Origin of the sequence: Streptomyces sp. NPDC057963, from assembly GCF_042887155.1 — a bacterium.
Classification (GTDB): Bacteria; Actinomycetota; Actinomycetes; order Streptomycetales; family Streptomycetaceae; genus Streptomyces.
In genome coordinates, this window is sequence record NZ_JBHVPX010000024.1 from 1 (window position 1) to 85,182 (window position 85,182).

71 protein-coding genes, 8 pseudogenes and 1 riboswitch are annotated in these 85,182 nt (G+C 69.1%); of the genes and pseudogenes, 35 read left to right on the top strand and 44 right to left on the bottom strand.

Features of this window, described 5'->3' with window-relative positions; translation table 11 throughout:
• The 5 genes and pseudogenes from ACFVT1_RS34280 to ACFVT1_RS34300 form a co-directional block, all read left to right on the top strand.
• Positions 1–418, top strand: a 418-nt coding sequence (locus ACFVT1_RS34280; RefSeq protein ID WP_389802798.1) for an electron transfer flavoprotein subunit alpha/FixB family protein, incomplete at its 5' end; no start/stop codon positions are given.
• 234 nt (positions 419–652) lie between these two features.
• Positions 653–1,684 (top strand): ABC transporter substrate-binding protein, encoded by a 1,032-nt coding sequence (locus tag ACFVT1_RS34285; RefSeq protein ID WP_389802801.1) that lies wholly within the window; start codon positions 653–655, stop codon positions 1,682–1,684.
• 132 nt (positions 1,685–1,816) lie between these two features.
• Positions 1,817–2,806 carry a FecCD family ABC transporter permease gene (locus tag ACFVT1_RS34290; protein WP_389802978.1) on the top strand — a complete coding sequence of 330 codons (990 nt, stop codon included), beginning with the start codon at positions 1,817–1,819 and terminating at the stop codon, positions 2,804–2,806.
• Complete coding sequence (locus tag ACFVT1_RS34295) at positions 2,803–3,597, top strand: ABC transporter ATP-binding protein (protein ID WP_389802804.1); 795 nt, start codon at positions 2,803–2,805, stop codon at positions 3,595–3,597. Before ACFVT1_RS34290 ends, ACFVT1_RS34295 begins: the two co-directional genes overlap by 4 nt.
• A 42-nt stretch (positions 3,598–3,639) precedes the next feature.
• Positions 3,640–3,798, top strand: a pseudogene (locus ACFVT1_RS34300) (sigma factor-like helix-turn-helix DNA-binding protein); the annotation flags it as partial.
• 61 nt (positions 3,799–3,859) lie between these two features.
• On the opposite strand, the gene ACFVT1_RS34305 reads toward ACFVT1_RS34300, so the two are convergent.
• The gene (locus ACFVT1_RS34305) at positions 3,860–4,948 is read right to left on the bottom strand and encodes a HoxN/HupN/NixA family nickel/cobalt transporter (protein ID WP_389802807.1); all 1,089 of its coding nucleotides are present in this window, start codon (positions 4,946–4,948) and stop codon (positions 3,860–3,862) included.
• 27 nt (positions 4,949–4,975) lie between these two features.
• A riboswitch (cobalamin riboswitch) is annotated at positions 4,976–5,178 on the bottom strand.
• 327 nt (positions 5,179–5,505) lie between these two features.
• Here ACFVT1_RS34305 and ACFVT1_RS34310 point away from each other — a divergent pair.
• Positions 5,506–6,570 carry a biotin/lipoate A/B protein ligase family protein gene (locus ACFVT1_RS34310; RefSeq protein ID WP_389802980.1) on the top strand — a complete coding sequence of 355 codons (1,065 nt, stop codon included), beginning with the start codon at positions 5,506–5,508 and terminating at the stop codon, positions 6,568–6,570.
• A 295-nt stretch (positions 6,571–6,865) separates the two neighbouring features.
• Here the strand turns inward: ACFVT1_RS34310 and ACFVT1_RS34315 are convergent, their stop codons facing one another.
• Together ACFVT1_RS34315 and ACFVT1_RS34320 are read right to left on the bottom strand one after the other, a co-directional pair.
• Positions 6,866–9,439 carry a SpoIIE family protein phosphatase gene (locus tag ACFVT1_RS34315; protein ID WP_389802983.1) on the bottom strand — a complete coding sequence of 858 codons (2,574 nt, stop codon included), beginning with the start codon at positions 9,437–9,439 and terminating at the stop codon, positions 6,866–6,868.
• Between the two features lie 652 nt (positions 9,440–10,091).
• A complete protein-coding gene (locus tag ACFVT1_RS34320) occupies positions 10,092–11,543 on the bottom strand; it encodes an amidase (protein ID WP_389802810.1) in 1,452 nt (483 codons plus the stop codon).
• Positions 11,544–12,205: 662 nt separating this feature from the next.
• Between ACFVT1_RS34320 and ACFVT1_RS34325 the strand changes: the two genes are divergently transcribed.
• Positions 12,206–12,985: a hypothetical protein gene (locus tag ACFVT1_RS34325; protein ID WP_389802813.1), complete on the top strand. Its 780-nt coding sequence runs from the start codon at positions 12,206–12,208 to the stop codon at positions 12,983–12,985.
• Here the strand turns inward: ACFVT1_RS34325 and ACFVT1_RS34330 are convergent.
• The 5 genes and pseudogenes from ACFVT1_RS34330 to ACFVT1_RS34350 form a co-directional block, all read right to left on the bottom strand.
• On the bottom strand, positions 12,948–14,522 hold the full coding sequence (locus tag ACFVT1_RS34330) for an NCS1 family nucleobase:cation symporter-1 (RefSeq protein ID WP_389802816.1): 1,575 nt from the start codon (positions 14,520–14,522) through the stop codon (positions 12,948–12,950). The genes ACFVT1_RS34325 and ACFVT1_RS34330 overlap by 38 nt on opposite strands.
• Positions 14,523–14,682: 160 nt before the next feature.
• Positions 14,683–15,684 (bottom strand): TIGR03842 family LLM class F420-dependent oxidoreductase, encoded by a 1,002-nt coding sequence (locus tag ACFVT1_RS34335; RefSeq protein ID WP_389802819.1) that lies wholly within the window; start codon positions 15,682–15,684, stop codon positions 14,683–14,685.
• 11 nt (positions 15,685–15,695) lie between these two features.
• A pseudogene (locus tag ACFVT1_RS34340) lies at positions 15,696–15,893 on the bottom strand (dihydropyrimidinase); the annotation flags it as partial.
• A gap of 198 nt (positions 15,894–16,091) precedes the next feature.
• Positions 16,092–16,703 (bottom strand): annotated as a pseudogene (locus ACFVT1_RS34345) (transposase); the annotation flags it as partial.
• On the bottom strand, positions 16,667–17,026 hold the full coding sequence (locus ACFVT1_RS34350; protein ID WP_389802822.1) for a helix-turn-helix domain-containing protein: 360 nt from the start codon (positions 17,024–17,026) through the stop codon (positions 16,667–16,669). The pseudogene ACFVT1_RS34345 and the gene ACFVT1_RS34350, both read right to left, overlap by 37 nt.
• Positions 17,027–17,337: 311 nt before the next feature.
• On the opposite strand from ACFVT1_RS34350, the gene ACFVT1_RS34355 reads away from it, so the two are divergent.
• Complete coding sequence (locus ACFVT1_RS34355; RefSeq protein WP_389802825.1) at positions 17,338–18,027, top strand: methyltransferase; 690 nt, start codon at positions 17,338–17,340, stop codon at positions 18,025–18,027.
• 159 nt (positions 18,028–18,186) lie between these two features.
• Here ACFVT1_RS34355 and ACFVT1_RS34360 read toward each other — a convergent pair.
• The 4 genes and pseudogenes from ACFVT1_RS34360 to ACFVT1_RS34375 form a co-directional block, all read right to left on the bottom strand.
• A pseudogene (locus ACFVT1_RS34360) lies at positions 18,187–18,589 on the bottom strand (transposase); the annotation flags it as partial.
• Between the two features lie 244 nt (positions 18,590–18,833).
• Entirely contained in the window at positions 18,834–19,811 is a 978-nt protein-coding gene (gene sbnA, locus ACFVT1_RS34365) for a 2,3-diaminopropionate biosynthesis protein SbnA (RefSeq protein ID WP_389802828.1), read from the bottom strand.
• Positions 19,808–20,704, bottom strand: a complete 897-nt coding sequence (locus tag ACFVT1_RS34370) for a formyltransferase family protein (protein ID WP_389802831.1) — start codon at positions 20,702–20,704, stop codon at positions 19,808–19,810. Before ACFVT1_RS34370 ends, sbnA begins: the two co-directional genes overlap by 4 nt.
• 360 nt (positions 20,705–21,064) lie before the next feature.
• Positions 21,065–21,364 (bottom strand): SidA/IucD/PvdA family monooxygenase, encoded by a 300-nt coding sequence (locus ACFVT1_RS34375; protein WP_389802834.1) that lies wholly within the window; start codon positions 21,362–21,364, stop codon positions 21,065–21,067.
• 452 nt (positions 21,365–21,816) lie between these two features.
• Between ACFVT1_RS34375 and ACFVT1_RS34380 the strand changes: the two genes are divergently transcribed.
• Both ACFVT1_RS34380 and ACFVT1_RS34385 read left to right on the top strand, forming a co-directional pair.
• The gene (locus tag ACFVT1_RS34380) at positions 21,817–22,464 is read left to right on the top strand and encodes a 2OG-Fe(II) oxygenase (RefSeq protein ID WP_389802837.1); all 648 of its coding nucleotides are present in this window, start codon (positions 21,817–21,819) and stop codon (positions 22,462–22,464) included.
• 1,178 nt (positions 22,465–23,642) lie between these two features.
• The gene (locus ACFVT1_RS34385; RefSeq protein ID WP_389802839.1) at positions 23,643–25,001 is read left to right on the top strand and encodes a hypothetical protein; all 1,359 of its coding nucleotides are present in this window, start codon (positions 23,643–23,645) and stop codon (positions 24,999–25,001) included.
• Positions 25,002–25,042: 41 nt separating this feature from the next.
• On the opposite strand, the gene ACFVT1_RS34390 is transcribed toward ACFVT1_RS34385, so the two are convergent.
• Complete coding sequence (locus tag ACFVT1_RS34390) at positions 25,043–25,681, bottom strand: tyrosine-protein phosphatase (RefSeq protein WP_389802842.1); 639 nt, start codon at positions 25,679–25,681, stop codon at positions 25,043–25,045.
• Between the two features lie 57 nt (positions 25,682–25,738).
• On the opposite strand from ACFVT1_RS34390, the gene ACFVT1_RS34395 reads away from it, so the two are divergent.
• From ACFVT1_RS34395 to ACFVT1_RS34445, 11 genes are read left to right on the top strand one after another with little or no spacing between them, the layout of a single operon-like run.
• Positions 25,739–27,049 (top strand): B12-binding domain-containing radical SAM protein, encoded by a 1,311-nt coding sequence (locus tag ACFVT1_RS34395; protein ID WP_389802845.1) that lies wholly within the window; start codon positions 25,739–25,741, stop codon positions 27,047–27,049.
• Positions 27,046–28,215, top strand: a complete 1,170-nt coding sequence (locus tag ACFVT1_RS34400; RefSeq protein ID WP_389802848.1) for a pyridoxal phosphate-dependent aminotransferase — start codon at positions 27,046–27,048, stop codon at positions 28,213–28,215. The genes ACFVT1_RS34395 and ACFVT1_RS34400 overlap by 4 nt, the downstream gene beginning before the upstream one ends.
• The gene (locus ACFVT1_RS34405) at positions 28,199–28,810 is read left to right on the top strand and encodes a hypothetical protein (RefSeq protein ID WP_389802851.1); all 612 of its coding nucleotides are present in this window, start codon (positions 28,199–28,201) and stop codon (positions 28,808–28,810) included. The genes ACFVT1_RS34400 and ACFVT1_RS34405 overlap by 17 nt, the downstream gene beginning before the upstream one ends.
• Positions 28,804–29,469, top strand: coding sequence for a 2OG-Fe(II) oxygenase (locus ACFVT1_RS34410; RefSeq protein WP_389802853.1), 666 nt, complete (start codon positions 28,804–28,806; stop codon positions 29,467–29,469). Before ACFVT1_RS34405 ends, ACFVT1_RS34410 begins: the two co-directional genes overlap by 7 nt.
• On the top strand, positions 29,466–30,839 hold the full coding sequence (locus tag ACFVT1_RS34415) for a lysine 2,3-aminomutase (RefSeq protein ID WP_389802856.1): 1,374 nt from the start codon (positions 29,466–29,468) through the stop codon (positions 30,837–30,839). The genes ACFVT1_RS34410 and ACFVT1_RS34415 overlap by 4 nt, the downstream gene beginning before the upstream one ends.
• Positions 30,836–32,113 carry a pyridoxal phosphate-dependent aminotransferase gene (locus ACFVT1_RS34420; RefSeq protein WP_389802859.1) on the top strand — a complete coding sequence of 426 codons (1,278 nt, stop codon included), beginning with the start codon at positions 30,836–30,838 and terminating at the stop codon, positions 32,111–32,113. The genes ACFVT1_RS34415 and ACFVT1_RS34420 overlap by 4 nt, the downstream gene beginning before the upstream one ends.
• Positions 32,106–33,539 carry an ATP-grasp domain-containing protein gene (locus ACFVT1_RS34425; protein WP_389802863.1) on the top strand — a complete coding sequence of 478 codons (1,434 nt, stop codon included), beginning with the start codon at positions 32,106–32,108 and terminating at the stop codon, positions 33,537–33,539. Before ACFVT1_RS34420 ends, ACFVT1_RS34425 begins: the two co-directional genes overlap by 8 nt.
• Positions 33,536–34,753, top strand: a complete 1,218-nt coding sequence (locus ACFVT1_RS34430) for an acetyl-CoA carboxylase biotin carboxylase subunit family protein (protein WP_389802866.1) — start codon at positions 33,536–33,538, stop codon at positions 34,751–34,753. The genes ACFVT1_RS34425 and ACFVT1_RS34430 overlap by 4 nt, the downstream gene beginning before the upstream one ends.
• A 28-nt stretch (positions 34,754–34,781) precedes the next feature.
• Complete coding sequence (locus tag ACFVT1_RS34435; protein ID WP_389802869.1) at positions 34,782–35,594, top strand: 2OG-Fe(II) oxygenase; 813 nt, start codon at positions 34,782–34,784, stop codon at positions 35,592–35,594.
• A gap of 28 nt (positions 35,595–35,622) precedes the next feature.
• A complete protein-coding gene (locus ACFVT1_RS34440; protein ID WP_389802872.1) occupies positions 35,623–36,261 on the top strand; it encodes a GrpB family protein in 639 nt (212 codons plus the stop codon).
• On the top strand, positions 36,258–37,508 hold the full coding sequence (locus tag ACFVT1_RS34445) for an MFS transporter (protein ID WP_389802875.1): 1,251 nt from the start codon (positions 36,258–36,260) through the stop codon (positions 37,506–37,508). Before ACFVT1_RS34440 ends, ACFVT1_RS34445 begins: the two co-directional genes overlap by 4 nt.
• A gap of 40 nt (positions 37,509–37,548) precedes the next feature.
• On the opposite strand, the pseudogene ACFVT1_RS34450 reads toward ACFVT1_RS34445, so the two are convergent.
• The 3 genes and pseudogenes from ACFVT1_RS34450 to ACFVT1_RS34460 all read right to left on the bottom strand — a co-directional run.
• Positions 37,549–38,096: pseudogene (locus ACFVT1_RS34450) on the bottom strand (transposase family protein); the annotation flags it as partial.
• Between the two features lie 161 nt (positions 38,097–38,257).
• Entirely contained in the window at positions 38,258–39,649 is a 1,392-nt protein-coding gene (gene hydA, locus ACFVT1_RS34455; protein ID WP_389802877.1) for a dihydropyrimidinase, read from the bottom strand.
• A gap of 186 nt (positions 39,650–39,835) precedes the next feature.
• Positions 39,836–40,309 (bottom strand): annotated as a pseudogene (locus ACFVT1_RS34460) (amidohydrolase family protein); the annotation flags it as partial.
• A 338-nt stretch (positions 40,310–40,647) separates the two neighbouring features.
• On the opposite strand from ACFVT1_RS34460, the gene ACFVT1_RS34465 reads away from it, so the two are divergent.
• Complete coding sequence (locus tag ACFVT1_RS34465) at positions 40,648–42,534, top strand: alkaline phosphatase family protein (protein WP_389802880.1); 1,887 nt, start codon at positions 40,648–40,650, stop codon at positions 42,532–42,534.
• 59 nt (positions 42,535–42,593) lie between these two features.
• Here the strand turns inward: ACFVT1_RS34465 and ACFVT1_RS34470 are convergent, their stop codons facing one another.
• Positions 42,594–43,877 (bottom strand): aspartate aminotransferase family protein, encoded by a 1,284-nt coding sequence (locus tag ACFVT1_RS34470; RefSeq protein ID WP_389802882.1) that lies wholly within the window; start codon positions 43,875–43,877, stop codon positions 42,594–42,596.
• Positions 43,874–44,716 carry a nitrilase-related carbon-nitrogen hydrolase gene (locus ACFVT1_RS34475; RefSeq protein WP_362197193.1) on the bottom strand — a complete coding sequence of 281 codons (843 nt, stop codon included), beginning with the start codon at positions 44,714–44,716 and terminating at the stop codon, positions 43,874–43,876. Before ACFVT1_RS34475 ends, ACFVT1_RS34470 begins: the two co-directional genes overlap by 4 nt.
• A gap of 293 nt (positions 44,717–45,009) precedes the next feature.
• Between ACFVT1_RS34475 and ACFVT1_RS34480 the strand changes: the two genes are divergently transcribed.
• Positions 45,010–45,771: an SMI1/KNR4 family protein gene (locus ACFVT1_RS34480; protein ID WP_389802885.1), complete on the top strand. Its 762-nt coding sequence runs from the start codon at positions 45,010–45,012 to the stop codon at positions 45,769–45,771.
• Positions 45,772–45,949: 178 nt separating this feature from the next.
• Positions 45,950–47,218, top strand: coding sequence for an aminotransferase class I/II-fold pyridoxal phosphate-dependent enzyme (locus ACFVT1_RS34485; RefSeq protein ID WP_389802888.1), 1,269 nt, complete (start codon positions 45,950–45,952; stop codon positions 47,216–47,218).
• Positions 47,219–47,229: 11 nt separating this feature from the next.
• On the opposite strand, the gene ACFVT1_RS34490 is transcribed toward ACFVT1_RS34485, so the two are convergent.
• On the bottom strand, positions 47,230–47,361 hold the full coding sequence (locus ACFVT1_RS34490) for a hypothetical protein (protein WP_389802890.1): 132 nt from the start codon (positions 47,359–47,361) through the stop codon (positions 47,230–47,232).
• A 317-nt stretch (positions 47,362–47,678) separates the two neighbouring features.
• On the opposite strand from ACFVT1_RS34490, the gene ACFVT1_RS34495 reads away from it, so the two are divergent.
• Entirely contained in the window at positions 47,679–48,770 is a 1,092-nt protein-coding gene (locus tag ACFVT1_RS34495) for a Rieske 2Fe-2S domain-containing protein (RefSeq protein ID WP_389802893.1), read from the top strand.
• A gap of 571 nt (positions 48,771–49,341) precedes the next feature.
• Here the strand turns inward: ACFVT1_RS34495 and ACFVT1_RS34500 are convergent.
• Complete coding sequence (locus tag ACFVT1_RS34500; protein WP_389802896.1) at positions 49,342–49,611, bottom strand: helix-turn-helix domain-containing protein; 270 nt, start codon at positions 49,609–49,611, stop codon at positions 49,342–49,344.
• A 41-nt stretch (positions 49,612–49,652) separates the two neighbouring features.
• On the opposite strand from ACFVT1_RS34500, the gene map reads away from it, so the two are divergent.
• Positions 49,653–50,420 carry a type I methionyl aminopeptidase gene (gene map / locus ACFVT1_RS34505; RefSeq protein WP_389802898.1) on the top strand — a complete coding sequence of 256 codons (768 nt, stop codon included), beginning with the start codon at positions 49,653–49,655 and terminating at the stop codon, positions 50,418–50,420.
• 21 nt (positions 50,421–50,441) lie between these two features.
• Here map and ACFVT1_RS34510 read toward each other — a convergent pair whose 3' ends face one another.
• The 4 genes from ACFVT1_RS34510 to ACFVT1_RS34525 all read right to left on the bottom strand — a co-directional run bounded on the left by ACFVT1_RS34510 (position 50,442) and on the right by ACFVT1_RS34525 (position 54,866).
• Positions 50,442–51,200: a glycoside hydrolase family 75 protein gene (locus ACFVT1_RS34510; RefSeq protein ID WP_389802901.1), complete on the bottom strand. Its 759-nt coding sequence runs from the start codon at positions 51,198–51,200 to the stop codon at positions 50,442–50,444.
• 146 nt (positions 51,201–51,346) lie between these two features.
• Positions 51,347–53,155, bottom strand: a complete 1,809-nt coding sequence (ggt, locus tag ACFVT1_RS34515) for a gamma-glutamyltransferase (RefSeq protein WP_389802904.1) — start codon at positions 53,153–53,155, stop codon at positions 51,347–51,349.
• 433 nt (positions 53,156–53,588) lie between these two features.
• Positions 53,589–54,500 (bottom strand): LysR family transcriptional regulator, encoded by a 912-nt coding sequence (locus ACFVT1_RS34520; protein WP_389802907.1) that lies wholly within the window; start codon positions 54,498–54,500, stop codon positions 53,589–53,591.
• 63 nt (positions 54,501–54,563) lie between these two features.
• Entirely contained in the window at positions 54,564–54,866 is a 303-nt protein-coding gene (locus tag ACFVT1_RS34525; RefSeq protein ID WP_389802910.1) for a hypothetical protein, read from the bottom strand.
• Here ACFVT1_RS34525 and ACFVT1_RS34530 point away from each other — a divergent pair.
• From ACFVT1_RS34530 to ACFVT1_RS34545, 4 genes are all read left to right on the top strand, one after another.
• Positions 54,859–55,179, top strand: a complete 321-nt coding sequence (locus tag ACFVT1_RS34530; RefSeq protein ID WP_389802912.1) for a hypothetical protein — start codon at positions 54,859–54,861, stop codon at positions 55,177–55,179. The two genes, ACFVT1_RS34525 and ACFVT1_RS34530, sit on opposite strands and share 8 nt — an antisense overlap.
• A 47-nt stretch (positions 55,180–55,226) precedes the next feature.
• The gene (locus ACFVT1_RS34535; RefSeq protein WP_389802915.1) at positions 55,227–56,111 is read left to right on the top strand and encodes an aldo/keto reductase; all 885 of its coding nucleotides are present in this window, start codon (positions 55,227–55,229) and stop codon (positions 56,109–56,111) included.
• A gap of 363 nt (positions 56,112–56,474) precedes the next feature.
• Positions 56,475–58,340 carry a PQQ-binding-like beta-propeller repeat protein gene (locus ACFVT1_RS34540; RefSeq protein ID WP_389802918.1) on the top strand — a complete coding sequence of 622 codons (1,866 nt, stop codon included), beginning with the start codon at positions 56,475–56,477 and terminating at the stop codon, positions 58,338–58,340.
• A 4-nt stretch (positions 58,341–58,344) separates the two neighbouring features.
• Positions 58,345–58,488 carry a hypothetical protein gene (locus ACFVT1_RS34545; RefSeq protein ID WP_389802920.1) on the top strand — a complete coding sequence of 48 codons (144 nt, stop codon included), beginning with the start codon at positions 58,345–58,347 and terminating at the stop codon, positions 58,486–58,488.
• Positions 58,489–58,523: 35 nt separating this feature from the next.
• On the opposite strand, the gene ACFVT1_RS34550 is transcribed toward ACFVT1_RS34545, so the two are convergent.
• The 5 genes from ACFVT1_RS34550 to ACFVT1_RS34570 all read right to left on the bottom strand — a co-directional run bounded on the left by ACFVT1_RS34550 (position 58,524) and on the right by ACFVT1_RS34570 (position 64,061).
• A complete protein-coding gene (locus tag ACFVT1_RS34550; RefSeq protein WP_389802923.1) occupies positions 58,524–59,057 on the bottom strand; it encodes a hypothetical protein in 534 nt (177 codons plus the stop codon).
• Positions 59,054–60,490, bottom strand: a complete 1,437-nt coding sequence (locus ACFVT1_RS34555; protein WP_389802925.1) for an ATP-binding protein — start codon at positions 60,488–60,490, stop codon at positions 59,054–59,056. Before ACFVT1_RS34555 ends, ACFVT1_RS34550 begins: the two co-directional genes overlap by 4 nt.
• Positions 60,487–61,170, bottom strand: a complete 684-nt coding sequence (locus ACFVT1_RS34560) for a response regulator (RefSeq protein WP_389802928.1) — start codon at positions 61,168–61,170, stop codon at positions 60,487–60,489. Before ACFVT1_RS34560 ends, ACFVT1_RS34555 begins: the two co-directional genes overlap by 4 nt.
• Before the next feature lie 66 nt (positions 61,171–61,236).
• Positions 61,237–62,901: a murein biosynthesis integral membrane protein MurJ gene (murJ, locus tag ACFVT1_RS34565; RefSeq protein WP_389802930.1), complete on the bottom strand. Its 1,665-nt coding sequence runs from the start codon at positions 62,899–62,901 to the stop codon at positions 61,237–61,239.
• Entirely contained in the window at positions 62,898–64,061 is a 1,164-nt protein-coding gene (locus ACFVT1_RS34570; RefSeq protein WP_389802933.1) for a lipid II:glycine glycyltransferase FemX, read from the bottom strand. Before ACFVT1_RS34570 ends, murJ begins: the two co-directional genes overlap by 4 nt.
• A gap of 225 nt (positions 64,062–64,286) precedes the next feature.
• Between ACFVT1_RS34570 and ACFVT1_RS34575 the strand changes: the two genes are divergently transcribed.
• Positions 64,287–65,498 (top strand): Ig-like domain-containing protein, encoded by a 1,212-nt coding sequence (locus ACFVT1_RS34575; protein WP_389802936.1) that lies wholly within the window; start codon positions 64,287–64,289, stop codon positions 65,496–65,498.
• A 314-nt stretch (positions 65,499–65,812) separates the two neighbouring features.
• Here ACFVT1_RS34575 and ACFVT1_RS34580 read toward each other — a convergent pair whose 3' ends face one another.
• The 6 genes from ACFVT1_RS34580 to ACFVT1_RS34605 form a co-directional block, all read right to left on the bottom strand.
• Positions 65,813–67,393: a VCBS repeat-containing protein gene (locus tag ACFVT1_RS34580; RefSeq protein ID WP_389802939.1), complete on the bottom strand. Its 1,581-nt coding sequence runs from the start codon at positions 67,391–67,393 to the stop codon at positions 65,813–65,815.
• Between the two features lie 741 nt (positions 67,394–68,134).
• Positions 68,135–69,007: an amino acid ABC transporter permease gene (locus ACFVT1_RS34585; RefSeq protein ID WP_389802941.1), complete on the bottom strand. Its 873-nt coding sequence runs from the start codon at positions 69,005–69,007 to the stop codon at positions 68,135–68,137.
• Positions 69,004–69,648 carry an amino acid ABC transporter permease gene (locus ACFVT1_RS34590; protein ID WP_389802944.1) on the bottom strand — a complete coding sequence of 215 codons (645 nt, stop codon included), beginning with the start codon at positions 69,646–69,648 and terminating at the stop codon, positions 69,004–69,006. The genes ACFVT1_RS34585 and ACFVT1_RS34590 overlap by 4 nt, the downstream gene beginning before the upstream one ends.
• A gap of 17 nt (positions 69,649–69,665) precedes the next feature.
• The gene (locus ACFVT1_RS34595) at positions 69,666–70,577 is read right to left on the bottom strand and encodes a glutamate ABC transporter substrate-binding protein (protein WP_389802986.1); all 912 of its coding nucleotides are present in this window, start codon (positions 70,575–70,577) and stop codon (positions 69,666–69,668) included.
• Between the two features lie 14 nt (positions 70,578–70,591).
• Entirely contained in the window at positions 70,592–71,335 is a 744-nt protein-coding gene (locus ACFVT1_RS34600) for an amino acid ABC transporter ATP-binding protein (RefSeq protein ID WP_389802988.1), read from the bottom strand.
• Positions 71,336–71,458: 123 nt separating this feature from the next.
• The gene (locus tag ACFVT1_RS34605; protein ID WP_389802947.1) at positions 71,459–71,899 is read right to left on the bottom strand and encodes a DUF6278 family protein; all 441 of its coding nucleotides are present in this window, start codon (positions 71,897–71,899) and stop codon (positions 71,459–71,461) included.
• A 920-nt stretch (positions 71,900–72,819) separates the two neighbouring features.
• Here ACFVT1_RS34605 and ACFVT1_RS34610 point away from each other — a divergent pair.
• The gene (locus tag ACFVT1_RS34610) at positions 72,820–74,109 is read left to right on the top strand and encodes a Cmx/CmrA family chloramphenicol efflux MFS transporter (protein ID WP_389802950.1); all 1,290 of its coding nucleotides are present in this window, start codon (positions 72,820–72,822) and stop codon (positions 74,107–74,109) included.
• Between the two features lie 148 nt (positions 74,110–74,257).
• On the opposite strand, the gene ACFVT1_RS34615 is transcribed toward ACFVT1_RS34610, so the two are convergent.
• The 9 genes from ACFVT1_RS34615 to ACFVT1_RS34655 form a co-directional block, all read right to left on the bottom strand.
• A complete protein-coding gene (locus tag ACFVT1_RS34615; RefSeq protein WP_389802953.1) occupies positions 74,258–75,037 on the bottom strand; it encodes an exodeoxyribonuclease III in 780 nt (259 codons plus the stop codon).
• Between the two features lie 48 nt (positions 75,038–75,085).
• Complete coding sequence (locus ACFVT1_RS34620; protein ID WP_389802956.1) at positions 75,086–75,742, bottom strand: MBL fold metallo-hydrolase; 657 nt, start codon at positions 75,740–75,742, stop codon at positions 75,086–75,088.
• Positions 75,743–75,755: 13 nt separating this feature from the next.
• Positions 75,756–77,030 carry a 4-carboxymuconolactone decarboxylase gene (gene pcaC / locus ACFVT1_RS34625; RefSeq protein WP_389802958.1) on the bottom strand — a complete coding sequence of 425 codons (1,275 nt, stop codon included), beginning with the start codon at positions 77,028–77,030 and terminating at the stop codon, positions 75,756–75,758.
• A 263-nt stretch (positions 77,031–77,293) separates the two neighbouring features.
• Complete coding sequence (locus ACFVT1_RS34630; RefSeq protein ID WP_389802961.1) at positions 77,294–77,509, bottom strand: MbtH family protein; 216 nt, start codon at positions 77,507–77,509, stop codon at positions 77,294–77,296.
• Between the two features lie 471 nt (positions 77,510–77,980).
• Positions 77,981–78,829: an ABC transporter permease gene (locus ACFVT1_RS34635; RefSeq protein ID WP_389802964.1), complete on the bottom strand. Its 849-nt coding sequence runs from the start codon at positions 78,827–78,829 to the stop codon at positions 77,981–77,983.
• Positions 78,826–79,833: an ABC transporter ATP-binding protein gene (locus ACFVT1_RS34640; RefSeq protein WP_389802966.1), complete on the bottom strand. Its 1,008-nt coding sequence runs from the start codon at positions 79,831–79,833 to the stop codon at positions 78,826–78,828. Before ACFVT1_RS34640 ends, ACFVT1_RS34635 begins: the two co-directional genes overlap by 4 nt.
• A gap of 181 nt (positions 79,834–80,014) precedes the next feature.
• The gene (locus tag ACFVT1_RS34645; protein ID WP_389802969.1) at positions 80,015–80,872 is read right to left on the bottom strand and encodes a DUF4097 domain-containing protein; all 858 of its coding nucleotides are present in this window, start codon (positions 80,870–80,872) and stop codon (positions 80,015–80,017) included.
• A 44-nt stretch (positions 80,873–80,916) separates the two neighbouring features.
• Positions 80,917–81,420: a hypothetical protein gene (locus ACFVT1_RS34650; protein ID WP_389802970.1), complete on the bottom strand. Its 504-nt coding sequence runs from the start codon at positions 81,418–81,420 to the stop codon at positions 80,917–80,919.
• Positions 81,421–81,829: 409 nt separating this feature from the next.
• Positions 81,830–82,552, bottom strand: a complete 723-nt coding sequence (locus ACFVT1_RS34655) for an LmbU family transcriptional regulator (RefSeq protein ID WP_389802973.1) — start codon at positions 82,550–82,552, stop codon at positions 81,830–81,832.
• Positions 82,553–83,547: 995 nt separating this feature from the next.
• Between ACFVT1_RS34655 and ACFVT1_RS34660 the strand changes: the two are divergent.
• The 3 genes and pseudogenes from ACFVT1_RS34660 to ACFVT1_RS34670 all read left to right on the top strand — a co-directional run.
• Positions 83,548–83,967, top strand: a pseudogene (locus ACFVT1_RS34660) (transposase); the annotation flags it as partial.
• A 236-nt stretch (positions 83,968–84,203) separates the two neighbouring features.
• Positions 84,204–84,638, top strand: a pseudogene (locus ACFVT1_RS34665) (transposase); the annotation flags it as partial.
• A gap of 326 nt (positions 84,639–84,964) precedes the next feature.
• Positions 84,965–85,182 (top strand): transposase (locus ACFVT1_RS34670; RefSeq protein WP_389802975.1); only part of this gene is annotated, 218 nt, incomplete at its 3' end.

Genomic DNA, 85,182 nt, shown 5'->3' on the forward strand with positions numbered 1-85,182 from the left:
GGTGTTGTCGCGGACGCCGCGTGAGTCGACGGGGCGTCCGGAGCTGACGGAGGCGGCGATCGTGGTCTCCGGTGGCCGGGGGGTGAACGGTGCGGAGAACTTCGGGGTGATCGAGGCTCTCGCGGACTCCCTGGGCGCGGCGGTCGGTGCGTCGCGTGCGGCGGTGGACGCGGGCTGGTATCCGCACTCCAGCCAGGTCGGCCAGACCGGTAAGTCGGTCTCGCCGCAGCTGTACATCGCCTCCGGTATCTCGGGCGCGATCCAGCACCGGGCGGGCATGCAGACGTCCAAGACGATCGTCGCGATCAACAAGGACGCCGAGGCCCCGATCTTCGACCTCGTCGACTACGGCGTCGTCGGCGACCTCTTCCAGGTCGTGCCCCAGCTCACCGAAGAGATCACATCCCGCAAGGGCTGACCCGCCCCCTTCCGGCACAGCCCCGACGGTCCGGGGCCGTGTGGTGCGTACCCACCACACGGCCCCGGACCGTCCTGTCGATGCCGACGTCCGCGTGATCCGCGGTGCCCGGGAACTCCCGTCCCCTGCTCTGCGACTACCTCAGCGGAGTCGCGAACAGCGATTCGGTCCGCACAGGTCGTCGAGGGTGGGATTTCGTTGAGTGGTCGTCGGACAATTGGTGGTCTTCTCGCCGTGGGCCTGCTCGCCACCGCCTGCGGCGGAACCGGCTCGGAGGCGGGTTCCGGCAGCCGCCCGCCCGGCTCCGCAGCCGGTTTCCCCCTGACCGTCGAGGACTGCACGGGAACCAGGACCACCTTCGAATCGCCTCCGCGGAAGATCGTGACCAGCAACGCCTCCGGCTTGGAGATCCTGCTCCGACTCGGCGCGGCGGACCGGATCATCGGAACGGGATTCCCTCCGGCGAAGGGCGCGCTGCCGGACGGCCTGGCCGCGCGGGCCGCAAAGGTACCGGTGCTCGGCAGAACGGTGATCCCCAAGGAGAAACTGCTGGGTTCGGGTGCGGACGCCTATCTGGAGACGTTCGGCTCGATGGACGCCATGGGCGGCGACGGCCTGGGCCCCCGGCGCGAGGAGTACAGGGCGGCCGGCATCAAGGTGGTGCAACTGCGGTCGACCGCCTGTGCCGCACTGCGCAAGGGGCCGCGCAACGACCTCTCCGAAGTGACGGACGACATCCGGCGGCTCGGAGCGCTCATGGGCACTTCGGAGCGGGCCGGCGTACTCGTCGACGGTATGGAGGCCAGGATCTCCGCGATCCGGCAGGCCCTGGGTGATCTGCCCGAGTCGCAGCGGCCGACGTACTTCGTCTTCGACTTCGACGGCGGTACCGGGCAGCCGATCGCGGTGTGCGGGAAGCAGGTGGCCAATGCGGTGATCACGCTGGCCGGTGCGCGCAACGTCTTCGGTGACTGCGACAGGGACTACAAGCAGGTCGGCTGGGAGGACGTCGTCGAGAAGAACCCCGACTGGATCCAACTGGCCGTACGCAGCCGGGGCAGCGCCGCGTCCGACGCCGAGGCGTTCCGCGAGGCGGAGAGGTTCCTCACGTCGTTCCCGGCGACGCGAGGGCTCGCCGCGGTGAAGGAGGGCAGGTTCGTGCGTCTGCGCTCCGAGCCGGTCACCATCGCCGGCGTCGGCAACGCGGACGCGGTCGAGCAGATCGCTCGTACGGTCCATGCCGACCGGTTCGAGGGCGGCCGGTAGATGACGGTCGGACAGGCGAACGACGGAACGGGCGGGCGCCCCGGCCCCGCCGGGCACGGTGCGTGGGGCGCGAAGGAGCCCGGAGGGCGCGGGCGGCGGCCTCTTCCGGCCCCGTTGGTGGCCGCCGCGCTCATGGTGGCGCTGCTGCTGGGGCTCACGGCGGCGGTCTCCTGGGGTTCCTCGCATGTGGCGGTCTCCGAGGTGTGGTCGACGGTGGGGCGCCGGATGTCGGGACGGGCCGCACGGCCGGGCACCCAGGATCTGATCGTGTGGCAACTGCGGGTCCCCCGGGCCCTGCTCGCGGCGCTCGTGGGTGCCGGGCTCGGCGTGGTCGGCACCGCCGTACAGGCTCTGGTGCGCAATCCGCTCGCAGATCCCTATCTGCTCGGCATCTCCAACGGCGCCTCCCTCGGCGCCGTCGCGGCGATCGTTCTCGGCGCGGGCACCGGGGGCCTCATCGGGCTGGGCGTCTCCGGAGCGGCGTTCGCCGGTGCTCTGGTCTCGTTCGCTCTGGTCTGGACGATCGCCCGGCGCGGCGGCGGCTTCTCGCCCCTGCGCCTGGTGCTGGCGGGGGTGGCGATCGGACAGTTCCTGTCGGGGTTCACCAGCTTTCTGGTGCTGCAAGCCGGTGACGAGCAGCAGACCCGGGGAGTGCTGTTCTGGCTGATGGGCAGCCTCGGTGGGGCGCAGTGGCGCTCGCTCGCCGTACCCGCGGCGGTCGTTGTCCTGGGGCTTGCCGTGCTTCAAGGACGGGCCAGGGCGCTGAACGCCTTGCTGATGGGTGATGAGACGGCGGCCGCGCTCGGAGTGGACGTGGTGCGGTTGCGGCGCGAGATGTTCGTGGTCACCAGTGTGCTGACCGGTGTGCTCGTGTCCGTCTCCGGGGCCATCGGATTCGTCGGGCTGCTGGTGCCGCACCTGTGCCGTCTCGTGGTCGGCGGGGACCATCGCAGGCTGCTGCCCGTGTCCGCGCTGACCGGTGCGGTGCTCCTGGTCGTCGTGGACACCGTGTGCCGCACCGCGCTGCCGGACCAGGAGCTTCCCGTCGGTGTGGTCACGGCACTGCTGGGTGCCCCCGCGCTGCTGTTCCTGCTGAACCGACGTCTGGAGAGCAGCGGATGAGAATCGACGTGCACGACCTCCGCGTCGCCTACGACGGCCGTACGGTGGTCTCGGGGCTGGATCTGATCGCGTCCTCGGGCGAGATCACCGGGCTGGTCGGTCCCAACGGCAGTGGCAAGTCGACCGTGCTGCGTACCGTCTACCGGCATCTGCGCCCGGCCGCCGGCCGTGTGCTGCTCGACGGTACGGACATCGCGACCCTGCCGCCCGCCGAGGCGGCCCGGCACATCGCCGCGCTGCCGCAAGAGCGCGGCAGTGAATTCGAATTGACCGTGCGCGAGATCGTGGCGATGGGCCGCACCCCGTACAAGCGCGCCTTCGCCGGTGAGAACGGAGCGGACCGCGACATCGCCGAGCGGGCCCTGCAACAGGTCGGTCTGGCCGGACACGGGAGCCGCCGGTTCTCCGCGCTGTCGGGCGGGGAACGCCAACGCGCTTTGCTGGCCAGGGCTTTCGCACAGGACACGGACGTCCTGGTGCTGGACGAACCGACCAATCACCTCGATGTGCGCCACCAGGTGGAGCTGCTGTCGCTGCTGCGGGCCCAGGGGCGCACGACGCTGATCTCGTTGCACGACCTGAACGCGGCGGCTTCGGTGTGCGATCGCCTGCATGTGCTGCACGACGGCGCGGTGGTCGCGTCCGGCACCCCGTCGGAGGTCCTCACGCCCGCGCTGCTGGCGGAGGTGTTCGGCGTGCGGGCGGCGGTGGTCGAGCACCCGCTGACCGGTGATCCGCTGATCGCCTTCGATCACCGGTCGGCGGTCTCGGCGGCGCCCGCTCCCCGGTGAGGCGCACGGCGCGGTCCGCACGGCACACTCCCGCGACGTACCGGCTTCGAGGAAGGCGTGGCACTGACGGAGCTGCTGTTCTCGCTCGCACCCGAGCGCCGGGATGCCTTCGTCCTCACTCAGGTGCTCGGCCTGGAGTACGCGGAAGCGGCCTCGCTCTGCCGTTGTCCGGTGGGCACGGTCCGCTCCCGGGTGGCGCGCCCGGATCGCACCGGCGGAACTGCTCCTCGCCGCCGAGCACGGGTCCGACGGCGAAGCCGGCTCAGCCGCCGTCGCCGGCGCGGGCCGTCCAGCGTTCCTCGACCTTCGCGATCCTCCAGTACGCCAACGCCACCGCCCACACCAGCACGAAGAGTCCGACGATCAGGTAGCCGACGTTGCCCAGGTCGAGGCCGGAGATCCAGCTCGTGACCGAGTCCCGGAGATCGAGCTTGTCGTGCAACACGGTGACCAGCTCGATCGTGCCGATGAGGAAGGCGACCGCGATCGACAGGCCCGTGATGGCGAGGTTGTAGAAGACCTTGCGTACGGGGTTGGAGAAGGCCCACTGGTAGGCGAAGTTCATGAACGTCCCGTCGAGCGTGTCGAACAGGCTCATCCCGGCGGCGAACAGCAGCGGCAGGCACAGGACCGCGTACCAGGGCAGACCGGCTGCGGCGCCGCTGCCTGCCATGACCATCAGGGTGACCTCCGTGGCGGTGTCGAAGCCGAGACCGAAGAGGAAGCCGAGCGGATACATCTGGCCGGGCCGGGTGACGGACCGGGTGAACCGGCCGAGTATCCGGTTCATGAACCCGCGCGAGTCCAGGTGCTGCTCCAGCTCGGCCTCGTCGAAGCGGCCTGCGCGCATCGCCCTGAACACGCGCAGAATGCCGGCGAGCGCGACCAGGTTCAATGCGGCGATCAGGTAGAGGAAGGACCCGGAGACGGTCGTGCCGACCACACCCAGCACCTGGTGCGCGCCCGAATCCTCGTTGATCAGTACCCCCGCGAGGCGCGCTCCCCCGGCGACCAGTGCCGCCATGGCGATGACCACGCTGGAGTGTCCGAGGGCGAACCAGAAACCGACCGACACGGGCCGTTTGCCGTCGGCCATCAGTTTGCGGGTCGTGTTGTCGATGGCGGCGATGTGGTCGGCGTCGAAGGCGTGCCGCATGCCGAGCGTGTAGGCGGTGATGCCCAGCCCGATGCCGAACGCCTTGGAACCGACCTGGTAGTGCTCCGGCACGACCAGCAGGAACAGCACTCCGAACGCCACCACGTGCAGAGCCGCAATCACCGCCAGCAGCCCCGCGGTACGGATGGTGTCCTCGCGCCGCCATGTGAACACGGCGGAGTCGGGCAGGGTCATGCGGTCACGCTCCAGCACCTCGTGGATGACTTCGTGAGATGCCGTGGCCGGTCTCCTGGCTGACGGGTTCGCTCGCGCTCGTGCCCGCCCCTGCCTTCCCGGCCGCGCTCTGCGGCCAGTGGCGTCAGTGGGACGGATACTCCCCGATCACAGTGGCGAGGGCCGCTCCGGCCTGAGACTCCTGGAGTCTTTCACCGGTCTTCCCGAACACCACGGCGCGCCCACTCTAGGTTCCCGCGAACGGCGCCTACAAGTCCGGTGGCGTGCGCAGCGGTTCCCTCCGGGTCGTGACCGCGGCCTCCGGGGAGGAAACGGCCCGGGGAACGCCCCCACTCCCTCGGCGCGAAGGGCACGGAGGGCGCGGAGGGTCAAGTCCGATTCCCGGCATACCGGCATACCGGAGCTCGTGACGCAGGACCGCACCATGGCGCACGGCCCCGCCATGGCGCACGGCCCCAGTCGTGTCAGCGGATTAAATCGCATGCCAGGGGCGTTGTTCCTGTTCAGCGCCGATTCGTAGAAGAGTGGAAGAATCGGGCAGATCTGGAGGCATGGCTGTGCACGGTGAGTACAAGGTCCCGGGCGGGAAGCTCGTCGTCGTCGATCTGGACGTCGAGGGAGGGGCGTTGCGCAACGTACGGGTGGCCGGGGACTTCTTCCTGGAACCGGACGAGGCGATTCTCGCGATCGACGCGGCGCTGGAAGGCGCTCCGGCCCACACCGACACCGCCGGGCTCGCCGCCCGGATCGACGCGGCCCTTCCCCCCGCGACCGTGATGCTGGGCCTCAGCTCCGAGGGCGTCGCCGTCGCCGTACGCCGGGCCCTCGCGCAGGCCACCGAGTGGAGCGACTACGACTGGCAGCTCATCCACGAGGCGCCGCAGCCCCCCGCGCTCCACATGGCCCTCGACGAGGTCATCACCGCGGAGGTCGCCGCCGGCCGGCGCCCGCCGACACTCCGGGTCTGGGAATGGGACTCCCCCGCCGTCATCATCGGCAGCTTCCAGTCCCTGCGCAATGAGGTCGACCCCGTCGGTACGGAGCGCCACGGGGTCACCGTCGTCCGCCGCATCTCGGGAGGCGGAGCCATGTTCGCGGAGCCGAGCAGCACCATCACGTACTCCCTCGCCGTGCCCCAGTCCCTCGTCTCCGGCCTTTCCTTCGCCGACAGCTACGCCTACCTCGACGACTGGGTCCTCGAAGCCCTCGGCGACATGGGCATCAAGGCCTGGTACCAGCCGCTCAACGACATCGCGACCGAGATCGGGAAGATCGCCGGAGCCGCCCAGAAGCGCGTCGTGGGTCCCGACGGCGGGCCCGGTGCCGTGCTGCACCACGTGACGATGTCCTACGACATCGACGCCGACAAGATGCTAGACGTCCTGCGCATCGGCAAGGAGAAGATGTCCGACAAGGGCACCAAGAGCGCCAAGAAGCGTGTCGACCCGCTCCGCCGGCAGACGGGTCTGCCGCGCGCAACCGTCATCGACAACATGATCGACTCCTTCCGGAAGCGCCACGGCCTCACCCCCGGCCGGGTCACCCCTGAGGAGATGGCCCGGGCCGAGGAGCTCGTACGCACCAAATTCGGTACGGCCGAGTGGACGGCCCGAGTGCCGTAGCCCCTGGGGCCGCGGCGCGGACAACCGCTCCCGGGGCGGCGGCGCACGGCCGGCTGCTCCCGGGGCGGTGGGCCCGGGACGCCCGCCAAACCGCGGCCACCCGGCGTTCACGTCGTCCGGAGACGGTGCGCCGGATCGATCGGGCGCCGCGGGACGGAACGAAGAACGCATGAAACGCCTCGGCGGGCGCCCGGAAACCCCCGACGGCGCGGCACGCCCCGTCCGTGCCCCGTGTCCGTACCCCGCCCGCGCCCCGCCCGTGCCCCGCGATCCAGGCAACGGACGTACCGAGGCTTCAGGCCCCCGTCGCCGGGAGTTCCTGCTCGGTCCAGATGATCTTGCCTTCGGGTGTGTAGCGGGTACCCCAGCGGCGGGTGAGCTGGGCGACGAGGAAGAGACCGCGCCCGCCCTCGTCGGTCGTCCTGGCATGCCGCAGCCGGGGGGAGGTGCTGCTGCCGTCGGAGACCTCGCAGATCAGGACGGACTGGCGCAGCAGCCGCAGCCGAATCGGTCCGGTGGCGTAGCGCACCGCGTTGGTGACCAGTTCGCTGACGATCAGTTCGGTCGTCATCTCCAGCTCCTCCAGGCCCCAGGCCCTCAGCAGGCGCGCAGTGCGGGCCCGGACGCCGGCGACGGCGGCCGGGTCTGGGGGCACGTCCCAGGAGACGACGTGGTCGGCGCTCAGCTCGTGGGTGCGGGCGAGCAGCAGGGCGACGTCGTCGGGCTGCGGTACGGGGAGCAGCTGCTCGACGACCGTCGCACACAGTGCGTCGAGGGGGAGGCCGCGCTGGGACAGGGCGGCGCCGAGGCGGGACATGCCGAGATCGATGTCCCGGTCCCTGCCTTCGATGAGGCCGTTGGTGTAGAGGCCGATGAGACTGCCTTCCGGCAGCACGATCTCCGCGGTCTCGAAGGGCATACCGCCCAGGCCGAGCGGGGGGCCCGCGGGCAGTTCGGGGAAGCTGACGCACCCGTCCGGCGCGACGACGACGGGGGGCGGGTGGCCGGCGCGTGCCATCGTGCAGAGCTGGGTGACCGGGTCGTAGACCGCGTACAGACAGGTGGCGCCGAGGACGGTCGTACCGCTCTCCCCGCCGTCGGGTTCCTCGTCGCTCAGGCGGAGCACGAGATCGTCGAGGTGGGCCAGCAGTTCGTCGGGGGGAAGGTCCATGTCGGCGAGGGTGTGCACCGCGGTGCGGAGCCTGCCCATGCTCGCGGCGGCGCTGATGCCGTGGCCGACGACATCGCCGACGACCAGGGCGACCCGGGCGCCGGAGAGCGGGATCACATCGAACCAGTCGCCCCCGACACCGTCCTTGGCGTCCGCCGGGAGGTACGAGGAGGCCACGTCCAGGGCCATCCCGCCGGGCAGTGTGTGCGGGAGCAGGCTGCGCTGGAGGGTCAGCGCCGCCGCGTGCTCGCGGGTGTAGCGGCGGGCGTTGTCCACGCACACCGCCGCCCGCGCCACCATTTCGCGGGCCGGCAGCACGTCGTCGGGTTCGAAAGGGACCAGGTTCACCGTGCGCACGAAGGTGGTCAGGCCGAGCACCGTGTCCCGGGCCCGCATGGGTACGGCGATGAGGGAGTGGAGGCCGAAGTCGCGGATGGACGCCGCCCTGGCGGGCTGTTCGACCGCCCACAGCCGCCTGACGGACTCGAGGACCGGAATCAGAACGGGTTCGCCGTCCCTGAGGAACCGGACGCCGTGGGGCGGGGGTACGGAGTCCACCAGCTCCCCGACCCGGTAGACCGCCTCCGGGCAGCCCTCCCGCACCGAACTCATCCCCGCGCGGCGCAGCTTCGGCCGGCCCGACGTGCTGTCGGTACCGGGGCGGGCGGCTCCCGTACCCGAGGAGCCCGAGGCGGCGAAGCCCGGACCCGCAAGGGCGGAAGAGGGAAGGCCCGTGGCGGAAGGACCCGTGCCGAGAGGCCACGGGCCGGGCTCCTCCGGGCTGGCGACCGGCTCCAGCAGGTCGACGACGACGAAGTCGGCGAACCGCGGCACTGCGAAGTCGGCCAGCTCCTGAGCCGTGCGCATCACGTCCAGGGTGGAGCCGATGCTGGCCCCGGCGTCGTTGACCAGGGCCAGGCGCTGCTGGGCCTTCCACCGGTCGGTGACGTCCAGGACCATGTAGCAGATGCCGGTGACGGTGTCGCCGCCGTTGGTCAGCGGAAAGAACGAGGTGGAATAGGCGCGCTCACGGTGCGGATCGGCCCAGCTCCAGCCCCGGTACTCGTAGTCGATGACGGGGACGCCGGTGTCCAGCACTCCGCGCATCAGGGTCTCTATGGCGTCGGCCTGCAGTCCCGGGAGCACTTCGGTCATCCGGCGGCCCACACGCTGTTCCCGCGGGACGCCGCCGATCCGCTCCAGGGTGTCGTTCACCCAGACGTAGCGCAGCTGCGGGCTCATCACCGCCATACCGATCGGTGAGCTGGTCAGGAAGGCGTCGAGCACGGACTGCCCGACCTCCCACTCCGGCCTGCGTTCGCGCCCGGAGACCAGGAAGCACTCCCGGCCGTCCAGGTGGAACGCGGCCGAGACCCGCAGATCCACGGTGACCCGCTGCCCGTCGCGCCGCCGCACGTCGGCGGCGCCGCTCCAGCCCACGCCCGCGCGGCACCGCTCGGCGATCCCCGCCACCCGCAGCGGGTCCTCGGGCATGGCGAGAAGGAAGTCGGCAAGCCGCCCGACCACCTCCGAGGCGTGGTACCCGAGCAGATCCTGTGCGCTGTGCGTCCAGCCGATGACCGTTCCGGTCCCGGCGACCACCGCGGTCGCGTCGTTCGCCGTGTCGAAGGAGTGCTGATCCGTACGGGGCTGCGACGGTTCGGCTCCGGGCACCGGCTGCGGGCCTGCGGACGCCATACTGGTCACCACCCCTCCACTCCGTTCCGCTCCATGATCCCGCCTTCGGCGCTCCCGTGCGAATGTCGGCGACCGCGGATCGGACGGGCCGGGGCCGCCGCGGTGCGGTGTCGGGAGCGGGGGTCCCGGGGTGCGCCGAGGCCCGGCTCGTACGCGAAGACGACGAGCTGCGCCCGGTCGCCGGGCAGCCGGTTCGGTCAGGGCGCGGCTGACGCGGGTCCTCGCGGTGAACGGGCTGAACACCCTGTGCGCGGCGATCTCCTCGTCGGTGGGACCGCGGGCCGCCGGTGCGCCGGCGTCGCGTTCCCGGCGGGTGAGGTTCTCGGAACCGGGCGCGGTGGTCCGGTCGGGTGGTCCGGCGACGAATCCGCCGATCAGAGGGCGGTTGAGGGCGGGCGAGAGCAGTGCGTACGGAGCCGCCGCCGGCCGGGGCTCGGCTCGGAGGGTGCCGCCGAGCGCGGTGACGCGCTCGCGCATGCCGGTGGGGAAGAGGGCGTTCGCGGCGACGCCCCGGCGCGGTGTCCGCTGCGGGCGGCGTGCACGGCGGCCGGCGCGGGGAAGGCCGCCCGGCTTCCCGGGTGCGCGTCAACCGCGTATCCGGACGGTGTGGCTGACGCGGGCGGGGGTACGGGCGGTCAGCGCCCACCGTCCCTCAGGGGGCGGGTGCGGGGGGCCGGTGCTCGTACCAGCGGCGGTCGGCCTCCAGCTGGGCGGCGAGGGAGATCAGCCGTTCCTCACTGCGGGAGGGGCCGAGCAGCTGGGCGCCGACGGGCAGCCCGTCGGTGGTGAATCCGGCCGGTACGTTGATGCCGGGCCAGCCCAGTACGTTCCAGGGCCAGGCGTACGGGCACGCCTCGGCCATCGTCACATCGGTGCGCCAGGCGCTCAGCCCGTCGAACCTGCCGATCGGGGGCGGGGGCAGGGCCGTCGTCGGGGTGAGCAGTACGTCGTAGCCGGCGCCGTCCCGGGAGGTGTGGAAGAACGCGCCGATCCTGCGGTGCTGGCGCACCTCGCGCTCCCTGGCCGCGCGCACCACCCGGCCGCCGAGCCGGGTGCCGGTGCGCAGGGCGCTGCGAGTGCGCGGGTCGAGGAGGGCGGGATCGGGGTGGCGGGCGGCGAGTTCGGCGATCCCGGCGGTGGCGCGGGGGACGAAGCCGAGACCGATCAGCCCGTAGCGGGGTCTGGCCTCCTCGACGTCGTGGCCGAGGCGGGCGAGGGCCTCGGCCAGCGCGGTGACGGCCCGCCGCACGTCGGGGTGGGGGGCGGAGCCGGTGAGGGTGAGCGGGGGGCGCCAGGCGAGGGCGATGCGCAGTCTGCCGGGGTCGCGGCGGGCGGCTGCCGACGCCTCGACTGACGGCGGGCGGTGCGGGTCGTCGGGGTGGGGTCCGGCGACCGCGTCGAGCAGCAGGGCGGCGTCGGCGACGGTCCTGGCCAGCGGACCGTTGACGGTCAGGCCCTGGAAGGCGTCGCTCTGCGGGTGGACGGAGATCCGGCCGCGCTGCGGTTTGATGCCGACGAGATGGGTCCAGGCCGCGGGGATACGGACGGACCCGGCGCCGTCCGAACCGAGCGCGGCGGGTACGAGCCCGGCCGCGACGGCGGCCGCGGATCCGCCGGACGAGCCGCCGGGAGTGTGCCCGGTGTTCCACGGGTTGCGGGTGGCGCCGAAGGCGGGGCCCTCGGTGAACGGCCACTGGCCCAGCTCGCAGGAGTTGGTCTTCCCGACGATCACGGCCCCGGCGGCCCGCAGCCTGCGTACGGCCTCGCTGTCGGCGGTGGCGGCGGGCAGGTCGCCGTCGCAGCCGAAGTAGGTCGGCATCCCGAGGACGTCGGTGTCGTCCTTGACCGCGACCGGCACCCCGAGCAGGGGCAGCCGCTCCCCCGCGGCGAGCCTGCGGTCGGCCTCGGCGGCCTCGGCCAGCGCGGCCTCGGCGCGCAGGTGCCGGAAGGCGTTGAGGGTGCCCTGGCTCTCCTCGATCCGGATCAGGGCCGCGGAGACCAGCTCGGTCGAAGTGGTGCGGCCCTCGGCCAGCTCCCGTGCGCTGTCGGCCAGTCCGGCCGGGCCGGCCGGTTCGATGATTTCGACGGCTTCCGTTGAGGACATGGGCTGCCCGCCTTCCTCGCATCGGCAGGTGCGCGCGCCCGCACCTGTACGCCCGAACGAACTTACCGGAGGGTAACGAGTCGTGGGCGGTCCGCTCAACCGTTCGGAGGAGAGCGGCCGGAGGGTGTCGGTGCCCCGTCCCGGGTCCACCGGCGGAAGTGGAGGGCAAACGCACTGGTGGGGGCACGTGGAAACGGGGTTCGAGGAAGGTTTCGAGACGCATCCGACGGTGCCCCTCGTCCCTCCGCCCCGGTACGGGCACCGGGGCGGAGGGACGGGGTTCCCGGCAGGGCCGGAAGTGTGCGCCGGGAGCGCTGGGCGAACCGCAACGGCCCGGTTCGCGCCCCGACGGCGCCGGCTCCCCTACGGCTGGACGCCGATCTCGCCGATCCCGGTCCCGAGGCCGGCGCGGTGCGCGGTGGACCGGCCGGACTGCCCCGGGTCGAGGGTGACGTGCCCACCGTCCACGTCCGTCGGCGGCGAACCCGGTGCGTCGGCAACCGTCCCCGGCCGCCCATGGCACAGAACGCGGCAGGGCATCACCCTGTGTACGCGCGGCGGCGGTGGTCCGCCGTCGCGCGACCCGCCGCTGCCCGGCGTACGCTCGAAAAGATCGGATCGCACACCTGAACAGGCCCGACGGGCTCTTCGAGGGAGGCACCGTGACCGGTCGACTCATCGGCACACGCCAGGCCGCCTGGGCGGCGGTCGTCGTGCTGGGACTCACGAGCGGGGGCGTCGTCGGCACCGGTGCGGCGCGGGCGGACAACGGCATCGACCAGCTCTCCGCCCAGCAGATCGCCGACCGCTCACGGGACGCGCTCCTGAGCGCCCGTTCCCTGCGCCTCAGCGCGCACGGCGACCTCGGCAGGGGCGGCAATCCGTCGACGGCCCTGGATCTCACCCTGGACCGAGACGGCAACTGCACCGGTTCGGTGGACCTGGGCAGGAGCCAGGGGTCGGTCCGGATCGTGAAGCGCGGCAACGATGTCTGGGTCAAGCCGGACGCGGACTTCTGGAAGAGCCAGGTGCCGGACGGCGGCCCGGCCTTCGCCGCGATCCTCAACGGGCGTTACATGAAGGGCTCGGCCTCCGACCCGAGGCTGCGCGACGTGGTGAACGCATGCGATCTGGACACCTTCCGGAAGCTGGTCGGTGACCACGCGGACAACGACCGCGGAACGCTGAACAAGGGCCGGAAGACCACGCTCGACGGGGCTCCGGTGGTGCCGGTGACCCGGCTCAGGGACGGCAGGACGGTGACGACATACGTCGCGGCCTCGGGCAAGCCGTATCCGCTGAGGATCACGGTGCGGGGCGGCGGGGCGAACGCGGTCGCGGGCTTCTCGGCCTTCGACAGGCCGGTGCCCACGGCCACGCCGCCGCCGGATCAGACGTACGACATCAACGCGCTGCTGGCCCGTCAGTCCTCGCCGTTGTGACGGTGGCGCGGGAGCGCCGGCTGAGCACGGTGTACAGCACCAGCGACGAGGCCAGCCCGACGGCCCAGCCGTAGTCCGCGAGCGGCTTGAGGAACGGGATCAGGCCGTCGGCCGGGAACGGACCGGTGCCGGGGGCCGAGTGGGAGCCGCCGATCGCCAGGACGCCGCCGGCGGCGAACGCGACGACCGCCCGCCAGTTCCAGCCGTGCGCGTACCAGTAGCGGCCGCCGGGACGGTAGAGATCCGCCAGGTCGAGCACGGTGCGGCGGACGATCCAGTAGTCGGCGATCAGGATGCCCGCGACCGTACCGAGCAGTCCGCCGACCAGTCCGAGCCAGGTGAAGATGTACAGCTCGGGGGTCTCGGTGAGCTTCCACGGCATGATGAGAACGCCGACGACACCCGTGATCAGGGCGCCCGTACGGAAGTTGATGAGCTTGGGGGCGAGGTTCGCCAGGTCGTACGCGGGTGACACGACGTTCGCCGCGATGTTCACGGAGACCGTCGCGACCAGCACGGTCACCAGGGCGTACAGCAGCCCGAAGACGTTGTCGGTCCTGGCGACGAGCTGGACCGGGTCCCAGATCGCCTCCCCGTACACGGCCTGGGATCCCGAGGTGACCAGGACCGAGAGCATCGCGAAGAGCGTCATCGTGGTCGGCAGGCCGAACGACTGACCCCGGATCTGGGCGCGTTGGCCGGCCCCGAAGCGGGTGAAGTCGGGGATGTTCAGGGAGAGTGTGGCCCAGAAGGCGATCATGCCCATCAGGGAGGGGAAGAAGACCGGCCAGAACTCCTTGCCCCAGCCGAGCTTCGAGGGCTGGTCGAGCAGCGGGCCGAGGCCGCCCGCCTTGACGGCGACCCAGGCCAGCAGGACCACCGCGCCGACGATGACGAACGGCGCCGCCCAGTTCTCGAACCGGCGCAGGGCGTCCATCCCCCGGTGGATGATGGCGAGTTCGAGCGCCCAGAAGAGGATGAAGCAGAGCCACAGCGTCCACGGCTGCCCACCGATCTCGGACGCCTTCGCCCAGCCGCCGAAGATCTTCCCGAGCAGGGTGAAGACGCCGACGCCGCCGATCCAGGTCTGGATCCCGAACCAGGCACAGGCCACCGCGGCCCGGATCAGCGCGGGCAGGTTGGCGCCGCGCAGCCCGAAGGAGGCGCGGGCCAGAACGGGGAAGGGAATGCCGTATTTGGGTCCGGCGTGCCCGGTGAGCAGCATCGGGCCGAGCACGATCAGGTTGGCGAGCGCGATGGTGAGGACGGCCTGCTTCCAGTCCATGCCGAGGGCCACCAGACCGGAGGCGAGCAGCCAGGACGGGATGTTGTGGGCCATGCCGACCCAGAGAGCGGCGAAGTTGTACGTCGTCCAGCGGCGCCGTTCCAGCGGTACGGGCAGCAGGTCCTCGTTGACGAAGCGGTTGTCGGTGGGCACGGCGCCGGGGGCGAGTTCGACGCGGCCCGCCGGATCGGGTATTCGGTCCTGTGACGGGACGGAGGGAAGGGGCGGTGTCGAGGGGACGGTCGGTGTCAAGGCGGCTGGACCCTTCGCTCGGGAGCGGTGCCGTGCGGGACGGGGCAGGGCGCGGGGGGTTCGGACAACCGTGGGGCGGACCGACCGGGTGGCCGGCGGTCGAGTGGTCAGGGGGGCAGGGGCCAGGTGGTCGGGGGCCAGGTGGTCAGGGGCCAGGTGGTCAGGTGGTCAGGGCGGGGATGATCTGCGAACCGTAGGCGTCGATCGTCGCCTCGCGCGCGTCGTGCATGTTGTAGACGGCGAACTGGTCGACGCCCAGGTCGCGCAGGGTCCGGAGCTTCTCGATGTGTGCCTCGGCAGGTCCCAGCAGGCAGAACCGGTCGACGATGCCGTCCGGCACGAAGGCCGTGTCGGGGTTTCCGGCGCGGCCGTGGTGGCTGTAGTCGTAGCCGGACCGCCCGGCGATGTATGCGGTCAGGGCCTCGGGGACGAGTCCGGAGTGCTCGCCGTACCGGGAGACCAGGTCCGCCACGTGGTTGCCGACCATGCCGCCGAACCAGCGGCACTGCTCGCGGGCGTGGTCGAGGTCGTCGCTCACATACGCGGGGGCGGCGACGCAGATGGTCACGGAGTCCGGGTCGCGGCCCGCCTGCGCCGCCGCGTTCCGTACGGCCTTGACCATCCACTCGGTGAGGAACGGGTCGGCGAGCTGGAGGATGAAGCCGTCGGCCTTCTGTCCGGCGAGGGCGAGCGCCTTCGGGCCGTACGCACCCATCCAGACCGGCAGTCTGCCGTCCTTCACCCAGGGGATCCGGACCGGCTGCCCGTCGACGGTCGCCTCCCGCCCCTCGGCGAGGTCGCGGATGGCGTCGATGGCCTCACCGAGGCGGGCGAGGGTGTTGGGTCTGCGTCCGGCGACCCGCATCGCCGAGTCGCCGCGCCCGATACCGCAGACGGTGCGGTTGCCGAACATGTCGTTGAGGGTGGCGAAGGTGGAGGCGGTCACCTCCCAGGTGCGGGTGGACGGGTTGGTGACCATGGGGCCGACGACGAGGTCCTCGGTGTGTTCGAGGATCTGGCTGTAGATGACGAAAGGTTCCTGCCAGAGCACTGTCGAGTCGAAGGTCCAGCCGTAGCGGAAGCCGTTGCGTTCGGCGCGGCGCATCAGACCGACGACGGTCGAGGCGGGCGGGTCGGTCTGGAGGACGAGTCCGAAGTCCATGACGGGCGCTCCTAGTCCAGGTACTGGCAGGTGGCTCGCGGGGTGTACGTGCCGTGACCGGCCCAGGCGGTGAACTTCCGCCCGTCGATGACGACTTCACCGCGCGAGAGAACGGTTTCGACCCGGCCGGTGATCCGCTTTCCTTCGTAGGCCGAGTAGTCGACGTCCATGTGGTGGGTCTCGGCGGAAAGGGTCTGCTCGGCCGCCGGGGTAGGCCATGAACAGCTTGAAACGTGTTGTGGCGCGCCCTCCTGTGTAGTGGCGTCCACGTCTGCGGCACGACGTTCGGCAGGCGCGCTCAGGCGTGGGTCGAAGGTTCCGGTGATGGGGAGATCGGGCAGTCCGTACAGGGGTGGAACCGAAGTGCCGTCGTAGTCGCCCAGTGCGCATACCGCCCTCTCCCGAACACCGTTCTTCAGGCACTCAAGCGCACGCTGGTAGAGGCTCTGGGGGCGGCGCCCTTGAGTGACGTGCTCCGGCAGATCCTTCCACATGAGGCCGCACCGAACCTTGTACAACGCCGCCTCGAACGCGAGTCGTGGAGGGATGATTCTGGACTGCTTTTTGGGCCTTGGGAAGAGGTTCTCTGCAAGCGCCCACTGATCTTCGGTGGGCATTGGCGGCACCATGCGCTCCCGACTGGTAAACCGGGCTTCAATACCGCAGCCAGCACTGCGGAGCGCCCCGGACACCATGCTGGTCACGACTGCTTGGACGTCGAGGAGATCTAGGAGGTCACGTTGCTTCTCCACGGGCAGATTGTCCAGCTTCGGTCGAGCATGGAGCGCCAAACCGAGGATTTCCCTGGCCCGATCCTCATACCGCTGAGACCCCATCAGCCATTCCATAGTATCGCCACGCATCATCCGGAGCTGGTCTTCTTTGTCTTTAAGACCACCTTTCACCTCAGCGATTATTGCGTTAATTTCCTCGCTCTCGATTTCACCATCTCCGTCAACGACCCCAGCCGCCACTACCGCAATCAGTTTATTCTTGCAAATTTTTCGATTGCGCCCCATCTACTCATCGAGGACAGCCATTCGATCACGATACGATTGAGAGCGGTCAGGTATTTCACCGATCCATTCCTCAGCCAGGCGCTGAAGCCCATCTTGATCACACAGGGTGCCAGGGCAGCCTGCCGGACGGCGGCCTGCTCGGCCTCCGACAGGACCTGGTGCTCACCCACGCGACGGCCTCCCGGGCGAGGCAGCAGCGCGCCCCGGCCGGCCGGCCACTTCACCCACCAGTTGTCCACGGCCCTGGCCGACACCTTGAGCAGGGCGGCAACCTCTGCCCGATCCCGGCCCTCCATCAGCGCGGACACTGCCAGCAACCGCACGGCCTCCTGCGCAGCCGGCGACCAAGTCCGTGGATTCCCCACCAGATCACTCACAGACCGTCAAAGAGCCTGAACTCAAAGCGTTTCGGATCAAATTCATCACGGCGAGAGGCCCGCGCCCGCAGCGGTATTCCGGCGCAGGGTCCAGATCGGCCAACGTCTGCACGAGCCCGCTGTGCGCCCTCTCGGGATCATCAGGCGATGGGCGACGATCTCCAGCACCCGGGGGGGTACACCTACAGAATGACGGGGCCACGGGTTAACGTGAGGATCCCGTTGTTTCACGCATGGACGGAAGGGGATGCACCACCATGTCGGACCCCATCTCCACCGAAGCGATCACACGGAAAAATATACGCCGCCTTGCCATCGATCGGGAAAGCGTGTTTCCTCTCCTCGGAAAGGAGTGGTCAATCTTGCCGGACGTATACCCTTCGGGCTCCTTCTCATCCACTGAATTCTTCACTCGCCAAGACATCTACCCGCCGCCTGGCGGCACGTTCCTGGAAATCGGCTGCGGCACGGGCGTCACTGCTGTCACCGCGGCCATGTCGAGTTGCGACGCGGTGGTCGCGTCCGACATCAATCCGCAGGCGGTCCGCAACACTGCGATCAATACAGCCCGGCACGGTGTGGCCGACAAAGTGAGTGTGCGCCACGGAGACCTCTTCTGCGCCGTTGGAGCAAACGAGAGGTTCGACTGCATTTTCTGGAACTCCAACGGAATCGAGATGCCATCCGGCTATACGCACCGGTCCGAGTTCGAGAAGGCATTCTTCGACCCTGGGTACGAAAGCCACCGGCGATACGTAGAAGAGGGACCGAACCACCTGACACCCGGCGGGCGTCTGCTGATCGGATTCAGCGGACATGGAAACGTCAGCCTGCTCCGCAAATTCGCCGAACGGACCGGGCACACGTTCACCGAACGGGCCCGCTCGCAGTCCGCCACCCGAATCATCAAACACCCCCACCTACTCCTCGAACTGGTGCCGGCGTGATTTCGTTCCATCGCGCCTGGATGTCTTCGCGGCTCTGATCCGGAGGCACTCAACCCCTGCGGTCAGCCGGCGTTCGAGAGGGCGTGGAACCTGTCGCTCGCGTGGGTGATGATGCCGGTCCAGGGCCATCGGGCGGTGAAGCGGTGCCAGCGGCGGCGTCCGGCCCCGACGGGAACGCCAGGCGACGAAGAGATGGGTGCCGCCGTCGGAGTCGGTCCGGATCAGCGTCCGTCGGCCCCCGACGCAGGCATTTTGGCAGTTGAACCAGGGCGAGTCGGGCGTTTTCGATGTGCTCGGCGGCGGTGTTGGAGCCCGCGTTGCCGGGCCGCAGCACGGCGGCCACCGGTTCCCCGGACCCGGCCTGGCCGTGGTCGACGAACGCGACGAGCGGATGACGGCCGAAGGTCTTCTTCCAGGTCGCGGTGGCGTCCTGCTTCTCGGAGTGAGCGAGCACCAGCACGCCGTCGATGTCCACGATCACCTGACCGCCGGCGGCCGGACTGCTTGCACCGGCCAGCTCCCGGACCCGCTCGCGTACTTCGGAACGTGCGCCCCGGATCGCGGCATTTTAGACCGGCAAACCGCACGTACGCACCGAGACGGGCGGAGAGCACGATGATCCGGGAATCCAACTTCTCGGGAGAGCGCAGAAAGGGGCTGTCCGGATTGACGGTCTCACCAGCACTGTGGTGCAGGTACGTACTTGTTACGATGTCGAGTACATACCCTCTGTTGCTCTCCAGGATATCTTGTGCCGTTCCCCCGGTGATGATGTCGAAATTCTCCGGTGCCCGGCGCTTGTTCCCTCACTTCTGCGGGCCGTCGGAAATCTGCGGAATCAACAGTGTTTCCGGCCATCGCTCAGCCACCCATGTGTCGTTGTATATCGTTTCCAGATAACGGTCCCCGAGATCCGGGGAAATAGCCACAATGATGCTGCCGAGCGGGAGTTCCTCGGCCGCGCTCTGCACAGCGGCAAGTACTGTCCCGCTCGATCCGCCGAGAAGGACTCCGCGTTGAGCTGCGATCCTCCTACACATGGTGATGGTCTCGGATTCGGTCACATGGATGACTTTGTCGATCTTCTCCTCGTCGAGGATTTCCGGCCGTCTGCTGGTGCCGAGTCCCGGGATATGGCGCCGACTGGCGGGGCCGCCGAACGTCACCGAACCCACAGTATCGACCGCGACGATCCGGGTGGCCAGACTGTGCTCCCGGACAAAATCCGCGCAACCCATCAGCGTTCCGGTCGTCCCCGCGCCGATGAATATGCAGTCGACGTGGCCGAGTTCCCCGAATATGGATTGGGCTGTACGGTCCCGGTGGACCCGTGGGCCGGCTGCGCTGGCATACTGATTCGGCCAATACAGATCGGGCTCGCCCGCGAGGCGCCTGCGTATGTATTTGACGCGGGATTGGAGAAATCCGCCGTTGTCGTCCACTGTATCGATGACGACGATCTCGGCACCCAACGCTTCCATGGTCCGTACCGAATGGGCATTCGTGTTGGGATCAGTGACGCAGGTCAAGGGGTACCCCTTTGCGGCGCACACCACGGCCAGGGCCACGCCGAGGTTGCCAGACGTCGACTCGATCAGGCGGCCGGGCGGGAATCGCCCAGACGCCTCAGCTTCCGCTACCAGGGCGACAGCGGTCTTGAGCTTTACCGACCCTGCCGAGTTGAGGCCTTCAATCTTGAGGTACACGGAGCTTCCGGGAGCTAGCTCGTCGAACCGGAGGAAAAGATCGTCGGGCACGATTTCGTAGATTTCGTTGGCTATCACGATGATCCGATCGGATTCTTCATGAATCCGGACGGAGTCGATTTCTGTGCGGCAGCTCGCATGGCCGCGTATGCGGCTTCCGAGGCAGCCTGCCGTTCCGGCGTGAAGGCGCCGCGCTTGAATTCGGGGGCGCCGTGCGGAGATGGTGCCGGGACGACACCTGCGTATGTGGTGTCGCAGCCTTCCACCATGTCGTGCGTCACCGCCCTCAGGACGTCGAAGGCCAACATGAAGGAGTGACCCTTACAGCTCCAGATGGATTCGAAGGCGAACGGATCAGCGAACGTCATGGCTCGCACGACGGGTCCGGTATCGATTCCCGTGTCGACGAAATGGGCCGTCGCTCCCGCGGCGTCCCGGAACAACGTCGGGTCCCGCAGCAGCGCGGCCTGCTCTATCGCGAAGATCCCTCTGGCGTGGGGCAGCACAGCGGAATGGGCGTTGATGATGCGGGATCCCGTCATCTCGATCCACCACGGCGCCAGGATTCTGTCGAGGAACACGAAGAAGAACGGTCCATCGGGACCTGCGCACTGCGTGTCGAGCCATTTCCTGGCGGCCTCACTGTTGAGATTTCTGCCCAGGAAAACGGTCGCCGGATCCTGGGTCACAGTGTGCCTCGGAACTCCAAAGTCCCTGATCATGGTCCGTTCGGTCTCGCTCAGATCGGGATACAGCCGGTACAGATGGGCCCACGCGTCCTCGTCCAGAGACCGTTCACCCTGATACGTCCTGTGGAAGTTCTCTCGGGCCGTCCTGACGGCCTTCGGCAGCGGATCGTCCCGCAGGACAACCCCCTGGAAGCTCCCTTTCCTACCGAACTCGGCAAGCCAGTCGGTTACCAGATAGGTGGCGTGGAAGGTGTTCTCGGTGAGCAGGAAGTACGGAGACAAGGAACGGGACTTCCCTTCTATCCGCCGGCAGCAGGTCGGCCGGCTTCTCATTGATCGTCAGCCGTCATAGTTCGGAAGTAGCCCTTGCGCTCGCGGAGCCTCGGACGCTCCGTCGTCGACGTATGGGGAGGGAGGCAGCACCGGTCGCTCGATCTACCCCGCGGCCTCGCGGAAGATGTACGCCCCCTCTCCTCCAGGAACTCCAGATGACTGAGCCGCTGAATACCGATGCAGTCGTTCACATCCGTACCCACTGTCACTGCTCACGAGGGCGCACGCCCACCTGATCCAGTCAGAGATGCTGCTCAGCAGCGCACACACGCAGAGACGGCAACAGGTTCATGGGCTCGATCTCGCTCCTCAGATGAGGGGCTGGTACCAGCAGCGGTGACCACGTAGCAGGGGTGCCGGCCCGGCTGCACCGGACGCATCCACCACCGCATGCCCGAAATGCGCCATGCCACTGCGTTCTTCGGCCCCGCGGTGGACGTACGGCGCGAAGTCGCTGCGCAGTACGACGTGGACGGAGAGATTCAAGTAGGCCAGCAACTGGCCGTGCTCGTGTGGAGAGCCGATGAAGGCAAACCGGATCTGCGGGCCACGCAATGTGGCCAGATACTGCACCGAGTGGTTCTCGATGTCCGTACCGGGCATCTGCATGCCTGTTTGCCCCTCGACCTACGATCTTGCCCCCAGGAACAGGTAGCTGAGCAGGGGAGGCCTCTTCTTTGGCGGCGCAGCCGGAGAAAGACTCGCAGGGCCGAAACCCATGCCGATGACATCGTGCAGGACACCACTGCCGCTGACTGGAAACTGACTCATCGAATCCTTCCTAATAGGGCACAGACACAGGGCGGACTCCCCTTCATCCGGGTGACCGGGCAACGGAGAACAAAGCAACGAAGATCGGCTGCCTCAGGCCAAGTCCAGCCACTTTTCAAGCCACTAATAAGCGGATCAAAATGGATCTTGAGAAGCTCGCTCCACTGGCAGTCAAGGTACGCATGACCCATCGATTCGGCAATCCACACACGCACCGTTGACGTCGTTCCGTCACGCATGTAAGGGTGTTTGTGACCTTGGAGCGACTACCCCTGTAGGAGGACGTACGGATGCTCAATACCCAGGCGGAGTTCGAGCACATCGCTGATCCTTTCGCTATCCATCTCGCGCAGAATGCTCTCGCGGCGGAAAGCGTGAAGTCCCTCTACGAGAGCGCACCGCGGGACGGATACAAGCGGGTAGTGGTATCAGATCCGAACCATGACAAGCAGTACGCGATGAATCTCCTTTCGCTACAGAAGGGAGGAGACAAGATTTCGGCAGTTACCGACTCGCTTTCCCCGCAGTGGAAGCAATTGCTCCAGGAGTTGCGCGGGGACCAGTTCGTCGGTTGGCTCGAACGCGGGACGGGAATCAAGCTGCGGCACCTCGCGACCGAGATCGGGATCTACATTCACGATCCTGGTGACTTCATATCGGTCCACAAGGACAAGACCGACAAGGCGCTGACAGCCATCCTCTACCTCACGCCATACTGGCCCGAGGACGGAGGCGGCCAGTACGAGGTGCGAAATTCTCCGGACCCTGCGGACGAGCCCGCGCGTCGTATCTCGCCACGTGCCGGTCAATTTCTCGCCTTCCCGCCCAGCGAGAAGTCCTGGCACTCGGTTTCCGAGGTGACCGCCAGCGATGAGGTCAAACGCATCACCGTACAGCTCGAATTCTGGCTGGAGGGCGGCGGCAAGCGGTCCGATTGACACAGCCCCGGGCCACGGCCTGCCCGACGAGGAGCTCGCCCTGGCGAGCTCGGCGGCACTGCATCCCCGCCTGAGCAGACGAAATTCGGGGGTGCACGGCTGACCAGCTCCACCGGTCAGCAAGTCTGCCGGGGCATGCCACGGCTGCCCCCGGTTCATCGCCGCGCGCGCCGGTTCGCGCCCCATCGCAGATCCTGGACGAACGTATGGATGCCACCGTCGCCTGACACGTTCTGATTTTTCGGGCATCGTAAGAATCCGGCGTCCTGGCCATGAGAATGAGATTTGACTGGGGCTGCTTTCCATCTCTCGCCGCTGCCCTGGCTGTGTCGCTGATTCTCTCGTGACGCGTGGACCTTAGCCTTTCGCGGCCGTAAGGCTGTCCGTCGTGCGCGAACTGTGCGGACGCAAAATCTTGGTTCATTCAAATCTGGGTGACAGTCTCAAGACGAGCAGGTCCCGCTGTGCCGGAGCGGTGAGATTCCGCACCGCAGTTGGTCCTCGATTCAGCGGCTCTGACCGTGGGATCGGCATCTATTTACGCGGCGACGGTAAACGCGCCAAGGCTCCTGCCTCAGCCTGGCATTCAGAGATGGCTACTCAAGCAGGGTATCCAGCCTCTGCAAGCCGGCGCTCCGACGGGAGCAAATAGGAAGCGTGGCGCATCCTTTCGTCGACGCGCCTTTTCGAGTAGGCGCCTTCAGTCGGTAGATAATATCGGCGTGACTCGGGAGGGTGCTCGTGTCGAATCAACAGGCATCACCACGTGTAGGAGGTGAGGAATAGTCACAAATTCGCACCGAAGGATCTGGTGGCCCCGCAGAAGCATCAAGCGGTCATTCGGTGGAAGAAGTATCGGGAGAAGCCCCCGTGATCAACCCGAAGGGTACTATTGGGCGATCAGATGTCGCGTGCGTCTGCGGAGCTGACGACGTGGTCCCCCGGGACGACCCATACAGAATTGATTCCGCGCTGCCGGAGTACTTCCTTTTCGGCTGCCGTATAGGCAAGCTACACAGCACCACACGGAATTCAATGTGTGACGCCGCAGACCGGCGGTCCCGGCTCGACGGACACCCGGAATTCTTCTCGTAAGCCCCCCGGGTGCCGGCGTCGCGCTGAAGCGCTGCACGCCCCCACTGCGGCCAAGTACGGCCGCCCCACAGACGAGAGGCCTTATGAGTGTTCCCGCCGACTACCGGGCCGGGACGACAGCAGTCGTCGAAGGCGGCCACACGTTGCGAGGCCGTGTCACCGTACCGGGCAACAAACACAGCATGGTCCTCGGCTTCGCTGCGGGAGTGGCACTCGGCGCCGAGCTGACCCTGACCAACACTCCCTGGTTGTCCGAGCGCGACGTACTGACACACACCCTCAAGCTGCTCGGCGGACACGCCGAGTGCGAGAACGATACCGTCCGCATCAGGGGCGACATCACATCGTCGGACCTCCCCGCCGCGGCCACCGAGGTCATCCATGGCTCGGTCTACCTGCTGCCCGCGGTACTGGCCAACAGAGGCAGCGTCACATTCAGCGGATCCGGGGGCGACAGCCTTGGCTCCTTCGAATGGGGCTTCACCCGTCCGGTGAAGCACATGCTGGAAGTCTCCGAGGCCTTCGGCGCCCAGTGGGAGCGACGCGACGGACTCCTTCACGCCTGGACACCGAGACTGCGCCCCGCGACCGTGGACATCCTGCGCTGGTCGCAGGATCCGACGAGGCCGGCGGGTCCCTACGTCTCAGGAGCGACCAAGACCGCCCTGTTGATGGCGGCCGCTGCCCCCGGTTCGAGCCTCATCCTGCACCCCCACGAAAAGGAGGCATCACACGAACTGATCACCATGCTGCGGGCGCTCGGGATCCGTATCGACCAGCAGGACGGCGGCTGGGTGGTGCACGGCGGCACGGCACTGACTACCGCCACTCACCGGCTGCTGCCCGATCCGGTGGAGATGATGACCTGGCAGTCGTTCGCGGCGATGACCGGCTCCACGCTCACCATCGACTGCGGCGACCCGGCTCACGTCTTCACCTCCATCCATCGCGAGTTGAACTTCCTCAGCACCCTGGGGATAGAGCCCGTCTTCAACGAGGACACCGTCACCGTCGGTCCGGCAAAGCAGCGGTACGAGGGCACGGAACTGGTGGCCGAGTCGACGGGCATCTCGACAGACATCGCACCCCTGCTCGCCGTCATGTTGTTACAGGCCGACAGTCGGTCGGTGATGGAGGACCGGGTCTGGACGGGCCGTTACTCGTACGCCGACTCACTGCGCCTCATGGGCGCACGAATGGAAGTGATAGGACGTCAGCTCGTCATCGAACCCAGTGTGCTGCGCCCGGCGGATGTCGTGCTGCGCCCCACGGACACCCGCAGCACCGCCGTCTGTCTCGCGGCGGCGCTCGCGACCGAAGGCTCCAGCATGGTGGGCGGCCTCGACCACCTCATACGCGGGTACGAAGCTCTGCTGCCCCGACTGGCCGCCGTCGGAGCCCACATCGAACTCGTGCCGGACGACGCGATATGCATCGCGTGACCGGGACCGGTGGCACCGAGGGCCCTATCCCGGCCCGGGAGTCATACGAGCAGGCCCCGCCGAAGAGTCATCGTTTCAGTACCGGAGACCCCGTGCTTCCGCAGGTACGGCTCGACGCCGCCGTAACACTCGTCCACCATCGCCAACAGCGGCTCAAGGGCGGGAGTTCCCAGCCTCATACGGCGGATCAGCTCGGCCCCGTCGATGCCCCGCTGCCGCGCGTACGCGTCGATGGAAGGGGGGCAACCGCTCGCCTTCTCCAGTGCGGCAGTGTCGGCGGTGAGGATGTCGCGTACCGGCACGCCAAGGAGCTTCAGGAGCAGGGCGATCACCACCCCCGTCCGGTCCTTGCCCAGCGAGCAGCCCAAGACGACCCCCTGAGACAGTCGGTCCGCCGTGACTCCGACGACAGCGGCGATCTCCGTGCCGCAGCTCCGAGCCATGTCCTGGTACAGCGACACGTAGTCGTCGGACGTGGGACGGCCCCTCAGCCGTGCCGCGACGCCCGGCATGTCGACGGGCACATGAGCCAGTCGCCACCCGGCGCCCTCCGTCAACAGCTCCCGCTCGGGGCTGCTGCGCAGATCTACGTGCCAGCGCCCGGAGGTCATGGGGGCATCGGCGTCCGGGCAGCCTGCCAGCAGCGTCCAGCCCGTACGGAAGACCGTTCCTGGACGCAACCCACCCACCGCGTCGGCGACGTCGAAGACGTGGCCCTGTGAGATGAGGCATCCCTCATGAAGATCCTCGTGCTGTGGCCGCCCCAGGTGCCCAGCTACTTCAACGCCGGGCACCATCTGACCGTCTTCAACGTCGCCAGTCATCTACGTACCGCCTTCCCATCCGCGAGTGTCCGCGCCGTCGATGCGGCTGCCCTCAACGTCACCTGGAAAGCCCTCGGTGACTTGCTGATGGAGCAGCATGACGTCGTGGCTCTGGCCAACGACTTCGACTCCATCGACTCCCTGCACCGCACCGTGCGGTACACCAGGGAACTGGCGCCGAAGGCGAACATAGTCACTTTCGGGCGGCTGAGTTCGCAACTACCCGAGTTCTTCCAGCGGTTCGACCTCGACGCCGTCGTCGGGGCAGGCGATCCGGAGACGGGCGTCGAGGACTTCGTCCGGGCAGTGGCTGACGAGGCGCACGCCTCCACGTCCGTCTGGTCTCGCGTGGCGGGCCGATGGCGGGCCCCCGTCGCTCCCCCCCGGCTGCTCTCCGCCGACGAACTGCCGCTCCCCGACGTCACAGAGATCCCTTACGGGGCCTATGAGCAGATGTACGCCGACGACACAGCCCGCTTCTGCGGAATTCCCCAGCGGCGGGAGCTTGTCGTCCCCGTCGCACGCGGCTGCCCGGTCGGCTGCGACTTCTGCGACATCCCCGGCCGCGAGGGCAGGACCGAGCGGCGCCTGCCGATCGACCGACTCGTCGAATTCATTGAGAGTGCGACCCGGAAGCTCGACTTCGAATACGTGTCGATGTACGCCCCGACGTTCACCCTGCGCCGAGCGTGGTCCTTCGACTTCTGCGACGCGTATGAGAGGTCCGCGATCGGTCTCCCGTGGAAGTGCACTACGACCCTGCATCACCTCAGCGATGAGCTGGTGCGCAGGATGGGCGAGACGGGCTGCGTACGCATCAGCGTAGGTCTCGAAACACTGGAATCCTCAGGACATGCCGCCCTGCCCCGCGCCAAACACATCGAGCAGGAGCGCTTCCGGACCACGGCGGAGGCATGCGGGAAGGCCGGCATCGAGCTGAACTGTTTCGTCATTCTCGGCCTCCCCGGCACGTCCGCCGAAGGGGTGGAGAACACCATCAGGGCCGTGCGCGAGGTCAACGGGCGAGTCAGGCCCACGATCTACACAGACTTCGGGCGGATGAGTGCGGACATGGATGAGGCGTCGATCGCATCCTTCAACCGCCAACTCTTCCAGCCCGACCAGTGTCCACCGGACGCCGAGCACTACTACCGCGTCCTGTTCGACCCGCTCGCGCCGATCACCCCCGTCTCCGAGAAGATTCCCAGGAGGACGCCGGAATGACAGCCCCGCCCCCCACCGCCGGACTGTCCCGGAACCATGAGGGCCAAGCGCCGGACTGGATCGATGAGCTGTTCCTCGGCACCGCCACCGGCGTACGCGCGCAGTGGCGGCAGCGGGTCGGCGGCACCGTCAATCTCGCCAACAACGAGATGCGCCACCCCCGGGTCGAGGAGCTGATCGTCGAAGCGGTCCGCAAGCTGCGTTCCGCCCACTGGAACTCCTACCCCGACTACGCGTACGAACGGTCGAGGTTCGCCGAGATCACGGGCGTGCCCGCCGAACGGCTGCTGTTCACCGCGGGCTCCGACCAGACCTACCTGGCCGTGTTCCGTGCGCTCACCCGCCCCGGCACCCACCTGCTGACCCAGGTTCCCAACTACCAGCAGATCTTCCCGTACGCGGAACTGGCAGGGCTCACTGTACGAGGCGTCGATTACCGGCCGGGAGCCGGCTTCCCTCTCGACGCGATCCTCGACGCGGTCGCGCGTATGCCCCCCGGCAGCCTCGTGACCGTGTCGAACCCCAACGGTCCCACCGGCGCTTGGTGGTCGGCCGGCGAACTGACCATCCTCGTCGACGCGTGCGCCGAGCGGCGCTGCCTGCTCCTGATCGATGAGACATACGGCGCCTTCGCACCCGAGACCGTGCTGCGCCGGGCGGTGGATTGGCCCCATGTCCTGGTCGTGCAGTCCTTCAGCAAGGGCTACGGACTCGCCGGCGCGCGCCTGGCCGTATGCGTGTGCGGCAGCACCGAGGTTGCCGACCACATTCAGCGGTGGAACGTCTCCAACCCGGTCAGCGGCCCTTCTCTCCAAGTAGCGGCCGAACTCGCCCTCCGCCAGGAGGAGTTCCGCGCCATCCACGCCGAACTGGAGTCCTCCCGGAATCGGTTGCGCGAGGAGGTGCCCGGCCTCGTCGGAGGCTGGGCCGAGACATCGTGGGGGAACTTCGTGCCGGTGCGCTGCCCAGACCGGCGGAGCGCCGCCCGTACGGTCGAAGGACTGGCCAGGCGGGGATTCGCCATCCGCCACCTCGAACGGTTCGGACTGCCCCAGCACATCCGGATCTCCACCGCCGACTTGGCCACCACCGAGCGCCTGCTGAGGTCCTTGCAGGAGACGGTCCACGACGTGCGGGGGGGTACCGGGCGTGCTGACTCCTCGTGACACCGCCACCGGGCCGACGGCCCACAGTGTCCTGGCTGACGCCCGCCGCATCCTGGTCATCGGCTGTCCCGGCTCGGGCAAGACAACATTTGCCGCGTGTCTGTCCGCCGTCCTGACGCTTCCGGTCCACCATCTCGACGACCTCTACTTCAGCGTGGCCTGGCGCCCGCGCCCCACACCCGAATGGCACCGGACGGTGGACACCCTGTGCGCGGCCGCCGAATGGATCGTCGACGGCAATCACGCCGACACCCTGGGCAGAAGGCTGCCGCACGCCGATGCCGTCGTCGTCCTGAACAGAGCACCCATCCTGTGCCTGGCGTCCTACCTGCGGCGGCTGCTGAGATACGCCCTGACCCCGCCCGAGGCGCTGCCGCACTACATGCGCCGCGACGATGGGGGACGCGTCCTGGCCGACCGGCCACTGGCCTTCTCCCGCTTCATCCTCTCCTTCCGGCGCCGTTCCCTGCCCGGCATGGCAGCGGCTTTCAAGGCCCACCCGGACATCGCCGTCGTCGAGCTGCGCACCAGGGGCGACATGAAAATGCTCCTCGCCGAACTCGGCAACTCTCCGGGGAGGGACGCCACATGCTGAATCTTGCCGCATTCGAATCAGCCACGTTGCGCACGCTGCCCTACGTCTGGGGCGATGTCGGGCAAGTCTTCACCACCGAGGAGGCCGCACGCGAAGTGGCCGCGTCCTTCCCGATCGGACAGACCCGGAGGCGCGAGTCGAAGCCGGCGGCGGAGAAGGCATACCGCATGCTCTCCTGCCCGCTGGTCGAGGGCGGAGAGCGCTTGGACGCCGTACACCGACTGGACGCCCGGTGGCAGGATCTGGTCAGCGAGCTACTTTCTCCCTCCTTCACCGGAGCGTTGGCCACGGCTACCGAACTGCCTCTGACGGAGACCTCTCTGGAGGTCCGGGCCTCCGCCTACAGCACCGGCTGCTTCCTCGGCCCGCACACCGACCGGTCGGACAAGATGCTGTCCGTCATTCTCTACCTGGAACCGGACTGGTCGCCGGAAGACGGCGGAGAGCTGAGCATTCTGCGCTCGGACGACCCGCACGACGAGGCCGCCCGGATCGAGCCACACCTCGGCACTGCTGCCCTCCTTGTCCGTTCCGAAGGCTCCTGGCACCAAGTTCTCCCCGTGCGGTCCCCCCGGTCGGGCCTGCGCCGCAGCGTCCTCGTCCACTACTGGCGGTGGCCGCCCGCACGACCAGTCCAACAGCCCCTGGAGTCCATGTGAACCACACAGCGCCCACCGCCACTCGACCGGATGCCGACAGTGCACGACGATTCCAGGCCTACGGAACCCATCAGCTCGACCGGATCGCAAAGCGGTTCGGACTGACTGGGGACACGCTGGAAGCGGTACGTCTGGTTTCCCTGGTGCTGCCCTTCCGGGTCAACGAGTACGTCCTGCGCAACCTCATCGACTGGGACCATGTGCCGGACGACCCGGTGTTCCAACTGGTCTTCCCTCAACCGGGAATGCTCTCGGCGACCGACGAGGCCCGGCTCACCGAGGAGCGCCGGCGGGCCGACCGGCGGTCGCTGGCCACGCTGGTCGCTGACATCCGGGCCCGGCTCAATCCGCACCCCGGGCACCAAGCCGAGCTGAACGTGCCCCACGACAAGCGCGGCGCGCTGCCGGGGACCCAGCACAAGTACCGCGAAACCCTCCTGTACTTCCCTTCCAGCGGCCAGACCTGCCACGCGTATTGCACCTACTGCTTCCGCTGGGCGCAGTTCGTCGGTGAGGCGGACCTGCGCTTCGCCGCGTCCAGCCCGCACCGAGCCGTCAGCTATCTGCGGCAGCACCCCGAAGTGAGCGACGTCCTGGTGACAGGCGGCGATCCGATGGTGATGTCCACGAGCAGGCTGCGCGAGCATCTGGAGCCGCTGCTGGACGTGGCCGGGGTGCGCACCATCAGGATCGGGACCAAGTCGGTGGCGTACTGGCCGCACCGCTTCGTCACCGACGCGGACGCCGACGACACCTTGAGGCTGTTCGAGCAGGTGGTGCGCTCGGGTCGCACGCTCGCGATAATGGCCCACTTCAGTCACAGCTGCGAACTCGCCCCCGACGTCGCCAGGCGGGCGCTCGCACGGATCCGGGAGACCGGGGCCGTCGTCTACTGCCAGGCGCCGCTGATCGCCCACGTCAATGACGACGCCGGGGTGTGGGAACGGTTGTGGCGGACCGAGCTCGCGGCGGGCGCGGCTCCGTACTACATGTTCGTCGCGCGTGACACCGGACCGCGTGACTACTTCAAGGTGCCGCTGGGGCGCGCGGCGAGCATCTTCCGCGAGGCATACCGGAACCTGCCGGGGCTCGCCCGCACCGTCCGTGGGCCCGTCATGTCCACCACGGCGGGCAAGGTAATCGTCGACGGTGTCGAACAAGGCCCTGAAGGCCGTTTCTTTCAGCTCCGTTTCCTGCAGGCCCGCGATCCGGCCCTGGTGGGCAGGCCGTTCCGGGCTCACTACCGGGCGGACGCCGCCTGGCTGGACGAGCTGGAGCCGGCTCCCGGCACTCCGGCCGACCTCGCCGCTGCCGTCACCGACCCCGTGCCGCCAGGCTCGCACGTGCCGCCCGCCGGGGAGGAATCATGACGGATCGTCTTCAGGCTGCGCCGAATCTGGCGCTGAACGAAACCGTCGCCCGGCGTCGGTCCGCGGGCGAGCCCCTGATACATCTCGCCTTCGGTGAGGCGCAGTTACCCGTCCCGGCGGAGGTACTGGACTGGCTGACCATCGGTGCCCGCCGTACCGAGTACGGCCCCGTCGCCGGGGACGAGCGGGTTCGCTCCTCCCTCGCCCGCTATTTCGACCGGCGTCGGCTTCCCACCGGCCCCGAGCAGATCGTCGTCGCGCCGGGCAGCAAGCCGCTGCTCATGAGTCTCATGGCCGTTGTCGAAGGCGATGTGCTGCTGTCGAGCCCGTCCTGGGTCACATACGAACCTCAGGCCCGGTTGTTCGGACGGCGTGTCCACCGTGTACCGGTGCCAGAGGGATACGGTGGCGCCCCCGACCCCTCGGCCCTGCGCGAGAGTATCCGCACCGCCCGTACGGGCGGCTCCAACCCCCGGCTGCTCGTGCTCACCCTTCCCGACAACCCCACCGGCACCGTCCCGCCCCCCGAGGCGATCCGCCAGGTGTGCGCGGTGGCTGAGGAGGAGGACCTGCTGATCGTCTCGGACGAGATTTACCGCGACATCCTCCACGACCCCGGCCTTCCCTTCCTCAGCCCGGCAGAGGAGGCCCCGGACCGCACCGTCATCTGCACCGGACTGAGCAAGAGCCTGGGGCTCGGCGGCTGGCGGATCGGCGCCGCCCGCTTCCCCGTCGGCCGGCAGGGCGACCTCCTGCGTACCCGTACGGTCGCCGTGGCCAGTGAAGTCTGGTCCACACTGGCCGGCCCCATGCAGGAGGTGGCCACCCGCGCCTTCGACGAGCCCAAGGTGATCACCGAACACTTCCTGGCCGGGGCGCGGCTGCACGGCGCCGTCGCCCGTGCCGTGCACAGCCTGGTCACCACAGCGGGCGCGATCTGCCGGGCCCCTCAGGGCGGCTTCTACCTGTATCCGGACTTCGAACCCGTACGCGAGAGTTTGCGCGAGCACGGTGTGACGGACTCGGTGTCACTGCAGCGGCACCTGCTCGAAAACCTGGGCGTGGCCGTCCTCGGCGGTCATCACTTCGGCGACGACCCCGGCGCCCTCCGCTTCCGGATCGCCACCAGTCTGCTGTACGGAGACGACAGCGCACAGCGCGAGCGGGCGCTGGCCGCCGCAGAGCCGCAGTCCACACCGCACATTTCCCTGATGCTCGATCAACTGGCAGTGGCGTTCAACGCGTTGGCGGCCGGGAAAGGGACCCATGCCTGACCTCATCGACGACTACCGGATGCTGAGTGGGGCGGTCGACACACTGCGCCGGTACTGGAGCGGCAGACAGGTGATCCTGTTGGCCAACCAGTTCACTCACAGCACTCAACTGCTCATTGACGAGGTGTCCGCGTGTGGCGCCACCCTGGTCGGTGTCGTCACCCGACCGCGGCGGGCACCGGAGCGAGACGTGCCCACCTGGAGTTGCGCCGAGCGCGGCATCGACCTCTCTCCGCACGAGTTCGAACCCTTCCTGAGCAGCCCCACGGACTCGCTGAGGGAATGGTTGGACGACATCGACCCCACCCAGTCCTGCGTAGTCCTCGGCAGCATCTGGACCACCATGTCCCACCTCTGCGGCCGGCCCGTGCACGGATGGCGCAGGCCCGAGTGGGTCGCGTGGGAGGACAAAGTCCGTATCGAGCGGCTCTGGGCGGACCTCGGTATCCCCTCACCGCGCCATGTGGTGATGTCTGTGGACGATCCGGGGCTGCGCGAACAAGCGATGGCACTCGACGGCGGCCGAGGTGTGGTGATGGCCGTCGACTCCAGCCAGGGGGTCCCCGGCGGTGGCGGCAAGGGGCTCCGCTGGGTCCGAAGTCCCGCCGAATTCGACGCCGCGCTGAAATCGTTCACAGGCAGGACTCGGCAGGTGCGGATCGCCGAGTTCGTCGAGGGAGTGCCGTGCAGCACCCAGGCCCTCGCGCTCGACGCCGGCATTGCCGTGTTTGAGCCGGCCGAGGAGGCGATGCTCCGCGATCCGTGCTCCGGCGATTTCCGCTACTGCGGTACGTCCACCTGGTGGCGGGCTCCCGATGCGGCGAAGGACACCATCGAAACGTACGCGCGTGACGCGGGCCGCCGGCTGGATGAACTGACGGGCTACCGCGGGATTTTCACCGTCGACGGGCTACTCACCGACCAGGGGTTCCTCGCCACTGAGCTGAATCCGCGAGGCGCCGGCGGACTGGGATTTCGCCCTGGCTGGCCCGAGTTCCCCACCTACCTCTTCCACCGCGCCGTCCAGGAGAACGTGCTCGGGATCGTCGACCTCCCCCCCGAGTCGGTTCAGGCCGCGTTCCGCGACGTCATCGCCCGCCGTCCGTCCTTCTCGGGCACCATCCCCCTGGGCACCGGCCCGGTGGCGGCGGACGTGGTTCGGCCAGGGACGGGCACGCGTGCGTACACCACCACGCCGAGTGGCGCGACCGTCCGGTATCAGGTGGGCGCGCAGACCGTCCGCGTGGTCGACGTGGCGCCCGCATCCGCCGATGGCACTGTGGGGCCACTGATTGCGGAGTTCGTCGGCCACCTCGGCCATCCGGGTCTGGTCAGCTTCAGCGACGACTCGGTCCGCTCCACCCTCGCGTCCGTCGAAAGGGCCGCAGACGGGAAGCCCGCCGCCAGGACGCGAGGTGCGCGGTGACGTACCTGGTGATGAACCGACGGCCGATCATCGAGAGTCTCGCCAAGTGGTTCCCCCGGTCCAAGGACGACTTGGTGGTGGTCACCGACCGCCGCGCGCTGCGGGGCGTCGATACCGACCGGATGGCCAACTCCTTCCGGGCCCTTGAGGTGACCGACGACTACGGCGGAAAGGGGACGGAACGCCTGGTCGAATCGCTGTGCCAGGAACACCGCGTCGAGCGAATCCTCACCACCGCCGAGGTCGATCTGGTTCGCTCCGCGGAGCTGCGGGGACGTCTGGGCCTGCCCGGTCAGAACAGGGCCAGTGCCGTCGCGTACACCGACAAACACATCATGAAGACCGCGGCTGCCACGGCGGGACTTCCCACCGCCCCCATGCGTACGGTCCACGACGCCGCCGAACTGATCGCGTTCGCCGCCGCGTATGGACTGCCCGTAGTCCTGAAGGAACTCAACGGGGCCGCGGCCATCGGTATGTCGGTGCTCAAGAACGACACCGACCTCGCCAAGGCCGCCGGGCGGTGGGGGCAGGACCGCCCCGGAGGCGTCATGCTCGCCGAGTCGTGGGTCGACGGTGACGTCTACCACGTGAATGGCCTGGTGGCCGGGGGCTCCGTCCTCCAGAGCTGGCCATGCCGCTACCTGCACACGCAATGGAGCAGCTATCACTCAGCGGCACCCTGCATCAGCGGCATGCTGCACCCGGAGGAACCGCTGTTCGACCGCCTTCAAAACGCCACGGCCGCCGTGACGGCCGCACTGCCCACGGCATCAGAAGTCCTCCCGTTCCACGCCGAGTTCTTTCACAGCACCGACGACACGATCATCCTGTGCGAGATCGCCTGCCGAGCAGGCGGCGCGGGAATCATTGAGATGCACGAGCGCGCCTTCGGACTCAACCTCTACCACGCCGGTCTCAAGGGACAGGCGGACCGAGCCGACGACATCCGATGGACCAGCCTCAACACTCGCGGCGGGTACGGCTGGTTCCCACCCCAGGCGGGTGTACTGCGGCAGTTGCCGTCCCGCTGCCCGCTGCCCCGTGCGGTCGAGTACACCACCAGCGGTGAAGTGGGGCGCCGGTACCCCGGTCCACGCTCCGCCGTCGATGCCATCGCGCAACTCCACTTCGACATCGCCGAGGACGAGGACCTGATGTCCGTCCTGCGGGAGGTGGAGAACTGGTGGGCCGACGCCGTGCGTTGGAAATGACGTCACCGATGAACCGGAAGGACCTGCCATGACCTCTTCGACCCCAGCAACGTCGGCGACTGTCAGCGCCCGCATCAGTCCGGAACTGACCCCGGACAGCCTGCTCGATCTGTCGACGCGGAAGATCGCCGCGATCCATGTCGAGGACTTCTACCCCAAGGACATGGCCCGGCGGGTGGTCAAGAGCGCGATGACACATGAAGCGCTCGGTACCTACCGGAAAGAACTCGCCAGCAGCGTCGGCCGCATACACACACCGCACGTGGACACGGCGTGGGATCCCGAACTCACCGACGCCTACCACCGGCAGGCCGTGCACGCCGTCCACGACGTGCGCTCCATGTTCCACCCATATCTGTCGCCCATCGACCATCTCCGGCTGTTGCTCCAGGAATTCTGGCCCACAGGCGCCAACCTCCTGCGGCTGAACGGCCGCACCTGCTTTGTCGGCGCGCTGCGCGTCTTCACGCCGGGTGCGTCACAGCTTTTGCCGCACAATGACCGGCTGTACCAGGAGACGGACGCCCCGGAGGCACGGCGCCTGACCGAGCAGATAACCGCCAACGTATATCTCCAGGTACCGGAGACCGGCGGCGACCTTCACCTGTGGCTGCGGGAGCCGGACCAAGCAGAGACAGAACGCATACTGGCAGTGGAAGGGCTCGATCCAGGCACCATCGAACCACCCGCCCTCACGATCCATCCCCGCGCGGGTGATCTGATCATGTTCAGTTCCTCCATGCTGCACGCCGTCTCGCCCAGCCCGTTCGAGCCACGCGTCGGAATGGCGGCATTCATCGGCAGTAGAGGGGCCAACTACCCTCTAGTCTTTTGGAGTTGACGAGCGAACCGAGCAAGGATGCGATACCATGATGCCACAGGAACGTCAAGAGCAGGAGATCCCCCGCGTCTCGATGACTGACGAGGAGATCGAAGCGGCGAACCTGAAGACGCCTCCCCTGCTCAACAGCGACATCAAGCTGATGGAGTACACGCCGGAATGGGCCGCCGCGTTCGCGGAGGAAGCCCGCCGGATGAGCGACGAGCTGGGCGCGCTGCCACACCGGATCGAACACACCGGATCCACCTCGGTGCCCGGGTTGCCCGCCAAACCGGTCATCGACATCCTGCTGATCGTTCCCGACTCCGCCGACGAATCCGCCTACGTGCCCCGCCTGGCTCCCCTCGGCTACGCGCTCGCGGTCCGGGAGCCCGATTGGTATGAGCACCGCGTCCTGCGCAAGCCCGACCTCGCGCCCAGTGCCGAATCAGTCAATCTGCACGTGCTCTCCACCGGCTGCCCCGAGATTCGGCGCATGATCCTTTTCCGCGACTGGCTGCGCGCCCACACGAACGATCGCGACCTCTACGCCCGAACCAAAAGGGACCTCGCACAGCGGACATGGACGTACATGCAGCATTACGCCGACGCGAAGAGTGAAGTCATCGCGGACATCCTCGAACGTGCCATGAGAGCTGAACCTTCCAGCGCCCATGGCAGCTCGTGAAAGGTGATGTCAGCCTGCTGCGGGAGCGGAATTTCCTCCTGTTCTTCCTCGCCCGCACATCGTCCCTGACGGGCAACGTCATCGCACCGCTGGGCCTCGCCTTCGCCGTGCTGGCCTTGCCCGACGGCTCCCCGTCCCAACTCGGGCTACTGCTGGGGACCCGCACAGTCGCTCAGCTCGGTCTGATTCTGCTGGGCGGAGTCCTCGCGGACCGGTTCCCCCGCCACCGTCTGATCATCGCGGGGGAGACCGCCGCCGGATGCTCCCAAGCCCTCACCGCCACGCTGTTTCTGCACGGCAGCGTGCCGATGAACCTTCTGTTCGTCCTCGCCGCCGTCAACGGCGCGTCCTCCGCCGTCAGCCAACCAGCCGCCACCGCGCTCGTTCCCCAGCTCGTCGACGCCGAACGCATCCAGCCTGCGAATGCGTTGCTGCGCCTGGCGGCCAACTTCTCACGTATCGGCGGCGTGTTCGCCGGCGGACTACTCGTCGCGGCCGTTGCGCCAGGCTGGGCCTTGGCGGCCGACGCCGCCTCCTACTTCCTGTCCGCCGTGCTGCTGATGTTCAGCCGCCCTCGTACGGCATCGCGGGCACCGACCGCAACAGAGGCGCCGACCAGTCTCCTCAGGGAACTGCGCAGCGGCTGGACGGAGTTCACCTCCCTGCGCTGGATGTGGCCGGTCGTAAGCCAGTTCGCCATCGTCAACGCCGCCTTCGGAGGAGCCATCATGGTGTTGGGCCCGGCGGTGGCCGAGCAGGAGCTGGGCGGTGCGGTCGCCTGGTCGGTCGTTCTCGGCGCCCACTCGGCCGGTTTCGTCCTCGGCAGTCTGATCGCGATCCGCATCCGTCCCCGCTACCCCCTGCGTACGGGCGTTTTCGTCACCTTCGGCTTCTTCCCGGCCTACCTGTTCCTCGCCGCGGGCTCCCCAACCTGGCTCATCGCCACCAGCATGCTGGTGGCCGGCATCTGCATCGATGTGTTCGAGGTCCTGTGGAGAACCACGGTCCACACTCATGTTCCCGAGCAGGCCATGTCCCGGATCAGCTCATATGACTCGCTGGTTTCCTTTGTCTGCACGCCCCTGGGCCTCGCCGTGGCAGGCCCGGTGGCCGCTCACATCGGCATAGCCGAAGCACTCCTGCTCAGCGGTGTACTCGTTTTCCTGGCCAGCACCGTCCCCCTCCTCTTCTCGGCCGTCCGCAACCTCCCGGCTCGTTGCACTGTCCCGGAGCATGTACCCGGATAGGAGCTCGCAGAGGATCAATGTGCCGTCCTGGTCATTTGTCCCCGGCACCCTGATACGCCTTGTCGGCCCAGCACTGGAGGCCCGCCTCGGCGAGCGCGTCGACGATGCCGTGGGTGCGGGCGGCGGTCAGGTCGTGGGTGGAGCCGGGCAGCGCGGGCGAGGCCCACAGCAGCCGACCGAAGGGATCGGCGAGGACCTGGACGTTCATGCCGCGACGTTTGTGTTTGCCCGAGCAGTACGGAGTGTCGGCGGCGATCCGGTCGGTCGGCAGCAGGGTGCCGTCCAGGATCACGAACGCCTTGGTCCGCGCGATGTGCACCACCTCGACCGGGGTGGGCGCGAGGCCGGCCAACACCTCGACCGCCTCGCGTATGCAGCGGAATACGGTCGCGACGCCGATGCCGAACCCCGCGGCGAGCTGGGCGTACGTGTCACCGCATCGCAGATGGGCCAGGGCGAGGAGAGCCTGCGACCAGCGGTCGGACGCCGCCACCGGATCCCGATCTCCCCTCGCCGCACAGCGAGTCGTCCGGTCAGGCACCGCAGGGTCCGACTGGGCAGGTCGATCGACGACGAGTGGAGCAGCACGCGAAGCTCCTGGTGGCTATGGGCAATCTTGGTCGAGTAACCCGTCTACCAGGAGCTTCGTCGTTCCGCAGACCAGGGCTGAGGACGCCTATCAGCCCTGGATGACTCCCTGCCGAGGTGCCGCCCGGACGGGAGAACGAGGGATTTCGCCTCGAACCATCTCAGTTGGCGAACTGACAGATTCCTCGCGGCAGATATGCCCCGTGCCCCGCGTGGCCCAGATAGGTGCGCCGGTCGATCACCGGAACACCGCGTGACAGCACCGTCTCCACCCGCCCCGTCACCTGTTTGCCTTCGTAGGCCGAGTAGTCGACGTTCATGTGATGCGTCTCGGCGGACATGATCTGCTCAGCATGCGGGTCGTAGATGACGATATCGGCATCGGCCCCCGGAGCGATCGTGCCCTTCTTCGGATACAAGCCGAACATCCGGGCCGGCGCCGCGCAGGCGATCTCAATCCAACGACGGCGGCTGATATGCCCGTCCACCACGGCCTGATGCAGCAGTTCCATACGATTCTCTACACCCGGCATGCCATTCGGAATCTTCGAGAAGTCCCCACGGCCCATCTCCTTCTGTCCTTTGAAGCAGAACGGGCAATGGTCCGTGGAAACCACCTGCAGGTCATTCGTCCGCAGCCCACGCCACAGCGCCGCCTGATGCTCCTTCGGGCGCAGCGGGGTGGAACAGACATACTTCGCGCCTTCGAATTCAGGCTCTGCAAGGTTGTCGGTTGACAGGAAGAGGTACTGCGGGCAGGTCTCGCCGAAGACCGGAAGGCCCTCATCCCTGGCCCGTGCCAACTCGGCTACGGCCTCTTGCGCCGACACGTGCACCACGTAGAGAGGAGACCCCGCCACCTGGCTCAGCTTGATCACTCGATGCGTCGCCTCCGCCTCAAGGAGTGCCTTCCGGACTTCCCCGTGATAGCGCGGGTCCCTCTCACCACGTGCCAGCGCCTGCTCCACCAACACGTCGATGGCGAGACCATTCTCCGCGTGCGTCATCACCAGCCCTCCATTCGAGCCGGCGCGCTGCATGGCCCGGAGAATCTGACCGTCGTCGGAGAGAAAGACCCCCGGATACGCAGTGAAGAGTTTGAACGAAGTGACGCCGGCCGAGACGAGCCTGTCCATTTCCTTGAGCGAGGACTCGTTCACGTCGGACATGATCATGTGGAACGCGTAGTCGATCGCACACTTTCCATCCGCTTTCTCATGCCATGCATCGAGCCCTTCACCAAGCGATCCGCCCTTGGACTGGATGGCGAAATCGATGATGGTCGTCGTGCCACCCCAGGCCGCGGCCCGAGTTCCGGTCTCGAAGGTGTCGGAAGCGAACGTGCCACCGAAGGGCATCTCCATATGCGTATGGGCGTCGACACCGCCTGGAATCACGTACTTCCCCGCAGCATCGATGACGTGATCGGCCGTCCACTCATGGCTGTCATGGGTGGCCAGGGCCACGACGCGGCCACCGTCGACGAGCACGTCGACGTGCAACTCGTCGGAGGCCGTGATGACCAGGCCGCCGGTGATCAGAGTGCGTGCCATAGCTTCTGCTCCATTTATGTCGGATACGGGGTACTCACTCGTGAGCCGTTCTGTATGCCCGATGCGCCCGATGGGGTGCCGTCGGCGGGACCGACGAGGAAATTCCGCCCTACCGACCGGCCGAGATAGGCGTGTTCCTACAGGTCAGGCGCCTACTCGGGCCGAACATCCCTGGTCACGCCGGCCAAGGAAGCCTTTGACGGAGGTGACTCCCTCCGCCACCAGCAGATCCATCTCCTTGAGCGAGGACTCGTTCGCGTCGGAGAGGACCATGTGGAAGGCGTAGTCGATGGCGCGGTTGCCGTCGGCCTTGGCTTACCAGGCATCCAGCCCTTCGCGGACCGCGTGGCCCACGGACGGGATGGCGAAGTCGACGATCGTGGTGGTGCCGCCCCGGGCGGCCGCCCGGGTGCCGGTCTCGACGGTGTCGGCGGCGTAGGTGCCGCCCAACGGCATCTCCCTGTGCGTGTGCGCGTCGACACCGCCCGGGATGACGTATTCGCCGGTGGCGTCGATCCTCCGGTCGGCGCTCCAGCCCCCGGCCGTGTCGCTGTCAGGTGCTGCGAGGGCGGCGATGCGGCCGCCCTCGATGAGTACGTCGGCATGGATTTCGTCGGACGCGGTGATGACGAGGCCACCGTGGATGACAGTGCGGTTCATGTACCCCTCCTCACTGTGGCGGAATGGGTCTACGCACGTAGACAAGGTGCGTGGTGAAGAACGTAGAAGTGGGTTACCCACTGTGGCAATACCGCTGCGGCCAACCGCTGAAGACGTTTCCGTTTCCCCTGCCCGGCACTCCACCGGCCCACAGTCGCGGCGATGACCGTGACCACCACTGGATAACGGAATGATGACGGGTCTGGTCCAAATGTTGAGTACGGTTCATGCGCCCGTCCCGTACGTGGCGTGATCCGATCACCACCGACGGCGAGCCTCGGACACATCACCGGACGCCCCCGATGTCCGGTGCCCACCGACCGATCCCGGAGGATCACGTGTCCCTGTCGCGCTCCGCGCGTACGGTGCTGGCCGCCGCCACCGTCGCCGCCGTCGCCCTGCCGCTCGCCACCACGGCCGCCCACGCCCAGGGGTCCAAGGCGCCGGCCGCCACCCCGTACGCCGGTCTGCCGTCCGGCACCAAGCAGGCGAAGACCCTGGTCATCGGCGTGGACGGCGCCACCTTCGACGCCTTCTCGCGCGCCGACGTACCGAACCTCAAGCAGCTGATGGCCAAGGGCCTGACCGCCCGGAGCAACCTGTACGCCGACCCGATGGCCCCGACCGTCTCCGGCGCCGGATGGTCGTCCATCGCCACCGGCGTCTGGCCCGACAAGCACCAGGTGAAGGACAACAACTTCACGGCCCCGAACTACGGCCAGTACCCGGACTACGCGACCCGGCTGGAGACCGCCGACCCGGCCACATCCACCCTGGTCGTCGGCACCTGGAGCCCGATCCCCCAGATCGTCTTCGGCGCGAAGACCGATCTGCGGATCGCGGGCGGCAACGACGAGGGCACCACGGCCAAGGCCGCCGACTACCTCGCGCACGGCAACCCCGACTCCACCTTCGTCCACCTCGACGAGGTCGACGGCGCCGGCCACAGCAGCGGCTCCGCGAGCGACGCCTACCTCAAGGCCCTCAACACCGCCGACGGCCAGGTCGGCCGCCTGCTCGACGCGGTGACCTCACGGCCGGCGTACGCGACGGAGGACTGGCTCGTCGTCGTCACCGCCGACCACGGCCACACCCCCACCGGCGGCCACGGCGGCAACACCCCGCTGGAGCGCGGCACGTTCGTGATCGCCCAGGGCAAGGGCATCAAGCCCGGTTCGGTACGCCACGACGTCAAGATCACCGACATCGCGCCCACCGTCCTGCGCCACGAGGGCGTCGCCACCGACCCCGCCTGGAACCTCGACGGCACCTCGCTCGCCGAGCTGAAGCCGGACGCCTTCGACGCGCTGCGCCCCTCGCTGCGCACTCCGGTCGACGAGACCGAGCTCCCGGCCGACGCCAAGGGGTGGACGAACACCGCACCCGACGGCTGGTCCATCGACAACTCGAAGATGCCCGCAGGCGGGGTCACCGAGTGGCGCGGCTGGTCCTTCGCCACCGACGAGTTCTGGACCAACGCCGAGCGCGGCCAGGGCCGCGAGACGAACGTCCGCGCCCGCAATGTGTTCGCGGTCGCCGACTCCGACGAGTGGGACGACAAGGCGCACGACGCCGGACCGTTCGACTCCACCCTGGTCAGCCCCGCGTACAAGCTGAACGGTGCGGCGAAGGCGACCGTGTCGTACGCGACGAACTACCGGGTCGACGGTCCGCAGACCGGCGATGTCTACGTCGCGTACGACGGCGGCACCCCGCAGCTCGTCAAGTCCTACCGGGCCGACAGCAACACCGTCGAGCGTCTTGAGCTGTCCGTTCCGCAGGGTGCGCGGACGGCCCGGCTGAGCTTCCGCTACACCGGCACCAACAGCGCCTTCTGGACCGTCGACCAGGTCGCCTTCGGCCGGCCCAACCCGCCGTCGGAGCTCGCGGTCGCCTCACTGAAGGCCGACACCGCGCTCCTCGGCAGGCCCGGCTCCGAGTCGGCCTGGAAGGTCACCGCGACCGGTGCGGTGAGGACCGCGCAGGGCAAGCCGGTGAAGGGCGCCGAGGTCACGGCCGAGCTGACGGCCGGCGGCACGGTGCACAGGCTGACCGGCACCACGAAGAAGGACGGCTCGGTCCGCTTCAGGGCAACGGTGGGCCGGGGCGTCGCCGGGGCCACGCTGACCGTTACTGATGTGCGCTACAAGCACCTCGCGTACTACGGCGAGCTCGACCCGGTCCACTCGCTGGACCTCACCCGCCCCACCGGCCACCGGGGCTGACCGACCGGACGGGCCCCGCAGCCGCCTCGCGGCCGGGGCCCGTCCACCGCCCGGCGGGCTCAGCCCACCGACCGCAGGGCCTCGGCCATGATCTCCGCGCCCTCCTCCGCCTCCGGGATGGTCAGCGAGAGCGGCGGCGCGATCCGCAGCACGCTGGTGTGGTGGCCGCCGCCCTTTCCGATGAGCAGGCCGCCCTCCCGGGCCGCTTCGAGTACGGCCGCCGCCGCTTGCGGGTCCGCCTCGTCGGTGCCGGGCTTCACCAGCTCGATGCCGATCATCAGACCCCGCCCGCGCACCTCCCGTACGCACTCCGCAGCCGCGCCGACCGCACGCAGCCGCTCGATCAGCAGTCCGCCGACGCGCCGGGCGTTGCCCTGCAGATCGTGTTCGAGGAGGTACGAAAGGTTGGCGAGGCCGGCCGCCATGGTGACCGGGGAGCCGCCAAAGGTCGAAATGGAGTTGGCGTCCAGGCAGTTCATGACGTCGGCGCGGGCCACGACGCCGCCGATCGACATGCCGTTGCCGATGCCCTTGGCGAAGGTGAGGATGTCCGGCGGCCCGTTCTCGCCGTGTGCCTGCCAGCCCCAGAAGTGTTCGCCCGAGCGGCCCCAGCCGGTCTGCACCTCGTCGGAGATCCACAGGACGCCGTGACGGTCGAGGACCCGGCGGAAGGCCGCGTACAGACCGTCGGGCGGCGAGGTGAACCCGCCGACGCCCTGGATGGGTTCGGCGATCAGGGCGGCGGGTTCGCGGGTGTGGCCGAGCAGGTCCTCCAGGTCGGCGACGCAGGCCGCGATGAAGTCGGCGTCGCCGAGGTGTGCGTACGGCCCCCGGGTACGGACGCCGCCGTGCACGTACAGCGTCTGCAGGGGCGACAGGCTCGTGGGCGACCAGGCGCTGTTGCCGGTGATGGCGACCGCGGAGAAGGACCTGCCGTGGTAGCTGTTGCGCATCGCGAGGATCTGGTTCGACCTGCGGTACGCGGTGGCGAGCAGCAGCGCCGTGTCATTGGCCTCGGTACCGGAGGTGGTGAAGAAGACCCGGGCGTCCGGAATGCCGGAGAGCGTGGCGATGCGTTCGGCCAGCTCGACCATCGGCCGGTTGAGGTAGAGCGTGGAGGAGTGGATGATCCGCCCCGCCTGCTCGCTGACCGCCTTGGTCACCTCGGACAGGGCGTGGGCGGTCATGGTGGTCAGGATGCCGCCGAAGAAGTCGAGGTAGCGCCTGCCGTCGGAGTCCCAGACGTGGCGGCCCTCGCCGTGGGTGATCTCCAGCGGGTCCTTGTAGTAGAGCGCCAGCCAGTCGGGGCTGACGGCGAGATGGCGTCGGTGCAGGCTGCTCACGGCTCCACCAGTCCTTCGTATGCGTCGGGGCGGCGGTCCCGGTAGAACGCCCACTGCTGACGGACCTCTTCGATGAGGCCGAAGTCGAGGTCGCGGACGACGAGTTCCTCTTCCTTGTCACTGGCCACCTCGCCGACGAACTGGCCGCGCGGGTCGACGAAGTAGCTGGTTCCGTAGAAGTCGTTGTCGCCGTACTCCTCCTGGCCGACGCGGTTGATCGCGGCGACGAAGTACTCGTTGGCGACGGCGGACGCGGGCTGTTCCAGCTGCCAGAGATAACTGGACAGGCCGCGCGAGGTCGCCGACGGGTTGTACACCAACTGGGCTCCGTTGAGACCGAGTTGGCGCCATCCCTCGGGGAAGTGCCGGTCGTAGCAGATATAGACGCCGACCTTGCCGACGGCGGTGTCGAAGACCGGCCAGCCGACGTTTCCGGGCTTGAAGTAGTACTTCTCCCAGAATCCCTTGACCTGGGGGATGTGGTGCTTGCGGTACTTGCCGAGGTAGGAGCCGTCGGCGTCGATGACAGCGGCGGTGTTGTAGTAGAAGCCGGACTGCTCGATCTCGAAGACCGGCACGACGATCACCATGCCGGTCTCGCGGGCGAGTTCCTGCATCCGCCGGACGGTCGGCCCGTCCGGGACGGCCTCGGCCCAGCGGTAGTGCTCGGGTTCCTGCACCTGGCAGAAGTACGGGGCGTTGAACACCTCCTGGAAGCCGATGATCTTCGCGCCCCGGCGGGCGGCCTCGCGCGCGTGCTCCTCGTGCTTGGCGATCATGGATTCGGTGTCGCCGGTCCAGGTCGCCTGGACGAGTGCGGCGCGTACGACTTGGGACATGAGCTGCTCCTTCGACGCGGCGTCAGAGAGCCTCTACGCGTTTCTACGCCCGTAGACACGTGCGTAGAGGAGAACGTAAGCCCCGTCACACAGCGGGGCAAGACCATCGCCGTGAACCGGCGGAGTCGATCACGTTTCACACCCGTGCGGTCCACACGCTCGCGCCGCACCCCGGGGCGGGGCCCCTCCCGTGGCCGGCGGCGCCGCCCGGTCGTCGGCCGCGGTGCGGACGACCGGTGGGGACCGCGCCCCGGCCGGCAGCGCCCCGTGGCCGCCCTGGCACACTGTGCGCCGTGAAACCTGACATGACACAACTGCGAGACCTGGTGGCGGAATCACCGGAGTTGGGCCGCAGGCCGGCCGCGGCCGTGTCGGAGGCGATGATCCGTGAGGCCGAAGCGCGCGTGGGCCCGTTGCCGGTCTCGTACCGGTGGTGGCTGACCGAGTTCGGCCGCGGCCGGGCAGGGGGCGCGGACATCGCGACGGTCGCGCCCGCCGGGTTCGCCGACGACGCGGACGACGCCGTCACCGCCCGCTGGCGGCTGAGCGGTGACAGGCTGTGCTTCTGCGCCGCGCCCGACTGCGGTGACAGCTACTGCTTCGCCCTCGATCTGCGCGGAGAGGCCGGGGACGGGGAGTATCCGGTGGTGTGCCGGGACGGCCTGGACGGCCGCGAGTACCCGGTGGCGGAGTCCTTCGCCGGGTTCCTGGCCGTTCGTGCCGCGCGGGAGAACGGGCTCGGGGACGGCCCCAATCCCACGGTCGCCCGTCTGTGGCGGTCGACGCCGGGCGTGCTGCTCGACAACGGCATCCTGGTGTACGGCCCGCACTGCATCGCGGAACGCAACGAGACCTTCGAGGTGCCCCGGTACGCCCCCGAGTGGGTGCTGGTCGGGGACGACAGCGGTGGCAGCGGACTGTTCATGCGCCGCCACGGCCGCGACCGCACCCGTGTGTTCCGTCTCGATCTGGGCGCGATCGACGCGGACATCGAGGGGGAGGGCGAGCCGGTGACGGACGACCTGCTCGGCTGGCTGCGCGCGGGCGCGGCCTGACCGGCCCGCCGGGCCGCCGCCGTCCGCCCCCGGATCCGGGCGCACCGCTCCGGCAGTGGGCCGATCCGCTCTGCTCGCGGTCGCGTGCCGTCGGCTCCCGGGCCGGTGGCCCGCCGCGGCGGTTTGTATCCTCGGCTGGTGCCACCCCATTCACGCGGCACCTGCGAGAGGAACCACCATGACCACCGAGCTGAGCCCCGACACCTTGGCCGGGCGCCTTGAGCGGGCCCGTCAGGACTACCGGGACCTCGTGGGACTCGGGCTCTCGCTCGACCTCACCCGGGGCAAGCCGTCACCGGAGCAGCTCGACCTCTCCGAGGAAGTGCTGAGCCTGCCCGCCGGGCGCCACACCTCTGCCGACGGCACGGACATACGCAACTACGGCGGGCTGCAGGGGCTGCCGGAGCTCCGGGAGATCTTCGCCGAGGTGCTCCAGGTGCCGGTCGGGCAGCTGCTCGCGGGCGGGAACTCCAGCCTTGAACTGATGCACGACTGCCTGGTGCACGCCTTGCTGAGCGTGGTGCCGGGCGCCGCGTCGCGCTGGGTGGATCAGGAGCGGATCGCGTTCCTGTGTCCGGTACCCGGCTACGACCGGCACTTCGCGCTCTGCGAGCGGTTCGGGATCGACATGATCCCGGTGCCGATGACCGCCGAGGGCCCGGACATGGAGACCGTGGAACGGCTTGTCGCCGAGGACCCGGCGGTCAAGGGCATCTGGTGCGTGCCGAAGTACAGCAACCCGGACGGCGTCTGCTACAGCGACGCGACCGTGGCGCGGCTCGCCTCCATGAGCACCGCCGCACCCGACTTCCGGATCTTCTGGGACAACGCCTACGCCGCCCACCACCTCACCGACGAGCCCGTCGAGATCGCCGATCTGCTCGCCGCCTGCGCCGAGGCGGGGAACCCGGACCGGGTCTTCGTGTTCGGCTCCACCTCGAAGATCACCACGGCGGGCGCGGGCGTCGCCTTCTTCGGCTCGTCGCCCGCGAACGTGCAGTGGCTGCTCGGCAACAACGCCCAGCGCTCGATCGGCCCCGACAAGGTCAACCAGCTGCGGCACGCGCTGTTCCTGCGGGACGCCGACGGGGTGCGGGCCCACATGGAGCGCCAACGCGCCCTGCTGCGACCCAAGTTCGACACGGTGGCGAGGATCCTGGACGCCGAGCTCGGCGGGACCGGGCTGGCGGCCTGGACCTCCCCCGAGGGCGGCTACTTCGTGACCCTCGAAGTGCCGGACGGCTGCGCCGAGGAGGTCGTACGGTGTGCCGCCGGGGCGGGCATCGCACTGACCCCCGCCGGTGCCACCCACCCGTACGGCGACGACCCGCGCGACGCGGTCATCCGGATCGCGCCCAGCTACCCGTCCCTCGCGGAGCTGGAGCAGGCGATCGTGGGCCTCACCGTCTGTGTCCGTCTCGTGGGGTACGAGCAGCAGGCCCGGTAGGCGGCAGTCGTTCACATCGCAACCGGCGGACCGGTCGCCCGTGCCCCCGCGGCACCGGCGGCGGGCCCGCCGGTGCCGCGGTCACGGGCACCGGCACCGGCACCGGCACCGGCACGCACGACGGTGCGCTCGGTCCAGGTCATGCGGGCCCCTCGGTCGGCCGGCGCGCTCGGTGCGGACTCGGCGATCTCCGCGGTCGCGCCATCCACCGTACGGCCCCGACGGGCCGACGACGCCGCCGTCGGCCGCAGGGGCAGCGGGACCACGGCCGTTGTCCGGCAGGCGGCTCCGCTCCGCCGACGGCCGCGCACCGGCGGCCTCCGAACGCGGCACCGTCCGTCTTCGCACACGCCGTCAAGGTCCGTCTGGCTCCTTCCCGTTCGAGTGATGTGCCGAGTGCCGGGAGGATCTCGGAACGGTCTGGGCAGTCTCCAGGCGACCGATGCCGAGAGGGGATGCCGTGGGGCTGTCACGCGAGTACGAACGCGCCATCAGCGAGGGACCGACGCCTGCCGATGCCGCGGGGGCGCCGGCCCTGCCCTATCCGAGCGGCTGGTCCGCGCTGGCCTTCTCCGACGAGCTCCGGCCCGGGACCGTCCTCACCCGGCCTCTCGCGGGCCAGGACGTGGTGCTGTACCGGCTCGGTACGGGGGCGGTCCGCGCCGTCCGTCCGTACTGTCCGCACCTCGGCGCCCATCTCGGCCTGGCCAAGGTGGACGGAGACGATCTCGTATGCCCCTTCCACTTCTTCGCGTTCGGTCCCGACGGCACGTGCGTGCGGACGGGATACGACACCAAGCCGCCGAGGTCGCCGCTGACGCAGCTGCCGGTGCACGAGGTCAACGGTGCCGTCTTCGTCTGGCGGCACCACGACGGCCGGGCGCCGGACTGGTTCATTCCCGACTGGCACGAGATCGGTCACCGGCCCGCCCGTCACGCCGCCTGGGAGCTGGCCGGCAATGTCCAGGAGGTCATCGAGAACTCGGTGGACCTCGGGCACTTCGCGACCCTGCACGGCTGGGCCAGGGCCGAGATCGGCGGGCCCGTCGTCTACGACGACGCCGCCTTCCACGTGTCCATGCGGGCCCATGAGTCGGCACCGCTCCTGGGGAACTTCGTCGTCGAGGTGGAGGTGGACGGCTACGGTCTGGGCTGCCTGCACGCCGACGTGCACACGCCCCGGCTCGGCCTGCGGATGTGCACGATGGTGCTGCCGACGGCGATCGCCCCCAACCGGATGCAGTTCCGGCAGCGGAACCGCGTCGCGTTCACGGAACCGGCCCGGCTGCCGGCGCCGCTCGCGCGGATGGTGAGCCGGACCGCGGCCCGGGTGCTGGACCGCGCCATCTTCCGGTCGAGTTGTGAATTCACCGCCGCTGATTTTCCGATCTGGAATCACAAGCAGTACCAGCAGCCGCCCCGACTCGCGCCCGGCGACGGTCCGATCGGCCCGTTCCGGCACTGGGCCCGGCGGTTCTACCCGCCGCCCCGGCACGGGGACGACGCGCGGTTCGACCGGATCGGGCGAAGCGACGGTGTCGAAGTGCCGTGAGCGTTGCGGGCCGCCTTCGGACCACCGGCCCGAACCGGGCCTGCCCAAGCGTCAGCACCGCGACCTCGATGTGCGAGTCGCGGGTTTGGGTTGGTTCATTGTGCGTGTCTGATGCGCATCTCCCCGCGGATGGCTGCCCCGTCCGCGGGGTCGGATCCGGTCAGTGACTCGCGCGGAGCGGCCGGAGTGCGCCGCCCGGTGGCCCTCGGGGTCGCCGCGACACCGGAGACCGCACCGGGTGTACGGGTGATGGACGCACCGGACTCCCCGGAGCCGCACCGGGCCTTCTCACAGGGCCATGCGCCGAGTTCGACACACTCGCGACGGCGGGCGACGGGCCCGACCGGCCGATGGCGGTCCCGCCAATGGAGCTGGACGCGGCGGGGCCGCGCACCGGCATCTACCGGACCGCGCGGGGCGCCGTACTCGACGGCACCGGTCACATCTCGCACTCCGAGCCGGCGATCGCGCTGCCGGACGACATCGACGAGCCGCGCCACCGGCGGATCCAGTTGGCGGCCGCCGCCCGAGCGCGGGGCCGGACAGGCCGGCCCCGCGGAACCCCACGCCCCTACCCGGCCAGCGGCACCGCGTCCGGCTCCGGGGCGCAGCGGGTGAGTAGTTCATCCATCGAGAGTCCGAGCGCTCCGGCCAGCGCCGCCACGGTGAAGAAGGCGGGGGTCGGGGCGCGGCCCGTCTCGATCTTGCGCAGCGTCTCGGCGGAGATTCCGGCGCGCGCCGCGATGTCGACCATGCTGCGCCCGCCGCGCGCCTCGCGGAGCAGTGCTCCGAGGCGTTCGCCGCGGCGGCGTTCTTCCGGGGTCAGGGGCGTTCGTACCATGCCGTCATTCTAATACCGCTCCGACCGGTATAGTAATTGGCATGGTGCAGCTCAAGACAGACACATCCATCGAAGCGATGCGCGAGACCGGCCGGGTCGTGGCGCAGCTCCTGACGTCCGTACGGGAAGCGGCCGCGGTCGGCGTCTCGTTGCGCGAACTCGACGAGGTGGCCCGCGGCGTCCTGCGCGAGGCGGGCGCCGGGTCGCCGTTCCTGAACTACCGGCCGCATTTCGCCCCCACCCCGTTCCCCGCCGTGATCTGCGCGTCGGTCAACGACGCGATCGTGCACGGCATCCCGACCGATCAGCGACTGCGCGACGGCGATCTGGTGAGCATCGACGCGGGCGCGACGCTCGGCGGCTGGGCGGGCGATTCGGCGATCAGCTTCACCGTCGGGCGCGCACGGCCGGCGGACACCCGGCTGGTCGACACGGCGTTCGCGGCGCTGGAGGCGGGGATCGCGGCGGCGGTCGTCGGGAATCGGATCGGTGACATCGCGCATGCGATCGGCACGGTGTGCCGCCGGGCCGGTTACGGCATTCCGGAGGGGTTCGGCGGCCACGGGGTGGGCCGGTCGATGCACGAGGACCCGGCCGTCCCCAACGAGGGACGGCCGGGCCGCGGCATGCCGTTGCGGCACGGGATGGTGCTGGCGATCGAACCGATGCTGATCGGCAGCGGCTCGGACGCATTCCGTCCGGACCGGGACGGCTGGACGTTGCGCACGACCGACGGCAGCCGGGCGGCACACGCGGAGCACACGGTGGCGATCACCGACGACGGGCCGCGCATCCTGACCGCGTTGTGATCAGCCCCTGTTCACGCGCGCTCAGTTGTCCTGTATGAACTGCTTGGCAAGCGCTTCTCCGGCGGTGACGGCGGCGCTGTGGCTCTCGATCGGCGACGCCTTGGAGTTCTTGAACAGGATGTAGGTGACGCCGGATTCGGCGCCGCCCGTCTCCGGGTCGGGGTCGATGCCGAGCGCTTTGGCGGTGGCGTACGACGCCTCACCGATGATCTTGTTGGGGCCGGTGTCGCCGACGACGGCATACTCGACCTTGTTGTCGTAGATGACGGCGACGACGCCACCGCCCTTGATCCCCGCGCTGCTGTAGTTCCAGATGCTGCTGATGCTCGGCACGACGACGTACGGCAGCTTCTCCGCGTTCAGCGGCTGGTCGCCGGAGGTGTGGAACGCCGTGTCGTCCTGGAACCACGGGTCGGTGTCCTCGTTGCAGGCGGTGGTGACCTGGCCGTCGCAGTCGACGTCCATGTCGGCCTTCCAGAACACGGCACCGTTCTTGCCACAGACCGGAACGGTCGCCGAAGTCTCCTCGTCCGTACGGTACTTGCCGTTGGATATCTGCGAACACGAGGTGACCTTGGCCAACAGGTCGGCCGCGCTGACGGAGCCCTCCCGGATACCCGCCGCAACACGTTCGGCGGTGCCGGACCCCGCCCCGGGCGCGGCGGCGGATCCGGCGTCCGAGGCGGGACGGGTCTCGGCCTCGGCTGCGGGCGTCAGCATGGCGGTGGCGAGCAGGGCGGCGCCGGACGCGGCGGCGAGGGCGAGCGTTCGAGTACGCACAGTGGGGTGCCCTTCTATTAGGAAACCTTCCTTATCGACGCGGCCAAGATGGCCCCTAAGTCATGTCCCCGTCAAGACCACGGGGCTGGTTCCTCGCCGCACCCGAGCGAAGAACCAGCCTCGTACAGAGGATTATTGATGGACCGTCACGGGCGGCCGACCGGCTTCACCACCATGGCCGAGCCCCCGCCCCTGCGCACCTTCTCGGCGGCCGCCAGCCACCGCCCGTCCGGCAGCCGCTGCACGCCCGTCGCCGCTCCGATCTCCGGGTTCAGCTTGAAGACATGCCCCAGCGACTCCAGTTGCGCCCGCACCGGGCTGTTCCACAGCCCCGGTTCGAGCTCCGTCGTCGCCGCGTTGCGCTGACTGGCACGCGGCGCCGCGATGGCGTCGACCAACGGCAGCCCGCGGTCGACCGTCCCGATGAGCGACTGGAGCACGGTCGTGATGATCGTGGCACCGCCCGGCGATCCGAGGGCCAGCACGGGCTCACCGTGCCTGAGCACGATCGTCGGCGAGATGGACGAACGCGGGCGCTTGCCCGGACCCGGCAGATTCGGGTCGTGGACCGCCGGGTTGGCCGGCGCGAACGAGAAGTCCGTCAGCTCGTTGTTGAGCAGATAGCCGCGCCCCGGCACGGTGATGCCGCTGCCGCCCGTCTGCTCGATCGTGAGCGTGTAGGCGACGACGTTGCCCCACTTGTCGGCCGTCGTCAGATGCGTGGTGTTCTCCCCCTCGTACGTCGTCGGGGCGGCCGTACCGCCTGCCCGGCAGTCGGCCGGGTGGCCGGGGTCCCCCGGCGCCAGCGGGCTGGTCAGCACCGCGTCGTCCTTGATCAGGCACTCCCGCGAGTCGGCGAACCGCCGGCTGAGCAGCCCGCGCGTCGGTACGTCCTCGAACGCCGGGTCGCCGACCCACCGTCCGCGGTCCGCGAACGCGATCCGGCTCGCCTCGATGTAGCGGTGCAGATACTGCGCTTCGTTCGCCTTCGAAAGGTCCGTGGACTCAAGGATGTTGAGCGCCTCGCCGACGCTCGTGCCGCCGGACGAGGAGGGTGCCATGCCGTACACGTCGAGACCGCGGTAGCCGACCTTCGTCGGTGCCTGCCGCAGCACCCGGTAGGACCGCAGGTCCTTGGCCGTGAGGTCGCCGGGGCGTACGACCCGGTCGGCCTTCGGATCCACGGGCGGGTTGCGCACGGTCCGTACGACATCGTCGGCCAGCTCACCCCGGTACAGCGCGTCGACGCCCTTGCGGCCCACCTGTTCGTACGTACGCGCCAGGTCGGGATTCTTGAAGACCGAGCCGACCACCGGCAGTTGGCCGCCCGGCAGGAAGAGCTTCCTGGACGCCGGGAAGTCGGCGAACCTGGCCCGGTTGTCCTCGGTCTGCGAGCGGAACGTGCTGTCGACGACGAAACCGTCCCGGGCGAGCCGCTCGGCCGGCTTCAGCACCTGCCGCAGCGACTTGCTGCCCCAGGTGTCGAGCGCGGTGGCCCAGGTGGCCGGGGTGCCGGGGGTGCCCACGCTCAGTCCGCTGGTGACGGCGTCGTCGAAGGCGAGCGGCTTGCCGTTCTCCAGGAACAGCGAGGAGTCCGCGCTGCGTGGTGCGGTCTCGCGGCCGTCGATGGTCTCCACGGTGTGCGTCCTGGCGTCGTAGTGGACGAAGTAGCCACCGCCGCCGAGACCTGACGAGTAGGGCTCGGTCACGCCGAGCGCCGCGGCGGTCGCCACCGCGGCGTCCACCGCGTTGCCGCCCTTGCGGAGCACCTCGATGCCGGCGGCCGACGCGTCCGCGTCGACGCTGGCCACCGCCCCTCCGTAACCCACTGCCACAGGCGACTTGGGGGGTGGCTCGGACGGTGGTGCGGACGAGGACGGGGCCGCCGCGCCCATCGTGACGACAGCGGCGACAACAACCGACAAGGACACGTTCCGCGCGACGGGACGTCGCATGCGCACCTCCAGTGAAGGATTGTCCGCCGCAGGGTAACGCCGCGCCGCCCGCCTCGTCATGACCACCCGTGGACCCGGCCCCGTCGCCCGCCGACATGTCCCCCCATGACCGACGACGCACGCAGCATCTGCTGGGCGTCACAGCCGCCGCAATCAGCGCCGGGCGGATCGCCCGCGCCTTTCTCTGACGCCGTCGACTCCACGTCCGGCAGGCGGTGTTCCGGGTCGATCACTTCCTGGCCATGCCGCGTGTCCCGTACGTACTCGGCCGCCGCCCGGCCAGGTGGCGGGTCGACGAGCCCGTACTCTCCGCCGGGGAGAGGGACCTCGTTCCGCCGGAGGCGGGGCGTTCAGGGCCCGGACGAGGACACCGGGCCGGAACCGGGGTAGGTGCGGGTGGCGGAGCAGAGGTCGGGGGACACCCGGGTCGGGATCAACACCCCTCGTGCTGCTGCTCCGCCTGCTCGCGAAGGGCCTGGATGAGCGTCGTGGCGTGGGGCCGGTTCTTCCGGCTGATCACGGCGACACCTATGTGCCGGATCGGACCCGGTGGCCTGATCGGGACGGTGCACAAGTCAGGGATCTCCGGAGCGAGTGCGATGGAGGGGATCAGGGAGATTCCCATGCCGGCGGCGACAAGGGAGCGGGCGAAGAAGTAGTCCGTGGTGGTGCCGCGCACTTCCGGGTCGAAGCCGGCACGCTCGGCGTAACGGCGCAGATACGCCTCGGTCTTCAGGCAGCCGAGCACCCAGGGCTCGGCTGCCAGCTCGGTGAGGTCGAGCGAGTCCCGGTCGGCGAGCCGATGTACTTTCGGCAGGACGACGTGCAGGGGGTCTTCCAGGAGTGGGATCCACTCCAGGCCGGAGCCGGGGCCCGGCCCGGCGGGTAGCGGGCCGTCGAAGTGGTAGGCGAGTGCGAGGTCCACGGCGCCCTGGCGGACGAGCGGCAGGGTGTCCTGGGGTTCGCCCTCCCTGAGGTGGAGCACGGTGCGGGGATGGGCTGCCATGAGCCTGGGCAGGGCGCCGGGCAGCAGGAGCCTGCCGCCGCTGGTGAACGTGGCGACGGTGAGCTGGGTCCATCCGGTACTGAGCTGGTCGACCTGCTGTCTTGCGTGTTCGAGCTCGGCGGCGACGGATTCGGCGGCGCCGACCATGATCCGGCCGGCCCGGGTGAGGGTGACGCCGCGCGTGCTGCGGGCGACGACTTGGGCGCCGAGGCTGCGCTCCAGGGCGGCTACGTGCTGGGAGACGGCCGAGGGGGTGAGGTGCAGCGCGGTCGCCGCCTGGTTGAAGCTGCCGTGTTTCGCCACTGCCCGCAGGACACGGAGCCGCTGCACATCGATCAACAGTTTTCCTTAATACGCTTCCAGCAAGTCGGCACTTCTGCTGATGACAGTAGAAGTCCAGGATCAGGGCATGCAAAGGATCTGCGTCATCGGCGGAAGCCGGCACCTCGGAAAGCTCTTGGTGAAGTACCCGCAGGCGGCGGGCGACCAGGTCGCTGTGATCAACTGCGGCTCGACCGGGCCGCCCGCCGGTGCCGAGCACCTCGCCGTCGGCCGCGAAGGCACGGCCTCGCCCGCGACGGCCCCTTCGCGTTCGCCTCCGTGCACAGCGCGCACCTGTTGGGCGGCGGCGCGCAGGTGTTCACCGGTCGACTTGCGCATGCCGTCGAGCCCATCGCCCGGGACGAGGGAGATCGTTGTGCGCACGAAGGCGCTGTCGGCGGTGTTCATCCACTACGAGGAGCCGGCGGACCTGCTGCTGCGGGCAGCCACCGCAGACTTCACCGGTCCGGTCGATGCCTGCTCCGACGGGCCGCTCGACGTACGCTACTTCGCCGCGCAGACCGGCCGGCAGCCCGTTCGCCGGACCATTCCGTCGGGCGGGGAGACTTCACCGTTCCCCTTCGACCGCCACGACGCCATGAGCCGTGCCCACGCGAAGAAGCCGGGCTTCCCCTTCTCCCGTACCACCGACTGGCTGCCCGGCGTTGTCGCCGAAGCCCTCACCACCGAGCCGTGACGCACCGCCCCAGGACCGTCACCCACTGACTGAGGAACCGACCTGCCATGCAGTACCGCACCATCGCAGACACCGCCGTCAGCGCCATCGGCCTGGGCGCCATGCCGCTGTCCATCGAGAACCGCCCGGATGAGGCGCGGGCCATCGCTACCGTCCACGCCGCCCTCGACGCCGGTGTCACGTTCATCGACACCGCAGACAGCTACCACTGGCACGCCGGCGAAGTCGGCCACAACGAACTGCTGATCGCCCGCGCCCTGTCCCGCTACGGCGGCGACACCTCCGGCGTCCTGGTGGCCACCAAGGGCGGCCGCGGCCGCCCGGGAGACGGCAGTTGGACCGTCACCGCCACCCCCGCCCACCTCAAGCGAGCCGCCGAGGCCTCCGCCAAGCGTCTGGGCGTCGACGCGATCGGCCTGTACCAGCTGCACAAGCCGGACCCGGCCGTGCCCTGGGCGGAGTCCGTCGGCGCACTGCGCGAGCTGCTCGACGCCGGCACGATCCGCGCCGCCGGAATCTCCAACGTCACCACCGCACAGATCCGTCAGGCGCATCAGATCCTCGGCGACGGACTCGTCTCCGTGCAGAACCAGTACTCGCCCGCCATGCGCGACAGCGAGCCCGAGCTGCGGCTGAGCACCCGGCTGGGTCTGGCCTTCCTGCCCTGGAGCCCGCTGGGCGGCATCACACGCAGCTCCCTCGATGGCCCCTCCGGCCCCACATCCGCCGGCACTGCCTTCCACCGCATCGCGGCAGACCGCGGCGTCAGCCCGCAACAGATCGCCCTGGCCTGGCTGTTGGCCCGTTCCCCGGAAGTGATCCCGGTTCCGGGATCCAGCCGCCCGGCCTCCATCGCCGACTCGGCCCAGGCCGCGGAGCTCAAGCTGAGCACGGCGGAGCTGACACAGCTTGAGGACGCTGCGCCGTGCTGAGAGCAGAGCTGGCACAGTGTGAGGACGCTGCGCCGTGCTGAGACCGGTCACGGGCCGCTGCTCGTCTTGATCACCACGATCCCGGCCATGCCCGAGGACGACCGGGCCCCAGGCGCATGCGCCGTCTCCCGGGCTGCGCCACTGCGGCCGATCCGCTCCTGGCAGCCGGGCCGCACTCTCCGGACGACGCCGAACCGCGCCCGGCTCCCCCTCGAACCCAGCGGACAGCCCCTCCGATCGGATCGGCGCGCCGCCGGTCGGCGGACTCGACCACGCCGTCCCCGGGCAGGGCGGGGCCCGACGTCCCTGCTGCGACGGGGAGTTGGGGCCGGTAGGCTCCCGGGGCGAACGGAGGGGGCAGGCATGTCGAGGAAAAAGGGTCAGCGGGACCGCAGCGCGGCACGGCGTCGTCTGGCGAAGGAACGCCGGTGGACGTACACGGACTGGCATCCCGACCGCATGCAGTTGTGCGCGGGGCCGCTCGGCGTCGATGCCGAGAAGGCGATGGCCCTGGACGCCGTGAGCGGCACCCTGGACGGCCATTGGTTCAGCGTCTTCGACTGTGTCACCGACGGCGACTCCTCGGCCGTCCGCACCGTGTACCTCGTCCAACTTCCGGCCGTGCTGCCGCTGGTCGCGGTGAGCCGGCACTCGCTGGGCGTGGACACGATGGTTCCGCTGCTGAAGCGGCTCGTCACCGAGCGCCCGGACCGCCATCTGCACGAGATCGGCGACCCGGCCTACGACGCCAACCATGTGGTGGAGAGCGTGGACCCGGAGACGGCGGCGCGGCTGCTCACCCCGGCCGTGCGCGAGTTCGCCGACGACCGCCGCTGGTTGCAGTGGCAGGTGGAGGGCGGCTACCTCTTCTACGCGGAGCCTCCGGGGCCGCGCGGGGAGAGGGAAGACGCCCACGCGATCCTGACCGAACTGCGTTCACTGGTCGACCTGGTGGAGGTCATGGACCCGGGGTTGTGGGGCGGGGTGGCGGACGCGGTCCCTGGCGTCGGCGACGGCCGTGCGGAGGCGGGGAAGAACCCGGGCGATGCCGAGCACGGGATGGCGAACGCGGTGCGCAGGGCCGTGCCGGACGCCGTTCCCTCCGCCGGAGCACAGCCGGCGCCCGGTCCCGGCAGCGGACCGTCCGCCATGGCCCGCGGTGGCCCGGCCCACACCGGCGTCTACCCGAAGGGCACGCTGCCGTCCGGTTTCGAGGCGTGGAGCGTGCGGCTGCCGGACGCGGTCGTCGCCGCACCGGTCGTCTGCGCGGGCGCTGTGTATGTCAACTGCTCCGACGGCCGCTGCTACGCGCTGGATGCGGTGACGGGCTCGGCGCGTTGGTCCTTCGACGCGAGCGGTGCCCTGAAGGAGACGCCGGCGGTCGCCGACGGGAGGGTGTATGTCGTCGGCGAGTCCGGTGTGCTGCACGCGGTCGACGCCGTGGACGGGCAGGAGCACTGGCGGCAGCGGGTGGGCCACTCGGGTGCGCCGGTGGTCGCCGGCGGCCTGCTCTACGTCGTCCACCACCCGGCCAACCTGCTGCACGATGCCTCCCGGATCCGCGCGCTGGACGCGGCGACCGGCGAGGAACGCTGGGAGCGACGGCTGCCCGACGGGTCGGCCGCCGCAGCGGCGGTCTCCGACGGCCGGGTCTATGTGCAGGGCGCGCGAGCCCAGTTGACCGCCTTCGACGCGGTGAGCGGCGAGGAGCTGTGGCACCAGGGGTCCACCGACAGCCAGTTGAGCTGCTGCACACCGAGCGTCGCGGAAGGCATGGTCTGCGCGGGCACCGGCGCCGGCCGGCTCTACGCGTACGACGCCGTCACCGGTGAGCAGCGGTGGGGAGTACAGGCGGCCGGCGTGGTCGACAACACCCCGGCGCTGGCCGAGGGCCTGGTCTTCGTGGGCGACAGCCACGGTGGTGTGTACGCGGTGGACGGCAATGACGGCGGGCTCCTCTGGCACCTGCCGAACCGTTACGGCGCCTCCTCCCCGGCGATCTGCGGCTCGTCCGGCTGGATCGTCGGCACCAAGTACGGGCGTGGTCTGTTCAAGATCGGCCTGAGTGCCGGCGCGGTCCTGTGGCGGCACGCACTCGACGGCCGCGGCACCGGCCCCGTCTACGCCGACGGGGTCGTCTACGTCGGCACGCACGCCGGTACCGTGCTCGCATTGGACGCCGAGACCGGTCGCAGGCCTCCCCGGGCGCGGCGCAAGATGCGGGTCTGAGCGGATGGCGGAGCGGCGGGTGGTGCGGACCGGCACGGTCCTCCAGGTCGGCGCCGATCCGGACGAGGTACGGCGTACGGCACCTCCGCCGGCCGGCGAGGACGAGCAGCGCACGGCGCCGTGCACCTCGCGCTGCGCGGCGGGTTGAGTCCCGCCGCCGGGAGGCGTCCCGCCGGGCAGCGGTCAGACGGAGCAGCGGGCGGGCCCGATGACCCCGTCGGTGCCGGTCACCGTCACCGTGGCGCTCCGCTCCGCGGTGCGCGCCTGGGCGATCGTGCAGATCAACTGCTGCCGGGCGGTCTCGGAGAGTTCCGCGATGGGGGTGCTCAGCCGGACCGTCACCCTGTCCGGCCCCAGGGAGAGACTCGATACCGCCCGGATGTCCGGCAGTTCGGTACGCAGGCCGGCCTCGGCCTCGGCCTCGGTGGGCCCGGCGAAGAGCATGGCGACGGCCTTGTCGGAACTGCGCCAGACAGGCACTGCTCCCCCGGTGCCGACACCGCCCTGCGTCGTCAGGTCGATGTCCCGTACGACGGGCATCAGCCGGCCCGGGGACGACGAGGACACGAAGTAGAGCAGTGTGCCCTGCTGGCCGCCCGGGGCCACGTCCACGGTCGCCGGGGCGCCGACCTCGACGACATCCGTCGCCCGTATCCCGCAGCCGGTCGCCGGCAGCCCGAGGCACAGCAGAGCACCGAGGACCCGCACCCTTCTCACTGCTCCTCCATCGGTAGTTCCACCGTCAGGACCGCGCCGCCCTGCCGCCCGTCGGCGGCGTGCACGGTGCCGCCGTGCAGCCGTACGTTCTCCAGGGTGATCGCCAGCCCGAGGCCGCTGCCCGCCGACCGGGTCCGGGCCGCGTCGGCCTTGTAGAACCGGTCGAAGATGTGCGGCAGTACGACGGGGTCGATGCCGGGCCCGCTGTCCGCGACCTCGACCACCAGCCGGCGGCCCGCACCCTGCCGCTCGGCCCGCAGCCGTACGGTGACGGGCCGCTCACCGTGGCGCAGGGCATTGCCGACGAGGTTGGCGACGACGACGTCGAAGCGGCGCGGGTCGAGCATCGCCCGTACGCCGTCCGGGAGTTCGGCGTGCACCTGGTCCTCCCAGTGCCGGCTCTGCAGGGTCTTGCGGATCGTCTCGGCGACATCGACCTCGTCGAGGTGGAGGTCCGCGGCCTTCGCGTCGAAGCGGGAGATCTCCATCAGATCCTCCACGAGGGTGGCGAGCTTCCCGGTCTCGGCGCTGATCAGCCGGACGGCCGCCGCGGTATCGGGGTTCAGCTGGGCGGCGTCCTCGTCGAGCACCTCGGTGACGGCGAGCATTCCGGCAAGCGGGGTACGCAGTTCGTGCGAGACGTCCGAGGCGAACCTCCTGGCCCGTACCTCCGCGCGCCGGAGCTCCTCAACGGATTCCTGGAGCTTTGTCGACGACTCGTTGAACGTCCGGGCCAGTTCGGCGAGTTCGTCGGATCCCCTGACTTCGATACGGGTGTCGAGCTCGCCGCGGCCGATGCCCGCGGCGGCCCGTCGCAGATCGCGCACCGGACGCAGCACACTGCGGGCGGCGAGCAGCGCGGGCACCACCGCGATCAGGAGGGCGGGGAGGGCGCCGTCGCGGGCCGCCGTGACCATGGCGTCGACATTGGCCTCCTCGGTGGTGAGCGGCATCACGGCGTAGAGGACGAGCCCGGTGGGCTGGCGTCCGTCGCCCCGGTCGAAGACTGCCGGCATACCGACGGTCAGCCAGGGATGGCCGTCCCTGACCACCCGTTGGAACGAGCCGTGCGCATTGCTGCGGGCGGCCTTGCGCAGCTCGGGCGTGATCACCTCGGACGTGGGCCGGTTCGAGGACGAGACCCGGATCTTCCCGTATTCGGCGAAGATGATCCAGGGGTGCGGCTTGCCCTCCCGGGCAAGGATCTGGCAGGCCCGCTCAAGCTGGCCCGGATGGACGGGCAGGGTCACGGCCTGCGCGGCGATCCGGTCGCGGAACTGGTCGACGGCCGTGTCCTGGGCCTGCTGGAGGATGGCCGAGCGGGCCTCGCGGTAGGTCAGGGTCGCGGTGGTGACGGCGCTGATCGCCGCGACCAGCAGGAAGGCTCCTATGAGACGGGTCCGCAGTCCGAACCGGGCGGCGAACAGCTTCATGCAAGCGGTCCGAAGCGGTAGCCGAAGCCGCGGACGGTCTGGATGTAGCGCGGGCGGCCCGCCACGTCCTCGATCTTCTGCCGCAGCCTCCGCACACAGGCGTCGACCAGGCGCGCGTCTCCGTGGTAGCTGTGCTCCCAGACGTATTCGAGGAGCTGCTGCCTGCTGAAGACCTGCTCGGGCGAGGCCGAGAGATGGAGCAGCAGCTTCAGTTCGGAGGGCGCGAGCAGGACGCGCTGCCCCGCCTTGGCGACGCAGAGCCCGGCGCGGTCGACGGCCAGTTCGCCGTGGACCTCGGTGCCGCCGCGCCCCGCGGGCGCGGCGAGCCTGCGCAGGACGGCACGGATCCTGGCCTCGATCACTTCGGTACGGGCGGGCTTGACGATGTAGTCGTCGGCACCGGCCTCCAGTCCGACGACCACGTCGAAGTCGTCGCCGCGCGCGGTGAGCATGATGATCGGCAGCTGGCTGGTCTCCCGTATCCGGCGGCAGACCTGGACCCCGTTCACTCCGGGGAGCATCAGATCGAGGAGCACCAGATCGGGCCGGAACTCTCCCAGCGCCGCCAGCCCGTCCTCGCCGGTCCCGACGGCCCGCAGCTCGTGGCCGCGCCGTCGCAGCCCCAGCTCGACCCCTTCCCGCACGGAGGGGTCGTCTTCGATCAGCAAAACGCGAGGCATGGCAGCAGTATCCCAGCGATCAAGGAGTGGATTCGAACCGGTGACCGGGCCGGGCACCCGGCGGGTTCACGCCCGCCGCAGCCGCCGCCGGCCCGCCGCGATCACGGCGCTGATCTCCCGCAGGCGGAACGGCCGGGCCAGCAGCGCCATCGTGAGCAGGAGTACGACGGTCCCCGACCCGACCGCGGCGAAGTCCCCGTACCCGGCCCCGGCGCGGGCGGCCAGGTACCCCAGCAGCCCGGCGGGCACGCTCGCCACCACCAGGCGGACCTGCGCCCACAGCCCGGACGACCGCAGCAGTGAGGGCCGGGCGGCGGCCGCGCCGCAGACCCTGCGGTGCAGTACGTACGCCGTGGCAGCGAAGCCCACGAACAGCGCCACGGAGTATGCCCCGGCCATTCCGGTCACGGCCCAGCGGACCGGCAGCAGCAGATACGCGGCGACGCAGAGCCCGGCGTTGAGTGCGGCGATCACCAGGTTGAGGAGGAACGGGGTGCGGGTGTCGCTCATCGCGTAGAAGGCGCGGGAGAGCACGTACTGTCCGGAGTAGGCGATCAGCCCCGGCGCGAACGCCATCATCATCCCGGCCATCACCGTGATGTCCGCCCCGCCCGTACGCCCGTATCCGTACACCGCCCCGATCACCCACGGTGCCAGCGCGAACAGCACGGCCACCGCGGGCACCACGGCCGCGGCCGTGGTGCGCAGGGCGTACGAGACATCACGCCGCACGCCCGTCAGATCGCCGTCCGCGGCCGCCCGGCTCATCCGGGGCATCAGCGCGGTGACGAGCGAGACGGTCACGATGCCGTGCGGCACCACCCACAGTTGGTAGGCGTAGCTGTACGCGGTGTAGCCCACGCCGCCCGCCACATGCTGTTCGACGGCGTGCTGACCGGTGGCGGTGGAGAGCCGGGTGACCACCCAGTAGGCGATCTGATTGGTCAGCACGAGCAGGACGAGCCAGCCGGCCGCGCGCAGCGGCCGGGTGAGGCCGCTGCCCCGCCAGTCGAACCGGGGGCGCCAACGGAACCTCGCCGCGCGCAGCGCGGGCACCAGGGCAAGCGTCTGCACGGCGATCCCCGCGGTGGTCCCCCAGCCGAGCCACTGGGCCTGCGCCGCGGTCAACGTACCGTCGGAGCCCGCCGCGACGGCCAGGTAGATCCCGAACACCGCGATGATCACCACGTTGTTGAGGACCGGGGTCCACATCATCGCGCCGAACCGGTCGCGGGCGTTGAGCACTTGGCCGAGCAATGTGAACAGTCCGTAGAAGAGGATCTGCGGCAGGCAGTAGCGGGCCAGGGCGATGGTGAGTTCGGCCTGTGCGCCGTGGTAGTCGGGAGCGTAGACCGAGACGATCCACGGTGCGCCGACGACGGTGACCGCGGTGAGGACGAGGAGTCCGATCGCGCAGAGGGTGAGCAGCCGGTCGGTGTACGCGGCTCCGCCGTCGGCGTGGTCCTTGGCCGCCCGCACGAGCTCCGGGACGAAGACGGCGTTGAGCGCGCCGCCGATGAGCAGCGTGTAGAGGATGTTGGGCACGGTGTTGGCGACGGTGTACCCGTCCGCCTGGAGCCCGGTGCCGAGCGCGGCGACGACGACGGCCGAGCGCACGAAGCCGGTCGCCCGGGAGACGATGGAGCCCGACGCCATGACCGCGCCGCTGCGCAGCACCGAACCGGAGGTGCGCTTCGGGGTCTTCGCAGGGGTCGTCCCGGTCGCCGTCATCGGCGGGCCAGGTATGCCTGGAACGCCCGGTACAGGGTGTTGTTGGCGGCTCCGCCCACCGATGTCTCCCACTCTCCGAGGGTCTCGACGACCTGACCGCCGGTGCCGAGCTTCCAACGCAGCAGCCCGAAGGGCCGGTCGTCGGGGTCAAGGGTGGAGGGTACCCCGCGCATGTCGTGCACATCGGCACCGAGCCCGTGGGCATCGAGCATCATCTTCCACTGCAGCGCGTTGCTGGGCCTGACCTCTCTACGGTGGTCGGCGGAGGCGCCGGTCTGGTACCAGACCCGCCGACCGGTGCTGATCATCGTGTGGGCGGCCAGGATCTCGCCCTGGTGGACGGCGAGGTAGAGCTTCATCCGGCCGGGGTGTTCGGCGTTGAGTACGGCGTACTGCTGCTGGTAGTACGCGAGGGAGCGGCCGAGCCGGAAGCCGTCGCGCTCCTCGGTGATCCGCAGCAGGCGGTGGAATTCCGGGAGTTCGGCCGCGCCGCCGACGACGATCCGCACCCCGGCCTTCCGGGCCTTGCGGACGTTGCGGCGCCACTCCTGGTTGAGCCCCGCCCACAGTTCGTCGGGGGTCCGGCCGGCGAGCGGCACCCGGAAGACATGGCGCGGCTGCGCGTCGGCGTCGTCTCCCCCGTCGCCGCAGCGGCGCCAGCCGCGGGCCCGGAGCCGTTCGGCGACGGCCGTGCCGAGCGGGTCCACCTCGGTGGCGAGTACGTCGCCGACCTTGCGGCCCGGTCCGGTGGCCGCCTTGAGCCGGGCGGTGTCCCAGCGGCGGTACGCCGGTGAGGGACCGATCCGTACGGCGAAGGCACCGGCCCTGCGCAGATGTGCCATGAGCGGCCGCAGCCACCGGTCGACATCGGGGTCGGCCCAGTCGGCCACCGGGCCTTCCGGCAGGTAGGCGAAGTATTTGCGGGTTCCCGGGAATTGCCGGTAGAGCACCAGCGCGGCTCCGGTCAATTCGCCGAAGGCGTCGTGCCAGCCGACCATTTCGGAGGCCCATTGGTCCTTCACCGAGGCCCAGGACGGATACTGCAGAAAGCTCGCGTCCGTGCGGGTGGACACGAAGGCCCGGTGCTCGACGGCGGTCAGGCCGCGTATCCGCAGCTCGTGGTCATGGCTGCGGTCTCCGGTCGCGGGCAGCGCTGACATGTTCGTGGCCCTCCCTGGTCGGCCCCGCTGTCGGCTCCGCGGGGCTGCACAGGATGCTCACAGCGGTCCGTGACGGAGCCGAGCGGCGGATGTGACCGGACGATGACCGTTGTGCTGCGGTCCATGTCACACAGAGAATTTCCCGGATTTCGGTCGTTTTGCGGAACCTATCGTCGGGTGGATGCCTCTCCACCCGTGAGAAGCAAGGTCTTGGAGGTTGTTCCGTTGTTCTCTGCACGCCGGCGCATACGTCGTACCGCCCCGCTCGTCCGCCCGGTCCGGCTCACCCTGATCGCCGGTACCGCGGCGATCGGCGCCACGCTCACCGCCTGCTCCGGCGCGTCGGCGTCGGACTCGGGCAAGGGGGCGGGGGGCGCACCGGCACACGAAACCAAGATCTCGGTGAACCTCCAGGGCTCCGGGGCCGCTCCCGGGCAGCCGGTGAAGGTGACCCTCGGCGCCGGAAAGCTGAAGGCGGTCACGGTGAGCGCGGCCGAGGGAGACGCGCTCACCGGCCGGATATCCGCCGACGGCAGGACCTGGACGTCGGACCGGCCGGCCGCGCCCGGCACCACGTACCGCGTCGAGGCGAAGGACACCGAGGGCGGCAGCGACAAGGCCGGGTTCACCACCGCCGGGGCCGGCAAGGTCAACAAGCTGACGCTGGCCCCCGGCAAGAACACCACCGTCGGCGTCGCCCAGCCCCTGTCGATCGTCTTCGACAACCCGGTGAAGGACCGGGCGGCGGTCGAGAAGGCCCTGAAGGTCTCCACCTCGAACAACACCGAGGGCTCCTGGGGCTGGCTGCAGGACTACTCCGGCAAGGACCGCGTCGACTGGCGGCCCAAGGAGTACTGGAAGTCCGGTACGAAGGTCACGCTCGACGCCGATCTCAACGGCATCGACTCGGGCCCGTCCGGCGGCTGGTTCGTCCGCGACTACCGGACCACCTTCACGATCGGCGCCGACCAGGTGGTCAAGGTCGACCTCGACCGCCACCGGCTGGCACTGAAGCGGGACGGGAAGACCGTCATGGACGTGCCCATGTCGGCCGGCACCCCGGGCGGCGAGAAGGCGTCCTGGCGCGGCACGGCCGTGCTGATGGCCAAGGAGGGCACGATCAACATGCGCTCCGAGACGGTCGGCCTGGGCGATGCCTACGACAAAATGGTCGACTCGTCGATGCGGCTGACCTGGTCGGGGATGTACGCCCACGCGGCACCGTGGAACGCCGCCTACTTCGGGGTGGCCAACCACAGCTCGGGCTGTGTCGGAATGAGTGATGCCAACGCCACTTCGCTGTACCAGCAGGTGCGGGTCGGCGACCCGTTCGAGATCACCGGCGCCGACGCCAAGGGCACGGTCGCGGAGGGCAACGGATACGGGGCGTGGAATGTGGCGTGGCCCGACTGGCAGGCGAAGAGCGCGCTGAAGTGAGCCGCACGGCCGCACCGCGCCGGGGACACCGAGTCGCTTCGCCCCGAAACGCGTGAGGAGCGACCGCTGCCGCGACCGTGCCCCGCTCCGCACCCCACCGTCTCCCGCGGAACGGGCGTCGCCCTGTTCGCCGGGGCCGCCCTCGCTGCGGCCCCGGCGGCCGATGCCGCAGCCGGGGCGACGTCCGCATCCCCCGACTCCTCCTCGCCGCAGGACCTGACGTGCGGATCAAGGCTGCGGTCGCCCCGGGGAACCCGGTCCTGTGGCCGGCGAGGCCGTCGGAAACGGGTCCCCCGCAACGTCGTTCGTCTCGATCAGCGGACGGTGGCGCCGAAGGCGACACCGCCGGCGGGAAGGCCGCCCTCGCCCGGTCTGAAGGTCTGACTGGGGGTACCGCCGTTGGCGGTGTTCCAGGAGAAGCCGTAGACCGCGCGTCCCGCCTCCGGGCCGTAGGGCATGCCCACGTACAACAGGGCCGGGTTGCCGCCCAGACTCATGCCGGCGAACTGCCGTGGAGCGGGCTGCGAAGGAATTCCGCCGCCCGGCTCGATCCAGCTGTCGGCGGCTCCGGGAGCTCCGAGCATGGAGAACAGTGCCACGCCGCCCTGGTCCGCCTGCCCCGCCGCCGGCTCCTCGCCCGGAACTCCCACGGCCAACCTCATCGTGGCCGGGGTACTGACCACGTTCGTGGTGGTGTTGACAGCGGCGAGCTGCTGCCCGAAGAAGTCACGGGGCTCCGCCTCTCCCTCGACGTCGGGCACGTCCTGGTCGATCCACTGGGTCTCCGCGACCGTTCCGTCGGCCTTGATCTGGTACACCTGCACCGCCCCGGCGTCCACGATGCTTCCCAGGTCCTCGCCCGGGACGCCCACCGCGAGCATCGAGTCGGTGGTCGTCGCCGCCCCGCTCGGGCGGTACGGTGCCATCGCCAGCGAAGTCCCGTACCGGTCGCCTTCCTGAGCCGCGAGATCGGGCCCCGGCGTACGGCCTTGGCCCATGCCGAACAGCGGGTCCGGAATGCCGTCCGTGTTGATCGACGGCCGGAATGCGACGACAGCACCGGCGAAGGGGACAGCCCCGATGCTCTCCCCCGGAGCGCCGACCACGAAGTGCCTGTCCGTCGCCGCGATCGAGGCGCCGAAGCGGTCGTGAGGCTCCGCGTCCTCCCAGACCCCGGTGGTGTCCTGGCTGACGGACGCCGCCTTGTAGTCCGTTCCGTACACGTAGTGGATGATGCCCATGTCCACTCCGCCGGCACCGTCCTCGCCGGGCACCCCTATGACCAGGAAGGGGTAACCGGACGCCGACTTGCCTGCTGCGACCGCGTAGCCGAGCCAGTCGCCGGTCTCGGGCCCACCGCCCAACGGCTGATCGGCACCTTGGACGAAGCCCCTGCTGGGCTTTTCCTGGCCGACGGTCCCCGTGGAGCCGTAGATGATCTGCACGTAACCGGCGTCCTTGACGGTTCCGACGTCCTCGTAGGGGATCCCGACGGCCAGGTCGCTGCACCCATCGAGATCTGCGTCGTACACGGCCATCGAGAAGCCGAACTGGTCCCCCGGTTCCGCGCTGTCGGCCACGTTGGGAGTGTCCTGGGAGACCTCCACCACGCCTTTGCCGCCGCCCAGCACGATTCTGACGAGGCCGGCCCGCTCCTTGCCGGAGACCGTGGCCTGCGGGTCGGCGATAGCGACATCGCGCACCCCGTCGCCATTGAAGTCCGGGGCCACAGTGCCGGCACAGGGTGCCGCAGCGGCCGCCCGTGACCCGAAGGGCGGGGCCTGTCCGGCCGAGAGCATCACCGCGGCCAGAAGAACGGCCAGCGCCCCACGCACCACGGTGCGCCGCACCCGGCGGCAGCGCGGCGCACCTTTCTCATCAGCAACGTACGACATGTATCCCTGTCTCTATTCCGTTCGAGCGACGGACCCGCACATGGACGGCCCGTTGGCGACCGACAGGTCGTAAGACCCTCGCATCCGCACAAGAGGCAAGAGGGACGATCGATACGGAATTCACGCGGCGGACATTCGGCGCCAACACCCCTTGATCAGGTGTCTCGGCGACTCTTCCCCACCCCGGTCACCCGAGATCCCCACCCATGACAGCCCGAGAAGCAGAAGTCGATCTTGTCCTGGGATATCGGCACCAACAAGGGAGCATGTCGGACATCAACGCATGCCGGTCGTCACAGATCCATCACAATGGGGCACAGGATTCCACCCTTTTCCTCACAGGCCGACATCGGGAGCACGGCCGGACTCGACCGCACCGGCCGGCAGCAAAGGGAGCGGCCCTTCGTCGCGCATCTCCACGACGAAGGGCCGCCGGCCCGGGCAAGCTGGTCGGTAACGCCCCCTGTACCTTCCACGGGCAGACGCCGGGCCGGCCGCTCCGCCGCAGGCCCGGAGCTCTCCTCCGCCACCTGCGGCGTCCCGGCCGGTCACCGGTTCGCCCTGACGGTCGACACGGTCGACCCGCTGTGCGCGGAGCACGACCCGACCGGCTCGCAGCTGACCTTCTCCTCGCTCTCGGCGGGCCCGGCACACGGGCCCGTTCCCTCGCGCAAGAAGTGATCACCGGCTGCTGCCGGACGGGACACTGCTCCTCGGAGACCGCTTCGCAGCGGGTCCCCGCTACTGCACACCCGGCAGCAGCGTTCCTGGTTCGGCCGGTGCGACCTCCACGGCCTTCGTCTTCGGATTGCGCCGCTCCCGCTTGGCCACCCACGTCGCGAACCAGGAGAGCAGCATGCACATCCCGATGTAGATCGGTGAGATCACCATCACCACGGGGATGAAGGGGAGATCGTAGTCGAGATTGGAGGCGATGAGCTTGCCCGCGTGGAGGAATTCCTCGTAGGTGATCAGGTAGCCGAGCGAGGTGTCCTTCAGCGCCACCACCAGCTGGCTGATGATCGTGGGCAGCATGGCGCGCACCGCCTGCGGGGCCAGTACGAAGGTGGTGACCTGGGTCTTGCGCATCCCGAGGGCGTACGCGGCCTCGCGCTGGCCGCGGTCCACCGAGTTGATCCCGGTGCGGAACACCTCGGCGAGCACGGAGCCGTTGTACAGCGTCAGGCCGGTGACCAGTGCGGGCAGGGGCTGCACCTTCAGGGCCACGAAGATGAAGAAGATCATCACCAGTACGGGCATGGCCCGGAAGAACTCGACCAGAAGCGTCGACAGCCGGCGTACGGTCCGGTGTTCGGAGAGCCGGCCGACAGCGAGCACCGCTCCGAGTACGAGGGAGAGCACCGCGGCGTACCCGAACGCCTTGAGGGTGTTGCCCAGTCCGCGCAGCAGCAGCTCCTGGATGCCCTTGTACGCGAAGGGCGTCCATTTGGCGGCGGTGAACTGTCCGGTGTCGACGAGCAGATAAACGATCCAGCCGACCAGGGCGAGGATCAGGGCCGTCGAGACGATCCCGTACAGACGGTGGCGTCTGCGGGCGACCGGTCCCGGGATGTCGTAGAGCGCGGTGGCGGGCGGCACGGTGCGGGTGGTCATCGGGCGACTCCCCAGCGCTTCTCCATCGCGTTGAAGAGCGCACTGATGGACAGGGTGATGATCAGGTAGCCGACGGCGATCCAGACGAAGGTCCAGATGATGCTGTAGCCCAGCTCGTTGAGGGTCTTGTAGGTGCCGAGCAGCTCGGTGACGCTGAAGGCCCCGGCGATCGCCGAGTTCTTGGCGAGGGCGATCAGCGTCGAGCCGATCGGCGGGATCACCGAACGGAACGCCTGCGGCAGCACGATGGCGTGCAGCGTCTGGCCGAACGTCAGGCCGAGGCTGCGAGCCGCCTCGCCCTGCCCCCTCGGCACGGTGTTGATGCCGGAGCGCAGCACCTCGCAGATGAAGGCAGAGGTGTAGCAGCCGAGCGCGAGGACCGCGAAGATCTTGAAGGGAAGCACCAGTCCGAAGCGCGGGAGCCCGAGCAGGACGGCGAAGAAGAGCAGCGTCAGAGGCGTGTTGCGCAGCACCGTCACCCAGACCGCGCCGAGCACCCGGAGCGAGCCGACGGGGGCCACCCGGCAGGAGGCCATGAAGAAGCCGAGGAGCAGGGCCAGGATCGAGGAGTAGACGGTCAGCTCGACCGTGCCGAGGAAGCCCTTGCCGTAGAGCGAGAAGTTCTCTGTGAGTACGTTCATGGTCGATGCCCGCCCTCTCAGGTCGCCGGGTAGCGGTCGATGGGCGGCGGGGTCGGCGCGGGTGCTCCCGAGAGTCCGAGTGTGGCCTCGAACGCCTTCCTCCAGTTGCCGTTCCTCTCGTTGGCCTCCAGGGCGTCGTTGAGGGCGAACCGCAGCGCGTTGTCGCTGCGCGGGACGCCGATGCCGTACGGCTCCTCGGAGAACGGCTTGCCCACCACCTTCAGCTCCTTGGGCGCCTTGGCGGCGAAGCCCAGCAGGATCGCGTTGTCGGTGGTGACGGCGTCGACCTGGTAGGTCAGCAGATTGTCGACGCAGATCGAGTACGTGTCGTAGGCGACCAGGACCGCCTTCGGGTAGTCGGCCGCGATGCGCTGGTACGGGGTCGATCCCGCTGCCGAGCAGACCGTCCTGCCGTCCAGGTCCTGCGGGCCGTTGATGTCGTGTTCGTCGGTGCGGACGAGCAGCGACTGCCCGGCCATGAAGTAGGGCCCCGCGAAGCCGACGAGCTTCTTGCGCAGGGCGTTGATGGTGTAGGTGCCGACGTAGTAGTCGATCTGGCCGTTCTGCAGTGCCGTCTCGCGGTTGGCGGAGGCGATGGTCTTGAAGCGGATGGTCTCCGGGTCGAAGCCGAGCGAGGCCGCCATCATTCTGGCGATCTCGATGTCGAAGCCTGAGTAGACGCCGGTGGCCGGGTCCTTCTCGCCGAGGTAGGGCTGGTCCTCCTTGGCCCCGACCCGGAGGTAGCCGCGCTTCTTCGCCTTGCTCCAGGTCGGCGACCCGGGCAGCCGGAACCCGGTGTCGACCTTGTACACCGGCAACTGCCCGGCCTTCGGCCCCTTCACCGGCGGGCTGCCCTCCTTCCCGCATCCGGCGGCGAGCACGGCCAGCAGGAGACCGGCACAGGCGGCCAGTACTTTTCTCGTACGCAACACGGCGCCTCCCGTCAGTGCTTGAGGATCTTGGACAGGAAGTCCTTGGCACGGTCGCTCTCCGGAGCGGTGAAGAACGCCTCGGGAGTGCGGTCCTCGACGACGCGGCCGTCGGCCATGAAGACCACGCGGTTGGCGGCGGAGCGGGCGAAGCCCATCTCGTGCGTGACGACGACCATGGTCATCCCGTCCCGGGCGAGCTGCTGCATGACCTCCAGCACCTCGTTGATCATCTCCGGGTCGAGTGCCGAGGTGGGCTCGTCGAAGAGCAGCGCCTTGGGGTCCATGGCGAGGGCGCGGGCGATGGCCACCCGTTGCTGCTGGCCGCCGGAGAGCTGCGCGGGGAGCTTGCCGGCGTGCGCGGCGAGTCCGACCCGCTCCAGCAGCTCCCGGGAGCGCCGGTCGGCCTCGTCCTTCTTCCGCTTGCGGACCTTGAGCTGGGCGAGCGAGACATTGTCCAGCACGGTCTTGTGCGCGAACAGGTTGAACGACTGGAAGACCATGCCCACTTCGGCCCGCAGCTGGGCCAGCCCCTTCCCCTCCTCGGGGAGGGGTCTGCCGTCGATCGCGATGCGGCCCGACTCGATCGTCTCAAGCCGGTTGATGGTCCGGCAGAGCGTCGACTTGCCGGAGCCCGAGGGGCCGATGACCACCACCACCTCCCCCCGGCCCACGGTGAGATTGATGTCCCGCAGTACGTGCAACTGCCCGTAGAACTTGTTGACGTCCCGCAGTTCGATCAACGGATCGACGGCCATACCCTGCCCCACCCACTTGTCGCTATGTCGAGGTCAGCGCAAACTATCCAGCGCGAAAAGGGGCTTCGCCTTCGACACGCATAAATGGGGCATAAGGCGTCTTATCTGGTTTTGATGAAAGCTCTACCCCTCGGCCGACTCCGAGTACACCTGCGAAAGCTCGGGGCTGCCCGTCATCGCCCAGCCCAGTCCGGCCTCGACCACATCGATCTCCCGCCCCGAAGCGAGCCGCACCACGGGCTGCCCGCTCGGCCAGATGCTCCACGCCGCGCCGGAGACATTGCGTACCAGTACCGTGCCGAGGTAGAGCCCCGCGTCATTGCCCAGCCAGGGCAGTTCCTCCGGATCGTCGCGCCAGCGCGGCGGCAACTGGTCCAGAGCCGCCAACGAGGCCGGGCTGTCGTCGAGTTCGAGCCCCCGCTGAGCCGCCCGGACGCGCAACAGCTCGCACTCGGCGAGTAGTTCGGCCACCCCCTCGGGATCGACCGCCACGGCGGCGGCGAGCCCCGTTCCGCGCGTACCGCCGTGACGCTTGCGCCAGTTGTCCAGGAACGGGATGTTCATGATCGGATTCCCTGCGGCACCACACTGCTGGATACAGCCACCCCACGGTCGGCCTCGCACCGGAACACCGACCCGTCGGCCCCGACCGGCGTCCATTCACTCACGTTCACCATGACCATCTCCCACTCGACTCCCACCGGACTCCCGTCACGTCGGCGCCACGAAATGCGAACATCAGCTCACCATGACACAAAACCGGCCCCGGTTCGCCACACCTCGGGGTGTGAGCCGCGACCGGACCGGCACGGTGGCCGCCGATGAAATCCCGCCTCCCGTCGGCCACCCGACCGAGTGGGCGCCCGTTCGCACCCGTGCGGTGGGGATCAATCGGCGCCCACCGACCACACCGATACCGCGCGACGGCGCCGGGTCCCCCATCGCCCCGCCGTGCAGTCGCCGTCTTCTTCGTCACTCCGGGCGCGGACGCAACAGGCCCGCGCCTCGGAGCCGGAGGCCGGCGGAGGGTGGTCATCAGTAAGCGGCCGCCCTGCGGGCACCCCGAAGCCGCTCCGGTTGCTTCTGCCGCTCCGGCGGAAAGGGGTGGAGGCGAGGGGATCCGGGCTGGTAGCTTCATGACCATGTCCAGCCCCGAGTCCGACAGAGGCTAGCCACCGGTCCGCCGGTGGCCGAACCGCTGTCGAGTCGACCCCGCACGGCCAAGTTCCGGTGATGGGGCCGTTCCGCCCGGCTGCCGCCGCAGGACCACCCCGGTGTGGGCTGCGCTTTCCCCGTCGGCGCCCGTGACACGCCTGTGCGTGCCCGCGTGCGCGGATTCTCCGGCACCTGCGTCTGCCGCGCGTTGCCGAGTCCCGTCCCTGAACACTGCGGACGTTCTTCCGCGTTGCCGCCCGTCCGGACGGGCGGGCGCGGCCCACCGCCCTCTGCCTGGTCCATCCATCAGCCGTCCATGGGGTTCCTTCATGCCTTTTGCCGTGTACGCGCTCGGGCTCGCCGTCTTCGCCCAGGGCACATCCGAATTCATGCTGTCCGGTCTGGTCTCGGACATCGCCGCCGACCTCCACGTATCCATTCCGGCCGCCGGGCTGCTGACCTCGGCCTTCGCGATCGGAATGGTCGTCGGGGCGCCGTTGATGGCGCTCTTCAGCCGCAACTGGCCGCGCCGCCGCGCCCTGCTGTTCTTCCTGTGTGTCTTCAGCGCCGTCCATGTCGTCGGCGCGCTCACCCCCGGCTACGGGGTGCTCCTCGCGACACGCGTCGTCGGGGCGCTGGCCAACGCCGGGTTCTGGGCCGTGGCCCTGGTGACCGCGGTCTCCATGGTCGGGCCGGAGGCCCGAGCACGCGCCACGTCCGTGGTGGTCGGGGGCGTCACCATCGCCTGTGTGGCCGGGGTGCCCGCCGGTGCGGCGCTGGGCGGGCAATGGGGGTGGCGGTCGGCCTTCTGGGCCGTGGCGCTCGTCTCCGTACCGGCCGTCGTCGTGATCGCCAGGACGATTCCGGGGACGCGGCCCGAGGCCGTCCCCGCGCGCGCCCGCGTCGAGCTGCGGGCCCTGACCCGCCCGCGGCTGCTGCTGACGCTGCTGACGAGCGCCCTCGTGCAAGGGGCGACGTTCTGTGCGTTCTCCTACTTCGAACCGCTCGCCACCCGGGTCACCGGACTCGGTGCCGGCTGGGTGCCCGTGCTGCTCGCGCTGTTCGGCCTGGGCTCGTTCGTCGGGGTCACGGTCGCCGGCCGGGTCGTCGACGCGCGCCCCCTCCCCCTCACCGCGGCCGGTCTGGTCGCGCTCGCCGTCGGCTGGGCCGCGTTGGCATCGACCGCGGGAAGCCCGCTCGCGACGGTCGCACTCGTCCTCGTCCAGGGAATGCTCGCGTTCGGTACGGGGACGGCGCTGATCTCGTGGGTGTTCCGGCTGGCGCCGGACGCACCGACCCTGTCCGGCTCCTTCGCCACGTCCGCGTTCAACGTGGGCGGCGCGCTCGGCCCCTGGTTCGGCGGGCTCGCGATCGGTGCGGGACTCGGTTTCCGCTCGCCGCTGTGGGTGAGCGCGCTGCTGATGGTCCTGGCATTGGGCAGCGCCTGGGCGTCGCTGGGAACGCTCCGCGCGGCCGACCGGAGCGGCGACCGGACTCCCGCGGTCCGACAGGGGGTGGATGAGGCCCCGCCCGGCGCTGAACGGGCGGGGCTGTCCTCGTCACAGCAAGCAGCCAGCAAGCGGGATAAGGACATCAACCACCGTATCGGCGACCACTGACAACGACGGGCTCGGCGGCCGGGATGCGCGGCGCCCGGCCGCCTCCGGCGCGCCGGGTTCTGCCCGCAGCACGCCAAGCCGTGGTCGTAACTGCGGCTGCGGCTGCGGCTGCGGCTGCGGCTGCGGCTGCGGCTGCGGCTCAGGGTTGTCAGATGTCGAGGTCCACGACCACCGGGGCGTGGTCGGACGCGCCCTTGCCCTTGCGTTCCTCCCGGTCCACGTAGCTGTCCTTGACCGCCGCGACGAAGGGGGCGTTGCCGTAGACGAGGTCGATCCGCATGCCCTTGTTCTTCGGGAAGCGCAGCTCCCGGTAGTCCCAGAAGGTGTACGGGCGGTCGTACTTGAGCGGGCGGGGCATGACGTCGGACAGCCCTTCGCGGCGCAGTGCGGCGAGGGCGGCGCGCTCGGCGGGAGTGACGTGGGTGGCGCCCACGAACAGCGCCGGGTCCCAGACGTCCTCATCGGTCGGGGCCACGTTGAAGTCGCCGAGGACCGCGAACGGCTGCGGGCCCGCGGCGTCCGCGGCAACAGCCTTCTGCAGGGCCTCGAACCAGCGCAGCTTGTACGCGTAGTGCGCGTGCTCGATCTCGCGGCCGTTGGGTACGTAGACCGACCAGACCCGGACCGGGCCGCAGGTCGCGGAGATCGCCCGGGGCTCCTGCACCCCGTCGTACTCGGGGCCTTCGGGCAGTCCCTGGACTACGTCGGACAGGCCGACCCGGGAGACCAGCGCGACCCCGTTCCACCGGCCCGTGGCGTTGACCGCGGACTCGTAGCCGAGCTCGCGGAGCGCGTCCGCCGGGAACTGCTCCGCGGTGCACTTGGTCTCCTGGATGCACAGCACATCCGTGCCGGTGCTCTCCAGCCAGGCCAGCAGCCTCGGGAGCCGGGCGGTGATCGAATTGACGTTCCAGGTTGCGATGCGCATGTACGTAAACCTAGCGGCTCCCACTGACAGTCGCCGGACCGGCGGAGGTCACAGGCCGGTCGATTCCCCCGGGGTCAGCCGGCCGTGGTCGGTGCCGCCGAGGCTGCCGATCTGGTTGTCGTAGATCGGGCGGGCGAGGTCGGTGAGCAGGGCGTCGTGGATGTCGATGGCGCGGCGCGGCTTGACCTCGCGTACGTAGTCGATGACCTCGGAGATCTTGTTCCAGGGGGCCATCACCGGGAGCATCAGGGTGTCGACCGGCCGCTCGGGAACGGTGAGCGCGTCGCCCGGATGGAAGACCGAGCCGTCCACCAGGAAGCCGATGTTGGTGATCCGGGGGATGTCCGGGTGGATCACCGCGTGCAGCTCGCCGTGGACCGTTACGTCGAAGCCGGCGGCGGAGAAGGTGTCGCCGTGGCCGACGGTGTGGACGCGGCCGGGGAAAGCCGCGGACAGCCGGTCGGCGACGCTGCGCAGGGTCCAGATCTCGGCGGCCGGGTTGGCTTCCATCCCGGCGCGCAGCCGCGCCTCGTCGAAGTGGTCGGGGTGCTCGTGCGTCACCAGCAGCGCGTCGGCGCCGACGGTGGCGTCCTGCTCCGAGAAGCCGCCCGGGTCGATGACGAGCGTCCGCCCGTCCTTCTCCAGACGGATGCAGGAGTGCGTCTTCTTGGTCAGTGTCAGGTGCACGGGGTTCGCGGCGTTCATGGGTCCCATCCTGCTACGGGCGGGGCGTTGTTTCTTCCTGAATCACGGTCTGGGCGATCGAGAACGCGGCGCTCGCGGCCGGCACGCCGCAGTACACGGCTGTCTGCATCAGCACCTCCTTGATCTCGGCCGGGGTGAGACCGTTGCGCAGCGCGGCCGTGACGTGCGCGGCCAGGCTCTCCAGGCGGCCGGAGGCGACCAGCGCGGTGAGCGTGACGCAGCTGCGGGTACGGCGGTCCAGGCCCTCCCGGGTCCACACCTCGCCCCAGGCGTAACGCGTGACGAGTTCCTGGAAGTCACCGGTGAAGTCGTCGGAGGCGGCCAGGGCCCCGTCCACGTGGGCGTCGCCCAGCACCTCGCGGCGCACCTTCATGCCGGGCTCGTACGGGTCGGCGCGTCCGGTGGTGGTGGCCTCCGGCGGTGCGGCGGCGGTGATCTCCGCGACCGGCAGCACGGGGCTGGAGAGCTGCGGAGTGGAGGGCGGGACGGGGATGGCCGCGAGGGTGTCCTGCCAGGCCGCGGAGAAGTGGGTGAGCAGCAGGTCGGTGACGGCTCCGGGCTGCTCGACCGGGGCGAGGTGGGAGGCGCCGGGGACGAGGGCGAGCCGGGCGTCGGGTATGCCCGCGACCAGGGTGCGGGCGTCGCCGGGCCCGGTGACCCGGTCCTCGGCGCCGACCAGGACGAGCGTCGGAACGGTGATGCGGCCGAGTTCGCTGCGGATGTCGAAGGCGGCGAGGGCTTCGCAGGCGGCGATGTAGCAGCCGGGGTCGGTGGTGCGGACCATCTGGACGGCCCACTCGACGATGGCCGGCTGGGCGGCGGCGAAACCGGGGGTGAACCAGCGCTCCGGCGCGGTGCGGGCCATCGGCTCCAGGCCGTTGGTGCGGACGACCACACCGCGCTGGCGGAATTCGTCGGCGCTGCCGAACCGGGGCGAGGCGGCGACCAGGGCGAGCGAGGCGACCCGGTGCGGGTGGCGCAGCGCGAGGTCGGCGCCGATCGCGCCGCCGAGGGAGCAGCCCGCGTACCCGAAGCGCTGGACGCCGAGCCCTTCGAGGGTGGCCAGCAGCCGGTCGGCGAGTTCGGTGACGGCGGAGGCCGGGTGGGCGGGGGCGCCGCCGTGACCGGGGAGGTCGAAGCGGAGGACCCGCCAGTGCTGGATGAGCTCCGGTATCTGCCGGTCCCACATGTGCCATGACGTACCGAGGGAGGGCCCCAGGATCAGGATCGGTGCGTCTTCCGGCCCGTCAAAGCGGTATTGCAGGGTTTCAGTCGTCGTCTCACTCACCCGCTCACGCTCCCATATCTCACGAGATCGCACATCGCCGGGGGAACCCAGCGGCTCCGGCCTTCTCCTGGCGACAGGCCCGGGCACTGCCGGGAGCCCGCGGCAGTGGGGCCTCCCGGCTCTCGGTTCGGTTCACACCCCCGAACAGCCGAGAGGCCCCGCTGTCATGCGCCGGCCCTCGCGCGCCCACCCGATCAGGAATCCTGTCCGACCAGGCCGGCCCCCTTGATCGATAGCGGATGGTGTCCAAGGATCAAGCTCGGTCAATCCTCGGCCATGGCCCGCTGGAGACTCCTGGGCCGCATGTCGGTCCAGTTCTCCTCCACGTACTCAAGGCACTTCTGGCGGGTGTCCTCGCCGAAGACGACGCGCCAGCCGTCGGGCACGGGGGCGAACACGGGCCACAGCGAGTGCTGGTCCTCGTCATTGACCAGGACGTGGAAGCTGCCGTTGTCGTCGTCGAACGGGTTGATACTCATATGCGGATCTCCATCTGCCCCACGGGTGCCGTCGTGCCCCGGCCCCGTACCCCGTGATCCTCGCCGAGACCGGCCTTCTCTCCGGCACCGAGCGGACGTCGCCACTGTGGGGCTCGCAGCCGCCCGGGACGCACAGTGCGCAGATCTGTAGAGCCGGCCGCCAGCCGCGCTCGTCGAGCTGGACATCGAGCACGTCGTCCACGATGTGCCGTACGCCGCGGTCGGCGGAACAGCCGGTGAGGAAATTCGCGAGCAGGGCCGCCTGCGACGAAGCAGTCCTTGTCGAAGCGGTCGGTGGGCCCGTTCTGCAGCCACCAGTCCGGCCGGTGCGCGCGGCGTACGAGGGCGACGACGTGCCCTGAGCTCCGCGCCCCGGACAGGCAGCTGGGCCCCGTCGCTTGGCCTGCCGGCCGGGCAGCGGGGCCCAACTGCGTACGTACAAACGCGGGTTGAAGCACCGCGCCTGGCTGATCAGCCGACGCGCTGCAGGGCCTTCTCCCTGCGGGCGGCGACGCTCGACCCGGACTCGCGGCGCGCCATGCGGCGCAGCACCGCCGGGGCGAGCAGCAGGCCGACCAGGGCCCAGCCGCCGAGCACCCCCACGGTCTCCAGGTGCCGCCAGGAGTCGCCGATCTCGACACTGACCGCGGCGTCCGACAGCAGCGCGGAGCGCATACCGAGGCCGAGCCAGTAGACCGGGAACACCTGGGCGAGGCCCTGGACCCAGTCGGGCAGGGAGGTGATCGGGTAGAAGATGCCGGAGATACCGATCATGGCGAGGATCGGCAGTATCAGCAGGCCCTGGCTGCGGGCGCTGGTGAAGACCGAGCCGAGCACCGCGCCGATCGGCAGGGTCGCCATCAGTCCGAGGACCAGCACCCAGGCGAGGGTCAGCCAGGCGCTCCCGCTGCCGATGGAGAGCCCGTCGATGATGATCAGGCCGGGGATCAGGAAGATCGCGAGGTCGATGAGCAGACAGCCGGAGACCGAGAGGATCTTGCCGACAAGATAGCCCACCATGCCGTTGGGGGTTGCCTTCGCCCGCAGCAGGGTGCCGTCCTCGCGGTCGGCGGTGAGCTGCTGGCTCATGGTGACCATGGCCATCGAGGCGTTCATGCCGAGGATACTGGGGAGCACGAGGGTGCCGAGCATGAATCCGCTGCTGCCGAAGTCGACGTCGCGCATGAAGAACATGACGACCAGCATCAGCACGGGCCAGAAGAAGTGGTTGAAGATGTCTCCGGTGTTGGTGACGGACTGCCGGATCTCGATCATGCCGCGGGTCCAGCCCGCGCGCAGGGCCGTGGTGGTCGGGTTCATCGGGCCGCTCCTTCGTTCGCGGCCGCCGCCTCGCCCGCCGTCGTGCTCGCCGGGCCCGCCGCCGTGTCCGGCGCCCCGTCGGATTCCTGTTCCTGTTCCTGTCCCTGTTCCTTGTTCTCGCCCGACTCGGCCTTCCTCACCATGGTGAGGTAGGTGTCCTCCAGCGAGGCCCTGCGGACCTCCAGGTCGGCGATCTCCTCGCCGTACTTCTTGAACAGATCGAAGACGAACTTCGTGGAGTCGGCGGTGGACTGCTCGTTCTGCCGTCCCTGCCGGGTCCAGCGGACCGTGTCCTCGCCCGCGATGCTCTGGGCGAGTTCCTTCGCGGTGCCGTCGCCGATGATCCGCCCGCCGTCGAGGATCATGATGCGGTCCGCGAGCTTCTCGGCCTCCTGCAGGTCGTGCGTGGTCAGCAGGATCGTCGTCTCCTGCTCGTGGGCGAGTCGGCCCACGAGCTCGTGGAACTCGCGGCGCGCCACCGGGTCCAGGCCCGCGGTGGGTTCGTCGAGGAAGAGGAGCTCGGGGCGGCCCGCGATGCCGACGGCCACGTCCAGCCTGCGGCGCTGGCCGCCGGAGAGCATCCTGACCTTTTTGTGTGCGTGCTCGGTGAGACCAACGGACGCGACGAGTTCGTCGGGGTCCCAGGGCCGTTTGATCGTGTCCGTGGAGTAGGCGGCGTAATAGCTGCCGAGGTGGGCGAGCAGTTCGCGTACGTACCAGCGGCCGTGGTCGCGCCATGACTGGAGTACGACTCCGACCCGCGCCCGCCACCGCTCGTCGCCGTGCTCGGGGTCGGTGCCTAACACCTCGACCCGGCCGGCCGACCGCGCCCGGAAGCCTTCCATGACCTCGATCGTGGTGCTCTTCCCGGCGCCGTTCGGGCCGAGCAGACACATCACTTCACCCTGCCGCACCTGGAAGTTCACGTCGTGCAGGACGTCGGTGGAGCCGTAGCGCATGCGCAGGCCCTCGACATCGAGCACGACCTCCTCGCTCGTGTGCATGGTTGTTCCTCTCCTTGTCAAAGATCTACGTCTGAGAACCGCGCGGGGCGCGTGCCCCGGGGGAACGTCAGTCCTAAAACAAGCGGCGGCCCGGATACCGGACGGGGGATACAGCCGGCTCCGGGCCACCGCGCTGACGCCGACCGGACGGTGCGCGACCGTCCCGCCGACAGGTCTGTGGTCACTCGGACCGGCGGATCCCCACATCTCCGTCGAAGGTGCGGACCCGGACCCCGACGATGTCCACCAGGTCGCCCGGCCCCTCCGCCGATTCCAGCGAGTTGTGCACATAGCCGGAGACAGTGCTCACGTCGTACTTCACCGCGGTGCCCTCGCGGATGCCGACCTCGACATCGCCCGACGCGGCGGTCAGCAGGACGAGGCCGCGTCTGACCTCGCCGACCCTGATGCTGCCGTAGGCCGTCTTGGCCTCGACGCCGCCGTAGGCGCGGGCGATGTCGATGTCGCCGTTGACCCCGGTCACCCTCAGGGTGCCGGTGACTTCCCCGACAGAGTTGGCACCGTGGTCGTTCTTGATCACCGCGGTGCCCTCGATCTCGCCAATGTGCACCGCGCCGGACTTCTTGGTTATCTTGCCGTGGCCCGTCATATGGGCCACGGACACGTCGCCGGAGACGGCGGTGAGGTGCAGCGGCCCCGTCCGGTCGAGCGTGATGTCACTCTGTACGGTCTCGAAGTGGACCGCGCCGAGGCGGCCCAGGGAGCGCACGGCCGCCCAAGCGGAGCCGCCCCGCACGCTCGATCCCTCGGGCAGTTCCACCGTCACCGCGACCGAACCACCGTCCTCGCGGGAGGCTTCGGAGCGTCGCAGTAGCCGGGTGGCCGTCCTGACCAGCAACCTGCCGCGTGAGAAGTCGACTCGTACCTGTTCAGCGGCCTCGACGTCGGACACCCTGGAACTGTCGGTGGGGCGTACCTCCACGACGGTGTCCATACGGTCACTCGCTATGAGCCTGATGCCCCCGACGGCGATCTCGATCAACGCGGTGATCGGTTCTGGGGTGTCGAAACTGGCCACTGCCGGTCCTTCCCTCATGGGCCCGTTTGCGTATTCATGGCTCGCTACCGCGACCAGCCGCTGAAGTGCCTGGTTCCCGGGGGTCCGCGCCGTTCGGCGCGCCGGTTTCCGGCACGGAGCGCGACGGTGACGGTCCGCACCAGCCAGGCGTTGACCAAGAGCCGCTCCCGGCTCGCCGCCTCCTCGACCTGGGCCTTGAGACCTTCGGAGGGACGGAAGTTGATCCGGGCGGGGTCGCCGCCGGTCTCCACCGGCGGGCTCTCGTCGCCATACCCGGCACCGCCGTCGTCGAGCGACGGTTCGAGGGGCTGCGGAGCCACCACGAAGCTGAGGCCGCGGCCGTGCAGGTGTACCTCGACCGACCCCAGAACGAGGTCGCTGGTGATCTCTTCCGCCGCATCCGACAGCGCCTTGAGCAGCGTGAGCCGGACTGACGAGTCGAACGCCGAGGTGAGTTCCTCCCCGAGTGCGAGGGCATCCTCGCCACGTGCCTGCGCCGCGGCCAGGAAGTCGCGGCGCAGGCTGTCGACATAGGGCGTCAAGTCCATGGCGCCACAGTGACACACCTATGGCACCCAGGCAATCGCCACAGTGGCGCCCCTTTGCTGCCGCATACCGCCGCCACTCAATCGCGATATCCCATTAACGAACCAAATGTCAGTAAATTTGGGGCCCTTGAGGTGGCGCCATTCTTGCACTACGGCGAATACCGATGGCGCCTTAAGGTGCCACTCTGTCCGATCGACAGGACAGAGCGGCACCACAGGGGAACCTGGCGCCACACCGGCACCGTTACAAGAAGGAGAGGGCCCATCAAGGAGAGGCGACCACGCCATGAAGTGGCCAAATCCAGCCATAGGGGTAGATAGCCGATTGGAGACCTCGCCTCCGGGAGGCCGGCCCTCAAGGAAGCGGTGACCTCCGGGGAGGCCGTAGGGGCTCCGTAGCGCCAGGCGCTCAGGGCCGCAGCGCGGCCAGCTCGTCGACGATGTCCGACGCGCCCTCGGCCCCCTCGATGCCATCCGCCTCATCCAGCGCCTGCCCGGCCGCTCCGTCGAGGGTTTCGAGAACCCATTTCTCGAAGTCGATACCGGACTCTTCGGCGGCTTCGCGCCACCACTGGAGGCGGTTCGCGGGGACCGCGAGCCGCTGCACCTCCGACGCTTTCTTACCACACCCCGAGACGTCTTCATGCGCGTCGCGAATCGCGCTTCTCAGCTGCTTCGTATTCCATCGCATCTGCTCCGAGCGGTCCAGGAATAATTCCTGCTCCGGAACCGAGAGGGAGGCCACTTCGGCATGATGCTGAAAACTGAGGCACGGTCGCCTGCGACTTAATTCAAAGCGGCGGGAAACCCAGGCGTAGTTACGCAGCGTCTGGTAGCTGAGACCAGCTTCACGCACTCCCCGTTTATAGCGGTCGGAGAAATTGTCCCGGCCGTGCACCAACCAGTCGCCGAGCCACCACACCGATGAGTTGACGACACTAGCAAGCTGCTGACCTGCGCGCTCCCAGTCCTCGAAGGTGAGATCCACGGGTATCTCAAGACCCACCCTGGTGGTGAGCACCTGGCCGTGCGCGGGGCGTTCACCACCTTTCCTCTGGCGCCTCAGTATCGAAGCGGTCGATCGGTGCGCCCATACAACCTTTGCGTCCTGAACGTCAGTGGTGGAATCCATCCAAATCACCCCGTAGCGATAGTCCCGGCCCCGTACAGGAGAAAAGAAATCCTGGTCAAGGAAATTAATTACGTGACCAACTGAGGCGCGCGCTCTCTCATGCTTAATTCAAGGTCGAGCAATACTATTGCATACACTACAGATACACGCAATCGTTTGATTTCACAACGGCTTATTCCCGAATCCTGAGGCAGGAACACCTGAGCGATTGGGTCCGCTTATTTTCCCGACATGAAACCCGGCGTACATGTCGGAGAATTGCACGGGAAATCACGGGGCAATCCCCAATAGAAGGGAAAATTCGCCGCCGCGGTCACATCTCCGGGCCGCTGCGCGTCAGAGCAGTGGCGGCGCGGATCCGGTCTTCGGCCCGGGCCCGCAGCCGGTGACGGAGCTCCCGTTCGGCGATCGGTCTGCGCCGGGTCCGATCGTTCTCCCCGCCACCTCACCGCCCGCCTGCGGCGCGCTCGGAGGCCGTTGCGTGAAAGTTCGACGGAGAACAAGTTCGCCATTCCGCCATGATCGGTGAGGATCCGCTCGTGGGGTGCGATGTGTGCGGACGAGCGATGTGGCGATGACCGGCGCTGCCGACTTTCCGGCAGGAGGAGATCTGGTCCTGTCTCTGGTGCCACGCCGCCACCCATGTGGGTGGCGAGTGGTTCGAGGTCTCGCGGCCGCCGTACTCGCCCGTGGAGATGCGCCGGGAAAGAGCTGTCGCGGACGGCCTTCCCGCCGACGTCTCCCACGCCTTCGGCATCTTCGGGGGCCAACAGCGGGGGTTCCGAGTCAGGAACCAGCCAAATACCAAGCACAGCAGGTGAGTCTGGCTCACCCCGCCCATCTTTCCCTGACGTATCGTCCTTGTATGGACCTTCTGAACCCGGACGATCCGCGTGCGATAGGGCCCTATCGGCTTCTCGGGGTGCTCGGAGAAGGGGGCATGGGCCGGGTGTACCTCGCGCGGTCCGAGGGGGACGGACCGTCGCCGTGAAGGTGGCCGCGTCGAGGCCGACCGCCCAGCGCTCTCACCGCGCCGGCTGGCCCGCTACCTCCTCACCCACCCCGACCACCTCAAAGACCACCAACGAGAACGGATCGAGGCTGCCACCGCAGCCTGCCCGCAGATGAGTGCCCTCACCGGTCTCATCCACACGTTCGCCACACTGCTGGAGCCCGCGGAGGAGTACAGCATCCTGCCGAGCATGTGGATCACCTCGGTACAGGCCGAGGACCTGCCTCACCTGCACGCCTTCACCCGGGGCCTCAAGAGAGACCGCGACGCAGTGAACGCCGACCTCACCTGCCCTCATCACAACGGTGGCACCGAAGAAGTCAACGACAAGACAAAACTGATCAAACGCCAGATGTATGGCCGGGCAAGCTTCCCCCTCCTCCGCCATCGCATCCTCTTGGGAAGCTTCACCCCTCCGCCACCACCACAAGTGAGACAGATCCGTTCGTTTGACAGACCCCACTCAGGCCGGCTCTGGCTTGCATACCTGTTCGTCGAGCCGACCAACCTCGACGGTCGCCGACGTGGAGCATTTCAGTGGACGTTAAGTCCGATCTTCCTCGATTCGTGATCGCTCGATCGTGTGACTGGTTGCAGTACGGGGCTGGCGTTGGGCATGGACATGCCGGGATTCGGGGCATGGGCAGAGAGCCGTATCCGAGCGACTTATCGGACGAGCAGTGGGCCTTGCTGGAGCCAATGATCACGGGCTGGAAGCAGGACCGAGTGACACGGTCGGCGACCGGTGACCGGGGATCCTGTGACCTGCGGGAGGTCGTGAACGCGATCTTCTACCAGAACCGGACAGGCTGTCAGTGGCGCTACCTTCCCCATGACCTGCCGTCCTGGTCGGCGGCGTTCTACTACTTCAGCCTGTGGCGCGAGGACGGCCTGGACCAGCGGATCCAGGAACTCCTGTGCTGCCAGGTGCGGGAGAAGGCCCGCCGATTAGAGGACCCGTCCCTCGTGATCACCGACACCCAGTCCGTGCGTGCGGCTGCCGGTGTCCCGAAGACCACGACGGGACTGGACGTCAACAAGAAGGTGTCGGGCGTCAAGCGCGGGCTGGCCGTGGGCCCGACTCACGGAGCTGGACATCACCCGGAAAGTCATCGCGGAAGCCGCCCCGGCAGCAACCGAACCCGACCCGCCTCAGACCGAGACGAGCACTGCCTACCAGGCCATCGTGAACGCCTTCAACCAGCACGCCGGCCAGGTGTTCCGGGCCCGTGAACTTCACGAACTCCTCAACCTGCCCACTGACGAGGCATCCGTCAACATCACCCGAAGCCGCCTCGCACGCCTCCTCCGCCAAAGCTTCCTCACCCAACCCGGACGAGGCCGCTACCAGAAACGGACTTAGACCGTGTCCTGTGTGGTGATCACTCGTTGAGCTGTTCATGGGGCGGGATGCGTGGAGTTGGATTGTTCCGGACGGGCTGTGGGAGATCGCGAAGCCGTTGATCCCGCCGTCGAAGGTGCGTCCGCAGGGCGGCGGGACGCAGGACACGCCTGATGAGACCCTGTTTGCGGCCATCGTCTACGTGCTGGTGAGCGGGTGTGCCTGGCGGGCGTTGCCGCCGTGCTTCGGGATCTCGAAGTCGACTGCCCACCGGCG

Excerpts from the sequence above, each read along its gene's own strand:
- ACFVT1_RS34290 (WP_389802978.1), top strand. The coding sequence starts at position 1,817 with ATGGTGGCGCTGCTGCTGGGGCTCACGGCGGCGGTCTCCTGGGGTTCC.
- ACFVT1_RS34295 (WP_389802804.1), top strand. The coding sequence starts at position 2,803 with ATGAGAATCGACGTGCACGACCTCCGCGTCGCCTACGACGGCCGTACG.
- ACFVT1_RS34305 (WP_389802807.1), bottom strand. The coding sequence starts at position 4,948 with ATGACCCTGCCCGACTCCGCCGTGTTCACATGGCGGCGCGAGGACACC.
- ACFVT1_RS34315 (WP_389802983.1), bottom strand. The coding sequence starts at position 9,439 with ATGGCGTCCGCAGGCCCGCAGCCGGTGCCCGGAGCCGAACCGTCGCAG.
- ACFVT1_RS34320 (WP_389802810.1), bottom strand. The coding sequence starts at position 11,543 with ATGTCCTCAACGGAAGCCGTCGAAATCATCGAACCGGCCGGCCCGGCC.
- ACFVT1_RS34335 (WP_389802819.1), bottom strand. The coding sequence starts at position 15,684 with ATGGACTTCGGACTCGTCCTCCAGACCGACCCGCCCGCCTCGACCGTC.
- ACFVT1_RS34355 (WP_389802825.1), top strand. The coding sequence starts at position 17,338 with ATGTCGGACCCCATCTCCACCGAAGCGATCACACGGAAAAATATACGC.
- ACFVT1_RS34375 (WP_389802834.1), bottom strand. The coding sequence starts at position 21,364 with ATGCAGATGCCCGGTACGGACATCGAGAACCACTCGGTGCAGTATCTG.
- ACFVT1_RS34380 (WP_389802837.1), top strand. The coding sequence starts at position 21,817 with ATGCTCAATACCCAGGCGGAGTTCGAGCACATCGCTGATCCTTTCGCT.
- ACFVT1_RS34385 (WP_389802839.1), top strand. The coding sequence starts at position 23,643 with ATGAGTGTTCCCGCCGACTACCGGGCCGGGACGACAGCAGTCGTCGAA.
- ACFVT1_RS34395 (WP_389802845.1), top strand. The coding sequence starts at position 25,739 with ATGAAGATCCTCGTGCTGTGGCCGCCCCAGGTGCCCAGCTACTTCAAC.
- ACFVT1_RS34400 (WP_389802848.1), top strand. The coding sequence starts at position 27,046 with ATGACAGCCCCGCCCCCCACCGCCGGACTGTCCCGGAACCATGAGGGC.
- ACFVT1_RS34410 (WP_389802853.1), top strand. The coding sequence starts at position 28,804 with ATGCTGAATCTTGCCGCATTCGAATCAGCCACGTTGCGCACGCTGCCC.
- ACFVT1_RS34420 (WP_389802859.1), top strand. The coding sequence starts at position 30,836 with ATGACGGATCGTCTTCAGGCTGCGCCGAATCTGGCGCTGAACGAAACC.
- ACFVT1_RS34425 (WP_389802863.1), top strand. The coding sequence starts at position 32,106 with ATGCCTGACCTCATCGACGACTACCGGATGCTGAGTGGGGCGGTCGAC.
- ACFVT1_RS34435 (WP_389802869.1), top strand. The coding sequence starts at position 34,782 with ATGACCTCTTCGACCCCAGCAACGTCGGCGACTGTCAGCGCCCGCATC.
- ACFVT1_RS34440 (WP_389802872.1), top strand. The coding sequence starts at position 35,623 with ATGATGCCACAGGAACGTCAAGAGCAGGAGATCCCCCGCGTCTCGATG.
- hydA (WP_389802877.1), bottom strand. The coding sequence starts at position 39,649 with ATGGCACGCACTCTGATCACCGGCGGCCTGGTCATCACGGCCTCCGAC.
- ACFVT1_RS34475 (WP_362197193.1), bottom strand. The coding sequence starts at position 44,716 with ATGTCCCAAGTCGTACGCGCCGCACTCGTCCAGGCGACCTGGACCGGC.
- ACFVT1_RS34485 (WP_389802888.1), top strand. The coding sequence starts at position 45,950 with ATGACCACCGAGCTGAGCCCCGACACCTTGGCCGGGCGCCTTGAGCGG.
- ACFVT1_RS34490 (WP_389802890.1), bottom strand. The coding sequence starts at position 47,361 with ATGACCTGGACCGAGCGCACCGTCGTGCGTGCCGGTGCCGGTGCCGGT.
- ACFVT1_RS34500 (WP_389802896.1), bottom strand. The coding sequence starts at position 49,611 with ATGGTACGAACGCCCCTGACCCCGGAAGAACGCCGCCGCGGCGAACGC.
- map (WP_389802898.1), top strand. The coding sequence starts at position 49,653 with ATGGTGCAGCTCAAGACAGACACATCCATCGAAGCGATGCGCGAGACC.
- ggt (WP_389802904.1), bottom strand. The coding sequence starts at position 53,155 with ATGCGACGTCCCGTCGCGCGGAACGTGTCCTTGTCGGTTGTTGTCGCC.
- ACFVT1_RS34535 (WP_389802915.1), top strand. The coding sequence starts at position 55,227 with ATGCAGTACCGCACCATCGCAGACACCGCCGTCAGCGCCATCGGCCTG.
- ACFVT1_RS34540 (WP_389802918.1), top strand. The coding sequence starts at position 56,475 with ATGTCGAGGAAAAAGGGTCAGCGGGACCGCAGCGCGGCACGGCGTCGT.
- ACFVT1_RS34545 (WP_389802920.1), top strand. The coding sequence starts at position 58,345 with ATGGCGGAGCGGCGGGTGGTGCGGACCGGCACGGTCCTCCAGGTCGGC.
- ACFVT1_RS34555 (WP_389802925.1), bottom strand. The coding sequence starts at position 60,490 with ATGAAGCTGTTCGCCGCCCGGTTCGGACTGCGGACCCGTCTCATAGGA.
- ACFVT1_RS34560 (WP_389802928.1), bottom strand. The coding sequence starts at position 61,170 with ATGCCTCGCGTTTTGCTGATCGAAGACGACCCCTCCGTGCGGGAAGGG.
- murJ (WP_389802930.1), bottom strand. The coding sequence starts at position 62,901 with ATGACGGCGACCGGGACGACCCCTGCGAAGACCCCGAAGCGCACCTCC.
- ACFVT1_RS34570 (WP_389802933.1), bottom strand. The coding sequence starts at position 64,061 with ATGTCAGCGCTGCCCGCGACCGGAGACCGCAGCCATGACCACGAGCTG.
- ACFVT1_RS34580 (WP_389802939.1), bottom strand. The coding sequence starts at position 67,393 with ATGTCGTACGTTGCTGATGAGAAAGGTGCGCCGCGCTGCCGCCGGGTG.
- ACFVT1_RS34585 (WP_389802941.1), bottom strand. The coding sequence starts at position 69,007 with ATGACCACCCGCACCGTGCCGCCCGCCACCGCGCTCTACGACATCCCG.
- ACFVT1_RS34590 (WP_389802944.1), bottom strand. The coding sequence starts at position 69,648 with ATGAACGTACTCACAGAGAACTTCTCGCTCTACGGCAAGGGCTTCCTC.
- ACFVT1_RS34600 (WP_389802988.1), bottom strand. The coding sequence starts at position 71,335 with ATGGCCGTCGATCCGTTGATCGAACTGCGGGACGTCAACAAGTTCTAC.
- ACFVT1_RS34605 (WP_389802947.1), bottom strand. The coding sequence starts at position 71,899 with ATGAACATCCCGTTCCTGGACAACTGGCGCAAGCGTCACGGCGGTACG.
- ACFVT1_RS34610 (WP_389802950.1), top strand. The coding sequence starts at position 72,820 with ATGCCTTTTGCCGTGTACGCGCTCGGGCTCGCCGTCTTCGCCCAGGGC.
- ACFVT1_RS34615 (WP_389802953.1), bottom strand. The coding sequence starts at position 75,037 with ATGCGCATCGCAACCTGGAACGTCAATTCGATCACCGCCCGGCTCCCG.
- ACFVT1_RS34620 (WP_389802956.1), bottom strand. The coding sequence starts at position 75,742 with ATGAACGCCGCGAACCCCGTGCACCTGACACTGACCAAGAAGACGCAC.
- ACFVT1_RS34630 (WP_389802961.1), bottom strand. The coding sequence starts at position 77,509 with ATGAGTATCAACCCGTTCGACGACGACAACGGCAGCTTCCACGTCCTG.
- ACFVT1_RS34635 (WP_389802964.1), bottom strand. The coding sequence starts at position 78,829 with ATGAACCCGACCACCACGGCCCTGCGCGCGGGCTGGACCCGCGGCATG.
- ACFVT1_RS34640 (WP_389802966.1), bottom strand. The coding sequence starts at position 79,833 with ATGCACACGAGCGAGGAGGTCGTGCTCGATGTCGAGGGCCTGCGCATG.
- ACFVT1_RS34650 (WP_389802970.1), bottom strand. The coding sequence starts at position 81,420 with ATGGACTTGACGCCCTATGTCGACAGCCTGCGCCGCGACTTCCTGGCC.
- ACFVT1_RS34655 (WP_389802973.1), bottom strand. The coding sequence starts at position 82,552 with ATGGATTCCACCACTGACGTTCAGGACGCAAAGGTTGTATGGGCGCAC.